97 protein-coding genes, 1 tRNA gene, 1 other RNA gene and 3 pseudogenes (2 of these 102 running past the window's edge) are annotated in these 115,343 nt (G+C 29.7%); 51 read left to right on the top strand and 51 right to left on the bottom strand.

Annotation, left to right across the window (positions count from 1 at the left end):
- From IPP08_11480 to rplT, 3 genes are all read left to right on the top strand, one after another.
- Positions 1-328, top strand: the 3' portion of a protein-coding gene (locus tag IPP08_11480) for a translation initiation factor IF-3 (GenBank protein QQS67885.1). The gene continues 194 nt to the left of window position 1, outside the view; only the last 328 of its 522 coding nucleotides appear in the window; its start codon lies beyond the left edge, outside the window; the stop codon is at positions 326-328.
- A 6-nt stretch (positions 329-334) separates the two neighbouring features.
- Positions 335-529: a 50S ribosomal protein L35 gene (rpmI, locus tag IPP08_11475; protein QQS66366.1), complete on the top strand. Its 195-nt coding sequence runs from the start codon at positions 335-337 to the stop codon at positions 527-529.
- 187 nt (positions 530-716) lie between these two features.
- A complete protein-coding gene (gene rplT / locus IPP08_11470; protein QQS66365.1) occupies positions 717-1,061 on the top strand; it encodes a 50S ribosomal protein L20 in 345 nt (114 codons plus the stop codon).
- 106 nt (positions 1,062-1,167) lie between these two features.
- On the opposite strand, the gene IPP08_11465 is transcribed toward rplT, so the two are convergent.
- A complete protein-coding gene (locus IPP08_11465) occupies positions 1,168-2,097 on the bottom strand; it encodes a rhodanese-related sulfurtransferase (protein QQS66364.1) in 930 nt (309 codons plus the stop codon).
- Positions 2,098-2,230: 133 nt separating this feature from the next.
- A complete protein-coding gene (locus tag IPP08_11460; protein QQS66363.1) occupies positions 2,231-2,995 on the bottom strand; it encodes a hypothetical protein in 765 nt (254 codons plus the stop codon).
- Between the two features lie 312 nt (positions 2,996-3,307).
- Here IPP08_11460 and IPP08_11455 point away from each other — a divergent pair, with 312 nt between their 5' ends.
- Positions 3,308-5,557 carry a hypothetical protein gene (locus IPP08_11455; GenBank protein ID QQS66362.1) on the top strand — a complete coding sequence of 750 codons (2,250 nt, stop codon included), beginning with the start codon at positions 3,308-3,310 and terminating at the stop codon, positions 5,555-5,557.
- 107 nt (positions 5,558-5,664) lie between these two features.
- Here IPP08_11455 and IPP08_11450 read toward each other — a convergent pair whose 3' ends face one another.
- Positions 5,665-6,375 carry a Crp/Fnr family transcriptional regulator gene (locus tag IPP08_11450; GenBank protein QQS66361.1) on the bottom strand — a complete coding sequence of 237 codons (711 nt, stop codon included), beginning with the start codon at positions 6,373-6,375 and terminating at the stop codon, positions 5,665-5,667.
- Between the two features lie 123 nt (positions 6,376-6,498).
- Between IPP08_11450 and IPP08_11445 the strand changes: the two genes are divergently transcribed.
- Complete coding sequence (locus IPP08_11445; GenBank protein ID QQS66360.1) at positions 6,499-8,892, top strand: heavy metal translocating P-type ATPase metal-binding domain-containing protein; 2,394 nt, start codon at positions 6,499-6,501, stop codon at positions 8,890-8,892.
- Between the two features lie 57 nt (positions 8,893-8,949).
- On the opposite strand, the gene IPP08_11440 is transcribed toward IPP08_11445, so the two are convergent.
- The 9 genes from IPP08_11440 to ccoS form a co-directional block, all read right to left on the bottom strand.
- The gene (locus IPP08_11440; protein ID QQS66359.1) at positions 8,950-9,411 is read right to left on the bottom strand and encodes a hemerythrin domain-containing protein; all 462 of its coding nucleotides are present in this window, start codon (positions 9,409-9,411) and stop codon (positions 8,950-8,952) included.
- A 13-nt stretch (positions 9,412-9,424) separates the two neighbouring features.
- Positions 9,425-9,886, bottom strand: coding sequence for a universal stress protein (locus tag IPP08_11435; protein QQS66358.1), 462 nt, complete (start codon positions 9,884-9,886; stop codon positions 9,425-9,427).
- A gap of 119 nt (positions 9,887-10,005) precedes the next feature.
- Complete coding sequence (locus IPP08_11430; GenBank protein ID QQS66357.1) at positions 10,006-10,728, bottom strand: sulfite exporter TauE/SafE family protein; 723 nt, start codon at positions 10,726-10,728, stop codon at positions 10,006-10,008.
- Positions 10,725-11,168, bottom strand: coding sequence for a FixH family protein (locus IPP08_11425; protein ID QQS66356.1), 444 nt, complete (start codon positions 11,166-11,168; stop codon positions 10,725-10,727). The genes IPP08_11430 and IPP08_11425 overlap by 4 nt, the downstream gene beginning before the upstream one ends.
- Before the next feature lie 10 nt (positions 11,169-11,178).
- Positions 11,179-12,609 (bottom strand): cytochrome c oxidase accessory protein CcoG, encoded by a 1,431-nt coding sequence (ccoG, locus tag IPP08_11420; GenBank protein ID QQS66355.1) that lies wholly within the window; start codon positions 12,607-12,609, stop codon positions 11,179-11,181.
- Positions 12,610-12,668: 59 nt separating this feature from the next.
- The gene (locus IPP08_11415; GenBank protein ID QQS66354.1) at positions 12,669-13,331 is read right to left on the bottom strand and encodes a c-type cytochrome; all 663 of its coding nucleotides are present in this window, start codon (positions 13,329-13,331) and stop codon (positions 12,669-12,671) included.
- A 5-nt stretch (positions 13,332-13,336) separates the two neighbouring features.
- Positions 13,337-13,525 (bottom strand): CcoQ/FixQ family Cbb3-type cytochrome c oxidase assembly chaperone, encoded by a 189-nt coding sequence (locus IPP08_11410; protein ID QQS66353.1) that lies wholly within the window; start codon positions 13,523-13,525, stop codon positions 13,337-13,339.
- A 20-nt stretch (positions 13,526-13,545) separates the two neighbouring features.
- On the bottom strand, positions 13,546-15,693 hold the full coding sequence (gene ccoN / locus IPP08_11405) for a cytochrome-c oxidase, cbb3-type subunit I (GenBank protein ID QQS67884.1): 2,148 nt from the start codon (positions 15,691-15,693) through the stop codon (positions 13,546-13,548).
- A 92-nt stretch (positions 15,694-15,785) separates the two neighbouring features.
- Positions 15,786-15,941, bottom strand: a complete 156-nt coding sequence (ccoS, locus tag IPP08_11400; GenBank protein ID QQS66352.1) for a cbb3-type cytochrome oxidase assembly protein CcoS — start codon at positions 15,939-15,941, stop codon at positions 15,786-15,788.
- Positions 15,942-16,144: 203 nt separating this feature from the next.
- Here ccoS and folK point away from each other — a divergent pair, with 203 nt between their 5' ends.
- The 8 genes from folK (at position 16,145) to pdxH (ending at position 23,079) form a co-directional block, all read left to right on the top strand.
- Positions 16,145-16,627 carry a 2-amino-4-hydroxy-6-hydroxymethyldihydropteridine diphosphokinase gene (gene folK, locus IPP08_11395; GenBank protein QQS66351.1) on the top strand — a complete coding sequence of 161 codons (483 nt, stop codon included), beginning with the start codon at positions 16,145-16,147 and terminating at the stop codon, positions 16,625-16,627.
- A gap of 175 nt (positions 16,628-16,802) precedes the next feature.
- Complete coding sequence (locus IPP08_11390; GenBank protein ID QQS66350.1) at positions 16,803-17,582, top strand: rhodanese-like domain-containing protein; 780 nt, start codon at positions 16,803-16,805, stop codon at positions 17,580-17,582.
- A 67-nt stretch (positions 17,583-17,649) separates the two neighbouring features.
- Positions 17,650-19,557 carry a DNA primase gene (locus IPP08_11385; GenBank protein QQS66349.1) on the top strand — a complete coding sequence of 636 codons (1,908 nt, stop codon included), beginning with the start codon at positions 17,650-17,652 and terminating at the stop codon, positions 19,555-19,557.
- 68 nt (positions 19,558-19,625) lie between these two features.
- The gene (locus IPP08_11380) at positions 19,626-20,012 is read left to right on the top strand and encodes a hypothetical protein (protein QQS66348.1); all 387 of its coding nucleotides are present in this window, start codon (positions 19,626-19,628) and stop codon (positions 20,010-20,012) included.
- A 129-nt stretch (positions 20,013-20,141) separates the two neighbouring features.
- On the top strand, positions 20,142-20,561 hold the full coding sequence (locus IPP08_11375) for a hypothetical protein (protein QQS66347.1): 420 nt from the start codon (positions 20,142-20,144) through the stop codon (positions 20,559-20,561).
- A gap of 70 nt (positions 20,562-20,631) precedes the next feature.
- Positions 20,632-21,081, top strand: coding sequence for a GNAT family N-acetyltransferase (locus IPP08_11370; protein QQS66346.1), 450 nt, complete (start codon positions 20,632-20,634; stop codon positions 21,079-21,081).
- Positions 21,082-21,126: 45 nt separating this feature from the next.
- A complete protein-coding gene (gene murA / locus IPP08_11365; GenBank protein ID QQS66345.1) occupies positions 21,127-22,389 on the top strand; it encodes a UDP-N-acetylglucosamine 1-carboxyvinyltransferase in 1,263 nt (420 codons plus the stop codon).
- Between the two features lie 117 nt (positions 22,390-22,506).
- Entirely contained in the window at positions 22,507-23,079 is a 573-nt protein-coding gene (pdxH, locus tag IPP08_11360; protein QQS66344.1) for a pyridoxamine 5'-phosphate oxidase, read from the top strand.
- 27 nt (positions 23,080-23,106) lie between these two features.
- Here pdxH and IPP08_11355 read toward each other — a convergent pair whose 3' ends face one another.
- The 3 genes from IPP08_11355 to IPP08_11345 all read right to left on the bottom strand — a co-directional run bounded on the left by IPP08_11355 (position 23,107) and on the right by IPP08_11345 (position 25,900).
- On the bottom strand, positions 23,107-23,670 hold the full coding sequence (locus tag IPP08_11355; GenBank protein ID QQS66343.1) for a hypothetical protein: 564 nt from the start codon (positions 23,668-23,670) through the stop codon (positions 23,107-23,109).
- 15 nt (positions 23,671-23,685) lie between these two features.
- Positions 23,686-24,267, bottom strand: a complete 582-nt coding sequence (locus IPP08_11350; GenBank protein ID QQS66342.1) for a sigma-70 family RNA polymerase sigma factor — start codon at positions 24,265-24,267, stop codon at positions 23,686-23,688.
- A 193-nt stretch (positions 24,268-24,460) separates the two neighbouring features.
- Complete coding sequence (locus tag IPP08_11345; GenBank protein QQS66341.1) at positions 24,461-25,900, bottom strand: deoxyribodipyrimidine photo-lyase; 1,440 nt, start codon at positions 25,898-25,900, stop codon at positions 24,461-24,463.
- A 221-nt stretch (positions 25,901-26,121) separates the two neighbouring features.
- Here IPP08_11345 and IPP08_11340 point away from each other — a divergent pair, with 221 nt between their 5' ends.
- From IPP08_11340 to IPP08_11300, 9 genes are all read left to right on the top strand, one after another.
- Positions 26,122-27,747 (top strand): SLBB domain-containing protein, encoded by a 1,626-nt coding sequence (locus IPP08_11340; GenBank protein QQS66340.1) that lies wholly within the window; start codon positions 26,122-26,124, stop codon positions 27,745-27,747.
- Positions 27,748-27,883: 136 nt separating this feature from the next.
- Entirely contained in the window at positions 27,884-29,059 is a 1,176-nt protein-coding gene (locus IPP08_11335) for a hypothetical protein (GenBank protein QQS66339.1), read from the top strand.
- 636 nt (positions 29,060-29,695) lie between these two features.
- Positions 29,696-30,787 carry a hypothetical protein gene (locus IPP08_11330; GenBank protein QQS66338.1) on the top strand — a complete coding sequence of 364 codons (1,092 nt, stop codon included), beginning with the start codon at positions 29,696-29,698 and terminating at the stop codon, positions 30,785-30,787.
- 254 nt (positions 30,788-31,041) lie between these two features.
- Entirely contained in the window at positions 31,042-31,896 is an 855-nt protein-coding gene (locus IPP08_11325) for a T9SS type A sorting domain-containing protein (protein ID QQS66337.1), read from the top strand.
- Positions 31,897-33,316: 1,420 nt separating this feature from the next.
- Positions 33,317-33,907, top strand: a complete 591-nt coding sequence (locus IPP08_11320) for a hypothetical protein (protein QQS66336.1) — start codon at positions 33,317-33,319, stop codon at positions 33,905-33,907.
- 698 nt (positions 33,908-34,605) lie between these two features.
- Complete coding sequence (locus IPP08_11315) at positions 34,606-35,523, top strand: hypothetical protein (protein QQS66335.1); 918 nt, start codon at positions 34,606-34,608, stop codon at positions 35,521-35,523.
- A 201-nt stretch (positions 35,524-35,724) separates the two neighbouring features.
- Positions 35,725-35,898 (top strand): hypothetical protein, encoded by a 174-nt coding sequence (locus IPP08_11310; protein QQS66334.1) that lies wholly within the window; start codon positions 35,725-35,727, stop codon positions 35,896-35,898.
- A 109-nt stretch (positions 35,899-36,007) separates the two neighbouring features.
- Positions 36,008-36,211, top strand: coding sequence for a hypothetical protein (locus tag IPP08_11305; protein ID QQS66333.1), 204 nt, complete (start codon positions 36,008-36,010; stop codon positions 36,209-36,211).
- 18 nt (positions 36,212-36,229) lie between these two features.
- Entirely contained in the window at positions 36,230-36,634 is a 405-nt protein-coding gene (locus IPP08_11300) for a hypothetical protein (protein QQS66332.1), read from the top strand.
- A gap of 249 nt (positions 36,635-36,883) precedes the next feature.
- On the opposite strand, the gene rho is transcribed toward IPP08_11300, so the two are convergent.
- Positions 36,884-38,218, bottom strand: coding sequence for a transcription termination factor Rho (rho, locus tag IPP08_11295; protein QQS66331.1), 1,335 nt, complete (start codon positions 38,216-38,218; stop codon positions 36,884-36,886).
- 328 nt (positions 38,219-38,546) lie between these two features.
- On the opposite strand from rho, the gene IPP08_11290 reads away from it, so the two are divergent.
- Positions 38,547-39,236 carry a YggS family pyridoxal phosphate-dependent enzyme gene (locus IPP08_11290; GenBank protein ID QQS66330.1) on the top strand — a complete coding sequence of 230 codons (690 nt, stop codon included), beginning with the start codon at positions 38,547-38,549 and terminating at the stop codon, positions 39,234-39,236.
- 68 nt (positions 39,237-39,304) lie between these two features.
- On the opposite strand, the gene gatA is transcribed toward IPP08_11290, so the two are convergent.
- The 19 genes and pseudogenes from gatA to IPP08_11195 all read right to left on the bottom strand — a co-directional run bounded on the left by gatA (position 39,305) and on the right by IPP08_11195 (position 64,221).
- Entirely contained in the window at positions 39,305-40,729 is a 1,425-nt protein-coding gene (gatA, locus tag IPP08_11285) for an Asp-tRNA(Asn)/Glu-tRNA(Gln) amidotransferase subunit GatA (protein ID QQS66329.1), read from the bottom strand.
- A gap of 152 nt (positions 40,730-40,881) precedes the next feature.
- The gene (locus IPP08_11280) at positions 40,882-41,634 is read right to left on the bottom strand and encodes an ATP-binding cassette domain-containing protein (GenBank protein ID QQS66328.1); all 753 of its coding nucleotides are present in this window, start codon (positions 41,632-41,634) and stop codon (positions 40,882-40,884) included.
- On the bottom strand, positions 41,631-41,858 hold the full coding sequence (locus IPP08_11275; GenBank protein QQS66327.1) for a hypothetical protein: 228 nt from the start codon (positions 41,856-41,858) through the stop codon (positions 41,631-41,633). Before IPP08_11275 ends, IPP08_11280 begins: the two co-directional genes overlap by 4 nt.
- 65 nt (positions 41,859-41,923) lie before the next feature.
- Positions 41,924-43,246: an AAA family ATPase gene (locus IPP08_11270; protein QQS66326.1), complete on the bottom strand. Its 1,323-nt coding sequence runs from the start codon at positions 43,244-43,246 to the stop codon at positions 41,924-41,926.
- A 186-nt stretch (positions 43,247-43,432) separates the two neighbouring features.
- A complete protein-coding gene (gene sprA / locus IPP08_11265) occupies positions 43,433-49,996 on the bottom strand; it encodes a cell surface protein SprA (protein QQS66325.1) in 6,564 nt (2,187 codons plus the stop codon).
- A 385-nt stretch (positions 49,997-50,381) separates the two neighbouring features.
- Positions 50,382-52,931 (bottom strand): polysaccharide biosynthesis tyrosine autokinase, encoded by a 2,550-nt coding sequence (locus tag IPP08_11260; protein ID QQS66324.1) that lies wholly within the window; start codon positions 52,929-52,931, stop codon positions 50,382-50,384.
- Between the two features lie 153 nt (positions 52,932-53,084).
- Entirely contained in the window at positions 53,085-53,534 is a 450-nt protein-coding gene (locus tag IPP08_11255; GenBank protein QQS66323.1) for a LytR C-terminal domain-containing protein, read from the bottom strand.
- A 351-nt stretch (positions 53,535-53,885) separates the two neighbouring features.
- A complete protein-coding gene (locus IPP08_11250; protein QQS66322.1) occupies positions 53,886-56,501 on the bottom strand; it encodes a DEAD/DEAH box helicase family protein in 2,616 nt (871 codons plus the stop codon).
- 29 nt (positions 56,502-56,530) lie between these two features.
- Positions 56,531-56,896 (bottom strand): four helix bundle protein, encoded by a 366-nt coding sequence (locus IPP08_11245; protein QQS67883.1) that lies wholly within the window; start codon positions 56,894-56,896, stop codon positions 56,531-56,533.
- Between the two features lie 31 nt (positions 56,897-56,927).
- A pseudogene (locus tag IPP08_11240) lies at positions 56,928-57,763 on the bottom strand (Bro-N domain-containing protein).
- Positions 57,735-58,193: a GxxExxY protein gene (locus IPP08_11235; protein ID QQS66321.1), complete on the bottom strand. Its 459-nt coding sequence runs from the start codon at positions 58,191-58,193 to the stop codon at positions 57,735-57,737. Before IPP08_11235 ends, IPP08_11240 begins: the two are co-directional and overlap by 29 nt.
- A 31-nt stretch (positions 58,194-58,224) precedes the next feature.
- Positions 58,225-60,063: pseudogene (locus tag IPP08_11230) on the bottom strand (site-specific DNA-methyltransferase).
- A gap of 304 nt (positions 60,064-60,367) precedes the next feature.
- A pseudogene (locus tag IPP08_11225) lies at positions 60,368-61,116 on the bottom strand (DUF1275 domain-containing protein).
- Between the two features lie 149 nt (positions 61,117-61,265).
- Positions 61,266-61,421 carry a hypothetical protein gene (locus IPP08_11220; GenBank protein QQS66320.1) on the bottom strand — a complete coding sequence of 52 codons (156 nt, stop codon included), beginning with the start codon at positions 61,419-61,421 and terminating at the stop codon, positions 61,266-61,268.
- A complete protein-coding gene (locus IPP08_11215; protein QQS66319.1) occupies positions 61,411-61,719 on the bottom strand; it encodes a hypothetical protein in 309 nt (102 codons plus the stop codon). The genes IPP08_11220 and IPP08_11215 overlap by 11 nt, the downstream gene beginning before the upstream one ends.
- 50 nt (positions 61,720-61,769) lie before the next feature.
- Positions 61,770-62,090 (bottom strand): hypothetical protein, encoded by a 321-nt coding sequence (locus tag IPP08_11210; GenBank protein ID QQS66318.1) that lies wholly within the window; start codon positions 62,088-62,090, stop codon positions 61,770-61,772.
- A gap of 3 nt (positions 62,091-62,093) precedes the next feature.
- Positions 62,094-62,648, bottom strand: a complete 555-nt coding sequence (locus IPP08_11205; GenBank protein QQS67882.1) for an RNA polymerase sigma factor — start codon at positions 62,646-62,648, stop codon at positions 62,094-62,096.
- A gap of 114 nt (positions 62,649-62,762) precedes the next feature.
- Positions 62,763-63,878 carry an agmatine deiminase family protein gene (locus IPP08_11200; GenBank protein ID QQS67881.1) on the bottom strand — a complete coding sequence of 372 codons (1,116 nt, stop codon included), beginning with the start codon at positions 63,876-63,878 and terminating at the stop codon, positions 62,763-62,765.
- Positions 63,879-64,149: 271 nt separating this feature from the next.
- A tRNA-Glu gene (locus IPP08_11195) sits at positions 64,150-64,221 on the bottom strand.
- A gap of 148 nt (positions 64,222-64,369) precedes the next feature.
- Here IPP08_11195 and IPP08_11190 point away from each other — a divergent pair.
- Complete coding sequence (locus IPP08_11190; protein QQS66317.1) at positions 64,370-64,984, top strand: hypothetical protein; 615 nt, start codon at positions 64,370-64,372, stop codon at positions 64,982-64,984.
- Positions 64,985-65,045: 61 nt separating this feature from the next.
- On the opposite strand, the gene rsmI is transcribed toward IPP08_11190, so the two are convergent.
- The 7 genes from rsmI to IPP08_11155 all read right to left on the bottom strand — a co-directional run bounded on the left by rsmI (position 65,046) and on the right by IPP08_11155 (position 73,786).
- Positions 65,046-65,741: a 16S rRNA (cytidine(1402)-2'-O)-methyltransferase gene (gene rsmI / locus IPP08_11185; GenBank protein QQS66316.1), complete on the bottom strand. Its 696-nt coding sequence runs from the start codon at positions 65,739-65,741 to the stop codon at positions 65,046-65,048.
- 79 nt (positions 65,742-65,820) lie between these two features.
- Entirely contained in the window at positions 65,821-66,723 is a 903-nt protein-coding gene (locus tag IPP08_11180; protein ID QQS66315.1) for a hypothetical protein, read from the bottom strand.
- A gap of 12 nt (positions 66,724-66,735) precedes the next feature.
- The gene (gene cyoE / locus IPP08_11175; protein QQS66314.1) at positions 66,736-67,641 is read right to left on the bottom strand and encodes a protoheme IX farnesyltransferase; all 906 of its coding nucleotides are present in this window, start codon (positions 67,639-67,641) and stop codon (positions 66,736-66,738) included.
- A 103-nt stretch (positions 67,642-67,744) separates the two neighbouring features.
- Positions 67,745-68,779 (bottom strand): heme A synthase, encoded by a 1,035-nt coding sequence (locus IPP08_11170; GenBank protein ID QQS66313.1) that lies wholly within the window; start codon positions 68,777-68,779, stop codon positions 67,745-67,747.
- A gap of 158 nt (positions 68,780-68,937) precedes the next feature.
- Positions 68,938-69,846 (bottom strand): CoA transferase, encoded by a 909-nt coding sequence (locus IPP08_11165; protein ID QQS66312.1) that lies wholly within the window; start codon positions 69,844-69,846, stop codon positions 68,938-68,940.
- Positions 69,847-69,953: 107 nt separating this feature from the next.
- Complete coding sequence (locus IPP08_11160) at positions 69,954-72,875, bottom strand: S8 family peptidase (protein QQS66311.1); 2,922 nt, start codon at positions 72,873-72,875, stop codon at positions 69,954-69,956.
- A gap of 101 nt (positions 72,876-72,976) precedes the next feature.
- Entirely contained in the window at positions 72,977-73,786 is an 810-nt protein-coding gene (locus IPP08_11155) for a TIGR00282 family metallophosphoesterase (GenBank protein ID QQS66310.1), read from the bottom strand.
- Positions 73,787-73,928: 142 nt separating this feature from the next.
- On the opposite strand from IPP08_11155, the gene IPP08_11150 reads away from it, so the two are divergent.
- The 7 genes from IPP08_11150 to IPP08_11120 all read left to right on the top strand — a co-directional run bounded on the left by IPP08_11150 (position 73,929) and on the right by IPP08_11120 (position 81,532).
- Positions 73,929-74,486 carry a cob(I)yrinic acid a,c-diamide adenosyltransferase gene (locus IPP08_11150; GenBank protein ID QQS67880.1) on the top strand — a complete coding sequence of 186 codons (558 nt, stop codon included), beginning with the start codon at positions 73,929-73,931 and terminating at the stop codon, positions 74,484-74,486.
- Between the two features lie 108 nt (positions 74,487-74,594).
- Positions 74,595-75,500, top strand: a complete 906-nt coding sequence (locus IPP08_11145) for a fibronectin type III domain-containing protein (GenBank protein ID QQS66309.1) — start codon at positions 74,595-74,597, stop codon at positions 75,498-75,500.
- Positions 75,501-75,887: 387 nt separating this feature from the next.
- Positions 75,888-76,706 carry a hypothetical protein gene (locus IPP08_11140; GenBank protein ID QQS66308.1) on the top strand — a complete coding sequence of 273 codons (819 nt, stop codon included), beginning with the start codon at positions 75,888-75,890 and terminating at the stop codon, positions 76,704-76,706.
- Between the two features lie 172 nt (positions 76,707-76,878).
- Entirely contained in the window at positions 76,879-78,513 is a 1,635-nt protein-coding gene (locus tag IPP08_11135; protein ID QQS66307.1) for a DUF1800 family protein, read from the top strand.
- A 69-nt stretch (positions 78,514-78,582) separates the two neighbouring features.
- Positions 78,583-78,816, top strand: a complete 234-nt coding sequence (locus IPP08_11130; GenBank protein QQS66306.1) for a hypothetical protein — start codon at positions 78,583-78,585, stop codon at positions 78,814-78,816.
- 188 nt (positions 78,817-79,004) lie between these two features.
- Positions 79,005-79,541: a hypothetical protein gene (locus tag IPP08_11125; GenBank protein QQS66305.1), complete on the top strand. Its 537-nt coding sequence runs from the start codon at positions 79,005-79,007 to the stop codon at positions 79,539-79,541.
- Entirely contained in the window at positions 79,517-81,532 is a 2,016-nt protein-coding gene (locus IPP08_11120; GenBank protein ID QQS66304.1) for an alginate lyase family protein, read from the top strand. The genes IPP08_11125 and IPP08_11120 overlap by 25 nt, the downstream gene beginning before the upstream one ends.
- 58 nt (positions 81,533-81,590) lie before the next feature.
- On the opposite strand, the gene IPP08_11115 is transcribed toward IPP08_11120, so the two are convergent.
- The gene (locus IPP08_11115; GenBank protein ID QQS66303.1) at positions 81,591-82,388 is read right to left on the bottom strand and encodes an FTR1 family protein; all 798 of its coding nucleotides are present in this window, start codon (positions 82,386-82,388) and stop codon (positions 81,591-81,593) included.
- Between the two features lie 207 nt (positions 82,389-82,595).
- Here IPP08_11115 and IPP08_11110 point away from each other — a divergent pair, with 207 nt between their 5' ends.
- From IPP08_11110 to IPP08_11100, 3 genes are all read left to right on the top strand, one after another.
- A complete protein-coding gene (locus IPP08_11110) occupies positions 82,596-85,235 on the top strand; it encodes a hypothetical protein (GenBank protein QQS66302.1) in 2,640 nt (879 codons plus the stop codon).
- 73 nt (positions 85,236-85,308) lie between these two features.
- On the top strand, positions 85,309-86,022 hold the full coding sequence (locus IPP08_11105) for a ComF family protein (GenBank protein QQS66301.1): 714 nt from the start codon (positions 85,309-85,311) through the stop codon (positions 86,020-86,022).
- Positions 86,023-86,089: 67 nt separating this feature from the next.
- Positions 86,090-87,064: a class I SAM-dependent methyltransferase gene (locus IPP08_11100; GenBank protein ID QQS66300.1), complete on the top strand. Its 975-nt coding sequence runs from the start codon at positions 86,090-86,092 to the stop codon at positions 87,062-87,064.
- 43 nt (positions 87,065-87,107) lie between these two features.
- Here the strand turns inward: IPP08_11100 and ssrA are convergent.
- The 3 genes from ssrA to IPP08_11085 all read right to left on the bottom strand — a co-directional run bounded on the left by ssrA (position 87,108) and on the right by IPP08_11085 (position 90,431).
- Positions 87,108-87,492: a transfer-messenger RNA gene (ssrA, locus tag IPP08_11095) on the bottom strand.
- 113 nt (positions 87,493-87,605) lie between these two features.
- Positions 87,606-88,010: a T9SS type A sorting domain-containing protein gene (locus tag IPP08_11090; GenBank protein ID QQS66299.1), complete on the bottom strand. Its 405-nt coding sequence runs from the start codon at positions 88,008-88,010 to the stop codon at positions 87,606-87,608.
- Positions 88,011-88,175: 165 nt separating this feature from the next.
- The gene (locus tag IPP08_11085; GenBank protein QQS66298.1) at positions 88,176-90,431 is read right to left on the bottom strand and encodes a PBP1A family penicillin-binding protein; all 2,256 of its coding nucleotides are present in this window, start codon (positions 90,429-90,431) and stop codon (positions 88,176-88,178) included.
- 111 nt (positions 90,432-90,542) lie between these two features.
- On the opposite strand from IPP08_11085, the gene IPP08_11080 reads away from it, so the two are divergent.
- The 4 genes from IPP08_11080 to atpC all read left to right on the top strand — a co-directional run bounded on the left by IPP08_11080 (position 90,543) and on the right by atpC (position 95,438).
- Complete coding sequence (locus tag IPP08_11080) at positions 90,543-91,802, top strand: hypothetical protein (protein QQS66297.1); 1,260 nt, start codon at positions 90,543-90,545, stop codon at positions 91,800-91,802.
- A gap of 133 nt (positions 91,803-91,935) precedes the next feature.
- Positions 91,936-93,270 (top strand): UDP-glucose/GDP-mannose dehydrogenase family protein, encoded by a 1,335-nt coding sequence (locus IPP08_11075; GenBank protein QQS66296.1) that lies wholly within the window; start codon positions 91,936-91,938, stop codon positions 93,268-93,270.
- 227 nt (positions 93,271-93,497) lie between these two features.
- Positions 93,498-94,922, top strand: coding sequence for a F0F1 ATP synthase subunit beta (atpD, locus tag IPP08_11070; GenBank protein ID QQS66295.1), 1,425 nt, complete (start codon positions 93,498-93,500; stop codon positions 94,920-94,922).
- 93 nt (positions 94,923-95,015) lie between these two features.
- Positions 95,016-95,438 (top strand): ATP synthase F1 subunit epsilon, encoded by a 423-nt coding sequence (atpC, locus tag IPP08_11065; GenBank protein ID QQS66294.1) that lies wholly within the window; start codon positions 95,016-95,018, stop codon positions 95,436-95,438.
- A 98-nt stretch (positions 95,439-95,536) separates the two neighbouring features.
- Here the strand turns inward: atpC and IPP08_11060 are convergent, their stop codons facing one another.
- On the bottom strand, positions 95,537-96,445 hold the full coding sequence (locus tag IPP08_11060; protein QQS66293.1) for a TIGR01777 family protein: 909 nt from the start codon (positions 96,443-96,445) through the stop codon (positions 95,537-95,539).
- A gap of 125 nt (positions 96,446-96,570) precedes the next feature.
- Between IPP08_11060 and rsgA the strand changes: the two genes are divergently transcribed.
- Entirely contained in the window at positions 96,571-97,770 is a 1,200-nt protein-coding gene (gene rsgA / locus IPP08_11055) for a ribosome small subunit-dependent GTPase A (GenBank protein QQS66292.1), read from the top strand.
- A gap of 22 nt (positions 97,771-97,792) precedes the next feature.
- The gene (locus IPP08_11050; GenBank protein QQS66291.1) at positions 97,793-98,602 is read left to right on the top strand and encodes a metallophosphoesterase; all 810 of its coding nucleotides are present in this window, start codon (positions 97,793-97,795) and stop codon (positions 98,600-98,602) included.
- Between the two features lie 10 nt (positions 98,603-98,612).
- Here the strand turns inward: IPP08_11050 and coaD are convergent, their stop codons facing one another.
- Together coaD and IPP08_11040 are read right to left on the bottom strand one after the other, a co-directional pair.
- The gene (coaD, locus tag IPP08_11045; GenBank protein ID QQS66290.1) at positions 98,613-99,089 is read right to left on the bottom strand and encodes a pantetheine-phosphate adenylyltransferase; all 477 of its coding nucleotides are present in this window, start codon (positions 99,087-99,089) and stop codon (positions 98,613-98,615) included.
- 4 nt (positions 99,090-99,093) lie between these two features.
- Entirely contained in the window at positions 99,094-99,867 is a 774-nt protein-coding gene (locus tag IPP08_11040) for an enoyl-CoA hydratase/isomerase family protein (protein ID QQS66289.1), read from the bottom strand.
- Positions 99,868-100,467: 600 nt separating this feature from the next.
- Here IPP08_11040 and IPP08_11035 point away from each other — a divergent pair.
- Both IPP08_11035 and mgtE read left to right on the top strand, forming a co-directional pair.
- Positions 100,468-102,867 carry a VCBS repeat-containing protein gene (locus tag IPP08_11035; GenBank protein ID QQS66288.1) on the top strand — a complete coding sequence of 800 codons (2,400 nt, stop codon included), beginning with the start codon at positions 100,468-100,470 and terminating at the stop codon, positions 102,865-102,867.
- Positions 102,868-103,202: 335 nt separating this feature from the next.
- Positions 103,203-104,591, top strand: coding sequence for a magnesium transporter (gene mgtE, locus IPP08_11030; GenBank protein ID QQS66287.1), 1,389 nt, complete (start codon positions 103,203-103,205; stop codon positions 104,589-104,591).
- 118 nt (positions 104,592-104,709) lie between these two features.
- Here mgtE and pfkA read toward each other — a convergent pair whose 3' ends face one another.
- A complete protein-coding gene (pfkA, locus tag IPP08_11025) occupies positions 104,710-105,669 on the bottom strand; it encodes a 6-phosphofructokinase (protein ID QQS66286.1) in 960 nt (319 codons plus the stop codon).
- Positions 105,670-106,301: 632 nt separating this feature from the next.
- Between pfkA and mce the strand changes: the two genes are divergently transcribed.
- The 8 genes from mce to IPP08_10985 all read left to right on the top strand — a co-directional run bounded on the left by mce (position 106,302) and on the right by IPP08_10985 (position 113,471).
- A complete protein-coding gene (gene mce / locus IPP08_11020; GenBank protein ID QQS66285.1) occupies positions 106,302-106,721 on the top strand; it encodes a methylmalonyl-CoA epimerase in 420 nt (139 codons plus the stop codon).
- Between the two features lie 14 nt (positions 106,722-106,735).
- Entirely contained in the window at positions 106,736-107,755 is a 1,020-nt protein-coding gene (locus tag IPP08_11015) for an asparaginase (GenBank protein ID QQS66284.1), read from the top strand.
- A gap of 160 nt (positions 107,756-107,915) precedes the next feature.
- Complete coding sequence (locus IPP08_11010; GenBank protein QQS66283.1) at positions 107,916-109,142, top strand: trypsin-like peptidase domain-containing protein; 1,227 nt, start codon at positions 107,916-107,918, stop codon at positions 109,140-109,142.
- A 431-nt stretch (positions 109,143-109,573) separates the two neighbouring features.
- Positions 109,574-110,923 carry a hypothetical protein gene (locus tag IPP08_11005; protein QQS66282.1) on the top strand — a complete coding sequence of 450 codons (1,350 nt, stop codon included), beginning with the start codon at positions 109,574-109,576 and terminating at the stop codon, positions 110,921-110,923.
- Positions 110,924-111,069: 146 nt separating this feature from the next.
- Complete coding sequence (locus IPP08_11000; protein QQS66281.1) at positions 111,070-111,630, top strand: hypothetical protein; 561 nt, start codon at positions 111,070-111,072, stop codon at positions 111,628-111,630.
- Positions 111,631-111,767: 137 nt separating this feature from the next.
- Complete coding sequence (locus IPP08_10995; protein ID QQS66280.1) at positions 111,768-112,202, top strand: protease inhibitor I42 family protein; 435 nt, start codon at positions 111,768-111,770, stop codon at positions 112,200-112,202.
- Between the two features lie 82 nt (positions 112,203-112,284).
- The gene (locus IPP08_10990) at positions 112,285-112,719 is read left to right on the top strand and encodes a hypothetical protein (GenBank protein ID QQS66279.1); all 435 of its coding nucleotides are present in this window, start codon (positions 112,285-112,287) and stop codon (positions 112,717-112,719) included.
- Positions 112,720-112,817: 98 nt separating this feature from the next.
- A complete protein-coding gene (locus IPP08_10985; protein ID QQS66278.1) occupies positions 112,818-113,471 on the top strand; it encodes a class I SAM-dependent methyltransferase in 654 nt (217 codons plus the stop codon).
- A gap of 60 nt (positions 113,472-113,531) precedes the next feature.
- On the opposite strand, the gene IPP08_10980 is transcribed toward IPP08_10985, so the two are convergent.
- The gene (locus IPP08_10980; protein QQS66277.1) at positions 113,532-114,155 is read right to left on the bottom strand and encodes an aquaporin family protein; all 624 of its coding nucleotides are present in this window, start codon (positions 114,153-114,155) and stop codon (positions 113,532-113,534) included.
- A 289-nt stretch (positions 114,156-114,444) separates the two neighbouring features.
- Here IPP08_10980 and radA point away from each other — a divergent pair, with 289 nt between their 5' ends.
- On the top strand, positions 114,445-115,343 hold the 5' portion of the coding sequence (gene radA, locus IPP08_10975) for a DNA repair protein RadA (protein QQS66276.1). Its footprint extends 457 nt past the window's final position; 899 of the gene's 1,356 nt are visible here — the first part of the coding sequence; the start codon lies at positions 114,445-114,447; its stop codon lies beyond the right edge, outside the window.

The raw sequence follows: 115,343 nt of genomic DNA, 5'->3' as shown, positions 1-115,343 counted from the left end.
GCGAGAAAATTTAGCTAAAAAGAATCAGCATCAGCAGCAAATGAAGGAGATTAGGTTGCATCCTAGAACCGACAAACACGATGTAAACTTCAAATTAACACATGCTCGTGAATTTTTAGGTGAAGGTGATAAAGTTAAATTTACGGTAATATTTAAAGGAAGAGAGATGGCTCATCAGGATATAGGAAGACAGTTGTTAAGTGGAATTCTTGAAGCGCTCAAAGATGAATCAAAGATTGATAGTCCAATAAAAATGGAAGGGCGAAATATGTCATTAGTTCTTTCTCCAGATAAAAAAAATAAGAAAACAGAAGATATAATCAAATAAAATAAGATGCCAAAACAGAAATCACTAAGCGCAGCAAAAAAGCGTTTTAAGGTAACAGGATCAGGTCGCATCAAACGTGAGTCTGCTTTTCGTAGTCATATTCTGACTAAGAAATCTCCAAAAAGACTACGCCAATTGCGTCATGCTCAAATGGTTGCTGATGTGGATGTACCACAGATTAAAAGAATGCTTGGAATGTAATTTGAAATTAATTATTGGGAGTAAAAGTATTTTTATATGAAATACTTTTCTGATCTTTCAATTGAGAACTAAACAATCTTGTACAAGTCAACGCGCTTGTTTATTTAATTTAGATAAGCGACGAAAACAGAAATCGCACAGATGCTTGACTGTACTTAACTTTTAACTAAAAAATCTGTAAAACAAAATGCCTCGTTCAAAGAACAAAGTCGCTTCGAGAAATCGAAGACGCCGAGTATTAAAGCTCGCAAAAGGTTATTGGGGTGAAAGGAGTAATGTCTGGACAATCGCAAAAAACCACGTTGAAAAAGGTTTAACTCACGCATACCGTGATAGAAAACTCAATAAAAGAAATTTCCGCCGTCTATGGATTGTACGTATTAATGCTGCAGCTCGCATTAACGGTACAACTTATAGTAGGCTAATTGATGCTCTCAATAAGAAAGGATTAGATATTAATCGTAAGGTTTTAGCTGATTTAGCTTATTCTCAACCTGATGTATTTAAATCAATTGTTGAACATGTTAGATAAAATTATCTTTTGACAAAACTGATTTTGTCATTTTTTAAAATAAAAAAAGTCCTATAATTTTATATTAATTGTAGGACTTTTTATTATAAAAAATAATAAATTTATATTATTTAATCATTTCAGCTCCGATATGCTTTATGCCTCTAGCATTTGATAAAATCAATTGCTTTTGTCTTTCTTTAATTGCTTTCATTTTCTTCTCAGATATTTTACCATAACAATACTGACAAGAAATACCTTCTTCATATAAATTAGAATTTAAGTCTTCTTCATTCAGAGTACTTCTACAAGCAAAGCATAATCGAGATTCTCCTTGAATAAGAGTATTACCAACGGCGGTCCGTCCGTCAAAAACAAAACATTCTCCTTCCCACAAACTATCCTCAACTGGCATATCTTCTATATACTTAAGAATGCCACCTTGTAAATGATAAACTTCTTCAAACCCTTGATCGAGCATAAAAGCTGTAGCTTTTTCACAACGTATTCCACCTGTACAATACATTGCAATTTTTTTATGTTTTTTAACGTCAAGATTTTTTTTTACAAAATCAGGGAATTCTGTAAAAGCATCAGTGTGAGGATCAATTGCTCCTTTAAAAATTCCAACTTTAGTTTCATACTCATTACGAGTGTCAATCAATAAAACATCATCTCTAGAAATTAACTTATTCCACTCTGGCGAAGAAACATAAACACCTACTTTTTTTGTAGGATCTATTCCATTCACACCTAATTTTACAATTTCCTTTTTAATGATTACTTTTAACCTGAAAAATGGCTCATCATCATGAAAAGAATATTTCGGATTTATATCGGAAAACACATTAATTTGTTTTAGTTTATCAATAAATAAATCCAAGTTTTCAGGAGTTGACGAACAAGTCGAATTAATGCCTTCTTCAGCCAATAAAATTGTTCCCATTAGGTTACAAGACTTTGCTAAATCTGTTATTATGATTTTAAGGTTATCTAAATCTGTTAGTTTAACAAATTTGTAAAATGCACCAATTTTATAACTATACAACTTTGTCATTTTATTTTATATAAAAAATTCAATTGTAATTTAATTTGATATTAATAATTAATTCAGTAAAATTAAATCAATATTTTATTTTAAAAAGAAATTGTTTCATCAAAATTTATAAAGAAATATTAATTAATTCCAATTATAATTCTTTCCAACCATTACCAATTTTGTATTCAATTTTCATTACAGGATGTATCTCCCAAATTGATCCACGGGTTTTCCCTATTTCATCAGGATGTTCTGGGTCAAGTAATAGCCATCCAGAAATTCTTACTTGCGTTTTATCTAAAATTAAATGACCAATATTGGATAAAGTCCAATTAGGTTTATTCGCTTTTACTCTAGGAGTTGGCTCAATAACAATCGACTTAGTTCTATCATCGTCTTGGTTTTGTGTAAGCCAAACATGAAAATCTTTATCGGAGTCTAAAGCACCATGACAATTACAACTTTCAGAACCTGACTTTTTAGCTTTAACTAAGTAACCTTCAACAACTATTGGAGAACCTTCATATTTAGCAATTTCTTTAGTATTTTCTTTGCTCCAAAATTTACGATTTTTCTTTTCAAGCTCAATGGGCCAAGTTAAGTTAATTAGTGTTTCAAAAGGAATTGGAATATAATCACTTTCATCAATTCTATTTTTTAAGATATTTAATTTCGGATCACCTCCATCACCTTCAGGAGGGCAGCCATTAAATTCTTGAACTAAAGGATTTGGTTTTTCAATTTTTGAGAAATCTATTTGTTGCAAGTCATTACCAGTGCTTGTGTTCGGATCTTTATGATTTATGGTATCTGATTCAATCAATGTACTAGATCGATCTTTAATGGTGTTACATAACCAGCCTACCAAAGATAATAAAAGAACTACAGCAATTACTATTGATAATTTTGACTTCATTTTATTAATTTGATTGAGTAATTCAGATGATGAATTTGTGTGAACTATATTCAAATTGCTTTATAATATTAAATTCAAAATTAAACATTAATAATTGAGTAAAAGCTAAAGTTAAAATACTTAATTTATAAAATAATAAAATTGAATTAATTTCCCAACTTTAATATTAATTTAGATTTAAAATTTAGTTGAAAATATAAAAGCAAATTGTTCAATAACTATATATAAATAAAATATTCTTTAATACAAAACAAACAATTTATGAAAAACATTTACTTTTTTAAATTTCTCATCATTAGTAATTTATTAATAATGAGCTCGAAGATTATTGCACAGCCACAATCTTGGCAACCAAGAGGAATTGGTGGTGGAGGGGCTTTGTTTTCTGCTAGTATTTCTCCCATTGATAAGAATGAGATTTATTTATCTTGTGATATGTCCGAACTTTTTCATTCAAAAGACTTTGGTAATAATTGGACTTTTGTTCATTATAATCAAATACAATCAAATAATACTCGTTCAGTTGTAAGGTTTACAAACGACCCAAAAATTCAATATACTATTAATTGGTCTGGGAATGATGTAGCAACACCAGTAAGAACAAACGATGGTGGTGAAAACTGGAAAAAATTAAATAATGATCCAACAAATGGTGAAGCATTTACATTGTGGGCAGATCCACATTCTACACAAAGACTACTAATAAGTGATTATAAAAATTTATATTTCTCAAATGATGGAGGAGAAATTTGGGTGAAAAAATACAGTGATAATACAATGTGTTATGTGGCAGGTGTATTTTGGGATTCTGAGAAAATTTACATTGGAATTGACAAAGGTTTGTTAATATCAAAAGACAATGGAGTTACATTTAATTATGATCAAAAAAGATTTCCAACTCAGACTGATAAAATGGTTTCTTTTACTGGAGCTAAACAAAACAATATAACAAGATTCTTTTGTGTAACGCTTGGCTCTGGCGATGTTTACCCAGGTTTAACTGGAGCTGAATACAGTAATTATCAGCATACAATGTTTCTTGAAGATAATTCTCCAAGTTGGGAAACATGTGAAAATGGTTTGATTCACAGCGATAAGCCATTTTTTGTTGGTATGGCCGAAAATGATATAAATACAGTTTATCTAGCTGGTGGAAGCGATGATGGAGTGCCAATTGTTATGAAAAGTATTGATGGAGCTAAAACTTGGAAAAGTGTATTTAAGACTTCACTAAATGAAAATATCAAAACTGGATGGCAAGGTAAAGGAGGTGATAGAGAGTGGAGTTATGATGAATATGCTTTAGGGTTTGCAGTGTGTGCTACAGATGTAAATAGATTAGTTTTAACTGGTTTAGGCTTTCCTCATGTTACTTCTGATGGTGGAAATAATTGGAAACAAGCTTATATTGAAAACTCAGCACAGAATAACTCTGGTTCAGTTACTCCAAAGGGAAAATTTTATAAATCAATTGGAATTGAAAACACTACAAGTTGGCAAATTATGTGGTCAGATAAAAATACAATGTTTGCTGGGTTTGCAGATATTAAAGGAATCAGAAGTATAGATGCTGGTAATTCATGGCAACATTGTTACAATAACCTTTCAACAAATGCTGTTTACTTTACAACTAAAAATCCTACTGGTACTCTTTATGGAGCAATTTCAAGTGTTCACGATATGTATCAAAGTACTTACCTTACTGATGCAAGAATTGATGGTGGAAAAGGAGGAGTGATAACTTCTAAAGATAATGGTATGACATGGACAATTTTACATGATTTTCAACATCCAGTAATTTGGTTAGCTTTGGATCCGAAGAATCCAAATATAATGTATGCTAGTGTTATTCATTCTACTCAAGGAGGAATTTATGTTTCAAAGAATTTAAACAATGGTGTAAATTCAACTTGGACAAAGCTAACAGCTCCCCCAAGAACAGAAGGCCATCCATATAATATTCAAATTCTTAATGATGGTTCATTGTTAGCTACTTATAGCGCTAGAAGAACAAATGCTTTTACACAAAGTTCAGGGGTATTTTTATCAATAGATGGTGGCATTAGTTGGTTAGATAGAACAGATAAAGTAAATATGGGATATTGGACGAAAGATGTTGTTGTTGATTTAGCAGATGTTGAACAAAAAACATGGTATGCTGGGGTTTGGAGTGGTTACGGAGGACCTTCTAACAATAAAGGGGGATTATACAAAACAACTGATAGAGGTTTAAATTGGAGTCTGCTATTAGATTTACCATCTAAAGTTAATAATACAAACAGGGTATCATCTTCTGCTATTAATCCAAGTAATACAAATGAAATGTACGTTACCACAGAAACAGATGGACTTTGGTTTACAAATAATTTACAAAGTATAAAGCCAACTTTTAAGCAAATTTCAAGTTATCCATTCAGACAACCAGAAAGAGTATTCTACAACCCATATGTAAAAGACGAAATTTGGATTACAAGTTTTGGGAATGGATTGAAAGTGAGTGCTTCAGGGACAACAACAGTAAAGAATAGTGATAAACTAAATTATAAATTACTGTTAAAATAAAATAATTTAGTTTAATAAATTTACTTTAGTAGCTAGTATTATTGTTTAAAATAATGCCTTTATATTGAATTGAGAAATCAAATATAAAGGCATTATTTGTAGATTATCTAATCATCAATTTTAGCTATAAATAGAAGCTTTTTACCATTAATAATTTCAATCTTTTTTCCATTTAATGAAATTAGATTTTCTTCCTTAAATTCATGAAGAATTCTAATTAAGGATTCTGTTGCAGTGCCAACTATGTTTGCAAGTTCTTCCCTGGTAAAAATTACATTCAGAGTTTTGTTGTCATCTTCAGTCCCATAACATTCTTTAAGATTAATTAAAGTTTCTGCTAATCGCTCTCGAATTGGTTTTTGAGCCATACCAACTATTTTATTTTCTGCTTCTTTCAAATCATTTGATAATTTAATTAACATCTGATTTGAAAGTTCTGGGTTAGATTTTAACATTGTTAGAAAATAACTTTTAGGGATAAAACAAATTGTTGAGTCTTCCATAGCTTGAGCAGTTGCTCTATATGGCTCATTTACAATTAATGATCTATATCCAATAACATCACTATCTTTAGCCAAACGAAGTATCTGTTCTTTACCACGCTCACCTAATTTAGATAATTTCACTTTTCCATGTTTTACACAATACAAACCAAATGGATACATCCCCTCTTTAAAAATAGTTTGTCCTTTTAAAAATTTTGTACATCCTTTATTAGACATTAATTCTGCTAACTCATTTTTTAAGAGCCCACAAAAAATACTCTTCCCTCTGGATTCGCAGTCGTTACATACTAAACTATTATTTAAAATTTCCATTCAATAGATATAATTAAAACTATAGATACAAACCTAAATAATAAAAATAAATAAACTGATATTAATCATGTTTTTATTCAAATATTTTTAACAAATTAGCATTCTTATAATTCAAAAAAAATTATGATTAAAGAAGTTACAACTAAATGTTATCATTGTGGTGAAAGTTGTGGACAGAGTATAAATTTCGATAATTTTTATTTCTGTTGCGATGGTTGCAAGTCGGTATATCAAATATTAAAGGATAATGATTTATGTTCATATTACTCTTATTCAGATTATCCTGGAGAATTAAAAAATAAATCATTATCTAAGAATTACAAAGTATTAGATGATAAAGATGTTATAGAGTCATTCATAAGATATAAAGAGAGCTTCTATTCGGTTACCACTTTCACAATTCCAAATGTACATTGTATATCATGTATTTGGTTATTGGAGAATTTAAGTAAAATTGATAATGATATAATTAAATCAAGGTTAGATTTAAACACTAAGATTTTAACAATTCATTTTAAAAATGATCGGATTAATATTCGATCAATATCAGAATTACTTGATAAAATTGGATATCCACCACTTTTAAATTTAGATCAAATTGAGGGGAAAGTAAAAACAAGTTATAATAAAACTCTACTTATAAAATTAGGAATCGCTGGTTTTTGTTCAGCGAATATAATGATGTTTAGTTTCCCTGAATATCTTGCAAAGTGGGGTGTAATTGAACATGATTTAAAATTAGTTTTTACCTATATGAGTTTAATTCTATCCCTACCAGTTCTTTTTTATTGTGCATCAGATTATTTTAGAAATTCCTTTCAAGGTATTAAAAATAGAGTTTTCATTTTTGATTTACCAATTGCAATAAGTTTTATTTTTACGTTTACAAGGAGTTTGTATGAAATTATTTCAGGTACTGGTTCAGGATATTTAGATTCATTAACTGCATTAATTTTCTTGTTATTAATTGGAAAGTATGTTCAGCAAAGAACTTTTCATTCTCTATCATTTGAGAGAGACTATAGATCTTATTTTCCATTATCAGTAACTCTAATTACAGAAGATGAAATTGAAGAAAAGAGTATTCCAGTAAACAAAATTAAAATTGGAGATAAGCTGAACATTAGGAATATGGAGCTTATTCCAGCAGATTCTATTTTAATAAATGATTTTGTAAATATAGATTATAGTTTTGTTACTGGTGAATCGATACCAGTAACTAAATCTAAAGGTGATATGATTTTTGCAGGCGGTAGAGTTCTTTCATCAGCTGTAAAAATGGTAGTAACCAAACCCACATCTCAAAGCTATTTAACACAATTATGGAATGAAACAACCCCAAAAAATTATGATTACATTTCTCTTACGCAAACAGCAGATAATATTGCAAAGTATTTCACTTTTGCATTAATTATTGTGGCTGTTGTTGCAGGAATTATAAATTATAATTATGGTATTACTAGAATGATGAATGCTGTTACATCAGTATTAGTTATAGCTTGCCCTTGTGCATTAGGAATAGCTATTCCATTTACGTTTGGGAATATAGTCACATTTCTAGGAAGAAAGAAAATATATTTGAAAAATACGAATGTAGTCGAAAATATAGCACTTACAACCGATATTGTTTTTGATAAAACAGGTACGATTACATCATCAAGAGATATAACTTTAAGTTATTTAGGAGAAGAGTTAAGTTATGACCAAAAAGCAAAAATTTGTAAGTTAGTTTCAAATTCTTTACATCCAGTAAGTAGGGGGATAAAAAAATATCTTAACATTAATTCTAATTATAATGCAGATAATTTTGAGGAGGTTCCTGGAATTGGAATTTCTGGAATTGTAGATGGTGATTACATTCAGATTGGTTCTATAGATCATACTTTGAGTATGTTTCATGAAGATGGAATAGCAAAAAACTCAGTATCATTTGTTTCAATTAACAACAAACAATATGGTAGATTTGAAGTAATTCAGAAATATAGAGAAGGTATATTTGATGTAATAAAAAAATTAGATTTTAAGTATAGATTACATTTAGTTTCTGGTGATAATGATTCGGAACTAAATTTTCTATCTAATATATTTAATGTTAAAAGAATTAGGTTTAATCAAAGCCCTCACGATAAACTTGAATATATAAAAAATCTTGAAATAGTTGGTAATAAAGTTATGATGATTGGAGATGGGCTTAATGATTCAGGTGCTTTAATGAGCGCTAATACTGGTGTATCAATAACAGAAGATGAATCATCTTTCACTCCATCTTCTGAAGTTATTTGTCATTCAGATTCTCTGAGTTTATTGCCAAAAGTTATAGATTTCTGTAACAAAGGGAGGAATATAGTTCTGGTTTCATTTGGAACAGCACTCCTATACAATATAATAGGTTTGTCGTTTGCAATCAATGGAAATCTTTCACCTTTGATTGCAGCTATACTAATGCCGATTAGTTCTACAACAATAATTATTATATCGTTAATTGGTACAAAATATTATTCAAGAAAACTAAACTAAATATTAACTTATAAAAATTGATTTAAAAATTATTTTAGATATTAAATAATTTGATTTTTAATCCCAAAAATTACCTTTTGTATTTTTATCCATTGGAACAAAGTTGTCCCTCAATTGAGCTCCAATATCTTCAAGAACCGATGGTGAAAGAACTCGTTCTAACCATGGGAAAAGTTCTCTTTCTTCAAAGCGAATGTGTAATGTTAATTTTTCAGCAAATTCCTTAATATCAATTAATTCAACTTTTTTTGAAAAGATTTTTTTGATTATTTTTCTAATATTTTTATGCTCTTTTAATAGTTGAATTATCAATGGATTCGATTGATTACAAAAGGGAATGATATAACTTTCTTCTTTTTCAAAATGTCCATTTAAATGATCAGTCCAAAATGGTTTAACATAACTACTTAGAATTGCAACTGGAGTTTCTTTTTCACAACCTAATATAAGTCTTCTAGCTACAACTAAACCATCATGATGTTCCCAAGAAAAAGGGACTAAGTTTTTATTGCGATTCATATTTTTAAGTAAGTTATACTATTTTAACATTTTTTGAAGACTTAATAACCATAACAGGACAATGAGCTTCTCTTAACACTAATTCAGCGACGCTTCCAAGAAGAAGCCTACTAATACCAGTTCTTCCATGTGAACTCATTATTATCAAATCTGTTTCATTTCTCTTAGCAGACTCAGTTATTGAATCTGCTGGATTACCGTCGGCTATTTCAGTAATTATTTTAGAATTTACTAATTCAGATTTTACTTTTAAAGCAAGTTTATCTAATTCTTCTTCAGCAGATTTCCTAGTTGATTCAAGCACACTCATTGGTACAACATAAGTGTCGTAAGAATACATACTCTCTGAAGGTAAAACATTTAATAAAACTATTTCAGCTCCAGAATTTCTAGCGAACTCAATTGCGTATTGGAGTGTATCTTTTGATTCATCAGAAAAATCAACAGGACAAAGGATTCTATTAATTGTAATCATGATATTTAGTTAAATATTTTAAATAAATCTATTGACAAAGTTAAATATTATAATTAATAAAAAATATGATAATAATCATATAATAAATTTATTATATAGAATAATTCAAAATTAAAAAATTATTTTAGTTCAAGTTTATTTCTACAACAATCTAAAACAGATTCATTGTTAGCATTTAAAACAAGTTTTGGACTTAGATATGGAATTCCTAAACCAAGCCCTCTAATAATCAATAAAATAGAAATGAAAATTGTAACAGTTCTGGAAATTAAAGGAATATAAGGTTGAAATTTTGATCTTATAAAATTACCACTAAATGATATGGTAAACAACATAATTAAAGTACCTAGTCCAAAAGCAGCCATATATCCAGCAGAAACATAAGGGTTAGCTCCATTCAATGCCATTGCAAGAGCAATATAAATTACTCCACAAGGTAAAAATCCATTTAATAACCCAAAATAAAAGGGTCCAGTTATTTTTTTCTTAACCTTAAAAATAGTTATCAGTCTTACAATTTTTGAGTTGAATTTTTCAACTATTTCTAACTTAGGTAAATTTAATTTTTTAGTTTGAACAATTGCATACAAGAGTAAAAGTACTCCAGTAATCAATGACATAATCTGTTGTAATCCAATCAAATTTAAACTCATTCCAAACAATCCAACTAATCCTCCTAAAAACGCATAAGTGATAGTTTTACCTAATCCATAAAAAAGATTTCTTGACATCATTTTATAGATATTACTTTCACCGGCATTAAGAAAAAGGACTAATGGTCCACACATTCCAGCGCAATGAAGCGAGACAGTTATTCCGAGTATAAAACCAGCTAATATCATTTCACATTAATATATTTTTCATAATAATAACCAATACCATTTGATATCCCATCAATAGAAACTTTCCACCTGCCTTTTCTTATATCATTTAGAGGAATAATTTGATAGCCATTTGAGAATGTTATTTCTTTTTCGAAATCATATGACTCATTATCGGGCTTATAGAATTTTACTTTTCCTATTATTGATTTTAAATTATTTGGATATTTGATATTAATAAAAAAATCCTGAATTGAAATTGAAATTGGATCTGTTAACGAAGAGTTATTCTTAATTTTTTCCATCTTCTTATCATGATTAATCTCTTGATCGTAATAATCAGCACTAACTAAATCAACTCTTTGATTATAACACCTATATACAAGATATGAAATTCCTGATGCAAATATTATCATTACAAATAATACTCCATGTCCGAAATGTAATTTAGAGTTGCTCATATATATTTGATTAGTTTCTTACTGGTGCAATGAAATTTGTTTCTATACTATTTACTATTTTATAATTAGCTTCAACATTAACATTTATTTTAATTTTATTCTTACTAATTTGTTTTGATGGTATTGTTACCATAAGGATTGCTTTTTTAGATTCTCCTTTTTCGATAACTATACTGCTTGATCCATCCATTAGTTTTATCACAGCTTGAGTTGGGGTATGTGCAATTAATTTGATAACTTGTTTATCGAAAGTTTTATTCAACAAATCAACATTATAAAGATTAGATACTGAACCATCAGCATTTTCTAAAAATAATTGACCTGGAGTTTTAAGTAAACTTATTGATACATCAGGTCTGGTAATTACTAAATAAGAAAAAACAGAAATAAGAATTAATAAAATTGCTCCATAGGTATAATTACGAATATTTAATTTAAATTTAGTATTGTTTTGAATACCTGTAAATGAAGCATACCTTATTAGACCTGGGTCTTTATCAACTTTAACCATAATCTCATTGCAAGCATCTATACAAGCTGAACAGTTTATGCATTCAAGTTGAGTGCCATTTCGAATATCTATAGCTGTTGGGCAAACCCTAACACACAACCCACAATCAATACAGTCTCCATTGTTGCTTTGACTTGTATCAATATCCTTTTTTACTTTACCTCTAGGTTCACCACGAACATTATCGTAACTTACAACCACAGAATCATTGTCTAGCAAAACGCCTTGTAATCTGCCATAAGGACAAACCACAATGCAAACAAGTTCTCGCAAATAAGCAAATACAAAAAAGAAAATACTTGAAAAAACTAATATTGACACAAAACCCCATATATGTTCGGATGGAGGGCTTGTAATTATTTTTATTAACTGATCGCTACCTATAACATAAGCAAGAAAAATATTTGCGATAGTAAAAGAAATTATATAAAAGATAATCCATTTAAAAATTTTTCTTGCCATTTTTTTAGATGAGTTTGGTAAGTCATCTAATTTTTTTTGATCTAAATAATCACCTTCAATCCAATATTCTATTTTCCTAAATATCATTTCCATAAAAATGGTTTGAGGACAAGCCCATCCACAAAACACTCTTCCAAACATTGAAGTAAAAAGAATAACAGATACAATAAAAGTAATCATCCCTAAGCCAAACAAAAAGAAATCTTGAGGGAAAAATGGGAATCCAAAGATTATAAAAGTCCTTTCAGGAATATTAAAAAGTAGCATTTGATGGCCATTTAATTTAATAAATGGGGCAACAATAAGAAATACTAAAAGAATATACCCAAATGAATGCCTTAAGTTATATAAAGTTCCCTTTTGTAATTTTGGATATACCCATAATCTACTTCCTTTTTTGCTAACTATACTTAAACTATCTCTAAAATTCTCTGAATATGTTGATTTGTTATCTTCAGTTTTATGCATTAATTACTAAATATGTGTAAATATTGGTTCAAATTTTTATTCAAGATATTCCAGAAGAACTATTTTAAATTGATAGTATCTTTAACAATAGTTGAATCTAATTGAGTTGCATGGCCGGAAGCATCAGTTAATGACCATTTATTCCCTTGAGGGGCTTTTGGTGCAGCTGGTTTGGAACCTCTTATACTTATTACATAACTTGCTAACTGCTCTATCTCACGAGGTTTTAATTGTTCTTTCCATGTTATCATTCCCTTATCTGGAACACCTTCACTAATAGTATTGAAAATATTTTTAATATCTCCTCCATGAATCCAATAATCATCAGTTAGATTAGGACCCACCTTACCTTCTGCACCCAAACCATGGCAAGGAGAACAGAGCTTCTCGAATTGAATTTTGGTTGTTGATAAAACTGTTTTATCAGTAACTAGTTTAGCTTTATCAGAAGTTATAGCATGTAGTTTTTTTATTTTATCTCCTATTGCAGCTTCTTCCTCATATTCTTCTTTAGAAGATTTCCCCATACCTAACATATGATAATAGGGAAAATAAATGCAAGCAAAAAGTGTTGTTACAATGAAGACTGCAGCAAGCCAAGGAGGCATTCTATTATCTAATTCTTTAATTTCGTCATAGTCGTGATCAAGCATTTTATCAACCACTTCCCCCTCTTTTACAGAGCGTGTTATATATTTATAAAAACTATTGAATAAACTCATTTTATTTAAAAATTATTTTGTTTCTCAGTTAAAGTGTTGTCATTAAAAGGTATATTGTTAATCTCATCAAGAATTTTTTTCTTTGAAGTAATTATAGTTATAACAACCCCAATAAAAACTGTAAAAAAGATCAACAAAGAAACTATTCCATAAATTGAAACTCCCTTTATTGAAGTTAAATTATCTGTTAACATATTTTTTAGAAGTTTTAAAATTATTTTGTTTCATTTTCTTTCTCTTTCTCATTTAGAATATCAGTTCCAAGCCTTTGTATATAAGCAATCAAAGCAATAATTTCTCTATCTTCTTTTACTTTTATACCACTAGCATTCAATCCTAAAGTTATATCATGTGCTTGAGATTTCAAATCATCAATTGATGAAGCAACTGCACCACTCTGATATTTAACACCAATTTTTTTCATAGCTTTAATTTTACCTGGAGTACTAGCAATATCAATTCTATCTTCAGCAAGCCATGTAAAAGCTGGCATAATTGATCCTGGAGAAGTTGATCTCGGATCCATAAAGTGATTATAATGCCAATCATCAGATTTATAATTCTTGTTTCCTTTGCCTTCACGAGCTAAGTCAGGACCAGTTCTTTTGGAACCCCAAAGGAATGGATGATCATAAACAAATTCACCAGCTTTAGAATACTCTCCATATCTTTCTGTTTCAGATCTGAAGGGTCTAACCATTTGCGAATGGCATGTATTACAACCTTCACGAATGTAAATATCTCTGCCTTGCAATTCAAGAGGTGTATAAGGTTTTACACTTTTAATTGTTGGTATATTTGAACGAACAATAAATGTTGGAATCATTTCAACAAGACCACCAATTGCAACAGCAACAAGAGCTAAAACAGTTAACAAGACTGGCTTCCTTTCTAAGGTTCTATGCCAAAACCCATCAACATGAATTTCTTTTGCAATCAATGGAGGTGCAATAACTTTTTCATCTCCTATATATTCACCTGTTTTAATTGTTTTAATTAAGTTGTAAGCCATTACTATTACACCAATTAAATATAAAGTACCTCCTAAAGACCTTAACATATAACTTGGTAATATGGCAGTAACTGTTTCAAGAAAATTTGGGTAAACTAAATAACCTTCTATATTGAATTGTTTCCACATTAAGCTTTGAGTAAAACCAGCCCAATACAGTGGAACAGCATAAAATAAAATTCCTAAAGTACTAATCCAAAAATGAAAATTTGCAAGTTTTTTAGAATACAATTCTCTATTAAAAAGCCTTGGAATTAAATAATAAAACATTGAAAATGTTAGGAATCCATTCCAGCCAAGTGCACCAACATGAACGTGAGCAACCGTCCAATCAGTATAATGGCTTATCATATTAACACTTTTAACCGCTAATGTAGGTCCCTCAAAGGTGGCCATACCATATGCAGTTAAAGCAACAACCATAAATTTTAAAACTGGTTCACTTCTAACTTTATCCCATGCCCCTCTTAATGTTAATAATCCATTAACCATTCCCCCCCAACTTGGAGCAATAAGCATTACTGATAGAACCATACCTAAAGATTGCGTCCAGTCTGGAAGAGCAGTATAAAGCAAATGGTGAGGTCCTGCCCAAATGTATAGAAATATCAAAGCCCAAAAATGTGCTATTGAAAGCCTATATGAATAAACTGGTCTGTTTGCAGCTTTTGGCAAGAAGTAATACATCAAACCCAAATAAGGAGTTGTTAAGAAAAAGGCAACTGCATTATGCCCATACCACCATTGAACTAAAGCATCTTGAACACCTGCATAAACAGGATATGACTTTAAAAAACTTACAGGTAGTTCAATAGAATTTACAATATGAAGCAATGCAACAGTTACCACAGCTGATATATAGAACCAAATTGCAACATATAAATGATGCTCTCTTCTCTTTTTGATAGTACCAAAAAAATTGATAGCAAAAATTACCCATACAATTGCAATTAAAATATCAATTGGCCATTCAAGTTCTGCATACTCTTTTGAAGTTGTATAACCTAAAGGTAACGTAATAGCAGCACAAACAATTATTCCTTGCCATCCCCAAAAATGTGTCCAGCTAAGTTTGTCACTAAACATCCTAGCTTTTAATAATCTTTGCAATGAATAATAAATACCCATAAACATTCCATTACCTACAAATGCAAATATTACAGCATTAGTATGTAAAGGTCTTAACCTAGAAAAAGTTAACCAAGGTATTCCTGAACTCAGATTAGGTAAAAACAGCTCTAAGGAAATAATTAAACCGACTAACATTCCTACAATTCCCCAAATTAGTGTTGCATAGAAAAATGCTTTTACAATCTTATTGTCATATGCAAATTCTTCAGTTATCTGCAGTATGTTAGTTCCTTCTGTAGAATAAACTACATTAGAATCCTTACCTTGGAAATTAATTTTTTCAGACATGAATAAAAACTTTTATTATTAATTTATTGTGATTTAGATTTATTATCTTCTAGTAAAATTCTTACGCTTGGGGTGTAAGTATCATCAAACTGACCATCTTTAACAGATTTAATAAACACTATCAAAAATCCACCTGCTATGCAAATACTAACTCCTATCAATAAAATGAGAACTGACATAATTTTACAATTAAATTGAGAATTAAGAACTAATACGTAAACAAATCTATATTTAATCTTTCTTTAAAAACATGATATATATCATGTTTTTAAAATTTAATCATATTCTAATTAAACATATAATTTTAAAAAATAATTCAACAATCAATACTAACTTTATTAATTATTTTTGTATAGCTTAATTAATGAATAGCTAATTATATTTGAATCATAACATTTACCTATCCCTAGGCTCTAATTTTGGGGATAAAAAAGAAAATATCTTAAATTCAATTAAAGAAATTGACAGACTAAAACATACGAATGTAGTTTTAATTTCGTCCTTTTATGAAACTAAGCCAATTGGTTATATTCATCAACCAGATTTTTTAAATGCATCTTTAAAGATTGAATCTGAATTACAGCCATTAGAGTTATTCTATTTTTTGAAAGGGATTGAAAAAAAATTAGGTAGAATTGAAAGAGAAAAATGGCACGAAAGAGAAATTGATATTGATATAATCTATTTTAATGACCTTATATATTCAGATAATCTAATAAATATTCCCCATATAGAGTCACATAACAGAACTTTTGTTCTCGAACCATTAACAGAAATTTCACCAGATTTTATTCATCCAATTTTAAAACTAAAAAATATTGTTTTGTTAGATAATTTATTGAAAATATCTAATAAAAAAACTTAAATTCATTATTGTTAATTTATCTGTTTTGTTATTAGTTTGTTTTGCAAAATTGTATTTCTTTTGAAATTGGATCAAGCATTTAAAATGTTTGATTAAAGTTTGGTTAGTATTTTAGTTTGGTATGTGAAAACTATATTTGTACGATATTTAAACATTTTAAAATTATAAAAAAATTATGAAGGAATATATTAAAGAGGCTTCTTTAATTTTAATTGCAATAATATTAATTGTAATTTTATTCAATACTTTCTCTTCTAATTCAATACCTTGGGTTACTGAGGAAAAAGTAAAATCTGAATCAGCAAATAATTCTGAATTAGGCTTAGATTCAAGCTCTTCCATTGATACTAAATCAAACCTAAATACAAAAGAAATTTTATTATCCCAACAAGATAGTTTAAATCGACTTAGTCAAAATATAAATAATGATTCTTCTAAAAACACCAATCAGTTAAATAATGTTAAAGATAGTTTAAAACTATTTACTCAAAAGCAAGATTCTATCAAAAAAATTGTTTTAAAACAAAAATTAGATTCTTTAAAGAGTTTAAAATCTATTAAAAATCTAGCTGAAAGCACAAAACAAGATAATGTTATTAATGATGAGATTATTAATTGTGATAAGATAAAGGAGATAAATACAATTCAAGCAAAACAGTTATTCGATAAGAAAGTTAATGTAATGTTTGTAGATGCCAGACCAGAAACTCAATATAATGATGGTCATATTGCTGGATCTATTCATGCTTATGGTGACCAGTTTGCGCCTAATATTCCAAAATTTTTATCAATGCCTAAGGACAGAATATTTGTTTGTTATTGTGGTGGAGGTGATGAATGTACTTTAAGCCATGAAGCAGCAAAAGGGTTATGCCAAATTGGGTTTAAAAAAGTGTTTGTTTATAAAGGAGGCTATAAAGAATGGTATGAAAATAATTATCCTTGGGAGAAATAATTGATGAATGTTATTATCTATTCACAAGAATTTATTAGAAGTAAATTGAATTTAAAATACTAGTTTAATGAGGGATAATGAAATAGTTGAGAGAATTCGTTCTGAAGCAAATATTGTAGATATTGTTTCCGATTATTTACGGTTAAGAAAAACTGGTAAGAATTGGCTAGGGCTTTGTCCATTTCATGATGATAAAAAACCTTCATTCACAGTTGAGCCAGTTAGAGGAATTTATAAATGTTTTGCTTGTGGAAAAGGTGGAAATGTTTTCACTTTTTTAATGGAAAAAAATAATTGGACATTCCCAGAAACGTTACGTAATCTGGCAGAACGATATGGGATACCAATGGAGGAAAACAAAAAGAATAAAGATTCTATAAGTTCAAATGAGATTCTTACAAATATAATTAGTAAAGCAAATAAATTTTATTGTGAAAACCTAGAGAACCCAAACAATTTATTAGCTAGAAGTTATATTTCTAAAAGAGGATTTACACTTGAGATTATTAAAAAGTTCAGTATAGGGTATGCTTTAGATGATTGGGATACTTTATTTAAAATTCTTTTAAAATCAGGAGAAAAGATTGAGGATATAGAAAAAGCAGGGTTAGTTATAAAAAGAGATAATCGAAATGGTTATTATGATAGATTTAGAGGTAGGCTTTTGTTTGCTATTCATTCATCTACTGGAAAAATTGTTGGATTTGGAGCTAGAAGACTTAATGAAGATGATTCACAACCAAAGTATATAAATTCCCCTGAAAGCCCAGTCTATCACAAAAGTAAATTGCTGTATGGTCTATTTCAAGCTAAAGATTCAATTCGGAAATCTGGTCAAGCAATTATTGTTGAAGGTTATGTTGATGTAATTTCTATGCATCAAGCTGGGGTTCAAAATGTTGTTGCAACTTGCGGTACTTCACTTGCTAAAGAACATTCAGATCTTCTTAATAGATATGCTCAAAACGTTTTACTTGTTTTTGATAGTGATAATGCTGGTGAAATAGCAACATTAAGGGGAATAAATATCTTACTCAAAAAAGGGATTGATGTTTCTGTTTTGAGATTACCTCAGGGAGAAGATCCAGACTCCTTTGTAAGGAAATTTGGAGCTAAAGAATTTGAAAGAAAAATTCAAATGCAATCACAAACATTTCTTGATTTTATTTCAAAACTTTTCAAGCAAAAAGGTGACCTAGACACCCCTGAGAAAAAAACACAATCGATTAGAATTATTTTAGAGTCTATCTCTCTAATTCCAGATCAACTTAAAAGACAATTATATGTTCAGAAGTTTATATCTGATTTTCACTTAAATGAAAATATGGTAATGTCTGAACTTAAAAATGCGAGGGAGATAGTAAGTAAAGAAATTTATCGAGAAAAGAGATTAATTGAGAATGAAAATAAGAATCAGAATCAGATAATTGTAAACAATCTAGTTTCTAATCAACTGCCCGATGCTATAAAGCAAAAAAAAATCCCATTAAATATTAATTCTCTTCCTTCAGCAGAATACCATATTCTAAAAATAATGTGTGAAGGTGACTCTCAAATTATTGAGCACACTTTAAACAATTTAACTGAATCTGATTTCTCTCATCCTGTTCTCAAGCATATGTTTAGTATGATTGCTGCTTATTATGAAAATCAGAGGACATTTGGATTAGATGAAATACATTTAGAAGAACTTGAAGAAGATATGCGTGAACTTATTGCAATGCTTGCAATAGAACCTGAATCTTTATCTGAGTATTGGAGTAAAATGGATCCTGAATTGAAAAGCACTAACCCTTGGTTAATTGTTCAAGATAGTATTAATAAGATTAAAATTATTAAGTTTGATAATGAATTGATGATGTTGCAAGATAAACTAAAATCTAATAACATAAGTTTATTAGATGAGGATAATGTTTTTAAATTGATAAAAGAAATTTCAGATAAAAGATCAGAACTTGGAATGAAATTTATTTAATATTCTGTTAACAATTTCAAGTAGTACAGGTTTTAATTGTTTAATTTATATTTAGGAAAAATATCATATTGCAAAATATATTTATAAATATTTTATTGGTTGCAATAATCATAACATTATTTGCATGCGATAGTGGACCATTAACTCCTCAAGATATTGTATTCCCACAAAAGGATATAAGTTATAACAAACACTTACAACCAATGTTTGATTTGTCATGTTGTAATAGTGGTTGTCATGGAGATTCAAAAGCTGGTGGAGTTAATTTAACAAGTTATATTAATCTTTTCCAAACAGCAGGATTAGTCTCTCCAGGGGATTCAATTAATAGTACTTTGTCTCAAATTATGAGTGAAAAATTACCACATTCATATATACTAATTCGAGATATAACAACCTTAAATCAACGGCAAGGAGTCTCATTATGGATTAAAGAAGGTGCTCGAAATAACTAAAATTATGATATGTATACCATTATTCTGAATAGATAAAAAATTAGCAAGCAAATAACAATTGAAATGAACCAATAGAATTTATAATCATATTATCTTTGCAAAAATTATTTAATAACCAAATATAAACCGATGAAAAGTTTTATTATTGTTCTCTCATTTTTACTGTTTTCTATTTTTTCAACCAATGCACAATCATCTTTGTTAAAAGGGAAAATCTCTGATAAATCTACTAGTGCAATTGCTTCAGTAAAATTAAATTTTATAAATGCATCAACAGGGGAATCTATATTTGAAAGTAAGTCTAATAGTACAACTGGAGAATATACTTGTGTAATTTCATTAGATCATAATGCAGATATAAAAATAGAAATGGAATCAACAGTTTATCCAAAACAATCCAAGATTTATCATTTTAATTATACTGGAGAATACCAAGAAATTAAATTTGATATTACTGTTGATAAAACACTTCAAATATTGTCTATTCCTAAAGATACTGTTGTAGTTCCAAAAGCAAAAAAAACCAAGACCAAAAAAAAGAAAAAATAGATTGGTTAGATAATTAGATTTCCAAAATTCCCATTTTTTTAAAAATCCGTCTCTATATATTTACAATCAAATGATATTAATTCGAAAAACTGAAAGAGAAGATTTTGAAGTATTATTTAATTTGATATGCTCTTTAGCAGAATATGAAAAATTAAAAGTTCCAGATGATTTAGCAAAAAAAAGGCTATTGGAAGATGGGTTTGGTAGTTCACCAAAATACATTTCATATCTTGTTTATTATGATTCAAAACCAGTTGGATACGCAATCACATTTGAAACCTATTCTTCATTTTTAGCAAAACCAACATTTTATTTAGAAGATATATTTGTTCTTGAACAATTTAGAAATAAGAAAATAGGTTTTTCTTTTTTTAGTTACTTGATTGATATAGCAAAAAATAATGATTGTGGTAGGTTTGAATTTATTGTTTTAGATTGGAATTTGAATGCAATTAAATTCTATGAAAAATTTGGAGCTATTCATCAAGAAGAATGGTTAAATTACAGAATAACATTCTGATAGTTTACAATGTAAATCAATTTTTATAAATTATTAATTAGCACTATGGACAAATTCGTAATCAATGGAGGAACACGTTTGTGTGGCAGAACCTATGTTACTGGAGCAAAGAATGCAACACTTGAATTAATGCCCGCAGCATTACTTGCACCAGGGGTATATAATTTAGGAAACACTCCAAATATTCGTGACGTTTGGACAATGTCTAGGCTTTTAGCTTCAATGGGAGTTCATGCAGAATTAAATAATAATAATTTATTCCTAGATACTTCTAACCTTACTTCGCAGGAAGCACCTTACGAACATGTAAAGAAAATGAGAGCTTCTATTCATGTGCTTGGTCCATTGTTAGCTAGATATGGAAATGCAAAAGTGTCATTGCCTGGTGGTTGCGCATGGGGACCAAGACCTGTAGATTTGCATCTTAAAGGTCTTGAAAGGCTTGGTGCTGAAATTACTATTGAAGGTGGTTATATTATTGCAAAAGCTAACAGGCTGCGAGGAGCAAATATTTCTTTAGATGTTTCCTCTGTTGGAGCTACATTTAATATTATGGCTGCAGCGACTTTGGCTGAAGGTAGAACCACAATAAATAATGCAGCAATGGAGCCTGAGGTTACTGCAGCTGGTAGAATGCTTCAAAAAATGGGAGCTAATATTGAAGGGCTTGGTACTTCAACTTTAGTTATTGAAGGGGTAAAAGATTTGAAATCAGTTGATGAAGAAACAATACCAGATAGGATTGAAGCAGGAACACTTTTAATGGCAGTTGCAATGACTGGTGGAGAAGCTGTTCTTACAAAAACTAATCCTTATCATCTTGCTTTTGTTCTTGAGAAACTTGAAGAAACTGGATGCGAGATTGATACTCGTGCTGATGAAATAATTATTAAAGCTCCCGATGAACTCAAACCTGTTAGTATTACAACTGGGGTATATCCTGGCTTTCCAACAGATATGCAAGCTCAATGGATGGCTTTAATGACAGCTGCTAAAGGAACTAGTATTGTTACAGATAATGTTTACAGAGATAGATTTTCTCATGTTCCAGAACTTTCAAGATTAGGTTGTGATATAACCTTACATGAAAACTGTGCTACTATTCAAGGTGGTAAAATACTAACTGGTGCACCAGTAACAAGTACAGATTTAAGAGCTTCAATTGCTATGGTTATGTGTGGTATGGTAGCTGATGGGGTAACTGAAGTTTTAAGAGTATATCATCTTGATAGGGGTTATGAATGTATTGAACGTAGGTTAACAGCTTTAGGTGCTGAAATTAAAAGAGTTAAAACAGAGGAAATGTAATAACTATAAATTATGTTAATACTTAGGAATGTATAAATTTATTTTTTGTTTTTTCTCTTAATAATTGTACATGAATGGTTTATTAAATATGTTAGAAATAAAATAAATTTTTATGAAATGAATCTACCTTATAATTTGTTTGATGATTGGTTTAATGAGGCTTCTAAAGTTATAGAAGAGCCTAACTCAATGTCTATTGCAACTGTTAATAAAGAAGGAAAACCAAGTTTAAGAATTGTGCTCTTAAAAGAATTTAATGAGCATGGGTTTGTTTTTTACACCAATTTGGAAAGCAAGAAATCATTAGACATTAAAGAAAATCCATATGTGGCAATTTGTTTTTTCTGGAAAATAATAGGAAAACAAGTAAGAATTGAAGGTAATGTAATTCCTGTTTCAAATGAAGAGGCAGATGAATACTTCGCCACCAGACCTAGGCTAAGTCAAGTTGGAGCTTGGGCTTCAAAACAAAGCAGATTTTTGAGTAGTAGAGAAGAACTGCTTCAAATGGTTAATGAAATTGAAAAAAAATATGAGGGAAAAACTATACCAAGACCTCCACATTGGTCAGGATGGAGAGTAATTCCATCTAAAATTGAGTTCTGGAAAGAGGGTGAAGGAAGGTTACATACGCGTCGTATTTTTGATTTAGAAAATAATATTTGGAATGAAAAGTTATTATTCCCATAATTTAGATTTTAAATTCAACTTAAAAATCTAACAACATAAATCCTCAAATTCATAAATTTTTGAAATCAACTTCTCTCTTTGAGAGTCAGTTAAAATAGGCATAATTTCCTCTTTCATTGATTTAAGAATATTATAAGTGTTTTTACATTTATCGGAATTAGAATTGATATTACTATTAGTATGGTGCTTTATAATATCTCTCACTAAACTACATTGATCTTCGCTTGGAGAGAGTTCATGCTCTATAAACTCAGAATGGAATAGTGCATCATTCCCAAATGAAAAAGAATATTGATTCTCGTTATTACCAATCGTTAATAAACTGTAATTAGAATTACTATTTAACATTGTATCTAACAGACCTAAATTTTTAACTCCAAAAAATGCAAAAAATAAAGTTGAAGCTAAAACTGATGTAGCAAAAAACATTTTGTAACTGAAAATCTTATGTTCAAGTTTTTCAATCAGACTAAAATTCACTGCTTCTTGTTCATAAATTTTATCCATAACACTTTCAGAAAATAGTTGATTAAATCTATCTTTTTTTAGACTTAATAATACTTTTTCATCAAATTTATAATCATTTTTCATAAGAATATATTAGGTTTATTTTTCAAGTAAAAGTCTTAGTTTAGCCTGTGCCCTTGAAAGCCTTGACATAACTGTTCCAATTGCAATGTTAAGTATTTCTGCCGTTTCTTCAACTGAATACCCTTCTATTAATCTGAGTATAACTACTGATCTGAAATTAATGTTTAACCTACTTAATGCAAAATCTACTTGTTCTTTTAACTCATTATTTTCTGAATCGTTAACTTCATTAGGAAGATTTTCTATTGTATCAATTTCATCCGCTGTAAGTGAATTGAAGAAAACATTCCTCCATTTTTTTCTTCTCTTAATTTCATTAAGCGATAAATTAATTGCAATTCTTGTAAGGTAAGTACCAACTCCAGATTCTTCTCTAAATGTATGGATTGCTTTGTAAAATCTAATAAAAACTTCCTGCCCAATATCTTCTGCTTCAACACATCTACCTAACATATTATGCACTACGGAGGAGACTTGCCTTTGGTATCTACGAATCAATTCAGCAAAAATCCAACGATTCCCTGATCGAACTTCTTTTAGTATTTCAGAATCGCTAAAAGCTTTAATTGATTTCATATCCCTTTGTTCGTTTGACATATATAAATGAATAATATTCCACTAGAATCTATATTTTTTATTCCACTAAGTTGAAACATAGAATTAATCAAATTTTAAACTTCTAAATAGATTTTAATTTTAATTATCAATTTTGATACTTTATTTTTTAAAAATTTATAGAAAATCAATGAGAGATTTTTGGTTTACAAGTAATGAATCTGCTAATACCATTTTACATATTCTCCTTACATTTTTTAAACATCTCCAATGCTTTTATTCTTTGTATTGAATGATCTACAATTGGTGAAGGGTAATTCTTACCAATAATACAATTTGCAGAAAATTGTTCACTAATACTTGAGGTAAAAGGAAAATGAATTGAGTCATTTGAAAAGCCTGAAAGTTCAGGACAGTTTTCTCGAATGAAATCACCATTAGTATCAAATTTAATAGATTGTGAAATTGGATTAAAAATTCTGAAATAAGGCTGAGCATCACATCCTACAGAAGCACACCATTGCCACCCACCAATATTTGCAGATAAATCAAAATCGAGCAAATGTTGAGCAAAATATCTTTCTCCCATTTTCCAATCAATTAGTAAATCTTTTGTAAGAAAAGAGGCAACAATCATTCTAAGCCTATTATGCATCCATCCAGTTTTATTGAAATGCCTCATTGCAGCATCTATTATTGGGTAACCAGTCATTCCAATACACCATGCCTCCCAAAGTTCAAAATTATTCTCCCATTGTAAATTATCAAACTCTTTTTTAAAACAATTTTCTTTTGTTGAAGGAAATTTATCTAAAAGCATTTTGTAAAAATCTCTCCAAATTAATTCACTTAACCAAGTATCACTTCCAATTGTGTTCCTTTTATAAGAGTGCCGTACAAGTGACCTAATTGAAATTGTTCCGAATCTTAAATGAACTGATAAATGAGATGTACCATTTTTAATAGATGGGAAATCGCGAGTTTCCTTATAATTATCTATATTAAAAATGAAACTTTTTAACAATTCATTGCCACCAATTTCGCCAGAATTTAACCATAATTTTTGACTATTAAACCCAATTTTTGATATATCAATACTTGTATTATTATCATTAATATTATTTGTATTTACAAGCTTTGTTAAATCAGGATTAAAATCAATTATAGGATTGTTTAAAGAATTAGAATTGGTTAATGAATCAATTTTTTTTAGCCAAGCATTTTTATAGGGAGTAAAAACTTTATAAATATTTGATGATAAATTCAATATTTCATTTCGATCAAAAATTGCTTGATCTTTATAAGAGTAAAAATTAATACTATTTGAAGTCAAAGAATTTTGAATTTCTTTATCCCTGTTCTTACCATACTCTTCATAATCATAATTTGTATATACTGATTGAACATTAAGTTCTAAGGCTATTTGTGGGATAAGTTTAACTGGGTAACCATATAAAACAATAATTGATGAGTTTAAATTTGATAATTTTTTTTGAAGATCTTTAATCGAATTCTCTATAAATGAAACTCTTCTATCATTTTTTTCTAATTTGTTTAGGATATTCAAATCAAAAATAAAAATAATAAAAACTTCATTTGAATTATTGCATGCGTGAAACAAAGCTGCATTATCATTTAGTCTTAAATCTCTACGTAGCCAACAGATTGATTTCATTCCAGAAAATATAATTTTTTGTTAAATCTAAATTTAAATAAACAAATTATCTATCTAAATATAAATATCCGATATAAAAAATTACAAAATTAAGGTCAATATGGATTTTAAATTAAATAAAAATTAACTTAAATTTCCATTTGATGAATTAATCCTTAATAAGTGAAAATATATTGTATAATTTTGATTTAACTTAACTTTGCAACCAATTATAAAATTTGATGATAAAATATATAATATTATACAATTTAATAGCTTTTAGTATTGTTTTAGCCCAGCAACCTATTGTAACAGGAGAAGACCCAAGATACCCTGGTTCTACTGGGAATTATGAAAACACTACTTATGATACAACTTCTTTGAAAATGGCTCGCGAAAGAGCTATTGAAGCCAATGTTGCAATGGAGAGCCCAATAGATGAAAACGAATACTTAATGGGACCTGGTGATATTATAACTCTAAGCATATCAACAACTAAGCCTCTTCAGTTTGAACTTCCTGTTACACCTGATGCTAAAATAATTATACCAACAATTGGTGAAGTTAATGTTCGAGATAAAACTTTATTTGAAATAAAAAAATCAATTAGTTCTACAATTAACAAAATTTATAAAGCAGACGTTGCAGTTTCATTAAAAAAAATAAGACAATTTAAAGTTTATATAATTGGAGCAGTTATTAGAACTGGTGTAGTTTTAGCTAACCCTGCTTCTAGGGTTTCAGATATTATAGATTTAGCAGGAGGAGCTTCAACAAAAGCTTCTAAAAGATCGGTTACTATTTTCAGAAAAGGTAATGAAATTTTAATTGATTTGTTGCCATTCTATACTAATGGTGATTTCAATTCAAATCCTTATGTAAGGGGTGGAGACGTAATTAGGATTGGAGTTCAAGATGCAAAAAATGTAATATCTTGCTTTGGTGCTGTTCAACGCCCTGGTGAATTTAGTTTTCATGAAGGTGACTCAATTTCAAATATGATAAAGTATTGTTTTGGCTTTTCAGCTGGAGCTATGCTTGATTCAATTGAAGTTGTATCTCTAAATATAAACGGGAAAATAGTAGAAAGGTATATTTGTAAAGCTAAAAATAATGGTGAGATCTTAAATAATAAAGCCCTCAAAGCTGGTGACAGAATTTTTGTAAAATTTATTCCAAACTACTTAAAATCTGGAAGAGTTGTGGTAAGAGGTGAAGTAACTTTTCCAGGTTCAATTGCAATTGAATCTGGGCAAACAAAACTAAAAGATGTTATAAAACAATTTGGAGGATTTACCAATGAAGCATCATTGAGTGATGTTTCTGTAATTAGAAGGAAGGTTCTTAGTGAGCCTGATAATGAATTTGGAAGAATTATTGGAATTGATCCTAAAGATAGATCTCCAGAGGAGGTACAATATTTCAGAGCTAAAACTCGAGAGAAAAGAGGAGTGATGTCTGTTAATGTTTCTAACCTACTAAGTGGTGCTGAATCGGAGAATATCACAATTGAAGATGATGATTCTATATTTGTACCAACAAAAAAAACTTATGTAAAATTAACTGGTAAAGTAAAAAATCCAGGTAGCGTAACATATCAAAAGGGATATAATTTCATAGATTATATAAAAACTTCAGGTGGGTTTGGATGGAGGGCAGATGAAGACGAAACACAAATAATAAAAGGAAGAACTAATGAAGCATTTCTTGCTTCTAAAGGTGATGATTATGAGCTTGAACCTGGTGACGCAATATTTGTACCCGAAAAAACAGAGGCTACATTTTGGAAAACTTTTACTGAAGTAATTTCTATTGTAGCTCAAATTGCAACCATTACAGCAGTAATTATTTCTTTATCCAAACCTTAAACTTCTGAAATTATATTGTTAAATTATATTGTTACATTATATATATAGTTTAGTGTTGTAAGTAATATTTGTAAGAATATAAAAGTTAAAACTTAGTTAAAGAAGCCATATTGAAACGTATTTTAAAAATTAAAAATTGACTGATTCAAGTAATCCAAAATTGCCAGTAGTAATTAAATTTGATGATTATTCAAAGGTTTTAAAAAAATATAAAGTTTTTTTAATAACAACTATTATTACCTGTACAGTTTTATTTATAGGTTATACTTTTATAATGCCACAAACTTTTTCAAGTGGAGCATCATTGCTTCCACCAGAAAAAACAGATGGCTTTAGCTTTGCTTCACTTTTAGCAAAAGGAGCTCAGAACTTAGATTTCAAGGCATTTGCAGAGAACTCAAGCTCTGAAGTTTTTGTTAAAATACTTACAAGTAGAACAGTTGCAGATAGCATTATTAGAAAATTTAGTTTGCTTAAATTGTTTAATATGAATAATGATGAGTATCAACAAGCAATAGATAAAGTGCAAGGAATGATGGTTGCCGAATCTGATAGGCAAGGTATGATTCAACTTTCTTTCAACCCCAAAACTGGATATTTTTCAGATAAAAAAGAACAGGAGCAAATTGCCAAACTCTCAGCCGATGTTGTAAATTATTCTATAATAATTCTTGATAAATTAAATAGAACTAAAACTGCCTCTAAAGCAAAACGTTCTAAAGAGTTTATAGGAAAATTAAAAATTGAAAAGAGATTTAAGTTAGATTCTATTCAATCAGAATATTTGAAATTCCAACAAAAGAATAAAGCTTTAGCACTCGACAAACAAGTTGCTTCAAGTATTGAAGCGTTATCTGAAGTTCAATCTGCAATTTTTAAAAAAGAACTTGAGATTACTTCAGCTAAGTTGGATTTAAGTTCAGATTCAAAGTTTATGGAAATGTTAAATAAACAGCTAGTTGAATTAAAAAAACAAAAAGTTGAAGTTGAGTCAGGCAGAGCAGGGGGTGATGTTGGAATTGCATTTACATCTGTACCTGAATTAACAAAAAGATTTGCAAATTTAAAAATTGATTTAGAAGTCTCTACTCAAATTTACAATTATTTAGAAGCACAATACCAACAAGAATCCATTCAAGAAGCCCGAGATATGCCCACTGTATCAGTACTTGATCCTGCTGCAGTCCCAGAACTTCGCTCATCACCAAGACGATCTCTATTAACTCCAATAGCTTTTGTTATAATTTCATTAGTATCAGTTTTATTAGCTTTCTGGCATAACTCATTCAAACAGAAATCTTCAGATCATTAATTGAAGCAATTAAATGTACCAACCACAAATGGGAATATAGGAGTAAATGAATTATTAGCATATAAAGTAAGCACATACAATTCAGTTGTAATGGATCCGAAGAAACGGTCACACAAGGGACTTATAATAGGCATGCCACCAAACTGTAATTCTCAAATAATAAATATATTTTATTCAAAATAATTATATAAGTTAGATAAGAGAAAGATATGTAAATAAGATAATAAGAAAACAAACATTATAAGCAAGCTGAGAGGAGTTTAGAAAACAAAAAATTAAACTCAACCCAACCCTTAAAATAAAAGAATAAAAGATTAAAAAAAGATATTTTGAAAATCAAAAACAAAACTTAATTTTTAAAAATGAACAAAAGAAATTTAGCACAGCACAGCACAGCACAGCACAGCACAGCACAGCACAGCACAGCACAGCACTGCTAAAGCTTTTGCTTTGCTTAGTCGCGTTTATTATTTACTAATAAGTTCAATACATTTTTCTTGGAAATATCCGCCTTGGAAAACCATTGTAAATAGCATACAAGCTACATTCTTTTCGATTACTCTGAGTTGTATTCTTACTTTTTTGTAAGGAAGACGTAATTAACAATAATAAAAATTCAATACAAAATTTATTAACATGAACACAATAAAAATAATAACAATAACGCTATTTTTTATAGCAACAATTTCAATTAATGCAGAGGGACAAACTACCTACCCGAAACCACCATGCGATACTAACTATGTTGGAATTAGCACACAGCACTCTCCAATTTTAAGCTCACCCTACTACACAACAGATATGCCACTTGATGTTATAATCGGATACATAATAATTGATAGCTTAACAAAAGTTAAAACACCAGATGAGATGGAGGAATTTTTAAGCACTCTCAAGTATTCAAATGATACACTACGTAGAATTATGAAGCATCTATATGCAGTGGTCGATTACGACCCAATCAGATTTCGAAGATATGTTGCTTCTATTTCTAAAACACCTCCGATCACAATTTATAGAACAATTTCTGACATAATCAGCCAAGCGGTTGCTGTTTCACCAAATCAAGCAATTGATGAAGCGTTGCTTTCATCAGATGTAATTGCTCATGTTACTGTAAAGAAAGTTGAAGATTCTGCTACCCATTATATTAGAGTTTTAGAATCTGAGATAATAGAATCAGTTAAGGGAAAAGCAATACCCAACTGTATAAACCCTCCAGTTACTTTTTCAGTATCCAAACTAACTGAATCTGAAAATCAGTTCCCATTTGTTGGCTCATGTTTACAATTTCAATTTCCTAAGCTTTGGCTTCAAGTAAAATCACAGGCAAACGATATATTAGATACTGTTCCATTTAGTATTGTAAACCAAGCATTCAAGATTGCTCCAAACAAAGATTACATCGTATTTTTAGAATTAGGGTTTGTTTGTAGTGATTTGATGCACTCTTATCTTGACCTAAATATATGCCGCAGATATGGCTGGAGGCGAGACGGTGGGCAACAGATAAGACCCATGTTAGCTTTGCCTATTGAGAATGGAATTGTAAACGAAAGTGGTACCGAACTTAACATAGGAAACAACCTAACGCCAACGGAATACATCGCAAAAATTAGGGCAAGGAGAGACCAAATCTTGAACCTAACAAATACAAACCAAAAAGATAAAGAGTTGTTGAAAACAATAACAAAACCAGAACTCAGCTACAAACAACCAACAAAATAATCATTACTTAAAATAAATTGAAAATTAAAATTATATATTTTGTTGCCATTATTTTAATGGCAATAGGAAAATGCTATGCCCAAACAAATGTTAAGCCAGATGGTACAGATTGTGGAGAAGTACCATTAGATTGTAATAAGGAGTACCCTTTTTTAATTTGTAAACCAAATGGTTCTGAAGAATTAAAGTGAACGAATAATCCATGGGAGGGTGGAAATAAGCCACAGAGATCCAAAGTACCAGTATGTATAATTATGAGTGATCCAAACGAAATACCAAGCTATTTAACAAAGGCACAAGTCCAAAATACTTTAGATATAGCTGAATATGAATGGAACTGTGTGTGTGGGCTGGAAAATACTCCAATTCAAGATAGTAATTGTTGTATGAAAGTCAAGTTTCACTTAATAACAAAAACATACGGACAAGATATTAATAGAACTTTGGGCTACGCATCTTACCCTCAATGTCAAAATGAAAATGCACCTTGCAATCCACAAACAATAAACATTAATGCAACTCCACAACTTTTAGCATTAAAAGGACCATGGAAGATAGATAACCAAAGCAGATTTAACCTAATACCTGTGATACAGCATGAGGCTGGACATTTGCTAGGAATGAGGCATATTCGATTTAGTATTGATGAGGATCCAGATGTAGCTTTACCTTGTAACACAGGTCTTATAGGAGATAATAACTGGGGTGTAATGCATTCAAACCCACTCGCACCAGGTACTTTCAATCCATTGAGTAGAGGTAAACTACAAAACGACGACAAGTGCTATTTTAAAAAAATGTATTGTCCAAACGGATCAATTGTAGGTGTTGATGGTGGAAATAGCATTGCGTTTTCACTCCCAGCCTACCCAAACCCAGCGAGAGATATAGTAAATATACCATTTAAGTTGAACAAGCAGGGAGGTGTAAAAATTGTAGTTTATAAAGAAAACGGAGAAAAAATTTATACCGTTTTAGATGTTGATAATTTCCCATTTGGAGAGCATTCAATATATTATAATACTTTGTTAACTAGTAGTGGAAATTATTTTTATAGTGTGAAAACAGTAGAAGGAGTTACAATATCAAAGTTTGTAATACAGCGTTAATACAGAGTTGAAATAAATATAAAATATCAAAACTCCCTGCAAGCCAATGAATAAAAGGTTTGCAGGGAGTTTAAAATATTCAGTTTAAAAAAATGTCTAATTATGGAGTTGAATAATAAATATATTTTATTCAAAATAATTATATAAGTTAGATAAGAGAAAGATATGTAAATAAGATAATAAGAAAACAAACATTATAAGCAAGCTGAGAGGAGTTTAGAAAACAAAAAATTAAACTCAACCCAACCCTTAAAATAAAAGAATAAAAGATTAAAAAAAGATATTTTGAAAATCAAAAACAAAACTTAATTTTCAAAAATGAGCAAACCAAATTTAGCACAGCACAGCACAGCACAGCACAGCACAGCACAGCACAGCACAGCACAGCACAGCACAGCACAGCACAGCACAGCACAGCACAGCACAGCAAAAGCTTTTACTTAGTCACGTTTATTATTTACTAATAAGTTCAATACATTTTTCTTGGAAGTATCCACCCTGGAAGATTCTGTTTAGCATCCTTAACTCTAATTTTTATTTAACTAAATATTTTTGTAATTGTCAAAAATTGTTATTTATTAATTCAAATAACAAATTATGCTAAATCACTTTAGTACATTGATGATATGAAAATATTTGTTGAATATGTTACTGTTGAAGAATTTAAAAATATTTTATCAACCCAAAAATAGGAGACAAATTAATGGATATACCTGTTATTCAACCTTGTAATGAATTTCCGTATAGTATTAATAACATTTATTAACAATAAAGGAGAAAAAGTGATACCACTACTATAAACAACGAAAGAAATATTATGAGAAAATGAGATAGAATTTAACGCGGAGGGTCTATCAAGTGGAGAATATTATTTCAAAATAAAGATAGGTGATAAAACCAAAATACAAAAAGTGATTATCAAAAAATAAACAACAAACAAAACTTTGAAAAAGATAATTTTAGTAATAATGTTATTACTTGTTTCAGTAAGCATATGTAAAGCACAGCAAATAATTGAAATACCAAATAGAGCAACTGATAGTACAAGAGATTACAAAAGATTGTATTGGCGAGACAGTGTAGAGATGCCATACTTTGCAAAATATGCACGTCTAACACATTTACCTCCAATTATAAATAATGCACCACTAGAAATTATTAAAGCCTATCGGTTTATCGATAGCCTAATGATACATACTCAAGAATATTTATACAAAATAATACCAAAATACACAGCGAAAAGCGATACAGTAAAAAAGTTGTTACAAAACTTTTACTTAGTTCATGACTATTCGACTGGTACATATCAGTCGTATAGTTTTGAAACAGCATCACGATCAAAAAGAACGGGCATTTTTGATTCAGAGCGAAATTGTCAATCTGACTCTTTTCGCCGAAGATATGTTCAGATAAATACTTTGTGTTACCAAGTTTACTACGGAAGGTGCGGAAGGCAGACCCATATGACCCAGAAAGCCGATCATATTTTGCAATAATGATAGCTGACTATAAAACAAAAGTAAGGGTGCTTGGTGTAACAAAAGTTAAAAGGAGACAAGATACTATTACTGAATGCCCATACTTTGTAACCGCCGAGGTTTTAGATAAAGTAAAAGGTCAGCAATTACCGCTATTTCCAACTGATAGCTTAGGACGCCAGATAATTCAGTTTAGGTATGATGGCAGTTTATATAGCTCAAATTGGATTGAGAACGTAAAGGATATATACAAAAACGACCCTTTGCTTAAGGTAGGGGAAGATGAGTTTGGTTTGAAGGTTGGTCAGGAGATAATAGCATTTATGCGGTTTAATACGTTTAAGTGTGATTACGATTATGATTACTACCCATTAGAGCTTGATTATGCATGTTCAAACTCAGCACTACCAGTAGTAAATGGAGTTGTAAGTGATGTAAATAAAATATGGTTACCAAGCACAAATTATAGTTATAGCGAATGGAAGGCAAGGTTTACAGAATTAGTGAATAGAATAAAAAATGGAACTTACTAACCAAAAACAAGAATCAAATAAAATAAAAAGATGAAACAGATATTTATAATTATCATAATAAATTTATTAATCAGAGGAGTAGTATATTCACATATAAATACTTGTTTGCAAGTCAAACACGCATAAACACTTGCTTACAAGCCAAAGCAATATAAACACTTGCTTACATACCAGTTTATATATTTAAATAAGAATAAAAATAGTTTTGTTTATTAAATATTATTTTACTATATTTAATTGTCTTTTTAGCTGATGATTACAATAGCTTAAAAGTCAATTAAAAACGCCATCAACTTTTTACAGTTAAAAAATTTTAATTTCAATGAAATTTTTCATAACCTTAAAATTGAAATTTTTGCTTTCTATGTGATCACGTTTGAAAATTGATATATTTTATTTTATATAATATTTCAGATTAACTTCAAATGGCCATGTATTACTACAATTTATTTCTGCCACAGCACAGCACAGCACAGCACAGCACAGCACAGCACAGCTATAGCTTTTGTTTTGCTTAATCGCGTTTATAATTTACTAATAAGTTCAATTTATTTCACTTGGAAGTATCTGCCTTGGAAAACCTTTGTAAGTAGCATACAAGCTATATTCTTTTTCGATTACTCGGAGTTATATTCTTACTTATTTGTAAGAAAAATCTCATTAACAGATTGCAAAAATTCAAATCAAAATTTATCAACATGAATACAATAAAAATAATAACAATAACGCTATTTTTTATAGCAACAATTTCAATTAATGCAGATGGGCAAAATAATTTTCCTGCTCCCCCATGTGCCCCCATTAATGCTGGAATTTTTACACAGTCTGGACAAATATTAAAGACACCATATTACACTACTGATATGCCACTTGATGTAATGATAAGTTACATAGTAATTGACAGTATTAGAAAAGTAAAAACTCCTGATGAGATTGAATCTTACCTTTCAACTCTAAACTACTCTAATGATACACTTAGAAGATTAATGAAGTATCTTTATACTTCAGTTGATTTCGACCCTATTCGATACGAAAGATATATGGGTGCATCAACATTATCTCCATATATTACTCTATCAAGAATAACTTCAGATATAGCAACTAGAATGAAAACAATATCACCGTATCCAGCATTAGATTACACTTTATTATCCTCATCATATATTGCTCATGTAAAGGTAACAAATACATTTGATAAACGTAAAAATTTTGGTAATAAAACTTTTTGGGTTATGCTTCGAGAAGTTACAAGCGATGTAAAAGAGATTATAAAAGGAAAAATATTGCCAAGTTGTAATACGCAAACTTTAAGCTGGAATAATGATAAACCATTAACAACTAATTCTTGTTTACAGTTTAATTATGGTTTGCAAGACCTTCAAATTATTTCTTTATACGGTGCTTGTGATTTGATTGATACATTACCAGCTAGCTCTGTAAATCCTTCCTTTAAAGTTGAAAAAAATAATGAGTACATTGTATTTCTAAGAACTAATACGATTTGTGATGACTCTTTGCAGTCTTGTATTCGTTTGGTAATCCAAGGAAATGCTAATTGTTTAAGAGATGGCGGGCAAACTATACGACCACTATTAGCTCTACCAATAGAGAATTGAATTGTAAACGAAAGTGGAAGTGACCTAAACTTAGGTAGTGGGCTAACTCCAGCACAATACATAGCAAAAATCAAACAACGCAGAGATGAGATAATAAACTTAACAAATACTTTAAAAAAAGATGATGACTTTAAAAAATCATCCAAACCTAAGCTAACTGACCAAAGAAACAAATAACCTTTTTACCTAAAACAATTTAAAATGAAAATAATATGTTTGATTGCCATTTATTTTATGGCGATAGGGTTTTGTTATTCTCAAACTAATGTTAAGCCAGTTGGAGCAGATTGTGGTAGTACTCCAGAAGAATGTGATAACAAAGAATTTCCTTTCATAATCTGCAAAAGTGATGGCACAAGATCATTTAGAGTGTAGAAAAAATCCCTATGACATACCTGGTGAGTTTCCAGCTAGAAGCAAAATACCTGCTTGTTTAATACTAAGCGACGAAAATGCTATTCCAGACTATATTTCAAAATTTAATATGCTTAATGCACTTGACATTGCATCTTACGAATGGAACTGTATATGTGGGTTACAAGATTCAATACAGATAGATAAAAAATGTTGTGCAAAATTAAAATTTGTTTTTGAGGATTCGTTATACAGCAATGACATGGATGTTTTGAAATATCAATTAGGTTTTGCCTATCTTCCAAACTGTGGTCAACATTCTATGCCTTGTTAAGGCGATCATGAAATTACTATGAATGCTACTAAGGCACTACTCAATTTTAGGGGACAATGGAAAATAGATAATAATAGTTGGTTTAACCTAATCACCATTTTTCAACACGAATTAGGTCATACATTAGGGTTTCTCCATATTGCCAATGAAGCAAGTTTACCATGTAAAAATAAATGGGGAATTATGAACAATGGTGGACCTTATGATAAAACTCAACGCTCTAGATTAACAAAAGACGACAAGTGCTATTTTAAAAAAATGTATTGTCCAAACGGATCAATTGTAGGTGTTGATGGTGGAAATAGCATTGCGTTTTCACTCCCAGCCTACCCAAACCTAGCGAGAGATATAGTAAATATACCATTTAAGTTGAACAAGCAGGGAGGTGTAAAAATTGTAGTTTATAAAGAAAACGGAGAATAAATTTACACTGTTTTAGATGTTGATAATTTCCCATTTGGAGAGCATTCAATATATTACAATAATTTGTTAACTAGTAGTGGAAATTATTTTTATAGTGTGAAAACAGTAGAAGGAGTTACAATATCAAAGTTTGTAATACAGCGTTAATACAGAGTAAAATATAATTTAAAATATCAAAACTCCCTGCAAGTCAATGAATAAAAGGTTTGCAGGGAGTTTAATATTTATAATTTCAGATATATATTGAAATTAAGTACTCATAACTTTTAAAAATTCTTTGTTATTTTTTGTTCCGTTCATTCTATCTAGAAGAAACTCCATTGCTTCTATTTGAGTCATATCAGAGATAACTTTACGTAAAACCCACAACCTATTTAAATCACCACTTTCAATAAGAAGTTCCTCTTTACGAGTACCAGAACGAATAATATCAAATGATGGATAAATTCTACGGTCAGCTAATTTTCTATCTAAAATAACTTCACTATTTCCTGTTCCTTTAAACTCTTCAAAAATAACTTCATCCATTCTAGAGCCAGTATCAACTAAAGCTGTAGCAATAATTGTAAGTGAACCTCCTTCTTCAATATTTCGAGCGGCACCAAAAAATCTCTTAGGTTTGTGAAGAGCATTAGCATCAACACCACCAGATAATATTTTTCCTGAATGAGGGATTACAGTGTTATGAGCTCGAGCAAGCCTAGTGATAGAATCCAATAAAATTACAACATCATATTTTGCTTCAACTAATCTTTTAGCTTTTTCAAGAACCATATCAGCAACTTGTACGTGGCGTTCAGGTGGTTCATCAAAAGTAGAAGAGATAACTTCAGCTTGAACAGATCTTTCCATATCAGTAACTTCTTCAGGGCGTTCGTCAATTAGCAAAACAATAAGCTTGCATTCAGGATGGTTCCTTGAAACAGCATTTGCAATTTTTTGCATTAGGACAGTTTTACCAGATTTTGGAGGAGAAACTATTAAACATCTTTGTCCTTTACCTATTGGGCTCATCAAGTCTAGTATACGCATAGAATATTCACCTGGAGTTGTTTCCAGTGTAATTCTTTTAGTTGCATAAAGTGGAGTTAAATTATCAAAAATAGTTCTCTCACGAATACTTTCTGGTTGTTGATAATTTACTGCTTCAACTTTTAGTAAAGCAAAAAATCGTTCTCCATCTTTAGGCGGCCTTACTTGCCCTGATACAGTATCGCCAGTTCTTAAACCAAATTTTTTGATTTGAGATGGAGAAACATAAATATCATCTGGAGAAGGCAGATAATTGTAATCTGCTGAACGAAGGAATCCGTAACCATCGTTCATAACTTCTAAAACACCTTCAGAAAAATTAATTCCTTTTTCAATACCACCACCTTGTCGTTGTTGGTTTGATTGAGCTTCAAGAATTTTAAATATTAAATCTTGTTTGCGAAGGTCTGAATAACCAGGCACATTAAGTGTTCGAGCAATTTCAGTTAGCTCTACAATTCTTTTAGACTTTAATTCTGCTAAGTCTAATTGTGGTAATCTTCCGGAGTTCGTGGTTGGTCCGGGTGTGTAATCGTTGTCTTTTATTGGCATTGCTTAATAGAAAGAAATGTCTTTTGAAAAAAAGTTTTGTTTGTGAAGAAATATATCGGTAAAAAAATCTAATTGGTCTTGTAAAAAATCAGGCTAAAAAACAATGGATGTAGAAATGATTTATCTATTAACTCTAGTTTGAAGTGATAAGGAACAAATATCCTAATTTTTTACATTACAAATATATAATTAATTTTATACTCTTGATAAAAAAAATAAATATTAAATTAAAATTTGTAAATACTAAATTTTAGAATTGTTTTGTTTCAAAAAATAATCAGTAATATTTTAAATTATTTATAATAACTTTAGTGAAAAAAAAATACCAATGAGACCAACAACCATTTCAGAAAATATAAATTTTATTCGTAATCAAATTAATTTAACTTGTAGTGAATTTAATAGAAACCCAAAAGAAGTTACTTTAATTGCGGTATCAAAAAAAAAACCAGTTGAATTGATTATAGAAGCAGTTAATTGCGGGATAATAGATATAGGCGAAAATTATGCACAGGAGTTAAGGGATAAAAATCTAATAATAAATAACTCAGATATTAGATGGCATTTCATTGGAAACCTTCAAAGAAATAAAGTTAAGTATATTGCTCCTGGGTCCTTTATGGTTCATACAGTTGATTCAATTTCATTAGCTAATGAACTTAACAATCATTCTGGAAACTTAGGAAAAATTTTACAAGTCTTAATTCAAGTAAACACATCAGGTGAAGGTACTAAAAGTGGTGTACCTCCAGAAGACGCATTAAATCTAGCCACTGAGATTCAAGGTTATTCTAATATTGTATTAAAAGGATTAATGACAATACCAAAGGAGCACGAGGATTTAGAAAAAGTAAGGCCATATTTTAAAATGTTAAAAGAAATAAAAAACGATATTTCTAATAACTTAGGAATAGAACTACCTCATTTATCAATGGGAATGACTCAAGATTTTAGAGTTGCAATTGAGGAAGGAGCAACATTAATAAGAATTGGAACAGCAATATTTAGCGATAGATAATTGAGAAGTAGTTAAATTAAAATCCCAAATTTTTTTTAATGTAAAATAAAAAATTAGAAAATATTGATTTAATTTTTATTGTTTCGTTCAATAAACTCTGCAACTCTGAACATAAGATCTTCTCTAAAATGAGAAGTAATTAGCTGAATTCCAATTGGCATATTATTTTCTGAACTTTTTCCGCAAGGGATTGAAATGGCTGGAACACCAGATAAATTGCCACCTGCTGTAAAGATGTCGCTTAAGTACATTGCTATTGGATTGTTTAATTTTTCTCCAAATTTAAATGAAGTTGTTGGTGCTGTTGGGGTTAGCAATACATCTACATCTGAAAAAGCATTTTTAAAATCATTTGTTAATAACCTTCTAACTTGTTGAGCTTTTTTATAGTATGCATCGTAATAACCACTAGAAAGAACAAAAGTTCCTGTCATGATTCTTCTTTTAACTTCTTCTCCAAAACCCTCAGTACGGCTTAAAACATACATTTCTTCAAGTGTTTGAGCATTTGGACTTCTGTAGCCATATCTTGCACCATCAAATCTGGCTAAGTTTGAACTGGCTTCAGCAGTTGCAATTACATAATAACAAGGAATTGTATATTCGGTATTAGGTAAAGAAACTTCAATTACTTCAGCACCAGAATCAACTAATAATTTTTTAGTTTCATCAATTGCTTTTAGAATATCTGGTTCAATTCCATCAATAAAATATTCTTTAGGAATACCAACTTTTAAACCATTTAAATTTTCAGCATTAAGCATTTTTGAATACTCAGGAACTTCACGATTAGAAGATGTCATATCATTTGAATCAACCCCAGAAATCACCTCCATTATTAAAGCTGAATCATAAACACAATTAGTGAATGGGCTTACTTGGTCGAGTGAAGAAGCAAAAGCAGTAAGTCCGTAACGGCTAACTCTACCATAAGTTGGCTTAGTTCCAACAAGCCCCAAAAAAGATGCTGGTTGACGTACTGAACCACCTGTTTCAGAACCTAATGATGCAATAGTCATACCAGCAGCAACAGATACACCAGACCCACTTGAAGATCCCCCAGGCACTCTTGTTAGGTCATGAGGATTAAGAGTTCTACCGAAATAAGAAAACTCTCCAGATGAACCCATTGCAAATTCATCCATGTTTGATTTTGCTAAAATTATAGCATCTTCACTTTCAAGTTTATTTACAACTGTTGCCGAATATAATGAACGGAAATTTTCTAATATCTTAGATCCGCAAGTCAATCCTTCACCTTTAACTGCAATATTATCTTTGATTGCAAAAGTCATACCAGCTAACTTTCCAATTTGAGAATTATTCTTAATTCGATTATCAATTTCTGCTGCTCTTTCAATTGATTTATCTTTAATCAATGATACAAATGCATTAAGATTTAGATTATCGTTAATTATATTGAAGGAATTTATGAGATTTGCAGAACAGGTTGTTTCTCCTGAAATTAGTTTTTCTCGGAAATCTTTATACATCAAAATCTTTAAATTAATTAGTACGTGAAAATAAGGAAATGATTGCTGTTAACTAATAATTTTTAGGTATTTATCTATGATGATTCTTTATAAATCAATTAACAAATAAATTGTTGGGGTAAATAAACTGACATCTAAAGGAGGTAATTTTTCTATTTTTCAAACCAAGAATATATTTCCTTATTTGTTAATTCTTTTTTCTGATTTGATTGAATATCTTTTAGTACTTTTCCATTTTTCATTTGAATTAATCTTGAACCAAATTTGAGTGCATAAGTTAAATCATGAGTAACACAAATTGCAGTTAAACTTAAATCTCTAATTATTTTATCAATCAGAAACATTACAAAATCTGAAGTTAAAGGATCAAGTGCAGCAGTTGGTTCATCTAACAAAAGAAGTTCTGTGTTGTCCAATACTGCCATTAGCAGCGTAATTGCTTGTCTTTGACCACCAGATAAAGTACCTATAGCTTGATCAATGTTATTTTCTAATCCCATATCTAAAATAGAGATTTTGGACTTTACAAAATTTCGGAAATCCTTTCCAGTACCAATAATTAAATTTTTACTTTTAGTTCTAAGAAAAGCAAGCCTGAAGTTATGTAAAATTGAGAGTTCAGAAGAGGTACCTTGAAGTGGATCTTGAAAGAGTCTTGAAATTAGTTTACTTCTTTTAAAATCAGATTTTTTAGTAATATCAATTTTATTAAAAATGATATTCCCAGAATTCAATTTTTCTGTACCTGCAATCATTTTTACCAAAGTTGATTTACCAGAACCATTTGAACCAATAATCATTAAAAATTCTCCTTTTTTAATATTTATTGAAACATCGTTTAAAGCAGAAACTTGGTTAGGAGAATTTTGATTGTATATTTTAGTAATGTTATTAATTTCTATCACTTTTGCAGATTTTTAATTTTAAAAATTATTACAAAAATTAACCAAACAAATGGAAAAGAATGCCATAATAAATCAGCCCAATCAATAAAAGTCATACCATTTCCTCCACCAATTACCCATTTCAATTTACCAAGAATATGTGGCTGAGGGAAATAAGGCATTAAGCCTAATGTAAGGCTTAATATTATTGGTAGAGTCAAATTATTTTTTAAAAATAAACTCATTAAATTGTTTGATTAATAAGTTGCAAAAAATTAAAAATTATTGATGAAAAAACTTTTGTGTGAATTTATTTTGAAAATTTAAAATGACCAGAATTATCGAGTGAAATTTTTATTATATCACCTGCAAAATAAGTTCCATCTAGCATAGAAATTGAAAGTGGATTTAGGATATGTTTTTGAATAACTCTTTTTAATGGTCTTGCACCATAAGTAATATCAAACCCCAATTTTGCTATCCAATCTTTTGCATCATCTGTGATTTCAAATCCAATTCTATTGCTTTGTAACATCTCCTCTGTTTTTTTCAATTGAACATTTACAATTTGTCTAATCTCAATTTGAGTTAATGGTTTAAAAACAATAATATCATCTATCCTATTTAAGAATTCAGGTCTCATTTGTTTACGTAAAAGTTCAATCAATTTTAATCTAGACGTCATTAAAGCCTGGTCAACTTCTTCAGGCGTTTTAGCATTATTTAAATTAGATTGAAGAATATCTGAACCAATATTTGAAGTCATAATTATGATAGTATTTTTAAAACTCACAAGAGTTCCTTTACTATCAGTTAACCTACCTTCATCAAGAACTTGAAGCAAGATATTGAATACTTCTGGATGAGCTTTTTCAATCTCATCAAGCAAAACTACAGAGTAAGGTTTTCTTCTCACTGGTTCAGTTAATTGACCGCCTTCTTCATATCCAACATATCCAGGAGGAGATCCAATAAGCCTTGAAACAGAGAATTTCTCCATATACTCACTCATATCTATTCTTATTAAAGCATTCTCATCATCAAACAAAAAATCTGCTAAAGATCTCGCAAGTTCAGTTTTACCAACCCCAGTTGTTCCTAAAAAAATAAATGATCCAATCGGTCTATTTTGATCTTGTAAACCTGCTCTAGATCTTCTAATTGAATTAGAAACAGCGGTAACAGCTTCATCTTGACCAATAACCCTTTCATGAAGTCTTCCTTCCATCTTAATAAGTTTTGTTCTTTCACTTTCTAGCATTCTTGAAACTGGAATTCCTGTCCATTTAGCTACGACTTCTGCAATATCATCAGCCCCAACTTCTTCCTTTAGAAGTTGTTGATTTGATTGTGCTTCAATTAATTTCTTTTGAGTTATTTCTAATTGTTTTTGAGTCTCTAAAATGGTGCCATATCTAATCTCTGCAACTTTACCTAATTCACCTAATCTTTCAAAATTTTCTGCTTCAAATCTCAAACTCTCAATTTGGTTTTTAAGATCTCTAGTTTCAGCAATAAGATCTTTTTCTAAATGCCATTGCAATTGGAGTTGATTCCTATCTTCGTATAATATAGAAAGTTCAAATTCTATTTCTTCGAGTCTTTTTTGTAACACAATTTTCGAGTCTGACATATTAATTATTTTATATTATATAAAAACAGACGTTATAAAGAATAACTTTATTATTTTCAAAATAAGGAAATTAAAAAAATGATTATATAGTTAAATGAAATAGTTCTTGAAATTCTAGAATTGAAAAACCACCTAATAATTTAATTATAAGGTGGTTTTTTAATTTATATCTAAAAAACGGATTAATTACCTACCACCAGAAATTCCAATCCTCATATCTATACCAATTTTTGTAGTACTTCTTGAAATATCTTTTGAACCATCAGCATCAGGAATAGTTGCATCATATTGCAGAAAAGCAGATGCACTAACGGTATTTGACATTGTATATCTTATACTAGGTCTGAGGTTTAATTTAGTAGATCCATCGTTTTGACCTTCTGGTTTAAACTCAGTTAAATTAAATCTTTTACGATTATTTTTACTCATGCTCCCTGTGAATTGAAACTCAATATCATTTTTCAAATTCAAACCAAACAATGGGAACTCAAAGCCTCTTTTCTGATATGAAACACTAACCTGTAATTCATTCTTAGAATCTTGAGAAATTTCAGAACGAGCAGCAGTAATAAGTGAAAATTCAGTTGTGGTATTAAAGCTTAATGAAGCAGTTAAAGTTCCATTTGCTAGGGCTTCTTGCTTGCCTGATAATGAGAGAGAAACCAAAGGTGAAAACCCTCTTGTAACTGTTTGAGCTTCAGGTACTTCGCCACTATCAGTCATTCTAAAGCCACGAGTATATTTGCTTGCATATGCGTGCCTCAAAGAAACACTTTGAGTCCAACTTGAAAAAAATGGAAGTTTCTCCAAACCATTCCAATCAATTCTCCAATTTATTCTAGGGAAATATCTACTAATGGGTTTAGGAATCCAACTAAAAGATTCAAGTTGATCTTCAAAAGCTGAAGTAGCCGCTTCTGATAAAAGTTTGTTATAACCTATAAGTTGAGAATTATAATTTATCGAATCTTGAGCACTAGCAACTAAAGGTAATTGAGGCTCAACAATTTTATCCTTCCTTGATTTATATTCATCTGCAACACCTTCAGCATCATTATGAAAAAGATTAAGGAAAAGAATATTTGGCAGACTTAAAAATGTTCTTGATAATGTTCCTGCTAAAAAAGGATTCGTAAAAGTAACATTCCCAGCATTATCTGTTGTAACAGAAGTTTTTTGATTAATTCCAAAATCTGAACTCCAATTTAATGATAAATTAGCTCCAGGCCATAGAGGACGATCGGTACTACCAGATAGAGTATTTTTTTGTGAAAACTCATCGGTTACATAAATGTTTGGAGCACGTTTACCTTGCTCTTTTTGAAATCCGATAAAAGGAAAAGCAGATGTAAAAACTGGTTTTAACTTACCATGAGGATCATCTAATAAACCAAGCTGATAAGCCATGCCAGGACCATATTGATTGTCCTCTGAACCTAATGGAACAATACTTCTAGCCCAAAAATTTGTTATACCTCCAGACCCAATTAATCCATCATTTTTGGCACCATTATTCTGACTAAAATTTAAGCTAAGTCTTTCAAAATCAAAAATCGGGAATTTTATTAAGTATCTTAAAATTGTTTTTAAAGACCCATCTTCAGGTTTTGAATCTCCAAAAATTGCTCTTCCAATTTGACCAAGTCTAATATCTAATCCTAGAGTTCCAGTTGAATTCCAAGAGGCAGATTTGGTAAAACTACTATTTGATAAAGTTTGCCCGAGGATATCATTCCATGTATAATCAACTTTATATCTTGCTGTTGGAGTAACATATCTATCAATTGAAGGAATGAATGGAATTCTAGGTCTGGTGTTAAAAGTAATAGATTGAGTTAAACTATTATCGTTCCCAAAATCAAATAATTTACCATTTCCTAAAATCAAATCAGAAGTAATATCACCTCCAGATCTTTGTCTCCCATAATCATCAGTTTCGAGATGTGATAAAGAACTTGAAGCATTTAACGAATAATCAGTAGTTAAGTTTACTAAGCCACCTTCGTTCATTCTCCAGCTAAAGCTAGCATTACGATTTGTATTAAAAGCTCTTCTTACAGGGCTTGCTTCTGGAACTGCTCTAAGCTTTTCAGTAGTTCTGGATCTGTCAATTTTAGTTCCAAACGCAATATTTGAAGGTAATAAATTAACCCTAAAGTCTTTCCAGAAATCTAATAAAGGAACATCTGTTAAAAAAGTAACTGGTTTGATTTCAAATGATTGAGGAATATTTAAACCGTACCTTCCAACAAAGTTCCAATTCCATGAAAATCGATTTTCAATTGTTGAAGATCTTTCTCTATCTTGGCTATAATTATAACCAAAAGTTAAATTGTTGAGTAATAATCTTGAAACAACATCTTGACCTGGGAAAGCAATTTTAATATTTGACAAACTGAACTGATCGCTCACTTTTAGGTTCTCCCCAGCAGTTCTCAAGCTATCAGCAATCTCATTTTTTCTAGGATTTGTTGAATCGAGTAAAGCTCTAGAAATTGCACCATTAACCTCAACATCGGAGTTGTTTAAATATCTTGGTGTTTCAATTGTTTCAGTATGATTATAAATTAAAGGTATACCAGAACCTTTAAAACTCTCAGGTAAAAATTTCTCTAATTTATAATTTGAATTGAAGTTCCAGTTAGTTGATTCAACTCGATTTCCAAATCTTTCTTCAAGAGTATGAAAATTAGGATTTGACTTTTTAAAATTAAAATCAATTGAACCTAAATCAGCTAAATTAATGTTTGTAGAAAAAGCAGCAGCCCAATCTTTTGTATCTTCAGCCTGAACTACTCTAAGTTCATTAACCCACATTGTAGATGTTAATGAGCCTGGGTAAGCATTGTTTTCAATACCATAAGCAATGTATTGAATTCTTGTTAAAGATGGTGTTCCAAGAATTCCAAACTGAGTTCCAGAATTTTTAGCTCCTACAAAATAAGGCAAATTAACATTTGCTCCTTTTAGTTGTTTAATAGCTGAAATTTCTGAAAACTCTATTACATGCTCCATCCAGCCGCTTGTTAGTGGGAATCTATATTCATAATAATTTAAAGTATCCCATCCAAAACGGATATATGCAAATACTTTAGCTGAAGTTCCAGGAAGGATTTCGGCATCCATATCATTACTTCCATGTACAAAATACTTCAATTGTTTGTAATTAAATAAATCTAAAGGTCTTGGCCTAACTCTAACAGCAGTACGAGATTCACCTCTATTTAAATCTTTAACAGTTAGAGCTAATGACTGCTCGTTTCTGGTAGATAAATCTATTTGATTTACATCTTGTTGAACTCCAGGTGGAGTTGTATAAAAATCTGGCTCTCTTGAATTTTCATCAACACCTACAAATGAAATATCTAATTTTGGATCAGATGCACTATCTTGTGGTAAACCTTGAGACCTCCATTCACTACCAACTATATTCATATCAGCTATTCTAATTCTAACATGTGATGAGCTTTTTATAGCCAATCGAATTGCTTCAACATTAGAGAATGATGGTGAACCGACTTTGCTATAACCTGCTTTAAGGGGTATTCTATATTGTCTCCAAGAACCTTTCCCAGAACCAACAATTTGTTTATTTGTAATTGGGTTTGGGTCAAGGTTAAGCTCATATCTGAAATAACTATTATCCAAATCTAAACTGCTATTATTATTCAAATCCTCAGTATTTGGGAAAGGTCCATCTTCACGTGTAATGTTCCCTTCAAGTCCATTTAGACGCTTATAATCACTTAAAGGTGGATCTTGAGATCCAGATGGAAGGGCAACAAAATCATCTCCTGCTGGGTCATCTTCAGTTGAATTATATTTTTTTCTTTCTTCATCATTGTTCAATCCATCAATACCTACATCTTCACCTGGATTTAATATACCATCTCTAAGTGGGTTATCAACTCGGCATCCATCTTCAGTATTTAAATTTCCATTTAATACAACATCTTCAGAAATTCTACCAATATCAAAATATAGTTTAGAATCATTTGGTTTGTAATCATCTACGCTAAGCGTAATCTCAATAAAATCCATATTCTCTTGATTTAGATTAGTACTATAAAAAGGCAAACCTCTCATAATACCAGACCAAGAAGAATCAATTATTGAAGGAGTTTTATCATAATTAATGTTTGAATTATACATCCCTCTTAATGAAGGTTCATATTGCAACTCAATAACATCTTTTTTAACTGTTTGCAAACCACCTTTGTTTTTATCTGGCCAAATTTCATTTTCATCTGGTTTTACTCTTGGATTAAACCAAAACATATTTGCTTTCTTAGCATTACGAGCTGAATCTGTTATACCAAGTTCTTGATCTAATGGAGGGCTTGCAGTTTGCCATAAAGTATAAGTTATGCCTAATGGAATTTGTCTTTTAGATCCTGATTCAAAATCATCAATATAAGCTGCACCTTTACCCAAATCACTTTCAACTAAACTCGTTTTATTATTTGGATTTGGTAAAGCTACTGCCCATTCACCTCTTGCTGAAAAACTAGAAGGTGCTTCAGTTTTTAAAAATGGCAAAGCATCAATTGCTTTAGTTATAAAATTAACTTTATTAAACTTGATATTGCCATCAAACCCTAACATTACATTTGTGAATGGTTCGTCACCTCCACCTAACTGAATTTTGTTGATTTGATAAGTTTGTCCATACCTCATTAACGTCATTCCTAACATTGATTCAACGTTCCTTTTTCTAAATAAATCATAATCTGCTCTCAACCCAAGCATAGTTTTCTGAGAAACAGAGAACAAATCATTTTGCTCATATTCAATTTGAAGGCTACTAGCAGAATTTAAAGCTCTTGGGGAGATCAGGGTTACCTGACCAAAACTGTAATCAACCCTGTAATCTACATTTTCTTGTAGTGGAGAGCCGTTACTTATAACTCGAACAGAGTTTTGGGCAAGATTATAAACTCCTAAAGGTATATTAGCACCACTACTTCCTGAAACATCTGCTGAAATAGTATATCTCCCAACTTTAGTATCTCGTTGAGCTTCCTCTCGAGTTTTATCATAAATGGCATCAATTACAAATTGTTCTGCATTCCCCCCTAATTTTTCTCTTAAACCTTTTCTAAAGGGTTCTGTTGATGGGAAAATAATTTCACCAGTGCTTTGCTTGAAAAATGATGGATTGTTTATATCAAATTGCCCATCTGGTTGAATTGAACCACCTAATGAACCATTTCTATCAACTCCTAATGCTTCAACTATATAAGGGCTTCCACTTACTCTATACACTTCAGAAGTATCAGGAGGAATACCATAAGTAATTTTAATCTTTGAATTTTGCAAATCAACATTTCTAACACCTTGAAGCTGATAAATGTTTTTCATCTGTCGTTTCCACAAAGTTTTATAACCAGGCTGTATGTTGTTTACATAAATGAGTTTAAGAATTACTATTTCGTTTGAATCACCCCTTACATTTGAGAACTCACCATAAGAACCTCTTCCACCAGTTCTATATGCAACTGCATAAGATTTATCTGTGGATAATGATTTAATTGTAATATTCCCTAAAATTCTATCAAGCTCATATCTGTTAGGATCTAAGCGTATAAATGATCCTTTTTGAACATCTCCAGCACTAGCAGTTTGAGGTGGAGTTCTTAATGATATTGGGTAACGTCCTCCTGGAGGTAATATTGGTAAATCAGAATATGCAACAGCTTGAAACTGAGCAGCTACTGAAACATCTTTTGTTTGCTCATAAACTTCAATTTCATTCACGTTAAATGGCTCCATACTTGGAGTTGCAGCAGGAGGATTGTTTGTATAATATATATCATAAAATCCTAAATAAGTTGTATCAAGCCAGAAATGATTATAGGCATAATCGTATGGCTTTAAGTATATCTGATTTTTAATTGTACCATTACTAGCATTTAAAACTCTCTTTTCACCCCTTTTTTGTGAAGCAAGAGTTGTTAAATTAAGCGGACCAAACTTAAACCCACTTTTAATTCCAAATAACGCTTGACTCCCTCCAATTAATGTACTGTTTGGATTTGACATTTGCACATTCCCAAACTCAAACCTTTGTATAATATCATCATCACTCGCTTGAGTTCCTCCAAAATCAATTTTAAGTTGATTATCAAAATCGAAAGATCTTTCAGTATCAAAATCAGTGCTTAGTTTTAATTTATCTCCAATTCTTGCTGTTGTTGAAACTTGAATATTCTGATTGAAAAAAGGTGCTGATTGTGTACTAGAAAATGAATTAATTGAGGTTAGATTGTTATTGTCCCATTGCCACCCAGCACTTAAATTTACATTTCCATTTACATTGAAACTTACTTGAGGTGCCCCAAAAATTGAGAAGATTGGGCTTTGAGGTATTGGTATGTCAATCCCCAAACCATTCCCTAACAGTTTTTGTAAATCATCTTTTACATCTTTTTGTGCATTTGCTATATCATATTTAACTGATCTTTCATCCCACAACCTCTGTTGGTTTTCTTTTTGCCTTAAAGAAATATATTCATCTAATGATAATATTCTTGGCTGACCAATTCTCCTTCCAAATAAAGTTTCATATAAAAATACATTGCTTGATAAAGAATCAAATTCAACTATATGCTTGTAAGATTCAAATGGAAAGCTGTTATCTAACGGGCTATACTGTTTCTGAGGTAATGTCTTTGAAAATCTTTTATCTAAATTATTTGTGTCAGTTTGAGAAAATAGGGTATTACTGCACAACGTTAAAGCTGCCCACACTAATAAATATATTTTGAATTTAATCGGAAACTTATTCAATGGATTAACCCTGTTAATGGCTTGGTTATTAGATTTATACATCAAATTGTATAAATACATGTTCACTAAGACACATTGCAAAAAAAAATGAAACAACAAAATGTTCTCTAAAGGAATTAGATCGTTAAGTGTTTCATAAAATTAATTACTTATTCAAATGATTTCAATTTTAATTAACTTCTAATTGATATGTCATAAAAAGAAGTAAATTATTTCAAATCAAAATTTAATATATTGAATTCAAACCAAAAATAACTAATATAAACAACAATTTTAATCCCAAATTTAAATGTTCAACAATTGAAATTTAAATTACTAACAAAATTCTTAGATTTAAAAAAGTTCATTAAGCATTTTCTTCAGCTGCTTTTGCTCTTTTATCTTTTCTGTTTACTGCTTCTTCATTCTGACCATAATAATTATAATATCTATAATACCTATAATATTTATAAGTTGAACCATAACTCTGAGATACATCAAAATCATTTAGAACAGAGCCAATTGGCTTAACTCCTACTCTTTCAAGCTCTTCAAGGGTTTTTTCAATATATTCAATTTTAGTTCTTTTAGCTCTTGTAACTAACACAGTAGCATCAGCCATTGTTGAAAGTAATACTCCATCAGTTACTGCACCAATTGGAGGAGAATCAATTACAATCATATCATACATTCCTTTAAGTTCATTCAATACTTCCATCATTCTTCTTGAACCTATAAGCTCAGAAGGGTTAGGAGGAATTGTGCCAGCAGTTAACAAATCTAAATTTGAAATGCCAGTTTTTACAATTGCTTCTTCTGTAGTTACACTCCCAACTAAGCAATTTACCAAGCCCGGCTCTTTAGGAACATTAAAAATTGAATGCTCTACTGGTCTTCTCAAATCACAATCAATCAACAAAGTTTTTAATCCATTCTGAGCAAATACAATTGCTGTATTTGTAGATGTAGTAGATTTACCTTCTTGAGGTATTGAACTTGTTATAAGTAAAGTTTGTACTGTTTTATTAATAGATGCAAATTGAATTGCTGTTCTAAGCGAGCGGTATGACTCAGTTACAGGCGATTTTGGATTAAAATGAGTGAGTAAATGGGGTGAAGGTTGCCCATTAATTAAAGATGTTATTGAATCAGTTTTAGATGGAATTAACATACTCTCAGTAATTAATGGAATTGCTGTAAGAACATTAAGCCCAACCTTTTCAAGTTCATCTGGTGAGTAAATTGTTGAATCAGTATAAGCCAATAATACAACAATACCTATTCCAAGAATTGCTCCAACAAAACAACCAATGATTATATCTAAAATTCTGTTAGGTGAAATAGGTTTGTAATTAGGTCTTGCACCTTCAATTACTCTTACAGGTGAAAAAGTTGAAGCTACTTCAATAGTTTTCTTTTGGAATTCTTCACCCAACAAAGCATGCATTTTTTCAGTCCCTTCCTTGCCTCTTTTTAGCCTTCCAATATTTAGAGTTTGTTCTGGTATTTGAGAAATTTCTGATTTTACTTCATTATAATTTTTGTTCAACATTGCAAGCTGTGCTTTCATTGATGATATTCCAATTTCATCATTTACAACAGAGCTTTTAACTTCGTTCAAGCCAGCAACAGGTGAATAATCCTGAGCATAAAATTTTGGTGGAGGCAATAAAGATAATGCAGAGTTCTTGTATTCTTCAGTTGCTTTATTTAACTCTAATCTTAACCCATTAATCTGTTCTTCCATAGATTTTAATTGGCTCATATACCTAACATTGCTTGCTCTAATTGGGTTCTCAATTCTTAATCTATCTCGCTGTATTGTTAAATCTGCAATTTCTTGTTGAAGTTTATTAATCTTATACCCAGAGGATGCTGCAAATGAATTCACAAAATCAGGTTCAACTTTTGATATTAAATCTTTATTCCCTTGCAATTTCTTCTCCATTGAAGAAATTTCTACACTAACTTTAGTTTGTTGTTCTTTTAGATTATTTAATGATCTTTGTAAATCACCAATTCTATCAACATCACCTGGAAGACCGTTATTTTCGAGATAATTTTTTAATGAAACTTCTTGTTTGTTTAAAGAATCATCTGTTGTTTTAATTCTATCGGCCAAAAATTCTTTTGTGAGTTCTGCATTCTTTCGACTATAAAAAAGATTGTCATCCTGATATACATTTGCATAAACATTAGCAATTAATGCTGCCTCATTTGGATCTCCAGATTTAGTCATGATATTAATAATATCAGCATCTTTAGATGGAGATGTAGTGATTAATTTTTTAAGTGTCTCAGAAATATGAGTGAATATTTTCTTATGAACTTGTTCTGGTGTTAAATTTTTAATTCTAGGTTTGATTGCTGTTTCTGCACTTTCAATAATTGGAATTACTGTTGTTTTATTTGAATCTAAAAATCTTTGTAAAATTAATCGCTTGGCTGTCTCTTCAAAAATTGGGGTTGAATTTATTATCTGTAATTCTTTTTTTAAATTTCTTTGAGGATCTTCCCAATTTGACATTTGACCAGAACGAGTAATTGGATCAAGTTTATCATTGTGTTGATCAATTAAAATCTGCATTGATGTCTCATATACAAATGGCTGAGAAAAAGTATAATAAGCCGCTGCCGCACCTGTTAACAAAAGACAAGATAATATAACCCATCTACCACGCCATAACATCCCAATGTAATCACCAACTGAAAATCTTTGCTTTTCTTTTCCACCAGTTAATTCATCTTGTAACCTAACAAGTTCTGAAATTTGTTGCTGTGAATTAGGGCTTTGGTTTAAAGCATTATTATTGTTGTATCTTTCAGGAACGTAACTACTTCCATTAAGGTTTCTTTTAACTCCACCATTAATGTTATTGTTATTACTACTTGAGTTTAAGTTCTTTTCGCTATCCATTATTTATTTGTGTGTGTGCAATACAATGTTAAAAACTGAGAGTATCAAATTTATTACCATTTAAATTCATGGTAATAATAATTTATTTAAAAATTGTTTACTAAATGTATCAATTAAGTCAATTGACAATTAAAGTTAAAAAAAACATAAAAATCATTTTCCTTCTTTCATGGGTCTCAATCTCATGAAATCTTGACCTATAACAACAGTGGCTCGTAAGTATAAAGTTGAATCAATATTTATCTCAATTCTTTTAGGGTCAATCCCCAATGAATAAGCTACTTTACGAGCTGATATGGGGTCTCCTACTCTATCAAGAATTTTAGAATATTTTTCAATTTGAGGTAAGTTGCCAGTTTCAGGAACATCAAATTTTCGCTCCCTCAAAAAATCAGCAAATTTCTTTGCAACATCTGTAACTCCACATGCATTCAATACATCAATCTGAATTACTTCACCAGATTTAACAAGCATGTCGCTTTGTTCAATTGTAGAATTTACTTTTGGTCTTAAAAAATTTCGCTCAACAAACCCATAACTCAATACAATAATTAGCGGTATTGTAACACAAAGAAGAATTATTGTGAATGCTTTTGTTCTCATAAATTTTTAAATTAATATTTATATATGGTATAAATAATTTTACAATTCTCAATTTAATGAAACTTTATTTAAGTGTGAATTAAGATTGAGTAAATGTTCTATTTTGGTGTAGATTCTTTTTCATTATTAAATGACTTATCGGAATTTTAAGGTTTTGTTTTTTATTGTACCATGGGTTTGTTTTTTTCATTTTTGAGCATCTAACACTAACTACAGATTAGTATCCCTTTTGTAATATTCAACAGAGGAATCATACATATTGTTTTCTAATAATATGTATGATTTATTTATGTTTTAGACTTTAGATTTAAAACTATTATACAACCACAAATTTGATAACCAAATGAATTATTAAATGTACTTAATGATATTTAAAAATTCATCCAATTTATATGCTCCATCAACTGTTCTTCTTTCATATACCATAAAGTAACGATAATTATTCCCTGCCTTATTTGCCCAATACTGACCAAGTCGTATTTTAGGATCAGCATCTAAATGGTCACCTTTGGTTTCTAATAAAATTGTCTTACCACTTTTAGATTGAATAATGAAGTCAGGATAATGATTTACAAAGCCATTAATTCTAAAGCCTTTCCTTTCAATGTTTCTTGTCCAGAAAGTAATGTTTGTCATGTTACCAATTTCATTGATTACACGTTCTTCATAACCGTTCATGCTTCCCTCTTTCTCATAAAGAGATTTTGTGATGTTTTTTGATGTGTCACCAGGAGAAATGCTTTTTGGCAAAGTGAAAGATGGCTTTATTAAAACCTGATCTGTGTCTAAAAAGTCCTTGAATTTCTTCTCTGCAAACTGCTCTGAAAGTGCTATAATCTTAAACTTGATTTTGTCTTTGTAAGTGTATTCGTTGGCTGCTAAGTCGCCAAACTGCTCGTCTTTAAAATCTTCTAAAATTCTGTTGATGTATTTTTCAATTTCCTTGTCGGGAATTGGAAACATATTCCCAATTAAATCCATCAAGCGTTTTGTAAAGTTTTTTACTCTGCTCTCTTTTCGTGATGGATCAAGAATGTAAGCCATTATACTTTCATTTACAACTCCATCAAGCCTTACAAATGTTGGAGTATGTTCTTTTTTAGTTTCGTCTAAGTCAACTTTGTAAAGTTCTGCTGTTATACTGTCAAAAGCAATATTTGAGTCTGCTTTGCTCAATGCAAATCCATTTAAAAGATTTTCCTTTTCTAAAGGCAATGACGTCTCATTCATTCCGAATAAATCGTTTGCAGGAACTTTTAGATAAAACTGTGGTATGTTTATTTGTTCTGCCTGTTCTTGGAAAATGTCTTTAATGCTGTATGTTTTCACAAGCCGTTGTATTTCGTTTGGCAAAGCCGTTGTATTGTTTGCTTCCATTTCAAATACTGTTTTTTCAAAGGCTTCATTTTGTTGAATTGCAGTTTGTTCAATTTTGGAAACGGTAGTGTTTGGTAATTCTGTTTCCGATGGAATTGAAATTCTTGTTGTGTCAATGTCAGAAGTAATATCATCTTCTGTTTCTTCGTTTATTGGGAAAACAGTAAGCTGATGTAATGGGTCTTGTTTCTTGGCTTCTTCTAACATTGCAGGGTCAGCCAGTTTATAATCTTTATCGCTGAAACCTGCTTTGTTCAAGCCTTTTACAATGTTGTCTAAAGTGTCAAGGAATTTTGATGATGCCGTTAACACATAACTCAAATTCAATAACGGAAAGTTATGTTTCATCACATAAGGTTGGCGTAAAACTCTGCCCAAAATTTGTTCAACATCAACTGCTGAACTTTTGTCTGCTAATGATGCTAAGATGTAAGCAAACGGACAGTCCCAACCTTCTTTTAATGCGTTGATGGTAATAATATAACGAACTTCACATTCCTTGCTCATTAAGTCAATGCCTTTTATTTCATTGATGTTTGCCGTTTTTATTTTGATTTGTTCGGCAGGAATTTTTAACTCAATAAGTTTTTCTTTTAGTTTCTGAACATTTGATTTTTCTTCTTCTTCGTTCAAAAAGTTTTTTCCGTTTTTGGGTTGTGCCTGAAACAATACAATTGGTCGAATGTATTTACCCCCTTTTTTTTCTTCTTCAATTGCTTGCAATTCCAAACGCTTTTGAAGCTGTAAACTGGAATTGATTACTTCTGTTTTGTCTTGATGGTTGTAAACAATTACAGGAAGTTTCACCATGTTTTCCTTTTTCAATTCTAAGGCATCAATGAAACTTATGATATTGCTGTTCTTTCTCGGAGTGGCTGTTAGGTCAAGAATAAAACAAGGATTAAATTCTTTGAGCATATCCACACTTAATTCCGTTTCTGCGTTGTGGCTTTCGTCCACAACTACCATAGGATTTAAGTATTGCATCACTTTCATTAACGATATTTCTTCGTCTTTACCCAATAGTGTTTCAAAAGATTGAAGCGAACCATTTTGGTCATATACTTTTCTACCTTCTTTGTTGGCTGTTCGGATGCTATCAAAACTCAACACAAAAATATTCAACTGTTCTTTTACCGAAGTAGCGTTAAAGCCACTACCCTGCAATAATGCTGCTTTGTCAAATACTTCAACTTTATTACCGAAATGAGAATTTATTTTTTGGCGGTATGGGTGGTTTGTGTCTTTAAGATTTTTAATTGTTTGGTCTAAAATGGTAATAGACGGTACCAACCAAACGACCGCTTTGGGTTTGTCGTAAGTAAAGGCATCAAAAATGGTTTTGATTGCGTTGCAAGCAATAAAGGTTTTACCGCCTGCGGTTGGCACTTTCACACAAATATGTGGCACTCGTGCCACATTGTTTTTATATGGTTCTATGGCTGTGCCAGCAAAAGGAAACAAAGGTGTTTTTGGGTGATTAGCCCAAAAGTTATAGAACGCATCTTTCACGTCTTTGGTTTCTTGCACTTGCTCCAAAAACAATGAAAGGTCGTTTATTACTTGCTGTTGATATGGTTTTAATTCCATTGCTTAATTTACGATTGTTGATTTGAGATTTACGATTGTTGATTTTGTTTTGCTTTCATTGTTTTGATTGATGACACTACAATTGATAAAATCTCATCGACTTCTTTTTTGAGTAATTCAATTCTCGCAAATGGAACTAATCCACTTTCTTCGAGTATTTCTAACCAATAATGCGTTTCGTCAGTTTCTTCTTCAACAATTTTTAGTTTATTTATAAAATCAGCAGCTGATTTTGCTCTACAAGCGGCTCTGTAATTTGCTCCAATAGAGGTGGAACTTCTTACTATTTGTTTTGCAATTGCCCAAGCTGATGGCTTACTTGGTAGCTCATCAAGAAGCTTAATTACTTCCAATCCTACTCGCTTAGTACGTTTTTTAATTTGTTCCTGCATAATCTTTAAATCGTAAATCTAAAATCGTAAATTATTACTTGTCTATTTGTTTCTTTTTAGTTGTGGATAATGCTTTTGCATTTTGTTTTGTAACTACTTTTTTGCCCGTAGTATTTTCTAATTGTACTCGAGCAGTTTTGCTACTTTGCCGCCTTTTTGAGCTACAATTTTATGTTCGTTAAATGTTGTTGGGTTTTTATCTTTTGATATTTCTGTGGTAGATGCTTCTGCCAACATATTTAGTACCAATTCTAAATTGGTCATGTTATCTCTTAAATTTTCTCTTTTTAAATCTTTAAATGCTTTGTATTGCTTGGTGCTAAAACCACTCCATGCATTGGTAAGTTCATCGGTTAATATGGCAAACTCCTGTCCTTTTTTTACGCCTTTACTTTCCCACTCATCAGTAAGTTCCTTTCGAATTTCAATGCTTTTTAGCCACTGATTAATCCATTCTTTGCTATATCCTTTTTTCAAATAGATTTCCATCAGTCTATCAATTCCTATTTCAGGGTCTTCTATTTCATCAATTCTTTCACGAGCCACTTTGGCTATCCATACTTTAAATGGCTCTGCCTTGGGAGATGGTATAGATTGAACCAAACGAAATATTTGTTCGGTATCAGCCACATCTGTGTTATAATATTTTCCATCCTCCGACTGCATTTTCAGTTGTCCCATATTTTGGGACAACTCACTTCCTTCGGCTTTCATCTTAGTTTTTAAGGCATTCCAATATTTTCTTGGTCGAGGACTGCCGGTCAAAATTTCAATTACATCAATAACTGAAAAATACCACTTCTCTTGTTTCTCGTCCCAATGGGTTCGCACTTGCTTTTGATCAAATATTTTTACTGAATTTTCTTTCATTGTCTGAACCTCTGATTAATTTGATTTTTCTGATTGCGCTGATTTGAATTTTTGGGTTTATAAACCGTTTATATTCTAAACTCTTCGCTCCAAAGTTTAAAAGCATTCCTATTTCTAAATTATATGCCTCCAAATAATTTATTGCTTGCGCTAAATGCACATCTTCTAATTTTATTATGGCTTTTAACTCTAATGAAATTACATTTTCTACCAAAAAATCTACTCTCCTCGTTCCTATTTGCTTTTCCTTGTAAAAAATCAACATTTCAAATTCTCTTGCAAAACTAAGTCCCTGAATTTTAAACTCTTCTTCTAAAGCACGTTGATAAATAACTTCTTGAAAACCATTACCCAAATACTTATGCACTTCAAAAGCACAAGCAAGTATTTTGCTGGTTATTTCAGAATATTTATATTGTTCTTTAATCATAGTAAAATCATTTAATCAATAAAATCAGTGGTCAAAATCTTGTTATGTCTCTTGGTATTTTTTTGAAAATGATGTGATGCTTCGTCATGAAATCTTTTGTAAGCAAACAGTTGTCCGCATAAATTACATACTGCTCGGCTTTGGTTTTCATTGTTGCTAAAAAAGCATGGTCTAATGTGGTTACTTCGTCTTGCTCGTAGTTGAAGTAATACGCTGTATCATTGTTCTTGCCTAAGAAATGCTTGTTATCATTTACGATTTTTGATTTTTGATTTACGATTTCCTCAATTCGTAAATCATCATTCGTAAATCGTAAATTGTCTTTGGTTTCGGTGTAATAAACGTATTGGCGAATTTTCTCTACGCCTACCAATTCATTCAAATTACCATCTTCTAAAAACATTGGTTGTCCTAATTCATAAAAGTCAAAACTCAAATTATGATTTACGATATTAGATTTTTGATTTACGATTTTTTCATTCGTCAATCCCAAATCGTCAATCGTCATTTTTTTTATCACTCTTTTTACTCTTTCCGCTGTAATTGTTTCGGCATAATCTTCCATTTCTATACAAATAAATTTGCGATTGCCACCATCTTGCTTGTTGAGGTTTAATACTGCATGTGCAGTTGTTCCCGAACCTGCAAAAGAATCAAGGATGATGGAGTTTTTGTTAGTTGAAACACTGCAAATAAACTTTATGAGTTCAGATGGTTTTGGAAAATCAAACGTTTTAAAATCAAAAATTTCTTTTAATTCATTTGTTCCTTGTTTGTTTAGATAATCTTTGATTAATGCTTCTGGATATTTATTTAAAAATTCTGCTTCTTCGCATCCTTTTTAAAAAAGTCTTTTCTTATCAAAATGTACCAGATTATTATTAAATCTTTCTGGTTAATGTTTATCTCATGTCCATGTCCCAACTTAATTCCCTCGCTTTCTAGGTCTAATAACAGGTAATCTAGTTTTTAATTAAATCTTCATTGCTTCATCATTTGAAGGTTTTTAACTCTAATCATAATCAAATAAAATCTATAGTCTTCTTGTTTTTAATGATAATAAACTGTATAGCCATTTTGTCCTTTGGTAATGCTCACCACCACCTTGCATTTCTAAAGCCCGTGTACTAAAAAAACCTATTTCGTCTGAAAGATTAAATTTTTTATTATTCTTGATTTGATAAGGTATAAACTCAAAATTGTTTTTTTTGTATGGAAGAATATAATCTGCGGTTGTTATAACTTTACTATTTCCAGTATCATTTTTTGAACCACTACTTTGTTTTCTACTAATTAATCCGAGATAATTTCTTGCCCCAAAAATCTCATCACAAACCAATTTCAGATTAGCTTGCTCATTGTCATCAATAGAAATAAAAATAGCTCCATCATCAGCCAAAAGTTTATGTAACAATTTTAAACGTGGATACATCATACAAAGCCATTTGTCATGTCTTGTAAGGTCTTCCGCTTCTTTGCCTACAACTTGTCCCAGCCACTTTTTTATTTTCGGGTCGTTCACATTGTCGTTATACACCCAACTTTCGTTTCCTGTGTTGTATGGTGGGTCAATGTAAATGCACTTTACTTTTCCTTCGTATTCAGGCAATAATGATTTTAAGGCTTCAAGGTTGTCGCCATGAATAATCATATTTCCAGATGTACGATTTTTTATTTTTGATTGACGATTTACAATTTCTGCATCATTCAATCGTAAATCTTCAATCGTCAATCGTACATTTTCTTGTAGCGGTTTGCCGAGTTCGTCAATCGTAATTCCAAAATCGTAAATTTTTTCCAATACTTTAAATGGAACATCCATGTGATGATTGATAACTTTATCTTTTCCTATCCAGTGTAGTGTTGGCATCTATATTAATGATGAATTATAAATTATTAATGATAAATGATAATAAATGAATTGAACAGTTCGATTTTAGTCTGTAACTTGGTTTGCAAATGTACGTTATAATTTGATAATATTTCTTTTAAGAATGATTTGTATTTATTTTAGATTTAAGTTATTTGTTGAATAGAAATATATTGATTATTAGACTTGTAAATAAATAGTAAATTGGCTTTGTTTGGGTGCTAATGTTCACTACAATTAATGAATCTGCGAACAAATGTTTGACTAACTACAAATGTGAATGTGGAGTACAAAACCACATCTATTAAGTATGAGTTGTTATGCAACGTTTTAATTTAAATCGTTTTTTTTGTCTGTTTTGAATTTTAATTTTCAGTATTAAGTCGTCATATATTATTCCGATAAGTAATATAGTTGCAGCTATTGCTAATACTTAAAGCTGATAAGTTGAATAAAATATACCTCCCACAAGACCACCCAAAAAAAAATAATTATTAAACGTAATTTTATTGAAGAGTAGAGTTTATCTTTTTGGACTTTCCTCTTGTAAAAGAATAATTGAGAAAGCTCTATCCCTAAATCAGTAAACAACCCAGTCAAATGAGTAGCTCGGACTGTTGCATTTGAAATTGTGGTTACTAATGAATTTTGTAAACCCATAGCAAAAAGGAAGGAAAATGCTAAAAGATTCGGATTTTCTGAAAATAAAATCTTCCGAATATTGCTACTAAAAACAGAATATAACTTTCAATTATTGATGGAATTATAAAGATTAACCTAACATTACCTTTTGAGATAATTTCAACAATAACAATTGATACAAAAGATCCTAAAGAAGAAAAAGAAAAAATATAAAAAATAAAAAAACCTTTCCAAAAATTAAGTTTTAAAATTTAGTCAACAAAAAAGGCAAAGTGTCCAGTAACTTTAGTTGTGAAGCGTTGAACAGCTAAAAAACCCCGCAACATTTACTATATCAGCTATTAAGGAAAGCAAAGAAGCAATCCTTAAATTATGTTTTAATGTTCTATTGTCTCCTATGTGTCTAAACATAAATTATTGTCAATTTGTAATTACTAAAGATAGTTCTAAAATATATTAAAATGTTTTGTCAAATTTATTTTAAATTCTTTTCTTTTGAAATCTCATTTATCAAAATAAAAAAAAGCAACCCTTTTGAGGTTACTTTTACTTTTTCCTTTTTACTTTTGAGGAGTTTTTGGAACTTCAGTTTGATCACAATGTGCAAAATGTGAAAAATGCTTTACAAATGGTGGTTTTCCAATGGTGGCAAAAAGTGTTCCAAATGTTATAATTGCACTTACAATTATGATTACAAATCTTTGATTATTTTTCATTAATTTCTTTTGATTGATTAATATTTTTGTTGCAATTGAATTTATAGTTCATTTCTTTTTTAAGCGATGTAAACTCTTCATCACTCATATTTCTAATTTTGTCTGCCATAGAAATTTGCATTTTTGGGTTAAAACCCATTGGACCAGCAAACCTATGCTGCATCATCATTCTTCCCATTCCAAATGGGGTGAAAATAAATTTTAGCAACAACACAATCAATAATAAAGGACCCGTAAAAAATACTATCGCCCCTAATACAACTCCACCAATAATTGGCTTTAAAACATTTTTGTTCATTTTTTAAAATTTTAATTTGTTATAATTAGGTGGTCGATCAAGTTTGTTTTTTACTCTAAATTTTTTTCACTTTTTTCAGTTCTATTTTTCCATTCTTCTTTCATACTTAATTTTTCATCAACAGATAGGTTCATCAATTTTTCTTTAAAAAATTGTTTGGCATAAGGAGGCTTGGGTCTGTTGCCAAATCCAAAACTACCAAACAATATTCTGCTTAAAACAAACAAACCCAATGCTTGTAAATAGCTAATGGTTTTCAAACTTAAAAGTTCAACTAAAATATTGTTCCAAAGTAACATTACCATAAATGGCAAAACCAATAGTATGGCTATTGGTATGAGTATAAAGATTTTTTTTCTGTTATAAGTCATAATCTAAATATTTATAATGTCATTGTAAATAAGTTGCAGTCTCTTTCGTAAATGCTTTGTTGCGTAACCTTTTCTACTGATGATTGTTTTAACTTTTTCTCCTTGTTCATCTGCAATTTGTTGAAGTGTTTTATCTTCCATTTCATTTTCAATAAATACTTGTCTTTGGTTTTCAGGAAGCTCTTCTAAAGCTTTCATTAGTTCTTTCCAAAACATCTCCTTAAACATTGCCAATTCAGGATTCTGGCTTTCGTCTAACAATAATATGTCTTTAATCTCAAAAACACCATCTTCATTTTCATAAGAATAATCTTCAATATTATTTGTTTTCTTTTTGCGATATAAATCAATAATTTTATTTCGAGAAACCGAATAAAGCCAAGCACTTACATTTTCTAATTCTTCTAAGTTAACAATACGACTTAGTTGATACCATACTTCTTGAAGTATATCTTCTGCATCTTCTGCAGTTTTGGTTTTACCTTTGATAAAAGAAAATAATTGCCTGCTGTATTGTTTTACAGTTTCAGAGAGAGTAATTTTATTATTTTCATTCATTGTTAAAGCTATGCTCATTTTTTGTAAGACGAATGAACAATGTTTTTTACTCTAAATATAAGTTTGAAATGTTAATCAATCAATAAAAAACTCTCTTGGATAATTTGTCTTTGTCTAGTTAAAAGGATTATGGGAGATTTGTAAAATTTTTGATTCATCTTTAAAATTGTCATTAATACCTGTTGTTGTTGAAGCCAAAGGTTGTTGTTGCGTAACGCAATGAACCATTCCTCCATTTACATATAAATTCCTACAATCAATTCCAATAACTTTTCTTCCTGGATGCAATCCTTGAATAATGGCGTTTGCAACAGCATCATTAGGGTCTTTGTAATTTGGCACTAATACTACATTATTAGCTATGTAATAGTTGCAATACGAACCTTTATAGCCTAAATTGTTTCCGTAAGTTGTTACTACATCATTTTGTGAAAGTGGTAAATAAACTTTGTTGTAAGCAACATTATTAACGTTACTTGCATTGTAAAGTTTAGCAATGTCAGTTGAGGATAGTCCCCAATAAAGTAAGTCAGCATTATTCATAGTTACTAAAGTGTTATCATTAGCAAACTTAGCGAAGCCATCAATGTGAGCATCAGTAATATCATCTGATTTTAAAAAACCATCAAGCCAAATAAATTTGGTTGCACCAATATATTGTTTTAGGATGGTTTCAGCTTGTGCTTGTGTCATACCAAAATTTCTGATTGCAAGTGCTTTTCCTTTATTTGTTTGAGTTAATATTGAACTTTTTGTAGCTAAAAAAACTCCGTTACCATCTAATTCAAAGGATCCGCCTTCAATTGTCATAACTGAATTTAAATTAACTAATGGCAAATTTATTGCATTTGCTACGCTTGTTGGGATTGAATTACAAAGACTATAATTATAGTCACCACCCCAACCATTAAATCCCCAATCTTCAATAAGTAAATTTCCACCTGTACCTCTTACGAAAATAGGTCCGTTGTCTCTTACCCAAACATCATTTGTTTGAAATAACTTAAAATCAATATTAGTCAAACTAACATTTGTAGCCATAAGCAAATTCGTAATACGCGTTTGTTCAGCTGAGTTATAAGCAATAATATGTACCTTTTCACTTCCAACCAAAGCAGCAGTCATTGATACCCAAGTTGAATCTAACCTGTTGCGATATGTTATACCGTATTCATATTGGTGTGGCCATTGTAACCAAGTTCCTTCGTGGGGTAAGGTTTCGGCAGGCATTTGATATGTCTGTGCAATTAATGTCATTGTAAGTTTAAGTAAAACTAAAATTGTTGTAAATAGTTTCATGCTTTTTATTTTATTTCTTGTGTACATAATAATGTATGACATAAAATTCATTGCTTTTTTAGTTGGTAAAAGATAAATAATTATCAATAAGGGGTCATTACATCCAAAATTACATTAATTCCAAAAATCGTTAAAAGAACAGAAGCCCGCATAAATGCGAGCTTCTGTTGTTTTGAAAATATATCTACTAACTTTTCTTAAGTACTCCCAACGAGATTCGAACTCGTGCTACCACCGTGAAAGGGTGGCGACCTAACCACTAGTCGATAGGAGCATAATTTTTTTTAGGAGGGCAAAAATAAGATATTTTATTTCATTAGCAAACATTTAAATATTTTTTATTTTTTCATTTAATTTAATCTAACACCAAACTAATCTGTTCAAATTCATAATAACTTTTATTTTATACTTATATTGTAGTTATGAAAAATTTATTTTTTAGAGGAAACATAATATTATTAATTGGGTTGTGTTTGTTAATCAAAGTTCAGTTAAAGGCACAATCAATTTCAATTATTTCAAATATTAAAGCAATTAGTAATGAAACAATTACTTCTAAAGACTCAACTAACTTAGCATTTCAAGGTGAAACAAGCTTATCATTAAATCTCAGATTCTTTACATCTGGTATGTGGGCTGTAAGGCTTGGTATTGGATTAGATAATTTAAAGTATCAGATTGACAAAGATGTTTCAACAAGTTATGATTTCAAGAGAAAAGATGTGATAGGTTATTTAGGCTTTGAAAAGCATTTTGATTTGTTAGGTATAAATCCTTATTTAGGTATTGCAGTTCCAATTAAATTTAACACAAATGATATTTTAGGCACTTCACAAAAATCCTTTCAAAATGGAAGTGTAAGATTAGGTATGATGGTGATTACAGGTATTTCATTAGAAGTGGCTAATGTACTTAGAATAGGTGCAGAGTTTAATATGGGTTACGACAAATTTAAAGGTGAACTTTTAAGCACAAAGGAGTTTGATTTAAATAGGATAGATTATAACACTGAATTTACATTTGGTGTAGCTTTTTAAATTTAAATGTATTATAGATTGAATCCTAATTATGAATGAGTAAATTATTTCATAGTTAGGATTATTTTTTCCCTTCAATTATCAAAACGAATTCCCCTTTAATAGAATCTCTGTTAGCATAAATTTCAAATAAATCTTTTAAAGTACCTCTGTTAAATTCTTCATAAATTTTAGTGATCTCCCTGCAAATAGCTCCACGTCTATCTCCGGAAGTATGTTCAATAATTTCACTGAGAGTTTTTAGAATCCTATGAGGTGAGTCGTACATAACAATTGTTCTTTTTTCTTCAGAAATATATTTAAAAAGTGTTTGCCTACCTTTTTTATGAGGAACAAACCCAACGAACACAAACTCATCTGTTGGAAAGCCACTTGCAGTTAAGGCACAAGTTAGAGCCACAGCACCAGGCAAAGGAACAATAACTATATTTTCATTTATAGCAGCAGAAACAAATCTAACCCCTGGATCGCTAATTCCAGGAGTTCCAGCATCACTTACCAATGCAATGCTCTTACCATCATTGATTAATGAAATCAATTGTGAAATTCTACTTTCTTCATTATGAGAGTAACAACTAATTAATTTTTTATTTTCAATTTTGAAATGTTTTAATAAATGGCTAGTTGTTCTAGTATCTTCACAAGCAATAATATCAACATCAGAAAGTATTTTTAAAGCTCTTAAAGTAATATCTTCTAAATTTCCAATTGGAGTTGGAACAATAAAAAGTTTTCCTTTTGAATCTACGTTATTCATTTTTTAGAAATTGTTTTGGTTTAAAATCAGCAACTTTTTAATAAAAGAATTTATAAATTAAAGAAATGCAAATGATAAATTATTTGTTTAAATTCCTAAAATAAAAATCAATTTGTTTTCCAGAAATCAAAGCTGCAGTATGTCCACTAGAATTTTCTTTAAGAGTACAAATAGCATACTTAGGAGCTATAGTTGGCATAAAACCAATGAACCAGCCTGCACGTTTGGCACTCCCCATGCTTTCATCAACTGTTCCAGTTTTACCAGATACTTTATATTTAATTAAATTCCTATTGCTTGCGGTTCCATTAATTACAACTTCATGAAGTGATTTGTAAAGTATATCAAACCTTTTATCGCTCAAAGAAATTTTGCCAAAACTGGTTCCTCTTTTTGCAAGTTTTATTGCAAATTGAGAAAGCTCGATTGGTGACATATTAAAAGAACCACCTAAAACATTGAAAGGATTTATAGAAATTTTCTGATATGGATTTGGATCTCCATCTAGTCCACTAGGATAATTCATTCCAAGAGTATTAACAATATCAATTAAGGAATCAGTAGAGATTGAATTTGCAATTGTTCTAAAATACAAATTGCAAGAATTTGAGAATGCTTTCAAAAACTTTTGTTTACCATGACCATGAGAATTCCAACATTTAATTTTAACCCCATTAATAGAATCTTTCCCTTTACAATTATAAATAAAATTTGTATCAAAATTATTTATAATTGCACATATTGAAATAGGAATTTTAAATATTGATCCAGGCATAAACTTTCTTTTAAATAACTCTGGAGAATTATCACAAAACAATATTTTACCCGTACTTACTTCAGAAATAATTGTAATTTGATTTGAAGGATAAGGATTTACAAACGAGATTACATCTGATGATTTTAAAGTATCTTTACTTTGAGAAAGCAATATATACTCAATTGAAACAAAGAATAAAATGACAAGAAAAGAAGATTTGTTCATAACATTGAGTTGCTAAATCATATCAAAAAGTAAGGCAATGTAAATTAAAGGGAGATATAAAAGTGAAAATCTAAACAATTTTTGAGCAGAGATATTAGTTCTTTCCTTATAAAAAGCAATGCTTAAAATTACAAAAATCATACTTAAAAAAATAGAAATTATCAAATAAATTTTACCATTAAATTTCAATAAAGAAGGAGCAAAACTAGTGATTGAAAGAGCAATGGTATAAAATAATATTTGATATGAAGTTTTCTTTCCAGTTGGGTCAACACTAGGCAACATGGCATATCCAGCCTTGTTATAGTCAATTCGATAGACCCAAGCTAAAGATAAAAAATGTGGCATTTGCCATAAAAATAAAATACCAAATAGAATTAAAGCTTCAATATTAAATTGAACGTTAGATGCAGTCCAACCTAAAGCAATAGGGAGAGCACCAGGCAAACAACCGAATAAAGTATTGAATGTAGATTTGCGTTTTAAAGGGGTATAAATCCAAACATAAGTAAATACTGTCAATGATCCAATAATCGCACTCAACAAATTAAATTTTAAGATAAAGATCAAAACACCTAACAACCACAAAGTATAACCAAATGCTACTGCTTGAGTTGGAGAAATTCTACCTCCAGGAATTGGTCTTCCCTTAGTTCTATTCATTAATGAGTCGTGCTCATGTTCAGCATTCATATTTAAAGCTCCGCATGCTCCTCCAATTAAATATGCACCTACAAATAAGATAACTAAATCAGACCATAAAAATGATTTATTCAAAGCAACTGAATAACCAAACAATGAAGTAATAACAGATAATAAAGTAAGCCTTGGTTTAGTCAAATAGAAAAAACCTGTCAGCTTGCTATATTCTTGTTTTGAAAGAAAAATACCGTTATTTATTTTAGTTGAGTTGTCCAATTTATTTTTAATAATTCTACTATAGTTGCCTAAATTAATTCTACGATATTAGCATTAACAAATTTTAAAAAACTTGAAATTATAAAGTATATAAATTAAATAATTAATTAATTAATAAGTGTTTTGATCTAACCATCAAAACAAAACTTGTTGCAAGAGTTGAAGCTCCCACAACAACATGAATAGATGTAATTGTAAATTGTTTTTCAGTTAGTATGGTTAGAACTCCTAGAGAAAATTGAACAAATACTAACACAAGTAAAATTAATGCTGGAAAGTGAAGCTGTTTAATATTTTTAAAATTTTTATTTACATTTACGAATGTTAAAACAACTGAAATTACAACAACAAAAGCCCAGAGTCGATGAAGAAAATGTATGAACATTTGAGGTGCAGTAATAAATGAATTCCCACTCTTAGATAGAATCCCAAATTTTAACAGCTGATTGTTTGCTTCAATTAATGCAGATTCTGTTAAAGGCGGAATCAGTTTTCCATACATTAATGGGAAATCTGGAATTGCTAATCCAGCTTCTGAATGCCTCATAATTGCTCCAATCAAAAGTTGTGAGAAGATAACAAATGTGGTAATAGTTGCAATTTTTCTAAGTGAATTTTTACTTGAATCCTTTATTTTAATTGGATTCTCAACCCAACATGGAGAAGTAATTAAAGCAATAGATGTAATAATACATAGATAAATTTGAGCTAAAGTTCCATGAGAACTAGAGATCCAAGCAGGAAGATTGAACATAACTGTTAATCCACCCAAAGCACCTTGAACAATAACAGCAATCAATGCTAACATCCCTATTCTTTTTACCCAAATTCTACTATCAATTTTATAAACTAATATTGTAAGAATTATAGTAAATAAGCCCATTCCAGAGGCAATTAGTCTGTGTGAATGTTCCCAGAAAATTCCACCAACCATTTTTTCCCATGGGAAACTAAACATGAAATGACCATAAGTATTGGGCCAATCAGGAACTGACATGCCAGAATTAGTACTTTTAACTTGTCCACCGATAAAGATTAATAACAAAACCCCTACAATCATAAACATTGAGTATTTATGTAGAAAAAGTTTTGATTTAGAAAAGTTAGTATTACAAGTATTAAAATCTTGAGTAGTCAAATTGTTTTAATTTAAAAATGCACGTGAAAATAACTTATTTTATCTTATTGAAATAATTATAGATTTATTGACGAAATTAAAAATTAAGAAATGTAAAATTGTAATAATAAATTTAAAGAGGTGAGTTTGTTGAAAACTTTAAATGGACATTTTAAAAATCAAATTCTAATAACATCAACACAACAATTCTCATCTTTAAAAATAAGTTCCCATTGTTCCAATGTTTTTTGATTTATCTTATTAAAAATAATTTTTTTTACTTCATCAGATCTAGCACCTTCACAAAGTCCATCATCATCATTTAAAATTGACAATTCTGTAAGTTCACGAAATCTAGCCCAGAATTTTGGTTCAACAACAGCAATAGCAACATATCCATTATCGAGAGTTCTATAAATATTATAACAAGGGAACCTTCCATTATGTAAAAAGGTAGCAGGGTTTCTACCTTGAATAGATTTTGGATAGTAGGCTTGTTGTGCGTTATCTACTGAATCTTGTAAGAAGCACCATTCTTGAATAGGTTCAGTTTGCAATTTTTGTTTTATTATTACATTTAAAACTGTAATTGCAATGTGATGAGAAAAAAACATACCTGTCACTGGCAAAATAGGAGGTGCAATAATATCATCTTTTCTATCAAGAATATGTAATTTTAATAGATTACTATGAACCAAAGTATTTAAATCATGAGCATTTTCCTTACTCCCTTTTCTGAACCCCAAGCGAATGAAGCATACATCATTAAATTTCAATTTAACATCATTAAAATTTAGCCCTAATTTTTCTTCAATTCTATCAGGAAAGCTCATTACAACAGCATTTGCAGTTCTTATTTCATCATGTAGATTTTTAATATCTTCAGGGGAATTAAAATCTATTAACTTGACAATTTTATTAGATTGGAATGAATTGTAAATGTGTAAAAAAGATTCATCCCATGTCCAGTTAAGGAATGGATCTCTCCTAAATTTATCTTCATACTTAATTACTTCAAAACCTTGTTTTGCTAACAGATATGTGGCTAATGGTCCTGGTAGCCTCCAGGATAAATCAATTATTTTCATTTGTTATGTGTATCAATAAGATAATCCAAATTAAAGTTTCTAATAATAAAATTTTGATTATATGTTTTATAAACAAATTCAAAAATTGAATTTAAAAATTTGTAATATTAATTTTCTATAACAAACATTTTAGTTTGAATAATTTTATCGCTTGTATATCTTACAAAATACTTGCCTTTAGGAAGAGAAGTAGTATTAAAAACAATTTGATTATTAAATATATTATCTGCTAATTGATTATTTAAATCGATAATTTTTTTTCCTAGAACATCAAACACAATTAAAGTACTGTTTTGAGATTTCTCATTTAGAGAAATAATTATATTATCTAGATTTTGTTTTAAGTTCATTGTAAAATGTTTAGTATCTTCCTCAACAGAAATAGTTCTTAAAGAGATTAATTTTTTCAAAGAATTTTCTGCTTTAAGAACTGTCGAGCCAAATCCAAAAACAAATAAAGTAGTGTCATTTTCAAGTGGTTCTAATGAAAGAATCTCTTTCCCTAAAACAAAAGAAATATCTGCATTTAAAACTTCTTTTTTATTGATGGAATTAGATATTGCTTTCCATTTTTCTAGATTTGAAAAATCATCATAAATATTAATATCAGTTTCATTGTTCATTGGATAAAAAATTGGTGAGGGTACTTTCCCAGCTATTCCTTGAGCAACAACAGTTCCGTTCCCATCATCAAGAATACCATAAATTGGTATATTTGATAAGTTGTTATAAATCTGTTTTATATTTTGATTATCACCTGAATTATTCAAATCCCAATCTAAAAATAAAGCTGATTTAAGATTTTTGATAGTTTTGTTTGAAGCATTCTTTGTTATTAACTCTAATCCAAAAGCATTTGGTTCCGAAATATCTTTTTTAACTTTTAATTTACAAATCAGACCAATTCTTGAAGTACTATCTGAAATTGCATCGCTGAAAGTAAGAGTACTATCATTTTTTAATGTGGGTTTTTCTTCTAAAATAAAATTACTTTTTTGCTGAGATGATTGGCTCACACGTACATTATTTAAAATATGAAGTGAATCTGTAGCCATAATAAAACCTCCTTCATATAGCTGTTGAATATCATTGAGTTCAATACCCAAACCAATTTGATTATTAGGAAAATCAGCAAAACCAATTCCACCATTATTCGCAATAGAAAGTTTAAATCTTGGAGTTATATAATCTGTAGTAATTGCAAATAAGAATAATTTCTTATAAAAATAATCTTTGAAAGCACCATTATTAGCAGAGATATCAAATCTTAATTTTGTTTCATTTGTATCATCTTTTTTAATTTCAAATTCAATTGGAGTTAAAACATTAACAATTTCTCCTTGATTAATTAATGGGATATAAACATCTGAAGAAGTAAAAGAAATTACTTTATCATCCCCTTCAATGTAAGTTTTTGGGCTGACTCTAACAGAATTAGCAGAACCTAAAATATTTCTAATTCTAAAATAGATTCTACCTTTATCGCCAACAGAAAATTTCTCTTTAGGTTTTCCGTTATCATCAGTAGTTCTAATTGAATCTATAACCAAACCTGGTTTAGAAAAAGGGTCTTCACTTAAAGCTCTTAAAACATTTATTTTACCTAGCCCTACATACTTTTCTTTTCCTTTATTATAAGAATCTATATCATCTGTTGTTTCTCGAACATGCATAATAGCTTGTTCGGCAGAAAGCTTTTGATATTTACCTCTAACTAATGCCATCAATCCAGAGGCAACAGGAGTAGCATATGAAGTGTAAGCACCAGCAACTTCATATTTATTGTCGTTTGAAGTAGAATATCCTGCAACTGATGAAAAATCGATATGTTCACCCCAAGTTGTGGTTAGTTTATTTTCTAAATCAATAGCCCCAACTCCAGCCACATTATTATAAGCAGCTGGATAAATAGTGCCATATTTTACATCATTACCTCCAGCACACATTAAAGCTACATCGTAACCATCAACAACAGAAGTAATAATATCTTGTAAAGCCTCTGAATAACCTGGTCCGCCCCAACTACAGTTAATAATTTTACATCCACGCCTTGCACAATAAGTTATACCTTCATAACCAAAAAGAATAAATCCACCCTCTTTTCTAGAAGTTTTTACAGGGACAAATTTTGAGTTGTAACCTAATCCTGCAACACCAATAGCATTATTAGTTCTAGCAGCAGCAAGCCCTGCAACAACTGTCCCATGGTTCTGCCCTTTAGTATTCCCATTAACAGTTGTATCCATTTGAGCTGTAAAATTTGCACCATAAAAATCATCTATTACTCCATTATTATCATCATCTATACCATTTGTTTTTTTTGATCTACCTTTTGAATCAGTACCATTTTCTCCTTGATTTAATGCAATGTTTGGTGCCAAATCTTCATGAAACATATCTACAGCAGCATCAACAATTCCAATTATTATGTTAGAATCACCTTTAAAAACTTCCCATCCTTGAATTGCCTTTATGTTATCAAGTGAACCCTTTTGTTCAGTTAAATTGGGGTCATTTGGTTGCGATAATACTTTATAAACAAAAACAGGTTCTGAATATTGAACTATAGAATTTTCCTTTATTTTTTTTGCAGCAACTAATGGAGGTGTATCATTAGAATAATAAACTTTAACTAACCTAGATAAATTGTTTTCAGCCAGCTGGATAGAATTTATTCTATTATTACTTAACAATGAATTATTTTTTTTATCGGCATAAAACTGAGACATACTTCCATCAGACATAGCTTGAACAATTTTAGGCATTAACCCTACTTGTTCGCAAAGGTAAAGAGCTTTGTTAGTGACTTCATAAATTGGAACATCTTTATTAAATTTAATGAAAATTGAGTTTGGTAAATTTGCTGTTCCATTTACATCATCTTCAATAACAATATTATTATTTAATGCTTCAGTAATAACAGAAGTATAATCGGTTGAAACTGGTAATAATGAAGATCCAGGTGATTGAGAAAAAGCACTAACTAATAATGAAAAAAAAGAAAAAATTAAGAGGTTTATAATTTTCATATAAGTATTATAGATTCAAATTAAGTTAAATTTTATAGCTAAAAAAATCTGAACAATTCTAACAAAAGCTGATAAATTAATTACAAATAAATTTAAATAATTTAAAATTTTTTAAGTTCTGGGTAAATAAAATTATCGATACTAATTGCATTCCCAGTTTGAGTATCAGCTTCAACAATAACAACTGCAATATGTAAATCTTCGGTTGCAACTTCAAATTTATGAGGGGTTTGTGTTACAAATCTTTTAATTGCAGGATCTTTTTTCATTCCAATAACAGAATCATAACTACCAGTCATTCCAGCATCAGTTAAAGCAGCTGTTCCTCCAGGTAGAATTCTACCATCATTAGTTTGAACATGAGTGTGTGTGCCAACAACTGCTGTAGCTCTTCCTTCAAGATGCCAACTAAGAGATATTTTTTCAGCTGTTGCCTCAGCGTGCATATCAACGAATATTACTTTTACATCTTGTTGTAGAATTTTATTAATAGCCCAATCTGCTGATTTAAAAGGACAATCAATAGACTGCATGAAGGTTCTGCCTTGAACATTAATTACACCAATTTTATCATCACTATTACGGAGTTGAGCAATTACAAACCCATTCCCAGCATTTCCCGCTGGATAATTCATTGGTCTTAAAACTTTATTATTATTTGATAGAACATCCTTTGATTGCCATTTCTCCCAAATATGATTCCCACTTGTTATAACATCAGCACCTGCCTTAAATATTGCATCTGCATCGCTTTGCCTAATTCCTTTACCATCATAGACGTTTTCACCATTTACAATAGTGAATTGGATGTTATTTTCAATGATTAAATTTGGGAGTTCTTTTTTAACAATATCCAATCCAGGCTCCCCAACTACGTCACCTATAAACATAATTCTAATAGTTTCAATCATTTAAAGTATAATATTTGTATTTTTGTAAATTCTAAGACGCACAAATTAAATAATAAGTAGATTATTACTAATAATTAAAATTATATTTGGCTATTTTTAATAATTGCAAATTACGCAGATTTTTCATTTTTAATATATGTCAATTAAGATTTATACAAAAACTGGTGATAATGGAACAACAGGTTTGTTTGGAGGTAAAAGGGTTAGTAAAAACCATATCAGAATTGAGGCTTATGGAACTATTGACGAACTTAATAGTAATATAGGATTTGTTAGAACTTTCTCACCTTCTGAAAAAACTGATATCATATTAAATACAATTCAAAATGATTTATTTGTAATTGGTGCTGATTTGGCTACTCCGAACAAATTGGAGATTAAAAATTCAACATTCCATATGATCTCATCTAAAGAGATTGAATTCCTTGAGATATGTATAGATGAATTTGAAACTCAGTTACCCCAATTAAAAAATTTCATTTTACCAGGTGGTAGTAAATGTGGTGCATTTTTACATATATCAAGAACAGTTGCAAGAAGAGTTGAAAGGTTGATAGTAACATTGAAAGAAAATGATGATACAATTAATTCATTAAATATAGTTTATTTAAACAGAATCAGTGATTTGTTGTTTGTTATGGCAAGGTATGAAAATTATATAAACGAAGTAAGTGAATATGAATGGATTAAAAACAAATAAATATTTTAGTTTAAACTTTTTCTAAACTACAACGAACTAAAGCTCATAATTCAAGTAATATAAAAGTAAAGTAATAATAATCTCAACAATTTTAAACTAATTAATTTTATGAAAATTAAAAACACAATCTTATCTGTATTAATTACAGTATTAGCAAGCGGTATGTTTTTCGCTGCTTGTAACGAGAACCCAATTGATCCAGGTACATCTGGTGCACCTTCAGTTCCAACTGGTTTGATGGCTGTTTCTAAAAGTGCAAGTGTAGTTTCTTTGAAATGGTCTTCTACAAGTGATACTGGAGTTGTAACTTACAAAATATCATGGAAATCAGCTGTAGATTCAGGTGCAACAACAGCTACATCAACAACTGCTGACGCAACTAATTTAAAAGCTGGTGAATATGTATTTTCAGTAGTTGCTGTTCGTAATGGAATTTCTTCTTCTGCAGCTTCAATAATGTGGGCAGGAGCAACTCGTTATTCTAATGATGCTGGATCTACTGGTGAAACAATTAAAATTTATGAATTTTCTTCATCAAAAGGAAGTGCTATAACACTTGATCCTTCAAAGCAAGGTCCTAAAAATCAAAGCACAAAAGTAACAAATCCTAAAATTGGAGATGTTCAATTCGGAGCATACATTTCAGGAACATCTGATTTCCAAATTGGAGTTGCTAAAATGCTTAGTCAGTTCCAAGGAACAAGTTCTTTTGATTCAAATGTTGTAGCTTCTGATTCAATTTATGCTTCAACAGGACTTGATAGCTGGTTTATGGACAAAGATTTATCTAAACTTACTTATTCTAAGAAAGTTTATACTTTAAATCAAATGCAAACTGGTGGAAGAGTTTTCGTTGTTCGTACTGGAGCTACTTCAGGCGACCAACATTATGCAAAAATCTATGTTAAACCAGATGCTTCAGGAAATCTTGTTCAAGGTTCTGCCCCTGAAAGATATGTTGAATTAGTAATATCTTATCAAGGAGAAAAGAATTTACCTTATGCAAAAAGATAATTTTTAATTCTTAATTGAAAAAAACGAAGTGCTGAAAAATGTGCTTCGTTTTTTTTATTCAAAATGTTGTCCATTTAAGAAAATTTTTTAATTAAATCCAATTTGAAATATAAGGGAACTTAAATATTTATACTTGCACTAAAGGATAAATTAATAATTTAATAAAATTATTCAAAAATTGAAATGATTTGGAATTTAATTGAAACAATCCTAATTTGTTCGGTGTCTTGATTATTATGAGTAATTATAGTTATTTTTGTATTTACAACTATTTTTTAAATATAAAATTGGTTTAATTATTAAATTTAATAGATATAAAAATCTGGTTTGATCGAATTCAACAATTAATAATCACAACATAAAAAACATAAAAATTTTAAAACCAAAATGAAAAAAATTTTATCTACAATAATAATTACTTCTGTTTTAGTAATTGGATGTAAGGAGAGTGCAACAAATTCAACTACGAATTATGTTAAGGATAATGATATAGCAAACACTATTGCTACTTCACTAGGAAATCAAAGCAATGGACTAACATCGAATACTGCTGATTTTGTAAATTTGTCTAAAAATGGTAAAATGGTTAATATTGAGGATAAATCTAAAGATCAACTCCAAAGAGATACCATAATCCATCGATCTGGAAATATAAATGAAAACGGTGATATTTTTACTTGGGATTATATTCTTAATGCTAGTAGTAAATTTCATTTGTCAAATGGTTCAATAGTTGAAGATTTTCAAGAAGGACAAACTCAAAGTATTGATTTAACTTTAAGTTCAACTGGGACTTATGAAATTCCAGTTTTAAAAGGTAATGATAATATTGCAGCTACACTAAATATTAGTGGAATTTTACCTGTAAATTCTTCAACAATATTTTTAGGTGGGTCTTATAATAGAAATGGAGTTGTAACTGGAAAATCTGAAGGAAATAGTTTCACTTACAATAATTCCTTTTCACTAAGTAATATTGTTATAAGCAGAGCTTCGAAAATGATTTCAAGTGGTGTAGGAACTGTAAAAGTTATTGGTAATTTAACAAATAGTCAAGGTCAATCTTTTAATGATTATAGTTATAGTGGTGTAATCACATTCTTAGGCAATCAATTTGCAAATCTCGACATTACTAATGATAAAAATAACGTTACTATTAAATACACTATAAATTTGAGCAAAGGGAGTGCTATTAAAAGATTCTAATTTTATTTTATTCTCGAAATCAATAAATATAATTTGAAAAAGCAAGGGTATAAAGTTATTTATTACCCTTGTTTTGTTTTAACTATTTATTGATTTAATTATTATCCATTGACTTGAAAAAAATGTGAAATACTGTTTTTATATGTCCTATTAAAATTATCAATTTAAAATTATGAAAAGACGTAAATTTTTAACTTTAGATTTTGAAAATGGTTCAAGTAAATTTAAATTTTCTAAACATAATTATCTTTTTGAAAAAAGATCATCGGCAGGGCTAAGTGAATATAAAGGTGATTGGACTTATACTCAAGCAGCACATCTATTAAGGAGATGTATAGTTGGAGCTACTGAATCAGAAATCCAAAATTCTGTACTCATTGGGCTTAGTGCTTCTGTTGATAAGTTGCTAACTAATTATACAGTTAACACAGATTACATAAGTGATTTTATTGGGCAAGATGCAGAAGTTATGCCTCCAGGAGATAGGAATAGTGCTGAATTTCAAAAGTGGCAACAAGATCAAATAAACAAAAGGGAGAGATTGATGAGGTGGTGGTTAAAAATAATTTCATCAGCTCCTTTTTCTATTCAAGAAAAAATGTCACTCTTTTTGGCAGATCATTTAACTGTAGGTTTTGATTCAGTTGGTCCTGGTGAATTTATGTATGAGCATAATAATTTGTATAGAAAATATTCACTTGGGAATTTTAAAGAATTTATTTCTGATGGATCGAAAACATCTGCCATGCTTAGATATTTAAATGGAGATATGAATTTTGTTGATACTAAAAATAATAAAGTAAATGAGAATTTTTCTAGAGAATTATTAGAACTTTTTACAACTGGGGTTTACGATTTGTATGGGAATCAAAACTATTCTCAAACAGATGTATATGAAGGAGCAAGGGCTTTAAGTGGATGGGTTCAAAGCAGTAGTCCAAAAGGACAAAAATTCCGATCACCTAAAGGACAATTTATCCAACAAAGATGGGATAATAAAGACAAAATGTATTTAGGAAAAAAGGGGAATTGGAAGTTAGATGAAATATTAAATATAATATTTTCAGAAAGATCAGTTCAAGTTTCAGAATTTGTTTGTAATAAACTTTATAAGTTTTTTGTATACGATTTATCTTCTGATAAAAATATAGTTCAAGAATTAGCTAAGACATTTAAAGAAAATAATTGGGAATTAAAACCTGTTTTAAAACAACTACTAATGAGTGAACATTTTTATGATAACTCAAATATTGGTGCTGTTCACAAAAGTCCTTTGGATTTTTATATTGGTTTAGTTCGCTCATTAAAATTACAATTAATACCAGATTTTACTGAGGACAAATCTGTTATACCAATTAGGGAGCTATATGCAAGATTGGTTACTCAAGGAATGGATCCTTTTGAACCCCCTAATGTTGCGGGCTGGGAAGGGGGTCGCTCTTGGATTAGTGTCGCAACTTTACCAGCAAGACAAAAATTTGTAAATGATGTTATGGATGAAAAATTAAAAGGGAAGAACCCACCACCTGGGCAACAATTTCCACCAATATTTTATAAGTTTGATGCCATTTCTTTTGCTAAGAATTTTAAAGATTATAATGATATAAAAAAATTATCAAAAAATATGGCACTCTATTTATTGAATACTTCACCAAGCGATAAAGAGTATTTATTTCTCTATAATTCATTGTTAGATGGTGGTGTAGATTATGAATGGAGCTTAGATGATTCAAATCAAAAGCCAAATGAAAGAATAAGAAAATTCTTAAAAGCAGTAGCAACTTTGTCCAAATATCAATTATTATAAAAATATAAATTTAGAAAATAATTTAAAAATCCTTTTAAGAAATCAATAAAATATTAAATTAAATAATTTATGGAATCAAACATTAAAACATGTAATTTCTGTAATGGAAATAATTTAGTTTCAGATTTGATTGTAGAAGTTATAAATGATACAGGAAATATTGGGTTCCATTATGAATCGGAATCTAAATCATATTTTAACACAAATTCTGAAAAAATATTTGCTCAACTATGTCGTTATTGTGGCACTGTTATTAGGATGTATGTAAAGAATCCAGATAGAAAATGGTTGAAGAAGTATTAATTTAGTTCACCAAAATTATTTATAAGTTTTAATCTAAATCTACTAAATGCAAATAGTTAATTTCAATTTTATTAAGTTTCTTAAATTGTAATTAAATTAATTATCCCACCAATTAGATTTACAACAAATTACCTTTAACTTTTATCGCTAAACAAAATATTAGTCTGAAAAATTTATTAACTTGCAATATGTTTAAAACTGATTTTAATATTTACAAATCTATTTTTTACAAATCAATTGCATTTGTAATTCTTTTTGCAGCTTCTTGTACAAATCCTTTTGCTCCAAAATTACAAGATGAACTTGGAAAAGAACAGACTGATTTAGGAGATCAAAGGACAGTTGAAGGAGTTTTTAAAAATATAAGATATTCATACACTTATAAAGACACATCTATTTACGGGTCATTATTGCATCAAGAATTTCAATTCAGATATTATAATACTGAACAAGCAACTGATGCTGTATTTAATCGAGATGAAGAAATGAGAATAAATTACAATTTGTTCCGCAACGCCGACCAATTAGATATCCAGTGGAATGATATTCAATCTCAAGAAGGCGATACTTCATTTATAGATGTTACAAGGGCATATAATCTAAAACTAATTTTACAACAAGGGGAAGTTTTTAGAGTTGATGGAAGAGCTAGGTTAAGACTTACAAGAAAAAATCAAACAGAAAAATGGCTTATCAAAATATGGTACGACGTATCAAATTCCTAAAGCAAAGTTCATTGCAACGAGGTCCCAAGCATATAGTCGAGCTGTTAAAACAATGGATTATCAGAAGGAGATATAAAAAAAATAAATTTGTAAAAAATGAATTAATTATTCATGACTCTACAAAGTATTTCCAAACTTTTAATAAAAATTATTTCTCAAGGTTCCCATTATCTAAATCAAACAAGAAAGAATTTTTTATAGGAACTTTATTATCTCTTCAAGGTTATGATGAAATATTGATTGATGCAGAACAATTTGTTGAGGGTAAATTTAGATTTTTTGGATCATGTGTTGATGCAGAAAATGGAAACTATGATTGGCATAAAGATTATGTGATTGATAAAATATACACGAAGAATCGCTTTGATAAAATTAATTATTTGGGAAATGATTTAAGTGATATAAAAAGACCTTGGGAATTAAGTAGAATGTACTGGTTGTGGTGGATTGGTAAGGCTTATTGGATTTCTGGAAATGGAGTTTGGACAAAGGAGTTTGTGTGTTTGATTGATGATTGGCAAACAAATAATCCAATTGATATTGGCATAAATTGGGTAATGCCAATGGAAGTATCCATACGTGGATTTTGGTTAACAATGGGGTTTGGGTTGTTTTATGGTGCACCAAATATTAATGATTTGTGGTGGAGCAATTATCTTAAATTAGTTTACAAACATGGTGAGTATTTAATAAATAACCTTGAGTATTTTCCTAATTTAACTAATCATTATATTTCTAATTGTTTTGGATTATTATCTTTAGGGAGTTTTTTCTATTTAGAAGATCAAGGTAAAATATGGTTCAATGAAGGATACAAGCGGATACTTAATGAAATTGAAAATCAAGTACTTGAAGATGGAGTACATTTTGAACTTTCAATTTGTTATCATAGGTTAGTTCTAGAAATGTTTTTAATATCTTCAGCAATTTGTAAGCAATCTGGAAACCCTTTCCCAGATTGGGCAATGAAAAAGTTAGAGAAGATGAGTGAATTTTTATATGATTATTCATCTGTTGATTTAACTATTCCTCAATTTGGTGATAATGATGATGGAATTATTTTAAAGGTAACAAATAATCAAAACATTTATGATCATTCTGATACATTAACTTTAGCAGCAGTAATTTTTAATAGAAGTGATTTTATAGAAAAATGCAAAGAATTTTCTCAATCTGCGTTATTGATCACAGGAACAGAAGGATATGAATTATATAAATCATTAAAAAAAATCTCAGAAAATAAATTTAAAAATCTCACTCAAAAAATATTGAATGATGATGAACTTCAAAATATTAAAATTACTGAACCAAGAATTAAACTTTATTCTGAAGGAGGTTTTGCAATTTTAGAAAACAGTTATTTCAAATCTATTTTTGATGTGGGTGTCATTGGTTTGCATGGGAATAATGATACCTTATCTTTTGTACTCAATTCCAAATCCAATCAAATTATAATTGATCCTGGAACATATTGCTATACATCTGATATTGCAACTAGGAATTTGTTAAGATCATCTAAAGCTCACAATTCACCAGTAATTGACAATTTTGAAATAGCTGAATTTGATGGGTTATGGAGAGTAAAAAAAGAAATACCAAAACCAATCACAAGAAATTTATCTAATAATAATTGCATAGAAATTGAATCGACTCATTTAGGTTATAAGAAATACAATGTAGTTATAAAAAGAAAATTGACTTTACTTGAAAAAGAGTTTACTGTAATAGATGAATTTTTAGGTGATAGAGAACATAATTCAAATATTAGATTCACTTTAAATGAAAATTGTAAAATTGAAAAGATTCTAACAAACAAAGCAATTATAAGTTGTTTGTTAGATAGAATTGAGTTTACTTGCAGTGAACCATTTGAAATTACAGATGAATGGTACTCACCAAGTTATGGTGTTAGAGTATCAACTAAAGGAATAAATATTATGATAATAAATCTAATTCCAAAACAGATAAATTATAACTTTAAGATTATATAAAGCGAAAAAGATTGAATTTATTTAATGTTCCAAAACAAGCTAATGTTATAAAATGTAATTATGATTTAGATGAAATAGCAATATTATTTAATTTTTGTTGAGAATTTTTTGAACGTTGTTTTAACCAAGAAACTAACAACCAAACCATACTAACAAAAACTAATGAAGTTGAAACCCATTTCCCAATGTAACCATCAGGTGAATAAGGTTCAGTTGCAATATGAAGAGCAGCACTACTTGCACCAAACATACCAGCTTCAGTAAATTCATGAAAAGCAATAATTAACAATTGAGCAATAAAGAAAATTAGAAAAAAAGTGGTTACTTGAAAGAATTTTTGAATATTAATTAAGTTGCTAAATTTCATCCATGCAATTGACATTAAAATTGCTCCTACAATACCGAACGAAAATCCTAATATCATATTTGGAGCTTCACGTATAGATAGCATCATAAAAGCGGTTTCCATTCCTTCACGAATTGTCATTAACACAACAAATATAAAAACACCAAAGAATGCTCTTGGTTTTGATTCTACCATCTTAATCGAGCTGTCAATTTTTTCATGAATTTCTTGGCGCATTTTAGGAGCATGTTTCTTCATGTGATAAAGTAATGTTGCAACTAATACAACTGCAATTAAACATAAAATCCCCTCCCATTTTGGTTGATTAATAGTTGCTTCCATTATCTGATACCCAAGGTAAGCAGATATTGCAACAGATACACTAAACCCCCAATACACAGCACTAATAAGCCAATTTCTATTTGATGACTTTAAATATGAAACTGTAATTGCTAAAATTAAAAATATTTCAAAGCCTTCTCGTAGTGCAATCAAAAAACTGTTTAACATAATATGGATTTTATTTAATGCTTATTTGGACTTAGTCTAAAAAAACACAAAATTAACTTAAGTAGATGAATAAAGCAAGTAAAATCTGATATTAAAATTTGAGATTTACTAAATAATGATTAATACTAACTTTTATAAATAATTCGTGTTGTTATATGTACTAAACATATTTTCACTTTTAAAAATTAACTTGAATAATCAATTAATATGAAAATAATATTTTTTACATTAACACTCTTCTTAGCATTATTAACTTCAAAAGTTTGTTTTTCTCAACATGGACCAACTAATTGGGGAAAGGAATTCTATACATCTTTTCCTTCTAATTGGGAAAATGGAGCTACTAAGAGATATTGTAGATTGTATATAACTTCAAATGTTAAAACTAAAGTTGAGTTTTCTATTGGTTATTCATTAAAAAAAATTCTATATACAATTCCATTTGATGTAATTTCTTATGACTTTAATATTACGGATGCTCAAGTTTTTATTAGGGGTGATTTCACACCAATTCCTAATGATTCTGTCTATTCTCAAAAAGCAATTCATATAAAATCCGATGCACCAATTATTGTTTATGGAATGAATAGAGCATCTTTTACTAGCGATGGAATGCTTATTATTCCAGTAAATGCTTTAGGTAAAATGTACATAGTTTCAAGTTCTGCTGGTATTGGAGCAAGCCAAAAGTTACCATCTCAATTCTTGATTATTGGAGCTTATGACTCTTCAATTGTAACAGTTACTTTGCCCACAGATCAGGTAACTCCAAATCATAGTGGGTTAGATCCATCTTTTAAAATCCTGATAAATAAAGGAGATGTTTTTTCTGCCATGAGTTTTAAAACCTTAGGAGATTTAACAGGAACTTTAATAAGTTCAACCAAACCAATTGCTGTTACTTCAGGAAATCAATGTACTTACTTACCAGATTCTAGATATCCCGCCTGTGATCATATTGAAGAAATGTTAACTCCAATATCAACTTGGGGAAATTCATATTATGCACTACCTATAGAAACAAGACTTAAATCTGATTTGTTTAGAATTTTTGCCTCTCAAGATTCAACTAATATATTTATTAATGGTAAATTGTATGGTCAATTAAATGTTAATGAACTTAAAGAAAATAAAAGCTGGTTTAGTTATTTACATGATGTTAGAGAGCCAATAGTATTTACATCAAATAAACCAATTTTTGTTGAACAATACAATAATTCAGCAGAATATGATCATAAAGATTCAGATCCATTTATGATGAATGTATTATCAATTAATCAATTTCAAAAAGAAATATTATTCACAACACCAAGTAATGAATTCATAAAAAATTATGTTAGTATTGTTACAGAATTTGATGATTTAAACAGCTTAGAGATTAAGTCTAGTGCAACTGGCAATTGGCAAAAAATTATCTCAATTCATGGTCAAAAATATGATACATTTATGATCAAAACAAATGGGATAAAATATATTGGTAAAACATTTTTAATTCAGCCTGGCATTTATCAGATTAGAAATAGTAAACCATTCGGAGCTTATATTTATGGTTTTGATGCATATGATTCTTATGGTTATCCATTGCATGGAAATTATTTAAGTAATAAATTCAAAGACTCTATAAATCCAGTTTCAGAAAAAGGAGTTAGAAATTGTAATGGATATTTTACAAATAAAGTTCAAGATTTTGGTTCTGGAATAACTACTATTGATATTGATTTGGCTAATTCATATAATTTTTCACTAAGTAATAACTCATTTATTATTGGTGAGAACTCTAAAATTGAATATCAATTGCAAGTCGATAATAAATACCAAAATGCTAAGGCAGTAATAATTATATCTGATATGGCAGGGAATTTCAAACTAGATACATTTGAATTTTTAGCAACAAAAATTAACTTCTTATTAGACACAAATAATTTTCGTATAAAACCTCTTCAAACAAAAAATTTGAAAATATTAGTTCAAAATTTATCAAACAAAATAATCAGTAAAAACAAACTAATATTAAGATATGGAAATAGAGGTTTTAAATTAAAATCTCCTTTAATTGAGTTCCAACTTGTTGATAGTGGTAAAATTGGTAATAGTATAGAATCTGTAATTGAGTTTAATAAAGCTGAAGTAGGGCATTATACAGATTCGTTAGGTATAGAAGATGATTGTGGAGTTAATTACTATTTAGAATTAACTGCAACTGTATTCCAATGCGGCTCTATTACTTCGTCTGATTTAAATTTTGGAAAGACAAATGGTAAAAAATTAGATACTGCAATAATTAAAGAATCTTCCTCAAATTCAGATATATATTTAAACTATATTTCAGGTCCATTTGGATTAAAAGATGAAAGAGTTTTTAAAATTACAAACCCAATTGAAATGCCTAGTATAAACAAACCCATTTTAATTAAATCTGGTTCAACAAATAATATAAGTGTTACTTTTAATCCTCAGGACAATAAAAAGTATTTAGACTCTATAATATTGACTTTTGGAAATTTATGTGATGAATCTTTGAACGATTCTGTAATTTATTTAGTTGGTGAAGGAGATGGAATTCTTTCGTTAGATGATAAATTAAATCTTATAGATAATATTAGTCTTTCACCAAACCCATCATATGAAAAATCAAATTTAAAATTTGAGTTATTAAAAAATGGATTAGTAAATATTTCTTTATTTAACCCAAAAGGAAGTTTAGTAAAAGAATTAATAAATAAACAAATGACAACTGGAATACACAATTTAATTATAGATTCTTCAAATTTAGAGAGTGGTAATTATGAATGTATAATTTTAGTTAATAATATGAAACATTTAATTAAAATGATTGTTATAAAATAAATATTTGAAATCAATTCCAATTTACTTTTAAGAGCAATCTTATAAGTAATTATTAACATACCCTAAATTACCCATGAATTACTCTATAAATAAAATACTTAAAAAGTATGCTTCAGATTTGTTAGATGTGATTGCACCAAGAATATGTTGTTCTTGTGGTGAGTTATTGCTAAATAATGAATTGCAATTTTGCAATATTTGTAGAGTCTCGATGAGACCTTCCCCATTTCCAGATGAGATATTTTCTCAGATTATTAGTTATTATTCCAAAGATGATTTTGTTATAGAAGCCATATTTTGTCTGTATTTATTTGAAAAAGAAAGCCCTGTTCAGAAGTTAATACATACATTAAAATATGATGGAATTTTCAATTTAGGTATAGAACTTGGTACTGAAATTGCAAAGTCAATAACACAATTTAGTATATTTAAAGATATTAATTTAATTACTTATGTTCCACTCCACAAAGCTAAACTCCGCGAGAGAGGGTATAATCAATCTAAGTTTATTGCAGAAGGGATTAGTTCTTTTCTTAAATTAGAATTAGCAATTGAGAATTTGCATAGAACAAGAAATACTAAAAGTCAGACTTCTTTAAACTCATTACAAAGAAAAATAAATGTTGAATGTGCATTTGTTGCTGATCAAATAATCTTTAAAAATAAAATAGTACTTTTATGTGATGATGTATTAACAACTGGAGCAACATTAAATGAGTGTGCAAAAGCCATTATGAAATCTGGAGCGAAAAAAGTATTTTGTGCTACCGTTGCAAAAGATTTGTAAAACTAGTTTTATATTTGTAGTAAAGAGTGGATTTAAAAATATATAAAAGGTTTTCCTAAACTCCAACATGTCTGATAAAAAAAGTATATCTGATAAATATAGTGAACAATTAGTAACCCGTGTAAATGAGCTCTTTTATGATTCAAGTAATGAAGATTACAATGATGAAATAAGTAAAGAAATGTCAGAAACTGAAACTAACAGATGGAGAAATCTAGCAAGTATCTTTATAGTTTCAGATTCCCCAAAAAAATTGCTTGATATTGGCACAGGTACTGGATTTGTACCAATTGCAATTTCTGATTTATTATCAGAATCAAATGAATTTGTTTGTTCAGATTTATCAAACGGAATGCTAAATATTGCAAAGGAAAACATTTCAAGAATGAAAAATAATTGTAATTGTAAATTTGATTTTGTAAAAATTAATGGTGATACTCCACTTAAACTTCCCTTTGATAACTCAAGTTTTGATGTGATAATGATGAATTCAGTACTTCATCATATTAAAAATATAAGTAACTTTCTTGAAGAGATTAATAGAATTATAAAGCCAAATGGAATTGTTATTATAGCCCATGAACCAAATAGAAAATTTAATGATAATCTTTTCTTAAGTTTAATTTATGGATTATTGAAAATATTTTTATTGCCAAAGCTTTTTATTTCTGAAGTATCTCAATTATTAGGTTTTAATCAATTAATTAAAAAAATTTATTACTCATTCAATAAAAAGAAAAAAGAAATTGTTGATTCAAAATTAATTTCAATAAATAATAAATTAATTAGTGAATCTTTAATAGACAAACCTTTAGATATGAATGAAATTGCTATGATAACGGATGTTAGGGATAGTGAAGGATTTTACCCAATAGAAATTTTCTCAAATTTTAGTTTAATTCATCTTGAAACATATCAACATATTCATTTAATTAGCATCCACTATATAAAAAGTAAATTTATAAACTTGATTGATAAATTTTTAAAAAACAAATTTTTAAATGATGGTGAAAGATTTTGTGCTGTTTACAAAAAATTATAAAAAAAAATCCCTAAAAGTTAAAAAACTTCAAAGGGATTTTTTTTAGTGGAGATGGCGGGAATCGAACCCGCGTCCGAAATGGAAATGCAGTAACTTCTACGCCGCTTAGTCTTTAATTGATTTTTCGTCAATAACGACCGCAAAGACACGGTATTTACTGCTTAACAGACATATTTTTCAAAAGCTCAATCATCTGTGGAATTTCGCTTTCAATCCTACAATTTTATCGACACCCACATCAACCGTTACCGTAGGAAATCACGGGCAGGATGCTCACTTGTAACTGTTTAGTTACGCAGCAAGACGATACTCATAAGAGTTCGTAGCATTTGTTTTCACCTGTCATTTAATAACGCGCCTGACAAGCAATTAAGGCGCGGCGGAGCAACTACAACATTCACACACCCCGTCGAAACCAGTGCATCCCCAAAAACAATTTATTAACATTCTAATTCTTATTCTAATTCACTAAATCTTGAGTGAATTTAACTAATTTGAGATTATAAAATAATTATTTAAATATAATTAAGAAATATTGACATTATCTTATCACAAATATCTTAGTAGTTTTAGCTAAGTTCCCTTTATTAAGTCTAGCTAGATAAATTCCTGAAGTTAAAGACAATCCATTCACTTCAACAAAAGAAAGCTTTTCCTTTCTAGAAGATTTTAAATTCTCAGTTAAATCTATAATTGGAATTCCAAATAAATTGTATAAAACAAAAGATGATTCTTCTTCACCTTCATGATATGCTACTTTTATTTTAAAATTACCAGAAGTTGGGTTAGGGTAAGCAGAAACACATGAACATAATTTCCCTTCTATAGAACTTTCAATTTTGTTTTGATTATTTGAATTACTATCATTCAAAGCTTGGGCTTTTATAAAGATAGTTTTAAAACAAAAAATTATAGATATTAATATTGTAAATTTTAAAAGTTTCATTTAATTATAATTGTACAATTAAATTTTAAGAATTTTGTTCTAATACTGTTTCCAAGTTAAAAACATATAAAAATGTGGATAAAACCTATGGTTATGTGGATAAATCATCGCAATTGTGGATAACTTTAATAGTATTAGTTAATTAAATTTAAAATAAAATAATTATTATTCTTCAGGATTGCTTGGTTTATCTTGTTCTTTAGGTTTGTCACCAACTGGTTTACTTACTCCACCATCGTTAGAAGGAATAGTATTTTCAGGAGGTGCGTCTTTAAGTTCATCAGGAGTTACCTCAGAATTCTTAATTTCTGTAGATTTATTAGAATATTTTGGATGATAAACACCACTACCAACAGGAACATTTAAAGCTTTAGAAAAACCTAAATCCCTATTATAAAGTAAAGTTTCATCATCATAAATTTTAGACATAAATCTACCCCAAATAGGAGCAGCCGCACTTCCACCTTGCCCATACCATCCTGTAAATTTAATTTTATGCTCATCAAAACCAACCCAAACTCCAGCAACTATTTCTGGAGTATATCCAATAAACCAAGCATCAGCAAAATCTTGAGTTGTACCTGTTTTTCCAGCGGCAGGTCCACCATACCAATTTCTAATAGATTTAGCAGTACCGCCATCTACAACATCTCTCATCATGGAAACCATACCACCAGCAACTTTAGGCTTTAAAATTTCTTTCATTAAGTTCCCAGGTTTGTGTTCATAGATAACATTTCCATATCTATCTTCAATTTTAGTTACTAAAGTATAAGGTACAAAAACCCCTTCATTAGGAAATACATTATAAGCATTCACAATTTCAATTGGCTTCACCTCTGCTGAACCTAAAGCGATAGAAGGTACTTCTGGAATAAAAGTAGTCAAACCTAAATCTTTACAAAGTTTAATAACATTTCTAACATTAGTCGGACCCACAATTAATCTTGCAGCAACAGTATTTATTGAAAATTTCAATGCTTGTCTTAAAGCAATAGAGCCACCCCCAGAGCCTTTTGGTCTCCAATAACCTCCACCTGGAAGTCTATAAGAAAAGCTAGATGAATTAACAATAGAATTAGGAGTTAAACCACTGTTTTGCATTGCAGAAGCATAAACAAAAGGTTTAAACGATGAACCAGGTTGCCTAATAATATCAGTTGCACGGTTTAATCCCATTCCAGTACTATTAGTATCTCTACTTCCTACAATAGCTCTAACATAACCAGTTTTAGCCTCAATAACAGTCAAACTTGCTTGTATCTGAGAAGCAGCTTTTTTAACAGAATCTATAAATTTTAGATCTTTAGAAAGTAAAGCAGCTACAACTATTTTTTTTGCACTATCTGCCACTTTATAAGTTGGGTTGTTTCTAATTGCATTTGCAACAACTCTTTTGACTAAGTCTTCTCTTCTTTTCCAGCTCCAAGTTCTATCAAAAGTTTTTTGAAATGAATTTAAATGTTCAATAACTGCTTCATTTGCATGTGCCTGTATTCTAGTGTCAAGGGTTGTATAAATTGTTAAACCATCTCTATATAAATCAACCTTTAAAGCATCATGGAGTTTTTTTGCCCAAGTTTTACGGACATATTCTCTAAAAAATCCGCCAGCATTTGATTCATCTTCTTTTTGTTCAACTATTACAATTGGTCTTGCACATGCCTGACTATATTCGCTACCAGTAATAAAACCATTTTCAAGCATTAAACTTAGAACTAAGTCACGTCTATTTTTAGCTTCTTTAGGATGATCTAAAGCATCATAATTTTCAGGACTTTTTAGCAATGCAACTAAATATGCACATTCTTCTAACGATAGTTGAAATGGTTGTTTGTTAAAGAAAAAAACAGAAGCAACTTGAATTCCATATGCACTATTACCTAAATAAACTGTATTTGCATACATTTCAATAATCTCTGTTTTAGTATATGCTTTCTCAATTTGAACAGCAGTTATTTGTTCTCTAATTTTTCTCCATAATGTTTGTTCAGATGATAAATAAACATTTCTTGCTAACTGTTGGGTAATAGTACTAGCACCTTCTCTACGGCTACCAAATGAAATAACTAACTTTACTAAAGCTTTAAAACTTCTTTCTAAGCTAACACCCCAATGTTCATAAAAATTTTTATCTTCTGTGGCAACTAATGCTTTTACAAAATTCTTAGGTATTGAATCGTAAGGAATATAAGCTCTATTTTTTATCTTAAACTTACCTAAGAGCTGCCCATCAGCAGTAAAAACTGTTGTTGCAAGATCAGGCTTAGGGTTTTCTAGCTGTTCTAAAGATGGTAGCCCTGCAATTAAATCAGTTCCAGACATTACTATTACAAGTATTAGAAAACAGACTGCTATTATACCAACACCCCATACAGAGCGCATACTTTGTGATTGAGTAATTCTTGAAAAAATAGACATAACGGATACTAATTATTTATGGACTTAATGTTTGAAGAATTCATAAAACCTAAACATAATTTTAGTTTGCAAAATCATACTTAAATTTGCAGTACAAATTTAACATCAAAATTGATAAAAATAGTTTATAGATATTTTATTTATCCTTTAATTGAAATTGTTTTTTATTGTTATGGATTGTTTTCAAAGAAGGCACAGAGAACTAGAAATGGACGTTCTAATAATTTACTGCAACCAAAACCTAATGAATTTAATAAAAACGGATTAAAAATTATTCATTTCCATTCCGCATCAGTAGGTGAATTTGAACAAGCAAAACCAATTATAGAAAACCTGAAAAAGGAGAATTCAGATTTAATTATTACAGTTTCATTCTTTTCAATTAGTGGCTATGAACAACAAAGCAATTATAAACATGTTAATAAATTTTATTTCTTACCATCAGATTCAATTTCGAAGACAAAATTATTTTTGAATAATCTTTCGCCAGATATTATTGTAATAATGCGTTATGATTTGTGGTATGAATTTTTAAATCAAGCTAAATTATTGAAGATCCCAATAATTTTAGTTTGTGCTACATTAAAAAATAATTCTATTAAATTCTGTCCATTTATAAAGTTATTCTTTATTAAATTATATTCATTAATTGAAGAAATACATTGTGCTGGGTTAGACGATTACAATTCATTTAGAAAATTCCTACCGAATAGTAAAATATTCCTTTCAGGTGAAACAAGGTATGATAGGGTAATTCAAAACTCAAAATCAGATTTTAATATAAGTCAATTTATTCCAGAAAAGTATTTAAATAATAAATTTATAATTGTTGCTGGAAGTACTTGGAAAGCCGATGAAAAAGTGCTTTCTTCAATTGTTTCAATCAAAAATTTACTTTTAGTAATTGTTCCACATGAACCAACTGAAAGTAATGTAACACATTTAAAAAATAGTTTTAAAGATTCAAGAACATTAGAAGAATTAAGTTCCAATGAATATAGTTCTGAAATTAATGTTGTAATTTTTAACAGAACTGGTGTACTCCCTTTTTTATATAGGATAGCATCAGTTTCATATGTTGGTGGTGGTTTTGGAAATGGAGTTCATAGTACTTTAGAACCAATTTCATACGGCTTGCCAGTAATTACCGGACCGAAAATATTTAATTCAAGAGATGCTCAATTACTTAATGAATTAAGGATATTAACTGTTATTAAAAATCAAATTGAATTGAGAGAATCAATAGAGAAATTTATTAACAATGCTGATAAATTAATAGAAGTTAAAATGAAATCTAAAAACATTTTAACTGTAAATTCTAATTGCTCATTAAACTTATCAAATAAAATTGTTAGTTTAATTTCTAGATAATTTTTATTACAATTCTTTTAAAATATAATTTAAATTATAATTAAAATTATTTCTAGTTTTGTTTTTAGTTTAAAGTTTAGAATAAATGAGTGAGTTATTAACAAACTTTGTATAATTTATAATTAAAAAATAGATGCCTCAAAAGACAGCAATAATTGGAACGGGTTATGTAGGATTAGTTACGGGTACTTGTTTTGCCGAAAGTGGAAATCAAGTTGTATGTGTGGATATAGATGAAGCAAAATTGAATAAGCTTCGATCAGGCGAAACTCCAATTTATGAACCTGGATTAGATATTTTACTCGATAGAAATATTAGGGAAAAAAGGATTTCATTTACTAGTGACTTAAAAGAAAGTTTATTAAAATCTAAAATTATATTTTTATGTTTACCTACACCACCTGGAGAAGATGGATCTGCAGATCTTCAGTTTGTATTGAAGGTGGCTAAAGACATTGGTGAAATTTTGAATAACAACCCCGAAGCAGGATATAAGATAATTGTAAACAAAAGTACAGTACCGGTTGGAACATCAGTTAAAGTATATACAACAATCAAATCCAAAGCTCCAAATGCTGATTTTGATGTTGTATCAAACCCAGAATTCTTAAGAGAAGGGAGAGCAGTTGATGATTTTATGAGACCAGAAAGAATTGTTGTTGGCACTAGTTCCACTCGTGCAAAAGAGGTAATGCAAGATCTATACGAACCTTTTATGAGAACAGGAAATAAAATGTATTTCATTACAGAAAAGAGCGCTGAGGTTTCTAAATATGCAGCAAATTCTTTTGTTGCAATGAGAATCTCATTTATGAATGAAATGGCTAACCTTTGTGAAAGAGTAGGTGCAGATGTTGATGATGTAAGGATTGCAATTGGTTCGGATTCTAGAATTGGAAAGAAATATCTATTCCCAAGTGTTGGTTATGGTGGAAGTTGCTTTCCAAAAGATGTAAAAGCAATTCTTAAAACAGCTAAAGATTATGGAATGGAAATGGAAATTATAACGGCTGTTGAAAATGTAAACAAAAGGCAACCTTTAATATTTGTTGATAAAATATTGAATTATTATGGTGGGGATATTAATGGAAAAAATTTCGCAGTTTGGGGTCTGGCTTTTAAAGCAGATACCGACGACACTAGAGATAGCCCTGCTTTTGGTGTTATTGATGTTCTTTTAGAAAAAGGAGCAAATATTATAGCTTATGATCCAGAAGCAACAAATGGTGCTAAATTTAGATATGGTGATAAAATAAAGTATGGTGAAGGAATGTATGTAGCTACAAAAGGATGCGATTCATTACTGATATTAACAGAATGGAACGAGTTTAGAAATCCTGATTTTGAAATGTTGAAATTAGATTTGAATGAGCCTGTAATTTTTGACGGTCGTAACTTATTTAGAACTGAAGATATTGAGTATAAAGGGTTTAAATATTTTTCTATTGGGAGATCAAGAAAAGAATAAATGTTTATATATTTATGAGTTTTATTTGATAACAATTATTTTAAATCCATTTAAATCAATATAGTTTGACTATATAATTTTGAATCTTTAAAAAATAGAATTGCCTAAAGCAATCGCTTTCGTAAATTTGCAACTTTAAAATGCTCAGCTTTGAAAAATTATTCAAAACAGCATCTATTTAGTAATTATATCTTAAGTTATAAATTTACAATAAAATATTTTTTAGTATGAACGAAGGTAGAGTAGCACAGATAATTGGTGCAGTTGTTGACGTTGAGTTTCCGAATGGAACACTTCCTCCAATTCTTAATGCAGTTAAAATTCCATTTACAAATACTGAAGGACAAAATCAGGATCTGATTTGTGAAGTTCAGCAGCATTTAGGTGAAAATCGTGTTAGAACAGTAGCTATGGATTCTACTGATGGTCTTGCTCGTGGAGTAAAGGCAATTGATACTGGAGGACCTATTACAGCTCCTGTAGGTCCTGGAGCTTTAGGAAGACTTATTAATGTAATAGGTGAGCCAATTGATAATAAGGGTCCAATAGAATTTAAAATGAAATACCCAATTCACCGTTCTGCTCCTGCATTTGATGTACTATCTACAAAAAAGGAGATGTTTGAAACTGGAATAAAAGTTATTGATTTATTAGAACCTTACACAAAAGGGGGTAAAACTGGACTTTTTGGAGGGGCTGGAGTAGGTAAAACAGTTGTAATTTTAGAATTGATAAATAACATAGCAAAGCAGCATGGGGGTTATTCTGTTTTTGGAGGTGTAGGTGAACGTACTCGTGAAGGAAAAGATTTATATTTAGAAATGAGTGAAGCCGTTCTCGCAGATGGTTCAACAGTATTAGATAAATGTGTTCTTGTTTTTGGTCAGATGAATGAACCACCTGGAGCACGTGCTAGAGTTGCACTTACAGCTTTAACATTTGCTGAATATTTTCGAGATGAAGAAGGACGAGATGTACTCCTTTTCATTGATAATGTATTCCGTTTTACTCAAGCGGGCTCTGAGGTTTCAGCTTTACTTGGTCGTATGCCTTCAGCTGTGGGTTATCAGCCAACATTGGCTTCTGAAATGGGTGCATTACAAGAAAGAATTGCATCAACAAATAAAGGTTCAATTACCTCAGTTCAAGCTGTTTATGTACCTGCAGATGATTTAACAGATCCCGCACCTGCTAATACATTTGCACATCTTGATGCAACAACAGTACTTTCCAGACAAATTGCAGAGTTAGGTCTATATCCTGCTGTTGATCCATTATCTTCAACATCAATCATTCTTGACCCAATTATTTTAGGAGATAGGCATTATAATTGCGCCATGAACACAAAGAAAATTCTTCAAGCTTATAAAGATCTTCAAGATATTATTTCAATTCTTGGAATGGATGAACTTTCAGATGAAGATAGATTAACAGTTTATCGTGCTAGAAAAATTCAAATGTTTTTATCTCAACCATTCTTTGTTGCAGAACAATTTACAGGTTTACAAGGAAGATATGTTAAATTAGAAGATACTATTTCAGGTTTTGAGAAAATATTAAATGGTGATGCTGATGATATGCCTGAAGACTCATTCCGATATGTTGGTACATTTGAAGAAGCACAAGAAAAAGCTTCTAAAATAAACGCTTAATACTTATTATTTTTTGTTTATAGAATAAGGATTTAGTAAAAAATCATCTAATCATTTTGTTAATTGATAAATAGAATATATTAAATAATTTATATGCTTTCTAATCATAGTTTTCACGTTGAAATAATTACTCCTCAAGGTCAAGTATTTAGCGGAGATGCTTTAATTGTCACTGTTCCTGGTAACCCAGCACCTTATCAAGTTTTACATAAACATGCACCATTAGTTTCACAACTTGAAATTGGAGGAGTTAAAATTGTTTCAGTTGATAGCAAAGAAATTATATTCTCAGTTTCTGGTGGGTTTGCAGAAGTAAAAAATGATAAGTTAATGATTATTGTTGAAGGTGCTGAAAACACTGCCGAAATTGACAAACATAGAGCCGAACAAGCTAAGCTTAGAGCAGAGGAAAGAATTCGTGAATACCATAGAACTCGTAACGTAAGTATAGATGTTATTCGGGCTGAATCAGCTAGAATTCGTGCATTAAATAGAATTAAATTATCATCTATTTAATTTTTATTTTAAATTGAAAAAACTCTCAATTTGAATTTCATATTGAGAGTTTTTTTACTGAGTAAGACTAAAACTTATATTTTTATACTTTATTAATATTATTGAATTAAATTTCTTAAAGCTAATGATAACTTATCAAATTTAAATTTGTAACCTAGTTCTAGAGCTTTCTTTGGGATTGCTTTTTGCCCTTCTAAAACTATTATTGCTCCTTCTCCAAATAGAATTTTCATTGGAAGTGAAGGAACTGGAAATAAACAAGGTCTTTTTAAAGATTTTGCAAGTGCTTTGCTAAATTCCTTATTATTTACTGAATCTGGGGCTGTTGCATTGATAGGACCTTTTACATTCTCATTATCTAAAGCCCATAATATTATTCCTAATTCATCTTCAATGTGAATCCAAGGGTAAGGTTGAGTTCCAGGTAAAATTGGACCACCAACAAACATTTTGAATGGAGTAATTTGTTTTGGTAAAGCACCTCCTTTTAAATCTAAGACAACTCCTGTTCTAATTGTTGTAACTCTAACCCCAAGTTCTTCGGCTTTAAAAGCCTCATCTTCCCAACTCTTACAAACCGTTCCTAGGAAATCGTTTCCAGCTGGTGAAGTTTCATCAAAAACTTTTGAAGAATGAGTGCCATAATAACCAATTGCACTTCCATTAATTAACACAGATGGTTTCTTTTTGGCCATTTTAATTGCCTCAACTAATATTCTAGTACCATTTACCCGACTATTATAAATATCAATTTTATGTTGTTCTGTCCATTTTGTAGCAACTGGCGATCCTGCTAAATTTATAATAGCATCTGTCCCATCAATTGAATCTACCCATTTCCCAACATTCATTCCACTTGACCATTCAATTAATTTTACTTCTATTGGTAGATTAGCTTTTTTTATATCTCTAACAAATGCAATTACTTCATCACCTCTATCGCAGAGTATTTTGATCAACTGTTTACCAATTAATCCGGTTCCACCAGTAATAACAATTTTTTTCATAAAATTTCGAGATTAAATATATTAAGAGATTAGATTTTTTTAAAAAAAATTAGTTTGAGAATTGAATAAAATCAAAAGATAATAACTTATTTTTGTTATCACGAATTTATTATAAAGTTATTATAATGTATAATAAGAAAGATAAATTAAATAAAGTTAGAAAAGACTGGATAAAAGGAGAGCGAAGTTTCAATAAACATCGCTCTTTTGATGAAGATAAATTTGAAAATAAACAAAAAATTAAACCAAAAAATATTGATATTTCAAGAATTGATGATTATGATAATTTACCTTTGGGATTAGTTATACAATGTGAAAGTGGAAAATATTTTGTGGAGTTGTTAGGTCAACAAAATGATAAGAGTAAAATTATTAAAACTAATTTTAACAAAAATGAAAGTTTTCTGAATAAGGAATCAAATACAATTGATATTAATGTTGATAAAAGTAAAAAAGTAGATAAAAACGAAAAGATAATAATAAGTTGCCAAATAAAAAGGGGAGTTTCGGGTGATAATGATAACTCAACAATTGTTGTAATTGGAGATAAAGTTAGAGTACAAAGGATTGATGATTTTAGAGGATTGATATGCTATATTGAAAAAAGAAAAACACATCTTGGAAGGAAAACTCGAAAAGATAATAATACCGAGCAAGTTATTGCAGCAAATATTGATTCATTGGTTTGTTTAATATCAGCTGATAGACCTGATTTTCGTAGAAATATAATTGATAGATTTATCGTTGCAGCTCTTTTAGGTGAGGTTGAACCTATAATAGTTTTAAATAAAATAGATTCAATAAGTGGTGAGTTAAAAGATATGATATATGAAGAAATGGAAATATATAATAAATTAGGATACAAATTATTATTTATTAGTTGTTTAAAAAAAACTGGGATTAAAGAGCTTCAGAAAGTTTTAAAAAATAAAATTTCTTCCCTAATCGGTCAATCAGGGGTTGGTAAAAGTACCTTAGCAAATATTTTAACTAAAAATAATGATCAAAAAGTTGGAGAGGTTAGGGTTAGTGATTCAAGAGGAAGACACACAACAATAGGCTCAAAATTATTGGAACTTAAATCTGGTGGAAGGTTAGCTGATACACCTGGTTTAAGGGAGTTTGGAATTTGGGATTTGTTACCAGAAGAGCTTGATGGATATTTTGTTGAGTTTAAAGATTTTCTTCAAAATTGCAAATTCAAACCGTGTACTCATACACATGAACCAGAATGTGCTGTAATAAAAGCAGTTGAGTCTGGTAAAATTGATGAAGGACGATATGACAATTATCTTTCAATATTTGAATCACTTAAATTATCTTAATTAAATAATTACCATTTATTAAATGTCAAATTTTCCTCAAAACAACACTCAAAGATTCGAGCTTAAAAACGATATTGTGAATTGCGATATCATTGGGGATGTGCATGGATGTTATGATGAGTTAATTGAGTTATTAAAAAAGTTAGGTCACAATGACATAATAAACTCTAATGTTAAATCAAATGAGAACCCAAAACTTATTTTTGTTGGAGATTTAGTTGATAGAGGTGAAAAAATTGTAGATACTTTAATGTTAGTACTTAGATTGTGCAAACTTGGTTATGCTTTATGTGTACTTGGGAATCATGATTGGAAATTTTACAAATGGCTTTTAGGCAGAAATGTTGAAGTGAATCATGGACTTGAAGAGTCAATTAATGAAATCAATTTATTAGATGATGAAAAGAGAAATATATTGATAAATGAATTAATTGCTTTTTATGAAAATGCTCCATTAGCAGTAATATGTAATGATAACAAACTTGTCGTAGCTCATGCTGCTTGGCATAATGAGCTAAAATCAGCTTCTCCCCACGAAATAAGAGCTTATACAATGTATGGTCCAATCACTGGTAACAAAACAATTGATGGATACCCTGAAAGAGTAGATTGGGCAGTGGGTTACAAAGGACCTGAGCTTGTTGTATTTGGTCATCAAGTTTATAAAATACCTTATGTAAATTCAAACTCAATTGGTATTGATACTGGATGTGTTTATGGTGGTTACCTCACTGCATTAAAATATCCTACTTTAGAGGTAGTGCAAATTAAAAGTAATTATGCTAGGTATAAAAGTAAAAGACTTGAGGATAGTGTACTTGAAGCTAGGTAATTTTAAGAGACTAAGGGAATTTAGATATTAATTCTCTTATAACACAATCTGGAACAAACTCAGATACATCAGCATTGAACTTTGCTAATTCTCTAATTATTGAAGAATTTAAGTAAGTATATTTCTCATTAGGCATCATAAAAATAGTTGCAATTTTATTTTGAAGTTTACGATTCATTAAAGCCATTTGCATTTCATATTCGAAATCACTAACAGCTCTTAAGCCACGTAGAATAGAGCTTGCTTGTTCTTTTATAGCAAAATCAACAAGTAAAGTTGCACATAATTTAACTTCTACATTTTCATAATTAGCTAATGATTCAACAGCAAGATTAAATCTTTCAGTTTCTGAAAATAATGTCTGTTTACTATTATTAATAGCTAGGGCAACTATCACTTTATCAAAAATGTTAGTTGCTCTTTCAATTATATCAATATGCCCATTTGTAATTGGATCAAAAGTTCCTGGATAAACAGCAATTTTCATGAGTTTATTTACCGGTAAAATTAGGGTTTCTTTTTTCTAAAAATGCTTTAGTTCCTTCTTTAAAATCATTTGATCCACATGTTTCACCAAATAATGTAGATTCTAATTTTACACCTTCAGAAATTATTAAATTAGGAGAACTAACGCATGCTTTTAGGGTATTCTTAACAGCAATAGGACCTTTTGATAAAATCTTAACTAACATCTCTTCAGATTTAGAAATCAATTCATCAACTAAAAAGATTTTGTTAACTAAACCAATTTTTAAAGCTTCACTAGCATCTATAATATCTGCTGTTAAATTCAATTCAATAGATTTACCAACTCCAACAAGTCTTGTTAACCTTTGAGTGCCACCAAATCCTGGTATGATTCCAAGGTTTACTTCAGGCTGACCGAACTTTGCCTTTTCATTAGCAAGCCTGATATGACATGCCATTGCAAGCTCACAGCCACCCCCTAATGCAAATCCATTTACTGCAGCAATAACAGGAAAGCGAGCAAGTTCAATTTGCATAAGTACTTTATGACCTAACTGGGAATATGCTTCGCCTGTATCTATATTCAAATTATGCAATTCTTCAATATCAGCTCCAGCTGCAAAAGCTTTACCCATACCAGTAATTATAATACCATTAACGAACTCATCTTTTTCTAATTCAGTTATAACGCCACTTAATTCAACTAGTAATTCAACACTTAAAGCATTTAATTTATCTGGTCTGTTTAGTGTTACAATTGCGTATCCACCTATTTTTTTTTCAACTAATAAATTCATCTAGAAGCTTTGATTTTTATATTGTTTGTTTAATTGTAAAATCTAAAATACAAAACTAACATAATTGAATGATTATTGAATTATCAAAGCACAGGCGAATAATTTAAAATAGTTATAAGTTATTATCATTTGGAAAATTTAAATTTACAGTTGAAACAAACTTTTACTATTTTCTAAATCAATGATTTCGATTACAATATTAAATTGCAATCAAGAAAGTAGAATATCTTAGATTTAGAAAGGGGAAGCTAAATCTATATAGAAGATATAAAGATTAAGGTTGATAAGATGAAAAGCACTCTGGTTTAGGGTGCTTTTTTTTTGACCCATTGTATCACTAATTGATTGAAACAATAAGTTACTAAAATTTTATTGCATAATGTATAGATCTAATTTAGATTGAATTCAATAAAAATATTATCTGGTAGTTAGTTTAGGGGAAGCTAATTGCATAAAACAGATTATAGAAGATTAAAGTTGATGAGATGGAAAGCGCTCTTGTAAAAGGGTGCTTTTTTTTACATTTTTTTATTCAATTTAATTATCATATATATATATTTGTCTTTTAATGAATAATAAGTAAAACAACTCCAATTTAAAATGAAGAATCTACTTGCTATAATTACTACAATTTTAGCCCTCATTTTTTCTGTTTGCATATTCGATATAAAATCTCAGACTTTATTGAAGTATGATAATGATAAACCAAATAGTTACTCAATAAAAAAGAATCCTGCATCACTTGGGTGGATTGAATCTGTGATGCTTTTACCAACTGGACCAGCTAAAATTCTGAAAATATATATTTATTTTGATGGAACAATTAAGGGGAAAGATACAATTAGAATTGTAGGTGATCCTTCTGAAGGAGCATATCCACCTACTAATTGGGTTTGGAGTTACAACACTTTAACGCCTCCAATCGAAATTAATTATGATGGAGTTCCTGGTTGGGATACAATCGATGTCTCAAATTTAGGAATAAAATCTGATGGATATGACAGAATAATAATCCAACATGAAGTTACAGAAAACGGACCTCATATTGCTTTAGATGGAGGAAGTTCTTCTAAATCATTTTGGAGTGATCCATATACAAAAAACCAATATGGATTTGCATGGGGTTTTTCTCGTCCAGCTAACAATTTCATGGTTAGAGCACTTATTCAATATGATTTTCCTAATTCAACAAATAGTAATTCAGTAGCACCTCCAACAGCTACTTTAGTTGATGTGGCAAAAACAATTGGAGTTACAGATAGTTCTGGTAAAGCAATTAAATCAGCTAGAGTTAGTATTGCAGATTGGAACAATGATGGCTCAGATGATATTGCAATAGGATCAAATTTTTTCCAGAATAAAGGAGATGGAACTTTTTTTAATGTTTCAAAAAAGATAAATATTCAAGCAGATGCAAGCACTTGGGGTGATTATGATAATGATGGATTGATTGATTGTTATGCTGTAAGAGGTGCAGGTGATAGAATTTATCATAATAATGGTGATGGCACTTTTAGTGACGTAACTTTAAAAACATTAATCACAAACCCCTATCCTACAATAACACCAATTTGGTTTGATTTTAATCAAGATGGAAAGTTAGATATTTATATCTCAAATGGAAGAACATCAGATGCTAATGGTAATGAAGTTTATTTCAAAGACAAAATGTGGATGAACAATGGAGATGGTACTTTTATTGATGTATCCGATAAAGTTGGAATTAGTGATGGTGAATCAACTCCTGTTGATTGTTGGGCAGCTTCACCTTGTGATTATAATGGAGATGGATGGACAGATATTTTTGTAGCTAATTACAGATTAGCTGGTGATTTTCTATATAAAAATAAGCGAGATGGAACAATGAAAGAAGTAGGTGCACAAACAAATGTAGTTGGTGTACCAACGGATAATCCTAATTATTTTGGGCATGGTTTGGGTTGTGATTGGGGTGATTTTAATAATGATGGTTTGCCTGATTTAGCAGTTGGTAATCTTGGTCACCCAGATGAAAGAGGAAGGTGGTCTAACCCTTCTTTAATTTATCAAAATCCAGGAACAGATAAAAACTTTGAGTTTAATGAAGTTCACAAAAAGTTAGGTATTAAATTCTTTGAAATGAATTCAGCTATGATTTGGTTAGATTTAGATTTGGATGGTTGGCTTGACTTGTATCATTGTCAATATGCCTATAACCCTGTTGGCACAAGTGGTGAACCTAGAAGATTATCAAGAATGTATATGAATACTGGAGAAGATAATAACTTTAAATTTAAAGATGCAACTTGGAATTTAGGTAATTTAGTTCATGGTGTATGGACTGGAGTTAGGACTGATTATGACAACGATGGAGATTTAGATCTAATTGTTGCAAGCCCACATGATGGTGTTAAAATCTTTAAAAATAATGTTGAAAGGAATGGGAAATGGCTTAAAATAAGGCTTATTGGGAGACCTGAAAACAATGTATCTAAAGATGCTTATGGTACATCAGTGATTGTATATTCAGGAGGTAAAAAATTCTATCGTGATTTACAAGGTGGTGGAAGCGGAGTTACAGGTTCGCAAAATTCAAATGAAATTCATTTTGGACTTGGCAACATTTCATTTATTGATAGTACAATTATAAATTATTCAAATGGGAATAGAAAATTATTAAACACATTAAAAGTAAATACAAGTTATAGAATTGAATATGGAGTTGAACCTATTGTTACAAGTGGAATTCAAAATGAAATTAAAATCAAAGGTGGATTGATTGTAATACCTAATCCAATACTTAATTCAGTAACATTACATTATAATAATAATATTTTTGGTGATGAAATTGAAATAGTGGTTAATTCAATTGATGGAAATGAAATTAAAAAACTAAAAAATGTAACAGCTTTGCAAGGCTCATTTAGGCTTGATTTAAATGAAATTCAGTCTGGAAACTATTTTATAAAAATATCAGGTAAAGGTAAAAGTACTTTTGAAAAAATTGTAATTGAAAAATAGATTTAGTTTGATTTCTTAGAATCTTTTTCATATAAAGATGCAGATTAATTCTATTAAGTTATCAATCAAATCTATTAATATTCATCAACTCTATAGATTTATATAATTTAAATTTGAAGTAATTAGTTTATACAATTTATTAATTAAATAAAATTGATTAAGTACTCTAGATTATATTAACATTGAATTACTAATATTAAAACTTTATATTAAGTTTTAAATTCATATCATTAAAATTCCATTGTTATTTTTGTGACAAGAAAATCAAGAAAATTTCTAAACTCAACTAATTCCTTCAATCTTATAATCCAATTCCTCAATAAGTTATAGTATTAATGCTTTCTGAAAGAGAAATATATATAGACAAAGAGTTTATCGATGATTTAGAATCTTTAATTTATGTTAAAGATGAGGGATCGTTGAGGTTACTAATGTTCGATATGAGAGAACCTGATATTGCTCAGATTACCACATCATTAACTGATGAAGAAAGACATTATATTTTAAGTTTGTTAGAGGATGATATTCTAGGTGAGGTAGTACTTCACTTGCCAGATGAACAGAGAGAAGATTATTTTTCAATACTTGCACCTCAAAGAATATCTGATTTGGTTGAAGAAATGTCAACTGATGATGCAGCAGATATTGTATCAGAGTTAGATGATGATATTGCCGAAGAGGTAATGGAACGACTTGAGAGAAGTGATGCTGAGGTAATGGAGGATATTCGAGATCTTCTCCAGTATTCTGAAGATACTGCTGGTGGAAGAATGACTACAGACTATGTATCTGTACATTTTACTGAAACAGTTTCAAAAGCAATTGAAAACATTCGGGAATTTGCAAAAGTTAATGAGAACCAATTTGAAGTTTATGCAGTTTATGTTGTTGATGGTAATGAAAAATTAGTTGGAGTTATTAGTCTTCAAGACTTAGTTTTAAATAAAAGAGAGGAATTGATAAGCAATTTCATGGAAGATCAAGTTTTATCTGTTAGAACAGATGATGATCAAGCTCTGGTTGCTCAATTAATGCAAAAATATGATTTAGTATCTATCCCTGTTGTTGATAAAAATGAAACATTACTTGGAGTAGTAACATTTGATGATGTAGCAGATATTATTGAGGAAGAAGGTTCTGAGGATATGTTATTACTTGCTGGTGTAACTGATGAAGAATCATTAGCTACCCCACCAACAATTGCAGTTAGAAGAAGATTACCTTGGCTAGCAATTAATTTAGGTACAGCCTTTATTGCTTCTTTGGTAGTATCTCAATTCGAAAATACAATTTCTAAACTCCCTATTCTTGCAGCTTTAATGCCTATTGTTGCTGGTATGGGTGGAAATGCTTCAATACAAACTATTACTGTTATTGTCAGAGGGTTTGCTCTTGGTGAACTTAATGATATGAGGCGAAGAGATGCTATTATAAAAGAATTACAGATAGGATTAATTAACGGTCTTTCAATGGGCTTAACTGCTGGTTTAGTTGTTTGGATTTTAAGAAACGACTGGCATGTTGGAATTTTAATTTCAATTGCTATGTTTGGAAATATGTTTGTTGCTGGAGTGGCAGGTGCTATTGTACCAATCCTTCTTAAAAAATTAAAGTTCGATCCAGCTTTATCTTCTGGTCCAATAGTTACTACTTTTACTGATTTAGCAGGATTCTTTATATTTTTAGGATCTGCAACATTATTGATAAATTGGTTGATTCCTTAATTGAGATATTTTTGATTAAATGGTAAATCCATTATTTAGAATATATATTGATTCATTAGTTAAAAGTTATAAAATTAACCAAAAAAAATGAGAATCAATATCAATTTCTATCTGTGAATTATCTTAATATTTCAATTAAATCAATTAAATGTTGAGGTAAGATATGTTTAGTTCCATATGTTTCTTTAAGTGGAGTAAATACAATATCACCTTTTCTTTCACCTGCCAAATGACATTTCTTACCGTCTAACAATCCTTGAACTGCCGCTGTTCCAAGTCTTGTAGCTAATATTCTATCTTTGGCAGTTGGTGATCCGCCTCTTTGTATGTGTCCTAAAACTGTAACCCTAGTATCCACATTAAATTTTGATTTAAAGTCATCTGCATATTTTTGAGCATTACCATAATCATCTCCTTCACTTATTATAAAAATGTGTCTTTTAGTCCTTTGATATTCTTCCATAAACTTACATAATGCTGCAAAATTTTCAGTTGTTTCTGGAACAGCAACAAACTCTGCACCAACTGCAGTACCTACTTCAACAGCAATAAAACCAGAGTCTCTTCCCATTACTTCAATAAAAAAAGTTCTATCATGACTTTCAACGGTATCTCTTATGTTGTCAACTGCTCTCATTGCAGTGTTAATAGCTGTATCAAAACCAATTGTGTAATCACTTCCAAAAATATCGTTGTCGATTGTGCCAGGAGTTCCAACAATTGGAATTCCGTATTCTTCATGAAATATATCTGCTCCAGTGAAAGTTCCATTCCCACCACATGCAACAAGACCCTCAATATTATGTTTTTGTAAATTATAAAAGGCTCTTTGCCTTCCTTCAGGAGTCATAAATTCTTGGCTTCGAGCTGTCCCTATAACAGTGCCTCCACGACCTATTATTCCACTAACATCTGTTTCGGTAAATGGGTAAATATTTCCAGCAATCATTCCTTCAAATCCACGACGGATAGCAAAAACTTCAATTCCTTTTGCAATACCATATCTAACAACTGCTCTTATATTCGCATTCATTCCTGGTGCGTCACCACCACTTGTAAAAACTCCAATTCTTTTCATAAATATATCTTATATAAATTATTTTAAAATGTAATAGACACAAAAAAGTTAAAGGTTTATGATTTTGAATTAATGACTTTCAAAAATTGAAACAAAAAAATATAACTCAAAATATATTTTCTATTTAAATACAATTTTGAAATTAGAATAAAAATAATATCCAATTATTAACAGAATAAAATTTAATAAATTAAAATTCTATCTAAGAAAATATTGTAATGCTTCAAAGAGTTTGTTAAAAAATTGGATCACTTCAAATTCAAAATTAAAATAAATAATGGAATTCAATTTAACAAAGTTATGTCAAAAATCAAGAAAACTAATAGAATAGATTAAATGCGGATTAAAATTTAATTACTATAAATCCAATCTTAAAATATTACTAATTTATCTGATTATTGAAAATTTATAACTATAATTATAATTACTAAATGACTAGTACTATTAAATAAAATTTAATTTAATCGATAAAGTATATTTTAAAATTATTTTTGTATAAAATAAAATTCATAAATGATTTTAATATTAAATTTTGATGAAAATATAAAATATATTTATGAAACTTCTTAGTCGTCTAATGTTATAATTGTAAAAGTATAATTAAATAAATATACAAATATCAAACAATTAATATGAGAATATCACATATTGGAATAGCAGTTAAGTCATTAGATGAAGCAATTGAAAAATATGGTTTGTTATTCAATGATGATAACCCACATAAAGAAATTGTAGATCAACAGAAAGTATCAGTTGCTTCCTACAAGGTTGGTGAATCTATTATTGAGTTAACTGCTGCAACTACGGATGAATCTCCGATTGCAAAATTTATTAACAATCGAGGTGAAGGAATACATCATCTTGCATTTGAAGTTGATGATATTCAAATGGAACTCAATAGATTAAAAGCAAAAGGGGCTAAATTAATAAACGAAACTCCAAAAGATGGGGCACATAATATGTTAATTGCTTTTGTTCACCCAGAAACTTTTAATGGAGTCTTAGTAGAATTATGTCAAAAAAAAATAGATAATTCAATTCAATTAATCTAAAATATTTAAGATAAATGTTCCATCAATTATTAGCTACCACATATAGAAACAATCTTATTGAAGGTGAGCATTACGGGTCAGTGGCAGTATGTGATATTGATGGAAAATTAATTGTTAGTTGTGGGAATCCTGATTTTCAAACTTTTATTAGATCTTCACTTAAAATGGTGCAAGCAATTCCTGTGGTTCAAAGTGGAGCATCAGAAAAATATGGTTTTAATAATGCAGAGCTATCAATATGCTGTGCAAGCCATAACGCTACAAGTTTCCATTTAGATACAGTTAAATCTATGCTTTCCAAAATTGGTTTAAATGAAAGTAATTTACTTTGTGGAGTACAAAAACCAACAGACGAGAATGAGTTACAAAGGGTGTTATTTAACAATGAAAAATTTTCACAATTACATAATAATTGTTCGGGTAAACATACAGGAATGCTATCAGCTTGTTTAGCAAATAATTGGAGTTTGAAAAACTATATTAGTTCTGAACATCCTTTACAAAAGGAGATTTTAAATATAGTAAGTAAATATATCAATCGTAAATCAAATACAATCCTTACAGGGATAGATGGGTGTTCTTTACCTACATGTTTTTTATCGTTAAGTGAAATGGCAACAATGTTAGCTAAATATACTCGAGACGCACAAAATGATTTAAATCCAGCGAGTAAAATTTTCAAGTCTGTTGCTAAACACCCAGAAATGATAAATGATATTGATGGTTTTGATACTGAATTAGTTAGGGCATTTAATCATTCAGCGATTGCTAAAAGGGGAGCAATGGCAGTTTTTGTTGTTGGAATAAATACTATAAAATATGGTCAAATTGGAATTGCAATAAAACTAATAGATGGAGATTCAACACCTATGCCTCCAATAGTTTTGAAGGTTTTGGAGAAATTAGAAGTAATTGATAGTTCAGAATTAGAAATGCTACAAAAGTTTAGAATTGTTGAACAATACAACTGGAATAAAATATTTACAGGAAAAATTTGTTCGGAATTGCTACTTAATACGTCTAGTGTTGTTTAGTGTTGAAAAAATGTATTTTCTTTAGAATTTCAAAGAAACTCTATTTAATTTCTGTTTTAAATTCATGTAAAATTTCTGTAACAACTAAGTTAAATTGATAAACATAGAAATTTGATTTTATCAAATAACCTAATAAATTATAATTTTAATTAATTTTTTAATGAAAATTTTTCAAAGATTTTTTCTTATCCTTTCGGTGGTACTGTGTACATTACTTTATGCTTGTAAAGCTAAAACTAAAAATGACAAAAAGAATAATATACAATTAGAGAATTTAATTGCTGGAGAGAATTCGACTAATAAAGATCAGAATGATGGGAAAAATAAAAATGATGATAAAGGAGATGGAGATATTGCATCTACCAGAAGGAATGCTATTACAAGATCAATTGAAAAGGTTTCGCCAGCAGTTGTTGGTATTAATGTAACCGAGGTTAGAGAAATACAAAATCAGAATCCATTTGGATTTGATGAATTTTTTGGTGGTGACCCAATGTTCCAACAATATTTTGGAAGAAAACAAAAACAAGAAATTAAGGGTTTGGGTTCAGGGTTTATAATTTCAGAAGATGGTTACATTTTAACCAATGATCACGTGGCTGGAAAAGCAAGCAAAGTTGTAATCACAATGACTAATGGAAAAAAATTTGATGCTAAAATTATTGGTAGTGATCCAACATCTGATGTTGCATTATTAAAGATTGATGGTAATAATTTCCCATTTGTAGAACTTGGTAATAGTGATGACTTAATTGTAGGAGAATGGGCAATTGCTTTTGGTAATCCATTTGGATTATTTGATATTAATTCAAAACCAACAGTAACAGTAGGTGTTATCTCAAATATAAATGTAAATTTGGGATTACAAGACGATAAAGTGTATAAAGGAATGATTCAAACAGATGCTGCAATTTCATCAGGTAATTCTGGTGGACCTTTAGTTAATGGTTTAGGACAAGTTATAGGAATTAATTCCACAATATATTCTACAGCACAAAATGGACGTGGTGCTGGTTCAATTGGAATTGGTTTTGCTATACCTATAAATAAGGTGAAAAAGGTTGTTGATGCATTAAAAAATGGGGGTATTGATCGTAATTTCTGGACTGGATTAAGAATATCCCAGATTGATGATAGAATACAAAGATATCTTAAATTGGATTCTAAGGAAGGTGTGGTTGTAATGGAAGTTTACCCATCATCTCCAGCTAATTCAGCTGGAATAGAGCCAGGTGATGTTATTATGTCAATTAATGGTGAGCTTATCAAATCTGAAAATAAAGCTTTAGAAATTTTTACAGATGCAAAAGTAGATGATAAATTAAAATTGAAAATTAAAAGAGATAATAAATTAATAGAAACGATTTTGTTATTAAGTGCTAGGTAAATAATCCTAAATAGTTCTTAATTATTTATAAGTCTTGCATGATAAAATTAATTATCTGCAAAACTTTAAAATTTAATCCAAAGATTTAGTTTAAATTTTATATTATTTATAAGTTAATTATTCCATAAATTACGTTAAGTATAATTCACCCACCAAAGTGTTTTAATTTTAAGTTGAATATTTAAACCATAAAAGCCCTAAAATTGTGCTTTTATGGTTTTGTTTTTTCTAATTGGATTAACAATTGATTTTGTAAAAAATAAAAATGTTCAATAAAAAATTTATGTAACGGTATCTTTTAAAATTTGAAACGTTTGAACATTATATTTAATGCTATACTTTTTAAACAAGTAAACAATAAACAATAAAATATAATCATTTTTACTAACAAACACTTTTTTATAACTAAAATCTCAAACAAAATGAAAACAATGAGAAAACAAATTTTAACAGTATTACTTTATCTTACAGTAATCTTCATTGCTAGTGCTCAGCCAAACTTAATTCAACTTCAGTTACCTGAAAATTACAAATTAAGAGAATTGAAAGCTCCAGCAGCAGTTAAACTAGAATTAGCTAGCCAAAGAAAATTAATTTCAGATCAGAAATTGCAGTACTTGGTTGGTTATACTTCTGTTTCAGATAAGAAGTTATCAGACATTACTGGTGAGCTTCCAGTTGCTCAAGAAGGATCAAAAGTTCTTGCAAGAAATTCAAGAATTAGTCAAACATTAAAAGGCTTAACATTACCTCAAGGAACTAATTTAGAAGGTTCTTCTTCATGTGAAAATCAAGGGTCTTATGATTCTAGAAATTTAAACTTAATTACACCAATAAGAGACCAAGGAGGATGTGGAAGCTGTTGGAGTTTTGGGGCAGTAGCTGCATATGAAGCTAGCTATATGAAGTTCAATGGCGGATCTCCAGCATCTTTAAATTTATCAGAACAAGAAGCTCTTAGTTGTTCTGGAGGAGGTAGTTGTTCCGGTGGTTTTGCATACAAAGTTTTTGATTGGATGGTTGATCAAAATAAATCTTTGAAAACTGAAAGTCAACAACCATATACAGCATCAAATGGATCATGTCCAGGAACACCAGCAACTGATTATAATGCATTAGATTGGGGTGTAATAGATCCTTCAGGAAATATTGATAAAATTGCATCAGTAGCATTAATAAAAAAAGCAATTTGTCAATATGGTGCAGTAAGCGTAAGTGTTGATGCAACTCAATCTTTTAAAAATTATGTTAGTGGAGTTTATTTTGGATATGCAAGTAATCCTGCAAGCCCTTCAACAAACCATGCTATAGCTTTAATAGGATGGGATGATACTAAAGGAGCTTGGCTGTTAAGAAATTCTTGGGGAACTGATTGGGGAATGGGTGGTTACATGTGGATTAAATATAATAGTAATAACGTTGGTCGTCGTGCTGCTTGGGTGAAAGCTAAAAAAACTTGTGCTAAATTTGCTGGAACTTGGAAAAATATTAATCCTAATACTGGTGGTATAACAAAGTTAATTGCTGAAACAACTGGTACACCTTCTATTCATGCCTATGGTCAATGCTCTCCAAATGATTGTGACTGGGGTGTTGCAACTGCAATCCCATTGCCTTCTTTTTTCCCTTACGAGTATTGTGTTAGCTATAATGACGTAGCTGCAAAACGTTTTATTTACATAGATTTAGATTGTGCAGATATATATCTAACAGTATGTATGGTAAGTGATTATCATGATGCAAGAGCGACCAAAACTGAAATTTACAAATTCAAAAAATAGTTGATTATTATAATTTACAATTGATTTCATTTCACAACAATAACTATCTAATGAAATTATTGAATCAAGTATTTTAATTGTCTAATTAGGGGTTTTAAAAATTTTAAATTTAAAACCCCATTTTTTTAAACTTAAACAACAAAACAATGAAAAACATATTCTTAAAATTAAATCTAATAGTGGCAATGTTATTTGCTACAACTTTTATTGTTAATGCACAATTTGGCACAATGCCAGCTGGTAAACCATGCATTACAAAAATCACTAAAAATGCTGATGGTGAACGTAATGCAAATTTCACTCAAGAGTATAATTGCACTCAGTTTACAAAGTCAGGAATAGCAAAGTATTCTTTAAAGTTAGGAACAACAAATTGCGATGAAACAAGTATTATAACAGTTGGCTCAACATTAAATGCAGAAGGAAGTTTTATACAACGCAAAGATGGTTTTGCAACTTTTGCAGGAAAATTCAATATCCAAAATGCTGCTGGAGCTGTGGTTATTGAAGGTAACATGGAAACAATTGAAATGATCGGAATTCTAAATAATGAATGTGGGAAATTTTTAGATGGTTGGATTGAAGGTAGAAATACCACTGGCTTAATAGTTAGGGGGAATCTTCAATTAAATATTACTCCGGTAATAGGAAATATTAACTCAATCAAGCTTCGTGGAGATTTGTTTGCAGTACAAATAAAACCATAGTAAACTTAATTTTTTTTAAAATCGATTTTCAATTACAAATTTTAAAATAATGTATGGTAATAGCTTTCCTAAGTGTTAACAAAAAACTACATTATTTTTTAAGACATTCATAATAAATTAAAAATATCTTAATAGAAATGAAAAACATCTTAATAGAAATGAAAATATTAACTGTTGTGTTGTATGCTGCAATAATTTTGTCGCTTGATGGATGTATTAAAACTTCAAATGGTAAAAATGAAGTGAGAGTGTTTCGAATTGAATCTTGTGATACTTCAATTGTAGTTGGTAAAGGAGATAAGATACAAGTTATATTGGAATCTCAAATTTCAACTGGTTATTCTTGGATATTAGCAAATCAATCAAGCAATTTAGTAAAAGGGGAAGTTGAACCAATAATGATTAATCCTGATGAAAAGGATAGGATGCCAGGATCGCCAGAAAAAGAATTGTTTAATTATGTTGCAGGTAATAAATTAGGAACAGATGTTTTGTTGTTCAACTATGAAAGATCTTTTGAAAAAGGGAAACCCCCTTTAAAAACATGTAAAATAACAATAACTATTAATTAAAAAACTTACTATTGAATGTAGTTAAAATTATTTCATCAACTTTTTAAATAGTTTTAACTACTTTTTTTAACAAAAACTTTAAATGAAAATTCAAAATTTATTCTTAATATTTGCTTTAATTTTATTATTTAGTATTAATTTAAAAGCACAAATTCGAGTTGGCAAAATTACTACACCAATTTATAACAATACAGGAAAACCTGACTTAATAATAACACAAATTTTAGTTAATGTTGAAGGGGATACCTCAGATATTGTTGTTAGTGTTAAAAATATAGGAACAGCTGACTGCAATTCACCAATTCCTGTTAGATTATCAAAAATTGTTATTAGAGATTGGGATCCAATTCAAGACAAAATAGATAATGGTTTAATTAAAAACCAAATCAAATTATATCACATAAAAGTACTGACTTCAGATTTATTAGGAACTCCTAGAATTAAAGCTACTGTAGATCCTGATGGTTTAATAGATGAAGTAAATAATTATAATAATGAAATGGAAAAATATTTATAAAAATTATCTAATTTCTAATCATCTAAATTATTGTAACAAATTGATATTGATGAAAATTGTTTAGAACTTGAAATCTAATTATTTCAATATTTTTATTTATGGAAGAAAAAAAAATTGAATTATCAAAAACTTTATCATCAGAATATCTAACAAAAGGAGATGCAACTGGTTGGTTTGATGTACTTTACAAAGCTAGTACAAATGACTTAAATTTAATACCTTGGGCAGACTTAAAGCCAAATATTAATCTTGTTAGCTGGTTTGAAAATAATAGAAGGCTTAATATCGAAAATCAGTCAGCTTTAGTAATAGGATGTGGTTTAGGAGATGATTCAGAATTTTTATCTTCTTTAGGTTACAAAGTTGATGCATTTGATATTTCTGAAACAGCAATTGAGTTGTGTAAAAAAAGATTCCCAAATTCGAAGGTCAAATATTTTATTGATGATTTTATTTTGCCAAGTGACAATTTAAAAAAATACAATTTTATTTTTGAAGCTTACACAATTCAAGCATTACCTATTGAGATAAGAGTTTCATGTATAAAAAATTTACAATTGTTTGCATTTAAGAGTGGAGAATTATTGATTGTTTGCAGAGGAAGAGATGATAATGAACATGTAAATGGTCCACCATGGGGAGTTTCTTTAAAAGAATTAGAACCAATTTGGAATCATTTTAAGTTAATCAAATATGAAGACTATTTTGAAGGAGAAATAAGAAGATTTAGGATTAATGCAATTAAAATTTAACAACAAAAAAACCTTTACTAAAAATAGTAAAGGTTTTTTCTAGTAAAAATATCTTACTAACTATTTATCTTTTTTAGATAGAATACCAAAAACCATGGATGCCAAAATTGCTCCAATTGAAGGACCTATCAAATATAAAGCGACATTTGATATAGAACCAGAGGTGCCACCTAAAATAAAATCAACAATAATAGGACCAATTCCAACAGCTGGATTAAATGCTCCACCACTAATACCTCCACCAGTAAAAGAAGCCGCAATAATAACTAATGCAAAAGCTAATCCATAGAATGGTTTGCCATAAACATTAGACGTTGTAACTTCAAATATTACACTAACAATTGCGAAAGTAAATATAATTTCGCAAATTAGTGCTTTAACAAAATCTACTCCTGAACCAGGAACAACTGCAAATGATTTACCAGATAAATAATAGGCAACTAGTGATGCAAATATTGCTCCTAAAAATTGAGATGCCCAATATCTCATAGCTTTAGAAATAGTTATTTTTTTGCTAAATAGGAATCCTAAAGTTACTGCTGGGTTATAATGAGCTCCAGAAATTTGTTCTCCAAAATATACCATTGCTGCTAAAATAGCACCAATTGCAATTGGATTGCCAGTTAAAGCAATTACCAAAATCAAGAAAAAAGTTCCAATAAATTCTACTATATAAATTTTCATAAATGGTTTTATTATTTAATATTTGTTATTGTTGTTTGAGTAAATACATTTATAATAATTTTGAATATTAAATTTAAGTTAAATAAACATTGAAAAATTATAATTATTAATTTTAAAAACAAAATTCGGATTGTAATTATAAAAGAATGCAATATTAAAAAATAGTTTGATTAGATTTAACAATAAGTTTAAGAAACATTAATATTTTATAATTTATTATAATTCAGTAAAAAAAATAGAGTTCAAGGAAGTAATAATAATCTAAATTCACATAATCAAAAAAACAATTATGTCCAAACAAAAATCAAAATATGTTTGTCAATCTTGTGGAGCATTTTCACCACGATGGGTTGGGCGTTGTCCTGAGTGCCATCAATATGAAACTTTTATTGAAGAAATTATCAAACATGAATCGGATTCTAAAAAAATTCCAATACAAAAGATATCAAATATAGAATTAAAAAAATTATCTGATGTTAGTATGTTGGAAGAACCTAGGTTGAAAACTAATATTGTTGAGCTTGATAGAGTTTTAGGGGGAGGAATAATGCAAGGATCTATTGTGCTTGTAGCTGGTGATCCTGGAGTTGGTAAATCTACTATTATGGCACAAATGTGTATGGGTCTGGCTGATAAAAAGATAATGTATGTAACTGGAGAGGAATCTTTAAAGCAAGTTAAGATTAGAACTCAAAGAATTGGACAATGTGATGAACTCTTGTTATTAGCTGAAACAGATCTACAGACAATCCTCAACACAGCTTTTTCTATAACACCTGAAGTAATAATCATTGATTCAATACAAACATTAAATAGGGATGATTTAGAGTCTGCATCTGGATCAGTTACTCAAGTTAGAGAATGTACAGCATCATTAATGAAATATGCAAAATCTTCTGGAACATCAGTTTTTTTAATTGGGCATGTTACTAAAGATGGGAACATAGCAGGACCAAAAGTATTAGAGCATATGGTGGATACAGTATTACAATTTGAAGGAGAAAGAACTCACATTTATAGAATACTTAGAGCAGTAAAAAACAGATTTGGGTCAACAAATGAGATTGGAGTTTTTGAAATGAAAGAAAATGGTTTAAAAGAAGTAAATAATCCAAGTGCAATTTTCTTAGCAGAAAGAAGCTACGGCTCAAGCGGTTCATCTGTTACAGCAACATTAGAAGGAACCAG

The organism is Chlorobiota bacterium, from assembly GCA_016700335.1.
In the GTDB taxonomy this organism is placed as follows: Bacteria; Bacteroidota; Ignavibacteria; order OLB7; family OLB7.
Note: the sequence above shows the minus strand (reverse complement) of the source record. Positions and strands in the feature narration are given on the sequence as shown.

What these genes read in the sequence shown, in the direction of transcription:
- rpmI (QQS66366.1), top strand. Translation starts at nt 335, where the DNA reads ATGCCAAAACAGAAATCACTAAGCGCAGCAAAAAAGCGTTTTAAGGTA.
- rplT (QQS66365.1), top strand. Translation starts at nt 717, where the DNA reads ATGCCTCGTTCAAAGAACAAAGTCGCTTCGAGAAATCGAAGACGCCGA.
- IPP08_11465 (QQS66364.1), bottom strand. Translation starts at nt 2,097, where the DNA reads ATGACAAAGTTGTATAGTTATAAAATTGGTGCATTTTACAAATTTGTT.
- IPP08_11460 (QQS66363.1), bottom strand. Translation starts at nt 2,995, where the DNA reads ATGAAGTCAAAATTATCAATAGTAATTGCTGTAGTTCTTTTATTATCT.
- IPP08_11455 (QQS66362.1), top strand. Translation starts at nt 3,308, where the DNA reads ATGAGCTCGAAGATTATTGCACAGCCACAATCTTGGCAACCAAGAGGA.
- IPP08_11450 (QQS66361.1), bottom strand. Translation starts at nt 6,375, where the DNA reads ATGGAAATTTTAAATAATAGTTTAGTATGTAACGACTGCGAATCCAGA.
- IPP08_11445 (QQS66360.1), top strand. Translation starts at nt 6,499, where the DNA reads ATGATTAAAGAAGTTACAACTAAATGTTATCATTGTGGTGAAAGTTGT.
- IPP08_11440 (QQS66359.1), bottom strand. Translation starts at nt 9,411, where the DNA reads ATGAATCGCAATAAAAACTTAGTCCCTTTTTCTTGGGAACATCATGAT.
- IPP08_11435 (QQS66358.1), bottom strand. Translation starts at nt 9,886, where the DNA reads ATGATTACAATTAATAGAATCCTTTGTCCTGTTGATTTTTCTGATGAA.
- IPP08_11430 (QQS66357.1), bottom strand. Translation starts at nt 10,728, where the DNA reads ATGATATTAGCTGGTTTTATACTCGGAATAACTGTCTCGCTTCATTGC.
- IPP08_11425 (QQS66356.1), bottom strand. Translation starts at nt 11,168, where the DNA reads ATGAGCAACTCTAAATTACATTTCGGACATGGAGTATTATTTGTAATG.
- ccoG (QQS66355.1), bottom strand. Translation starts at nt 12,609, where the DNA reads ATGCATAAAACTGAAGATAACAAATCAACATATTCAGAGAATTTTAGA.
- IPP08_11415 (QQS66354.1), bottom strand. Translation starts at nt 13,331, where the DNA reads ATGAGTTTATTCAATAGTTTTTATAAATATATAACACGCTCTGTAAAA.
- IPP08_11410 (QQS66353.1), bottom strand. Translation starts at nt 13,525, where the DNA reads ATGTTAACAGATAATTTAACTTCAATAAAGGGAGTTTCAATTTATGGA.
- ccoS (QQS66352.1), bottom strand. Translation starts at nt 15,941, where the DNA reads ATGTCAGTTCTCATTTTATTGATAGGAGTTAGTATTTGCATAGCAGGT.
- IPP08_11390 (QQS66350.1), top strand. Translation starts at nt 16,803, where the DNA reads ATGAAGGAATATATTAAAGAGGCTTCTTTAATTTTAATTGCAATAATA.
- IPP08_11385 (QQS66349.1), top strand. Translation starts at nt 17,650, where the DNA reads ATGAGGGATAATGAAATAGTTGAGAGAATTCGTTCTGAAGCAAATATT.
- IPP08_11375 (QQS66347.1), top strand. Translation starts at nt 20,142, where the DNA reads ATGAAAAGTTTTATTATTGTTCTCTCATTTTTACTGTTTTCTATTTTT.
- IPP08_11370 (QQS66346.1), top strand. Translation starts at nt 20,632, where the DNA reads ATGATATTAATTCGAAAAACTGAAAGAGAAGATTTTGAAGTATTATTT.
- murA (QQS66345.1), top strand. Translation starts at nt 21,127, where the DNA reads ATGGACAAATTCGTAATCAATGGAGGAACACGTTTGTGTGGCAGAACC.
- pdxH (QQS66344.1), top strand. Translation starts at nt 22,507, where the DNA reads ATGAATCTACCTTATAATTTGTTTGATGATTGGTTTAATGAGGCTTCT.
- IPP08_11355 (QQS66343.1), bottom strand. Translation starts at nt 23,670, where the DNA reads ATGAAAAATGATTATAAATTTGATGAAAAAGTATTATTAAGTCTAAAA.
- IPP08_11350 (QQS66342.1), bottom strand. Translation starts at nt 24,267, where the DNA reads ATGTCAAACGAACAAAGGGATATGAAATCAATTAAAGCTTTTAGCGAT.
- IPP08_11345 (QQS66341.1), bottom strand. Translation starts at nt 25,900, where the DNA reads ATGAAATCAATCTGTTGGCTACGTAGAGATTTAAGACTAAATGATAAT.
- IPP08_11340 (QQS66340.1), top strand. Translation starts at nt 26,122, where the DNA reads ATGATAAAATATATAATATTATACAATTTAATAGCTTTTAGTATTGTT.
- IPP08_11330 (QQS66338.1), top strand. Translation starts at nt 29,696, where the DNA reads ATGAACACAATAAAAATAATAACAATAACGCTATTTTTTATAGCAACA.
- IPP08_11325 (QQS66337.1), top strand. Translation starts at nt 31,042, where the DNA reads ATGAGTGATCCAAACGAAATACCAAGCTATTTAACAAAGGCACAAGTC.
- IPP08_11315 (QQS66335.1), top strand. Translation starts at nt 34,606, where the DNA reads ATGAATACAATAAAAATAATAACAATAACGCTATTTTTTATAGCAACA.
- IPP08_11310 (QQS66334.1), top strand. Translation starts at nt 35,725, where the DNA reads ATGAAAATAATATGTTTGATTGCCATTTATTTTATGGCGATAGGGTTT.
- IPP08_11305 (QQS66333.1), top strand. Translation starts at nt 36,008, where the DNA reads ATGCTTAATGCACTTGACATTGCATCTTACGAATGGAACTGTATATGT.
- IPP08_11300 (QQS66332.1), top strand. Translation starts at nt 36,230, where the DNA reads ATGAATGCTACTAAGGCACTACTCAATTTTAGGGGACAATGGAAAATA.
- rho (QQS66331.1), bottom strand. Translation starts at nt 38,218, where the DNA reads ATGCCAATAAAAGACAACGATTACACACCCGGACCAACCACGAACTCC.
- IPP08_11290 (QQS66330.1), top strand. Translation starts at nt 38,547, where the DNA reads ATGAGACCAACAACCATTTCAGAAAATATAAATTTTATTCGTAATCAA.
- gatA (QQS66329.1), bottom strand. Translation starts at nt 40,729, where the DNA reads ATGTATAAAGATTTCCGAGAAAAACTAATTTCAGGAGAAACAACCTGT.
- IPP08_11275 (QQS66327.1), bottom strand. Translation starts at nt 41,858, where the DNA reads ATGAGTTTATTTTTAAAAAATAATTTGACTCTACCAATAATATTAAGC.
- IPP08_11270 (QQS66326.1), bottom strand. Translation starts at nt 43,246, where the DNA reads ATGTCAGACTCGAAAATTGTGTTACAAAAAAGACTCGAAGAAATAGAA.
- IPP08_11260 (QQS66324.1), bottom strand. Translation starts at nt 52,931, where the DNA reads ATGGATAGCGAAAAGAACTTAAACTCAAGTAGTAATAACAATAACATT.
- IPP08_11255 (QQS66323.1), bottom strand. Translation starts at nt 53,534, where the DNA reads ATGAGAACAAAAGCATTCACAATAATTCTTCTTTGTGTTACAATACCG.
- IPP08_11250 (QQS66322.1), bottom strand. Translation starts at nt 56,501, where the DNA reads ATGGAATTAAAACCATATCAACAGCAAGTAATAAACGACCTTTCATTG.
- IPP08_11235 (QQS66321.1), bottom strand. Translation starts at nt 58,193, where the DNA reads ATGATTAAAGAACAATATAAATATTCTGAAATAACCAGCAAAATACTT.
- IPP08_11220 (QQS66320.1), bottom strand. Translation starts at nt 61,421, where the DNA reads ATGAAAAATAATCAAAGATTTGTAATCATAATTGTAAGTGCAATTATA.
- IPP08_11215 (QQS66319.1), bottom strand. Translation starts at nt 61,719, where the DNA reads ATGAACAAAAATGTTTTAAAGCCAATTATTGGTGGAGTTGTATTAGGG.
- IPP08_11210 (QQS66318.1), bottom strand. Translation starts at nt 62,090, where the DNA reads ATGACTTATAACAGAAAAAAAATCTTTATACTCATACCAATAGCCATA.
- IPP08_11205 (QQS67882.1), bottom strand. Translation starts at nt 62,648, where the DNA reads ATGAATGAAAATAATAAAATTACTCTCTCTGAAACTGTAAAACAATAC.
- IPP08_11200 (QQS67881.1), bottom strand. Translation starts at nt 63,878, where the DNA reads ATGCCTGCCGAAACCTTACCCCACGAAGGAACTTGGTTACAATGGCCA.
- IPP08_11190 (QQS66317.1), top strand. Translation starts at nt 64,370, where the DNA reads ATGAAAAATTTATTTTTTAGAGGAAACATAATATTATTAATTGGGTTG.
- rsmI (QQS66316.1), bottom strand. Translation starts at nt 65,741, where the DNA reads ATGAATAACGTAGATTCAAAAGGAAAACTTTTTATTGTTCCAACTCCA.
- IPP08_11180 (QQS66315.1), bottom strand. Translation starts at nt 66,723, where the DNA reads ATGAACAAATCTTCTTTTCTTGTCATTTTATTCTTTGTTTCAATTGAG.
- IPP08_11165 (QQS66312.1), bottom strand. Translation starts at nt 69,846, where the DNA reads ATGAAAATAATTGATTTATCCTGGAGGCTACCAGGACCATTAGCCACA.
- IPP08_11160 (QQS66311.1), bottom strand. Translation starts at nt 72,875, where the DNA reads ATGAAAATTATAAACCTCTTAATTTTTTCTTTTTTTTCATTATTAGTT.
- IPP08_11155 (QQS66310.1), bottom strand. Translation starts at nt 73,786, where the DNA reads ATGATTGAAACTATTAGAATTATGTTTATAGGTGACGTAGTTGGGGAG.
- IPP08_11145 (QQS66309.1), top strand. Translation starts at nt 74,595, where the DNA reads ATGAAAATTAAAAACACAATCTTATCTGTATTAATTACAGTATTAGCA.
- IPP08_11140 (QQS66308.1), top strand. Translation starts at nt 75,888, where the DNA reads ATGAAAAAAATTTTATCTACAATAATAATTACTTCTGTTTTAGTAATT.
- IPP08_11135 (QQS66307.1), top strand. Translation starts at nt 76,879, where the DNA reads ATGAAAAGACGTAAATTTTTAACTTTAGATTTTGAAAATGGTTCAAGT.
- IPP08_11130 (QQS66306.1), top strand. Translation starts at nt 78,583, where the DNA reads ATGGAATCAAACATTAAAACATGTAATTTCTGTAATGGAAATAATTTA.
- IPP08_11125 (QQS66305.1), top strand. Translation starts at nt 79,005, where the DNA reads ATGTTTAAAACTGATTTTAATATTTACAAATCTATTTTTTACAAATCA.
- IPP08_11120 (QQS66304.1), top strand. Translation starts at nt 79,517, where the DNA reads ATGGTACGACGTATCAAATTCCTAAAGCAAAGTTCATTGCAACGAGGT.
- IPP08_11115 (QQS66303.1), bottom strand. Translation starts at nt 82,388, where the DNA reads ATGTTAAACAGTTTTTTGATTGCACTACGAGAAGGCTTTGAAATATTT.
- IPP08_11110 (QQS66302.1), top strand. Translation starts at nt 82,596, where the DNA reads ATGAAAATAATATTTTTTACATTAACACTCTTCTTAGCATTATTAACT.
- IPP08_11105 (QQS66301.1), top strand. Translation starts at nt 85,309, where the DNA reads ATGAATTACTCTATAAATAAAATACTTAAAAAGTATGCTTCAGATTTG.
- IPP08_11100 (QQS66300.1), top strand. Translation starts at nt 86,090, where the DNA reads ATGTCTGATAAAAAAAGTATATCTGATAAATATAGTGAACAATTAGTA.
- IPP08_11090 (QQS66299.1), bottom strand. Translation starts at nt 88,010, where the DNA reads ATGAAACTTTTAAAATTTACAATATTAATATCTATAATTTTTTGTTTT.
- IPP08_11085 (QQS66298.1), bottom strand. Translation starts at nt 90,431, where the DNA reads ATGTCTATTTTTTCAAGAATTACTCAATCACAAAGTATGCGCTCTGTA.
- IPP08_11075 (QQS66296.1), top strand. Translation starts at nt 91,936, where the DNA reads ATGCCTCAAAAGACAGCAATAATTGGAACGGGTTATGTAGGATTAGTT.
- atpD (QQS66295.1), top strand. Translation starts at nt 93,498, where the DNA reads ATGAACGAAGGTAGAGTAGCACAGATAATTGGTGCAGTTGTTGACGTT.
- atpC (QQS66294.1), top strand. Translation starts at nt 95,016, where the DNA reads ATGCTTTCTAATCATAGTTTTCACGTTGAAATAATTACTCCTCAAGGT.
- IPP08_11060 (QQS66293.1), bottom strand. Translation starts at nt 96,445, where the DNA reads ATGAAAAAAATTGTTATTACTGGTGGAACCGGATTAATTGGTAAACAG.
- rsgA (QQS66292.1), top strand. Translation starts at nt 96,571, where the DNA reads ATGTATAATAAGAAAGATAAATTAAATAAAGTTAGAAAAGACTGGATA.
- IPP08_11050 (QQS66291.1), top strand. Translation starts at nt 97,793, where the DNA reads ATGTCAAATTTTCCTCAAAACAACACTCAAAGATTCGAGCTTAAAAAC.
- coaD (QQS66290.1), bottom strand. Translation starts at nt 99,089, where the DNA reads ATGAAAATTGCTGTTTATCCAGGAACTTTTGATCCAATTACAAATGGG.
- IPP08_11040 (QQS66289.1), bottom strand. Translation starts at nt 99,867, where the DNA reads ATGAATTTATTAGTTGAAAAAAAAATAGGTGGATACGCAATTGTAACA.
- IPP08_11035 (QQS66288.1), top strand. Translation starts at nt 100,468, where the DNA reads ATGAAGAATCTACTTGCTATAATTACTACAATTTTAGCCCTCATTTTT.
- mgtE (QQS66287.1), top strand. Translation starts at nt 103,203, where the DNA reads ATGCTTTCTGAAAGAGAAATATATATAGACAAAGAGTTTATCGATGAT.
- pfkA (QQS66286.1), bottom strand. Translation starts at nt 105,669, where the DNA reads ATGAAAAGAATTGGAGTTTTTACAAGTGGTGGTGACGCACCAGGAATG.
- mce (QQS66285.1), top strand. Translation starts at nt 106,302, where the DNA reads ATGAGAATATCACATATTGGAATAGCAGTTAAGTCATTAGATGAAGCA.
- IPP08_11015 (QQS66284.1), top strand. Translation starts at nt 106,736, where the DNA reads ATGTTCCATCAATTATTAGCTACCACATATAGAAACAATCTTATTGAA.
- IPP08_11010 (QQS66283.1), top strand. Translation starts at nt 107,916, where the DNA reads ATGAAAATTTTTCAAAGATTTTTTCTTATCCTTTCGGTGGTACTGTGT.
- IPP08_11005 (QQS66282.1), top strand. Translation starts at nt 109,574, where the DNA reads ATGAGAAAACAAATTTTAACAGTATTACTTTATCTTACAGTAATCTTC.
- IPP08_11000 (QQS66281.1), top strand. Translation starts at nt 111,070, where the DNA reads ATGAAAAACATATTCTTAAAATTAAATCTAATAGTGGCAATGTTATTT.
- IPP08_10995 (QQS66280.1), top strand. Translation starts at nt 111,768, where the DNA reads ATGAAAAACATCTTAATAGAAATGAAAATATTAACTGTTGTGTTGTAT.
- IPP08_10990 (QQS66279.1), top strand. Translation starts at nt 112,285, where the DNA reads ATGAAAATTCAAAATTTATTCTTAATATTTGCTTTAATTTTATTATTT.
- IPP08_10985 (QQS66278.1), top strand. Translation starts at nt 112,818, where the DNA reads ATGGAAGAAAAAAAAATTGAATTATCAAAAACTTTATCATCAGAATAT.
- IPP08_10980 (QQS66277.1), bottom strand. Translation starts at nt 114,155, where the DNA reads ATGAAAATTTATATAGTAGAATTTATTGGAACTTTTTTCTTGATTTTG.